Source organism: Kineococcus sp. TRM81007, from assembly GCF_022669155.1.
Classification (GTDB): Bacteria; Actinomycetota; Actinomycetes; order Actinomycetales; family Kineococcaceae; genus Kineococcus.
On sequence record NZ_JALBVB010000040.1, the window covers coordinates 30,755 to 121,538 of the forward strand.

At 75.1% G+C, this 90,784-nt stretch carries 88 protein-coding genes and 5 pseudogenes; 49 read left to right on the forward strand and 44 right to left on the reverse strand.

The genetic code is table 11. From position 1 onward, the window contains the following. Positions 1-293 precede the first annotated feature (293 nt). On the forward strand, positions 294-1,583 hold the full coding sequence (locus MN205_RS05540; RefSeq protein WP_242125103.1) for a multidrug effflux MFS transporter: 1,290 nt from the start codon (positions 294-296) through the stop codon (positions 1,581-1,583). 41 nt (positions 1,584-1,624) lie between these two features. Continuing rightward, positions 1,625-2,491, forward strand: coding sequence for an HAD family hydrolase (locus MN205_RS05545; RefSeq protein ID WP_242125105.1), 867 nt, complete (start codon positions 1,625-1,627; stop codon positions 2,489-2,491). Here the strand turns inward: MN205_RS05545 and MN205_RS05550 are convergent. Continuing rightward, on the reverse strand, positions 2,472-2,708 hold the full coding sequence (locus tag MN205_RS05550; protein WP_242125107.1) for a hypothetical protein: 237 nt from the start codon (positions 2,706-2,708) through the stop codon (positions 2,472-2,474). The two genes, MN205_RS05545 and MN205_RS05550, sit on opposite strands and share 20 nt — an antisense overlap. A 20-nt stretch (positions 2,709-2,728) precedes the next feature. Then, positions 2,729-3,715: a S1 family peptidase gene (locus MN205_RS05555; RefSeq protein ID WP_242125109.1), complete on the reverse strand. Its 987-nt coding sequence runs from the start codon at positions 3,713-3,715 to the stop codon at positions 2,729-2,731. Between the two features lie 159 nt (positions 3,716-3,874). On the opposite strand from MN205_RS05555, the gene MN205_RS05560 reads away from it, so the two are divergent. Continuing rightward, on the forward strand, positions 3,875-4,540 hold the full coding sequence (locus MN205_RS05560) for a maleylpyruvate isomerase family mycothiol-dependent enzyme (RefSeq protein ID WP_242125111.1): 666 nt from the start codon (positions 3,875-3,877) through the stop codon (positions 4,538-4,540). Positions 4,541-4,873: 333 nt separating this feature from the next. Here the strand turns inward: MN205_RS05560 and MN205_RS05565 are convergent, their stop codons facing one another. The 4 genes from MN205_RS05565 to MN205_RS05580 all read right to left on the reverse strand — a co-directional run bounded on the left by MN205_RS05565 (position 4,874) and on the right by MN205_RS05580 (position 7,797). Then, positions 4,874-5,236 carry a hypothetical protein gene (locus tag MN205_RS05565; RefSeq protein WP_242125113.1) on the reverse strand — a complete coding sequence of 121 codons (363 nt, stop codon included), beginning with the start codon at positions 5,234-5,236 and terminating at the stop codon, positions 4,874-4,876. Positions 5,237-5,294: 58 nt separating this feature from the next. Next, the gene (locus MN205_RS05570) at positions 5,295-5,909 is read right to left on the reverse strand and encodes a bacterial proteasome activator family protein (protein ID WP_374115851.1); all 615 of its coding nucleotides are present in this window, start codon (positions 5,907-5,909) and stop codon (positions 5,295-5,297) included. A 7-nt stretch (positions 5,910-5,916) separates the two neighbouring features. Further along, positions 5,917-6,780 carry a phosphatase PAP2 family protein gene (locus MN205_RS21625; protein WP_242125115.1) on the reverse strand — a complete coding sequence of 288 codons (864 nt, stop codon included), beginning with the start codon at positions 6,778-6,780 and terminating at the stop codon, positions 5,917-5,919. Positions 6,781-6,864: 84 nt separating this feature from the next. Further along, on the reverse strand, positions 6,865-7,797 hold the full coding sequence (locus tag MN205_RS05580; RefSeq protein WP_242125118.1) for an aldo/keto reductase: 933 nt from the start codon (positions 7,795-7,797) through the stop codon (positions 6,865-6,867). A gap of 75 nt (positions 7,798-7,872) precedes the next feature. On the opposite strand from MN205_RS05580, the gene MN205_RS05585 reads away from it, so the two are divergent. From MN205_RS05585 to MN205_RS05595, 3 genes are all read left to right on the forward strand, one after another. After that, complete coding sequence (locus MN205_RS05585) at positions 7,873-8,304, forward strand: hypothetical protein (protein ID WP_242125119.1); 432 nt, start codon at positions 7,873-7,875, stop codon at positions 8,302-8,304. A 127-nt stretch (positions 8,305-8,431) separates the two neighbouring features. After that, positions 8,432-9,019, forward strand: a complete 588-nt coding sequence (locus MN205_RS05590) for a TetR family transcriptional regulator (RefSeq protein WP_242125121.1) — start codon at positions 8,432-8,434, stop codon at positions 9,017-9,019. Positions 9,020-9,068: 49 nt separating this feature from the next. Further along, positions 9,069-10,778, forward strand: a complete 1,710-nt coding sequence (locus MN205_RS05595; RefSeq protein ID WP_242125123.1) for an MDR family MFS transporter — start codon at positions 9,069-9,071, stop codon at positions 10,776-10,778. A gap of 11 nt (positions 10,779-10,789) precedes the next feature. Here MN205_RS05595 and MN205_RS05600 read toward each other — a convergent pair whose 3' ends face one another. The 5 genes from MN205_RS05600 to MN205_RS05620 form a co-directional block, all read right to left on the reverse strand. Then, positions 10,790-12,640, reverse strand: coding sequence for a bifunctional diguanylate cyclase/phosphodiesterase (locus MN205_RS05600; protein ID WP_242125125.1), 1,851 nt, complete (start codon positions 12,638-12,640; stop codon positions 10,790-10,792). 191 nt (positions 12,641-12,831) lie between these two features. Continuing rightward, on the reverse strand, positions 12,832-13,236 hold the full coding sequence (locus MN205_RS05605; protein WP_242125128.1) for a hypothetical protein: 405 nt from the start codon (positions 13,234-13,236) through the stop codon (positions 12,832-12,834). A gap of 69 nt (positions 13,237-13,305) precedes the next feature. After that, positions 13,306-13,860, reverse strand: coding sequence for a hypothetical protein (locus tag MN205_RS05610; RefSeq protein ID WP_242125129.1), 555 nt, complete (start codon positions 13,858-13,860; stop codon positions 13,306-13,308). Between the two features lie 123 nt (positions 13,861-13,983). Next, entirely contained in the window at positions 13,984-14,673 is a 690-nt protein-coding gene (locus MN205_RS21630) for a response regulator transcription factor (RefSeq protein WP_308220241.1), read from the reverse strand. After that, positions 14,670-15,932, reverse strand: a complete 1,263-nt coding sequence (locus tag MN205_RS05620; protein ID WP_242125131.1) for an ATP-binding protein — start codon at positions 15,930-15,932, stop codon at positions 14,670-14,672. The genes MN205_RS21630 and MN205_RS05620 overlap by 4 nt, the downstream gene beginning before the upstream one ends. A 126-nt stretch (positions 15,933-16,058) precedes the next feature. Here MN205_RS05620 and MN205_RS05625 point away from each other — a divergent pair, with 126 nt between their 5' ends. The 4 genes from MN205_RS05625 to MN205_RS05640 are packed head-to-tail and all read left to right on the forward strand — an operon-like array spanning position 16,059 to position 19,314. Beyond that, entirely contained in the window at positions 16,059-16,463 is a 405-nt protein-coding gene (locus MN205_RS05625) for a PspC domain-containing protein (RefSeq protein WP_242125133.1), read from the forward strand. 37 nt (positions 16,464-16,500) lie between these two features. Next, positions 16,501-17,952, forward strand: a complete 1,452-nt coding sequence (locus MN205_RS05630) for a PspC domain-containing protein (RefSeq protein ID WP_242125135.1) — start codon at positions 16,501-16,503, stop codon at positions 17,950-17,952. Beyond that, entirely contained in the window at positions 17,949-18,197 is a 249-nt protein-coding gene (locus MN205_RS05635) for a hypothetical protein (protein WP_242125137.1), read from the forward strand. The genes MN205_RS05630 and MN205_RS05635 overlap by 4 nt, the downstream gene beginning before the upstream one ends. Before the next feature lie 10 nt (positions 18,198-18,207). After that, positions 18,208-19,314: an aldose epimerase family protein gene (locus MN205_RS05640; RefSeq protein WP_242125139.1), complete on the forward strand. Its 1,107-nt coding sequence runs from the start codon at positions 18,208-18,210 to the stop codon at positions 19,312-19,314. Positions 19,315-19,510: 196 nt separating this feature from the next. Here MN205_RS05640 and MN205_RS05645 read toward each other — a convergent pair whose 3' ends face one another. The 3 genes from MN205_RS05645 to MN205_RS05655 form a co-directional block, all read right to left on the reverse strand. Then, positions 19,511-19,969 carry an SRPBCC family protein gene (locus tag MN205_RS05645; protein WP_242125140.1) on the reverse strand — a complete coding sequence of 153 codons (459 nt, stop codon included), beginning with the start codon at positions 19,967-19,969 and terminating at the stop codon, positions 19,511-19,513. A 126-nt stretch (positions 19,970-20,095) separates the two neighbouring features. Next, positions 20,096-20,446 carry a DUF3140 domain-containing protein gene (locus MN205_RS05650; RefSeq protein WP_242125142.1) on the reverse strand — a complete coding sequence of 117 codons (351 nt, stop codon included), beginning with the start codon at positions 20,444-20,446 and terminating at the stop codon, positions 20,096-20,098. A gap of 17 nt (positions 20,447-20,463) precedes the next feature. Beyond that, positions 20,464-21,528, reverse strand: a complete 1,065-nt coding sequence (locus MN205_RS05655; RefSeq protein ID WP_242125145.1) for a spore photoproduct lyase family protein — start codon at positions 21,526-21,528, stop codon at positions 20,464-20,466. Positions 21,529-21,613: 85 nt separating this feature from the next. Here MN205_RS05655 and MN205_RS05660 point away from each other — a divergent pair, with 85 nt between their 5' ends. Beyond that, positions 21,614-22,507 carry an SDR family oxidoreductase gene (locus MN205_RS05660; RefSeq protein ID WP_242125147.1) on the forward strand — a complete coding sequence of 298 codons (894 nt, stop codon included), beginning with the start codon at positions 21,614-21,616 and terminating at the stop codon, positions 22,505-22,507. Further along, positions 22,504-24,150 (forward strand): RecQ family ATP-dependent DNA helicase, encoded by a 1,647-nt coding sequence (locus tag MN205_RS05665; protein WP_242125148.1) that lies wholly within the window; start codon positions 22,504-22,506, stop codon positions 24,148-24,150. The genes MN205_RS05660 and MN205_RS05665 overlap by 4 nt, the downstream gene beginning before the upstream one ends. A gap of 19 nt (positions 24,151-24,169) precedes the next feature. Here the strand turns inward: MN205_RS05665 and MN205_RS05670 are convergent, their stop codons facing one another. Further along, positions 24,170-25,180 carry an iron-siderophore ABC transporter substrate-binding protein gene (locus MN205_RS05670; protein WP_242125150.1) on the reverse strand — a complete coding sequence of 337 codons (1,011 nt, stop codon included), beginning with the start codon at positions 25,178-25,180 and terminating at the stop codon, positions 24,170-24,172. Positions 25,181-25,281: 101 nt separating this feature from the next. Beyond that, positions 25,282-27,657: an excinuclease ABC subunit UvrA gene (locus tag MN205_RS05675; RefSeq protein ID WP_242125152.1), complete on the reverse strand. Its 2,376-nt coding sequence runs from the start codon at positions 27,655-27,657 to the stop codon at positions 25,282-25,284. Positions 27,658-27,802: 145 nt separating this feature from the next. On the opposite strand from MN205_RS05675, the gene MN205_RS05680 reads away from it, so the two are divergent. Both MN205_RS05680 and MN205_RS05685 read left to right on the forward strand, forming a co-directional pair. Then, on the forward strand, positions 27,803-28,207 hold the full coding sequence (locus tag MN205_RS05680; protein ID WP_242125154.1) for an SRPBCC family protein: 405 nt from the start codon (positions 27,803-27,805) through the stop codon (positions 28,205-28,207). A 66-nt stretch (positions 28,208-28,273) separates the two neighbouring features. Beyond that, positions 28,274-28,834: pseudogene (locus tag MN205_RS05685) on the forward strand (dihydrofolate reductase family protein); the annotation flags it as partial. On the opposite strand, the gene MN205_RS05690 reads toward MN205_RS05685, so the two are convergent. Together MN205_RS05690 and MN205_RS05695 are read right to left on the reverse strand one after the other, a co-directional pair. Continuing rightward, positions 28,812-30,002: a hypothetical protein gene (locus MN205_RS05690; protein WP_242125157.1), complete on the reverse strand. Its 1,191-nt coding sequence runs from the start codon at positions 30,000-30,002 to the stop codon at positions 28,812-28,814. The pseudogene MN205_RS05685 and the gene MN205_RS05690 overlap by 23 nt on opposite strands. A 94-nt stretch (positions 30,003-30,096) precedes the next feature. After that, the gene (locus MN205_RS05695) at positions 30,097-30,699 is read right to left on the reverse strand and encodes a hypothetical protein (protein ID WP_242125159.1); all 603 of its coding nucleotides are present in this window, start codon (positions 30,697-30,699) and stop codon (positions 30,097-30,099) included. Between the two features lie 118 nt (positions 30,700-30,817). Between MN205_RS05695 and MN205_RS05700 the strand changes: the two are divergent. Beyond that, positions 30,818-31,105, forward strand: a pseudogene (locus MN205_RS05700) (GNAT family N-acetyltransferase); the annotation flags it as partial. Positions 31,106-31,498: 393 nt separating this feature from the next. Beyond that, on the forward strand, positions 31,499-31,810 hold the full coding sequence (locus MN205_RS05705) for a hypothetical protein (RefSeq protein ID WP_242125161.1): 312 nt from the start codon (positions 31,499-31,501) through the stop codon (positions 31,808-31,810). 108 nt (positions 31,811-31,918) lie between these two features. Here the strand turns inward: MN205_RS05705 and MN205_RS05710 are convergent, their stop codons facing one another. Further along, positions 31,919-32,455 (reverse strand): ATP-binding protein, encoded by a 537-nt coding sequence (locus tag MN205_RS05710; RefSeq protein ID WP_242125321.1) that lies wholly within the window; start codon positions 32,453-32,455, stop codon positions 31,919-31,921. Positions 32,456-32,703: 248 nt separating this feature from the next. Then, the gene (locus MN205_RS05715; protein ID WP_242125163.1) at positions 32,704-33,138 is read right to left on the reverse strand and encodes a VOC family protein; all 435 of its coding nucleotides are present in this window, start codon (positions 33,136-33,138) and stop codon (positions 32,704-32,706) included. 124 nt (positions 33,139-33,262) lie between these two features. On the opposite strand from MN205_RS05715, the gene MN205_RS05720 reads away from it, so the two are divergent. Together MN205_RS05720 and MN205_RS05725 are read left to right on the forward strand one after the other, a co-directional pair. After that, positions 33,263-33,952, forward strand: a complete 690-nt coding sequence (locus tag MN205_RS05720) for a TetR/AcrR family transcriptional regulator (RefSeq protein WP_242125164.1) — start codon at positions 33,263-33,265, stop codon at positions 33,950-33,952. Positions 33,953-34,143: 191 nt separating this feature from the next. Continuing rightward, complete coding sequence (locus tag MN205_RS05725) at positions 34,144-34,518, forward strand: nuclear transport factor 2 family protein (protein WP_242125166.1); 375 nt, start codon at positions 34,144-34,146, stop codon at positions 34,516-34,518. Here MN205_RS05725 and MN205_RS21635 read toward each other — a convergent pair. The 4 genes and pseudogenes from MN205_RS21635 to MN205_RS05745 form a co-directional block, all read right to left on the reverse strand. Further along, positions 34,515-34,667, reverse strand: a complete 153-nt coding sequence (locus tag MN205_RS21635; protein WP_242125327.1) for a hypothetical protein — start codon at positions 34,665-34,667, stop codon at positions 34,515-34,517. The two genes, MN205_RS05725 and MN205_RS21635, sit on opposite strands and share 4 nt — an antisense overlap. A 52-nt stretch (positions 34,668-34,719) precedes the next feature. Then, positions 34,720-35,030, reverse strand: a pseudogene (locus MN205_RS22270) (helix-turn-helix transcriptional regulator). A 244-nt stretch (positions 35,031-35,274) separates the two neighbouring features. Further along, entirely contained in the window at positions 35,275-36,042 is a 768-nt protein-coding gene (locus MN205_RS05740) for a hypothetical protein (protein ID WP_242125168.1), read from the reverse strand. 140 nt (positions 36,043-36,182) lie between these two features. Beyond that, positions 36,183-37,133: an aminoglycoside phosphotransferase family protein gene (locus tag MN205_RS05745; protein ID WP_374115852.1), complete on the reverse strand. Its 951-nt coding sequence runs from the start codon at positions 37,131-37,133 to the stop codon at positions 36,183-36,185. Between the two features lie 283 nt (positions 37,134-37,416). On the opposite strand from MN205_RS05745, the gene MN205_RS05750 reads away from it, so the two are divergent. Continuing rightward, complete coding sequence (locus MN205_RS05750; RefSeq protein ID WP_255818109.1) at positions 37,417-38,367, forward strand: DMT family transporter; 951 nt, start codon at positions 37,417-37,419, stop codon at positions 38,365-38,367. 26 nt (positions 38,368-38,393) lie between these two features. Here the strand turns inward: MN205_RS05750 and MN205_RS05755 are convergent, their stop codons facing one another. Together MN205_RS05755 and MN205_RS05760 are read right to left on the reverse strand one after the other, a co-directional pair. Next, positions 38,394-39,062, reverse strand: a complete 669-nt coding sequence (locus MN205_RS05755) for an HD domain-containing protein (protein WP_242125173.1) — start codon at positions 39,060-39,062, stop codon at positions 38,394-38,396. 110 nt (positions 39,063-39,172) lie between these two features. Beyond that, positions 39,173-40,144, reverse strand: coding sequence for an acetylxylan esterase (locus tag MN205_RS05760; RefSeq protein WP_242125175.1), 972 nt, complete (start codon positions 40,142-40,144; stop codon positions 39,173-39,175). 190 nt (positions 40,145-40,334) lie between these two features. On the opposite strand from MN205_RS05760, the gene MN205_RS05765 reads away from it, so the two are divergent. The 9 genes from MN205_RS05765 to MN205_RS05805 are packed head-to-tail and all read left to right on the forward strand — an operon-like array spanning position 40,335 to position 50,888. Beyond that, entirely contained in the window at positions 40,335-41,648 is a 1,314-nt protein-coding gene (locus MN205_RS05765) for an extracellular solute-binding protein (protein WP_242125177.1), read from the forward strand. Further along, entirely contained in the window at positions 41,645-42,598 is a 954-nt protein-coding gene (locus tag MN205_RS05770; protein ID WP_242125179.1) for a carbohydrate ABC transporter permease, read from the forward strand. Before MN205_RS05765 ends, MN205_RS05770 begins: the two co-directional genes overlap by 4 nt. Continuing rightward, positions 42,595-43,542 carry a carbohydrate ABC transporter permease gene (locus MN205_RS05775; RefSeq protein WP_242125181.1) on the forward strand — a complete coding sequence of 316 codons (948 nt, stop codon included), beginning with the start codon at positions 42,595-42,597 and terminating at the stop codon, positions 43,540-43,542. The genes MN205_RS05770 and MN205_RS05775 overlap by 4 nt, the downstream gene beginning before the upstream one ends. 1 nt (position 43,543) lies before the next feature. Continuing rightward, positions 43,544-46,036: a glycoside hydrolase N-terminal domain-containing protein gene (locus MN205_RS05780; protein ID WP_242125183.1), complete on the forward strand. Its 2,493-nt coding sequence runs from the start codon at positions 43,544-43,546 to the stop codon at positions 46,034-46,036. After that, on the forward strand, positions 46,033-46,884 hold the full coding sequence (locus MN205_RS05785; RefSeq protein WP_374115853.1) for a fumarylacetoacetate hydrolase family protein: 852 nt from the start codon (positions 46,033-46,035) through the stop codon (positions 46,882-46,884). The genes MN205_RS05780 and MN205_RS05785 overlap by 4 nt, the downstream gene beginning before the upstream one ends. Then, entirely contained in the window at positions 46,881-48,245 is a 1,365-nt protein-coding gene (locus MN205_RS05790; RefSeq protein WP_242125184.1) for an L-fuconate dehydratase, read from the forward strand. The genes MN205_RS05785 and MN205_RS05790 overlap by 4 nt, the downstream gene beginning before the upstream one ends. Beyond that, positions 48,242-48,994, forward strand: coding sequence for an SDR family NAD(P)-dependent oxidoreductase (locus MN205_RS05795; RefSeq protein ID WP_242125185.1), 753 nt, complete (start codon positions 48,242-48,244; stop codon positions 48,992-48,994). Before MN205_RS05790 ends, MN205_RS05795 begins: the two co-directional genes overlap by 4 nt. Before the next feature lie 2 nt (positions 48,995-48,996). Further along, positions 48,997-50,022 carry an aldo/keto reductase gene (locus MN205_RS05800; protein WP_242125186.1) on the forward strand — a complete coding sequence of 342 codons (1,026 nt, stop codon included), beginning with the start codon at positions 48,997-48,999 and terminating at the stop codon, positions 50,020-50,022. Next, positions 50,019-50,888, forward strand: coding sequence for an amidohydrolase (locus MN205_RS05805; protein WP_242125187.1), 870 nt, complete (start codon positions 50,019-50,021; stop codon positions 50,886-50,888). Before MN205_RS05800 ends, MN205_RS05805 begins: the two co-directional genes overlap by 4 nt. Positions 50,889-50,908: 20 nt before the next feature. Here the strand turns inward: MN205_RS05805 and MN205_RS05810 are convergent, their stop codons facing one another. Together MN205_RS05810 and MN205_RS05815 are read right to left on the reverse strand one after the other, a co-directional pair. After that, complete coding sequence (locus MN205_RS05810; protein ID WP_242125188.1) at positions 50,909-51,262, reverse strand: VOC family protein; 354 nt, start codon at positions 51,260-51,262, stop codon at positions 50,909-50,911. Between the two features lie 138 nt (positions 51,263-51,400). Beyond that, complete coding sequence (locus tag MN205_RS05815; protein ID WP_242125190.1) at positions 51,401-51,679, reverse strand: Uma2 family endonuclease; 279 nt, start codon at positions 51,677-51,679, stop codon at positions 51,401-51,403. Between the two features lie 6 nt (positions 51,680-51,685). Between MN205_RS05815 and MN205_RS05820 the strand changes: the two genes are divergently transcribed. From MN205_RS05820 to MN205_RS05835, 5 genes and pseudogenes are all read left to right on the forward strand, one after another. After that, positions 51,686-52,114 carry a hypothetical protein gene (locus MN205_RS05820; protein ID WP_242125191.1) on the forward strand — a complete coding sequence of 143 codons (429 nt, stop codon included), beginning with the start codon at positions 51,686-51,688 and terminating at the stop codon, positions 52,112-52,114. 130 nt (positions 52,115-52,244) lie between these two features. Continuing rightward, entirely contained in the window at positions 52,245-54,524 is a 2,280-nt protein-coding gene (locus tag MN205_RS05825) for a TerD family protein (protein WP_242125193.1), read from the forward strand. 220 nt (positions 54,525-54,744) lie between these two features. After that, positions 54,745-55,539 (forward strand): annotated as a pseudogene (locus tag MN205_RS22275) (nucleotidyltransferase family protein); the annotation flags it as partial. Between the two features lie 132 nt (positions 55,540-55,671). After that, positions 55,672-56,043, forward strand: a pseudogene (locus MN205_RS22280) (GNAT family N-acetyltransferase); the annotation flags it as partial. Positions 56,044-56,102: 59 nt separating this feature from the next. Next, on the forward strand, positions 56,103-57,011 hold the full coding sequence (locus MN205_RS05835; RefSeq protein WP_242125198.1) for a DUF1353 domain-containing protein: 909 nt from the start codon (positions 56,103-56,105) through the stop codon (positions 57,009-57,011). 13 nt (positions 57,012-57,024) lie between these two features. Here MN205_RS05835 and MN205_RS21645 read toward each other — a convergent pair whose 3' ends face one another. Then, on the reverse strand, positions 57,025-57,771 hold the full coding sequence (locus MN205_RS21645; RefSeq protein ID WP_242125200.1) for a FadR/GntR family transcriptional regulator: 747 nt from the start codon (positions 57,769-57,771) through the stop codon (positions 57,025-57,027). A 184-nt stretch (positions 57,772-57,955) separates the two neighbouring features. Between MN205_RS21645 and MN205_RS05845 the strand changes: the two genes are divergently transcribed. After that, the gene (locus MN205_RS05845) at positions 57,956-59,224 is read left to right on the forward strand and encodes a DUF418 domain-containing protein (RefSeq protein ID WP_242125201.1); all 1,269 of its coding nucleotides are present in this window, start codon (positions 57,956-57,958) and stop codon (positions 59,222-59,224) included. Here the strand turns inward: MN205_RS05845 and MN205_RS05850 are convergent. After that, positions 59,143-59,889, reverse strand: coding sequence for an NAD(P)-dependent oxidoreductase (locus MN205_RS05850; RefSeq protein WP_242125203.1), 747 nt, complete (start codon positions 59,887-59,889; stop codon positions 59,143-59,145). The genes MN205_RS05845 and MN205_RS05850 overlap by 82 nt on opposite strands. A gap of 102 nt (positions 59,890-59,991) precedes the next feature. On the opposite strand from MN205_RS05850, the gene MN205_RS05855 reads away from it, so the two are divergent. The 3 genes from MN205_RS05855 to MN205_RS05865 all read left to right on the forward strand — a co-directional run bounded on the left by MN205_RS05855 (position 59,992) and on the right by MN205_RS05865 (position 63,321). Continuing rightward, the gene (locus MN205_RS05855; RefSeq protein WP_242125205.1) at positions 59,992-61,182 is read left to right on the forward strand and encodes a DUF418 domain-containing protein; all 1,191 of its coding nucleotides are present in this window, start codon (positions 59,992-59,994) and stop codon (positions 61,180-61,182) included. A 98-nt stretch (positions 61,183-61,280) separates the two neighbouring features. Then, positions 61,281-62,468: a DUF418 domain-containing protein gene (locus MN205_RS21650; RefSeq protein ID WP_242125207.1), complete on the forward strand. Its 1,188-nt coding sequence runs from the start codon at positions 61,281-61,283 to the stop codon at positions 62,466-62,468. Between the two features lie 43 nt (positions 62,469-62,511). Next, on the forward strand, positions 62,512-63,321 hold the full coding sequence (locus MN205_RS05865; protein WP_242125209.1) for a DNA-formamidopyrimidine glycosylase family protein: 810 nt from the start codon (positions 62,512-62,514) through the stop codon (positions 63,319-63,321). Positions 63,322-63,342: 21 nt separating this feature from the next. Here the strand turns inward: MN205_RS05865 and hisS are convergent, their stop codons facing one another. The 5 genes from hisS to MN205_RS05890 all read right to left on the reverse strand — a co-directional run bounded on the left by hisS (position 63,343) and on the right by MN205_RS05890 (position 69,576). After that, on the reverse strand, positions 63,343-64,623 hold the full coding sequence (hisS, locus tag MN205_RS05870; protein WP_242125211.1) for a histidine--tRNA ligase: 1,281 nt from the start codon (positions 64,621-64,623) through the stop codon (positions 63,343-63,345). 115 nt (positions 64,624-64,738) lie between these two features. Then, positions 64,739-66,241, reverse strand: coding sequence for a mannitol dehydrogenase family protein (locus tag MN205_RS05875; RefSeq protein WP_242125213.1), 1,503 nt, complete (start codon positions 66,239-66,241; stop codon positions 64,739-64,741). Then, positions 66,238-67,125 carry a carbohydrate ABC transporter permease gene (locus tag MN205_RS05880; protein ID WP_242125214.1) on the reverse strand — a complete coding sequence of 296 codons (888 nt, stop codon included), beginning with the start codon at positions 67,123-67,125 and terminating at the stop codon, positions 66,238-66,240. Before MN205_RS05880 ends, MN205_RS05875 begins: the two co-directional genes overlap by 4 nt. Then, a complete protein-coding gene (locus tag MN205_RS05885) occupies positions 67,122-68,102 on the reverse strand; it encodes a carbohydrate ABC transporter permease (RefSeq protein ID WP_242125216.1) in 981 nt (326 codons plus the stop codon). The genes MN205_RS05880 and MN205_RS05885 overlap by 4 nt, the downstream gene beginning before the upstream one ends. A gap of 100 nt (positions 68,103-68,202) precedes the next feature. Continuing rightward, a complete protein-coding gene (locus MN205_RS05890) occupies positions 68,203-69,576 on the reverse strand; it encodes a sugar ABC transporter substrate-binding protein (RefSeq protein ID WP_242125218.1) in 1,374 nt (457 codons plus the stop codon). Between the two features lie 189 nt (positions 69,577-69,765). On the opposite strand from MN205_RS05890, the gene MN205_RS05895 reads away from it, so the two are divergent. Both MN205_RS05895 and MN205_RS05900 read left to right on the forward strand, forming a co-directional pair. Further along, positions 69,766-70,722, forward strand: coding sequence for a sugar-binding transcriptional regulator (locus MN205_RS05895; RefSeq protein ID WP_242125220.1), 957 nt, complete (start codon positions 69,766-69,768; stop codon positions 70,720-70,722). A gap of 547 nt (positions 70,723-71,269) precedes the next feature. Further along, complete coding sequence (locus MN205_RS05900) at positions 71,270-71,443, forward strand: hypothetical protein (RefSeq protein ID WP_242125222.1); 174 nt, start codon at positions 71,270-71,272, stop codon at positions 71,441-71,443. Positions 71,444-71,480: 37 nt separating this feature from the next. On the opposite strand, the gene MN205_RS05905 is transcribed toward MN205_RS05900, so the two are convergent. Both MN205_RS05905 and MN205_RS05910 read right to left on the reverse strand, forming a co-directional pair. After that, positions 71,481-72,908 carry a hypothetical protein gene (locus MN205_RS05905; protein ID WP_242125224.1) on the reverse strand — a complete coding sequence of 476 codons (1,428 nt, stop codon included), beginning with the start codon at positions 72,906-72,908 and terminating at the stop codon, positions 71,481-71,483. A gap of 222 nt (positions 72,909-73,130) precedes the next feature. Beyond that, on the reverse strand, positions 73,131-73,664 hold the full coding sequence (locus MN205_RS05910; protein ID WP_374115854.1) for a putative immunity protein: 534 nt from the start codon (positions 73,662-73,664) through the stop codon (positions 73,131-73,133). Between the two features lie 598 nt (positions 73,665-74,262). Here MN205_RS05910 and MN205_RS05915 point away from each other — a divergent pair. The 3 genes from MN205_RS05915 to MN205_RS05925 all read left to right on the forward strand — a co-directional run bounded on the left by MN205_RS05915 (position 74,263) and on the right by MN205_RS05925 (position 75,895). Continuing rightward, positions 74,263-74,508: a hypothetical protein gene (locus MN205_RS05915; protein WP_242125228.1), complete on the forward strand. Its 246-nt coding sequence runs from the start codon at positions 74,263-74,265 to the stop codon at positions 74,506-74,508. A 97-nt stretch (positions 74,509-74,605) separates the two neighbouring features. Next, positions 74,606-75,355, forward strand: a complete 750-nt coding sequence (locus MN205_RS05920; RefSeq protein ID WP_374115856.1) for a hypothetical protein — start codon at positions 74,606-74,608, stop codon at positions 75,353-75,355. A gap of 174 nt (positions 75,356-75,529) precedes the next feature. Continuing rightward, entirely contained in the window at positions 75,530-75,895 is a 366-nt protein-coding gene (locus tag MN205_RS05925; protein ID WP_242125233.1) for a TfoX/Sxy family protein, read from the forward strand. Positions 75,896-76,004: 109 nt separating this feature from the next. Here MN205_RS05925 and MN205_RS05930 read toward each other — a convergent pair whose 3' ends face one another. The 3 genes from MN205_RS05930 to MN205_RS05940 form a co-directional block, all read right to left on the reverse strand. Then, positions 76,005-76,634, reverse strand: coding sequence for a maleylpyruvate isomerase family mycothiol-dependent enzyme (locus tag MN205_RS05930; RefSeq protein ID WP_242125235.1), 630 nt, complete (start codon positions 76,632-76,634; stop codon positions 76,005-76,007). A 242-nt stretch (positions 76,635-76,876) separates the two neighbouring features. Continuing rightward, entirely contained in the window at positions 76,877-77,593 is a 717-nt protein-coding gene (locus tag MN205_RS05935) for a ChbG/HpnK family deacetylase (protein ID WP_242125239.1), read from the reverse strand. A 137-nt stretch (positions 77,594-77,730) separates the two neighbouring features. Continuing rightward, entirely contained in the window at positions 77,731-78,195 is a 465-nt protein-coding gene (locus MN205_RS05940) for a hypothetical protein (RefSeq protein ID WP_242125240.1), read from the reverse strand. A gap of 216 nt (positions 78,196-78,411) precedes the next feature. Between MN205_RS05940 and MN205_RS05945 the strand changes: the two genes are divergently transcribed. Together MN205_RS05945 and MN205_RS05950 are read left to right on the forward strand one after the other, a co-directional pair. Continuing rightward, positions 78,412-78,645 (forward strand): hypothetical protein, encoded by a 234-nt coding sequence (locus tag MN205_RS05945; RefSeq protein ID WP_242125242.1) that lies wholly within the window; start codon positions 78,412-78,414, stop codon positions 78,643-78,645. Positions 78,646-79,250: 605 nt separating this feature from the next. Beyond that, the gene (locus MN205_RS05950) at positions 79,251-80,132 is read left to right on the forward strand and encodes a hypothetical protein (RefSeq protein WP_242125244.1); all 882 of its coding nucleotides are present in this window, start codon (positions 79,251-79,253) and stop codon (positions 80,130-80,132) included. A gap of 533 nt (positions 80,133-80,665) precedes the next feature. Here MN205_RS05950 and MN205_RS05955 read toward each other — a convergent pair. Further along, positions 80,666-81,634 carry an aldo/keto reductase gene (locus MN205_RS05955; RefSeq protein ID WP_242125246.1) on the reverse strand — a complete coding sequence of 323 codons (969 nt, stop codon included), beginning with the start codon at positions 81,632-81,634 and terminating at the stop codon, positions 80,666-80,668. 181 nt (positions 81,635-81,815) lie between these two features. Here MN205_RS05955 and MN205_RS05960 point away from each other — a divergent pair, with 181 nt between their 5' ends. Further along, on the forward strand, positions 81,816-82,565 hold the full coding sequence (locus tag MN205_RS05960; protein WP_242125248.1) for a hypothetical protein: 750 nt from the start codon (positions 81,816-81,818) through the stop codon (positions 82,563-82,565). A gap of 46 nt (positions 82,566-82,611) precedes the next feature. On the opposite strand, the gene MN205_RS05965 is transcribed toward MN205_RS05960, so the two are convergent. The 3 genes from MN205_RS05965 to MN205_RS05975 are packed head-to-tail and all read right to left on the reverse strand — an operon-like array spanning position 82,612 to position 86,036. Next, positions 82,612-84,363, reverse strand: coding sequence for a glycoside hydrolase family 15 protein (locus MN205_RS05965; protein WP_242125250.1), 1,752 nt, complete (start codon positions 84,361-84,363; stop codon positions 82,612-82,614). Beyond that, complete coding sequence (locus MN205_RS05970) at positions 84,360-85,352, reverse strand: NAD(P)H-quinone oxidoreductase (protein ID WP_242125252.1); 993 nt, start codon at positions 85,350-85,352, stop codon at positions 84,360-84,362. Before MN205_RS05970 ends, MN205_RS05965 begins: the two co-directional genes overlap by 4 nt. A gap of 9 nt (positions 85,353-85,361) precedes the next feature. Further along, positions 85,362-86,036: a molybdenum cofactor guanylyltransferase gene (locus tag MN205_RS05975; protein WP_242125254.1), complete on the reverse strand. Its 675-nt coding sequence runs from the start codon at positions 86,034-86,036 to the stop codon at positions 85,362-85,364. Positions 86,037-86,194: 158 nt separating this feature from the next. Between MN205_RS05975 and MN205_RS05980 the strand changes: the two genes are divergently transcribed. The 4 genes from MN205_RS05980 to MN205_RS05995 all read left to right on the forward strand — a co-directional run bounded on the left by MN205_RS05980 (position 86,195) and on the right by MN205_RS05995 (position 90,750). Further along, positions 86,195-89,158: a sensor histidine kinase gene (locus MN205_RS05980; protein WP_242125256.1), complete on the forward strand. Its 2,964-nt coding sequence runs from the start codon at positions 86,195-86,197 to the stop codon at positions 89,156-89,158. Between the two features lie 135 nt (positions 89,159-89,293). After that, positions 89,294-89,740, forward strand: coding sequence for a roadblock/LC7 domain-containing protein (locus MN205_RS05985; RefSeq protein WP_242125258.1), 447 nt, complete (start codon positions 89,294-89,296; stop codon positions 89,738-89,740). Positions 89,741-89,747: 7 nt separating this feature from the next. Beyond that, positions 89,748-90,140: a DUF742 domain-containing protein gene (locus MN205_RS05990; protein WP_242125260.1), complete on the forward strand. Its 393-nt coding sequence runs from the start codon at positions 89,748-89,750 to the stop codon at positions 90,138-90,140. Beyond that, a complete protein-coding gene (locus MN205_RS05995; RefSeq protein WP_255818114.1) occupies positions 90,121-90,750 on the forward strand; it encodes an ATP/GTP-binding protein in 630 nt (209 codons plus the stop codon). The genes MN205_RS05990 and MN205_RS05995 overlap by 20 nt, the downstream gene beginning before the upstream one ends. Positions 90,751-90,784 lie beyond the last annotated feature (34 nt).

A 90,784-nucleotide genomic window follows, 5' to 3' on the forward strand; every position in this document is an offset into this window, starting at 1 on the left:
CGGCGGGGGCGGGGGCGGGGGCGGGGCGCAGCCGTGCGTGGCACGTTTCACCGAACCGGTTCGGGGGCACCCCCTCGTACGTCGGGGCGACGGTCGGCGCGCAGCTGCGCGGGCCGACGTGGAGCCGTCGCGGAGCCCCGGCGCGCGACCGGCCCACCCCCTCGCCCTGGAGATCCCACGTGCCCGGCAGTCCACCGCCCCCCGATCCCACCGCCGCGGACCGGGAGGTGAGGGCCTGCCCACCACCCCAGCGCGCCGGAGCGCCCGGCGCCCCCCGCCCCCGGGCCGACGAGGTGCCCGACCCCTCCACCGCGGTGGCCGACGCCGCCGCCGCGGACGTCGCCCCCTCCGCCGCGGGACCGGCAGCCCCGGAGGCGCTCGGCGAGCAGCGCCCCGCCCCGCCCCGCACGTTCGGCCTGGTGGTGCTGCTGGGGTCGATGGCTGCGCTGGGCGCGATCAACACCGACCTGTACCTGCCGTCGCTGCCGCAGGTGGCCTCCGACCTCGGGTCCACCGACTCCGCCGCCCAGCTGACCATCACCGTCGTCCTCGTCGGGATGGCGCTGGGCCAGCTCGTCGTCGGCCCCCTCAGCGACCGCTACGGCCGCCGCCCCCCGGTGGTGGTCGGGTTCTCCCTCTTCGTGGTGGCGTCGCTGCTGTGCACGGTGGCGCCGAGCATGCCGGTGCTCGTGGGGTCCCGGTTCCTGCAGGGCCTGGGTGTCTCGGCGGGGGCGGTGACGGGCATGGCGGTGGTGCGCGACCTGTTCACCGGCTCCGCCGCCGCGCGGCTGATGTCGCGGCTGGTGCTGGTCATCGGGGTGGCGCCGCTGTTCGCGCCGACGGTCGGCGGGGCCCTGGCCGGCGTCGCGGGGTGGCGGGCGGTGTTCGTGGTGCTGGCGGTGGCCGGTGTCGTGCTGGTGCTGACCGTGCGCCGGCGGCTGCCGGAGACGCGCCCGGGCGGGGGCGACAGCGCCGGGCCGGGCGTGCGCGGAACCCTCGGGCAGGCGCTGCGCACCTACGCCCGGCTGCTGCGCGACCGCCGGTTCGTCGGGTTCGCCCTGCTGCCGGGCCTGGCGATGTCGGTGATCGTCTGCTACGTCTCCGTCTCGCCGTTCGTGCTCCAGGAGGTCCACGGGCTGTCCACCACGCAGTTCGCCCTGCTGTTCGCCCTCAACGGTGTCGCGCTCGTCGGCGGCACCCAGCTCAACGCCGCGCTGGTGTCGCGGTTCGCCCCGCTGGCGCTGCTGCGCGTCGGCGTGCCCCTGACCGCGGCGCTCGCGCTGGTCGTGCTCGCCGTGGCCCTCACCGGCGCCGGCGGCCTGGCCGGGCTGCTGGTGCCCCTGTGGTTCCTGCTGGGCAGCGGCGGGCTGGTCTCCCCGAACGCGGTCACCTGCGCGCTCGCCGAGCACGGCCGCACCGCCGGCAGCGCCGCCGCGCTCGTGACGGCGGCGCAGTTCGGCCTCGGCGGCGCGGTGGGCACCGTGGCGGGGGTGCTGGGCGGCGACGCGCGCGCCATGGCGACGGTGATGGTGGCGGCGGCGCTGGCGGCGTGCTGCTCGCTGCTGGTGGCGACGCGCACCTGAGCCGGGCGCCGGACGTCCCCGGCGGCTGGCACGATGGGCGGGTGAGCACCGAGGCCCAGCCGCTGCCCGTCGACGACGCGGCGGAGGGCGCCTTCGCCGCCTCCTGGCGCCTGGTGGCCACCGACCTCGACGGCACGATCGTCCCGCGCGAGCGACCCGTCTCGGCGCGCACCCTGGCGGCGTTCGCGTCGTGCGCGGCCGCCGGCATCCCCGTGGTGCCGGTGACGGGCCGCCCGCCGCGGTGGGTGACGCCCCTGGCGCGCGAGGCCGGCCTGGCCGGGCAGGTGGTGTGCGCGAACGGCGCCGTCGTCTACGACCTGGACGCCGACCGGGTCGTGCGCCGCCACGCGTTGGACGTCGAGGTGGTGCTGGAGGTGGTGCAGCGGCTGCGCCCGCGGCTGCCCGGCATCGGCTTCGCGCTGGAGGCCGTGACCGGCTTCCGCCGCGAGGAGCGCTACGCCACGACCTTCGACACGGGCCTGGAGCACGGCGTCGGGCCGCTGGAGGAGCAGCTGGCGGACAGCCCGCCGGTCGTGAAGGTCCTCGCCAAGTGCCCGGGGGTCTCCAGCGACGAGATGCTCGAGGTGGCGCGGGACGCGGTGGGCGACCTGGTGGGGGTGACGCACTCCAACGCGGTGGACTCGCTCATCGAGGTCATGGCGCCGGGCGTCAGCAAGGCGAGCACCCTGGCCGAGGTGGCGCGCGGGCGCGGCGTGGGCCCGGAGGGCGTGGTGGCGTTCGGGGACATGCCCAACGACCTGGAGATGCTGCGCTGGGCGGGCCGCTCGTACGCGGTGGCGGACGGGCACCCGGACGCGGTGGCCGCCGCGGACGGCGTGGCGGGCGCCTGCGGGGACGACGGGGTCGCGGTGGTGCTGGAGCGGCTGCTCACCCGCCGTGCGGGGTGACGACCCCGATCCCGCGCACGAGGACGGGCACGCCGTCCACCGTCTCGGGCAGCTCGGGGCGGTCCGCGTCGTCGGCGACGTTGACCCTCACCGCCCACGAGCGTTCCCACTTCGTCAGGCCGATGCCGTTCACGCGCGCGTCACCGCCCACCATCTGACGGACGTGCGCCTTCGCGGCGCGCGCGGCACCGACCTCGCCCCGGGAAGAGGGGGCCACACCTGAGGTGTCACCTGGGCTCACACCACCAGTGTCGCACCGAGGGCGTCGAGCACAAGGCCGATCGGGTTGCAGAACGTCAGGCCCGCGCCGTTCGCGCCGCCGCGCTCGCTGCCGGCGAAGAGCAGCCCGATCGCCTGGCGGGTGTCGGGGCGGTACACCAGGGAGCCGGAGTCGCCGCCGGCGGAGAACGCGCCGACGTCGCCGGTGACCTCCACCTGCCCCTCGAACGAGACCACGCCCACGGGGTACTCCACGGCCACGTCGTCCAGCTCGATGGCGCTGACGCGCCCGCGGGTCAGGCCGGTGGTGCGGCCCACCTTCTCCACGGCGACCTCGTCGTCGGCGTCGGTCCAGCCGGTCAGCCGGCCCACGGGGTAGACGGGTTCCCAGCCGGGGCCGCCGTCCTCGCCGAGGTCCTCCAGCAGGGCCAGGGCGGCGTCGACGGCGTTGCCGCCGCCGGCGTCGAGGGGGACGGCGCGCGCGAGGCGGCCGACGTGGTCGGTGTCGCGGCCGGCGTCGGAGGGCCCGGGCTGCAGGACGGGGTCGTCGAGGGCGGCCTGGTCGGAGTCGGCCAGGACGTGGTTGTTGGACAGCGCGTACACGCCGTCGGAGCCGGTGACGGTGACGAACGCGCCGAGGGTGCCGGCGGTGACGTCGCGGTGCGCGATCGACAGGCCGGGGTGCAGGGGGCGCACGCGGCGGCGCAGCTCGGCGGCGGTCCAGGCCCGCCCCTCGGCGGGGGCGGTCAGGGCGCGCACGCGCCCGACGTCGCGCACGTCGAGCTCGGCGGCGGCGGCCGTGCCGGCCAGGGCGCGGGCCTGCCCCAGCAGGGCCTCGCCGCGCTCGCCGGAGTAGCGCACGGCCAGCCCGTAGCGGGGGCCGCCGGGGCCGTGGCCGAGCACGCTGATGCCGACGCCGGCGACGCCGCCGGGGACGGCCGAGGCCACCGCGACGGAGCGGGCCCGCAGCTGGGCCTTGAGCTCGCGAGCGTTGTCGATGTGCACCGCTGGATCCCCCTGGTGAGCGTTCCGTGGTCTGACGGACACACTGTGGCAGGAAGCTCCGACACGGGACCCGACGTGGTCCAGCGGCTGCGGCGATGACTTCCCCGCGCCGGGCCGGTCCTCCCGGTGACGAGTCGTGACCGCACCCCAGGAGGTCCCGTGAACGCCCTGCTCCCGCCCACGAGGGTCGCCATGCTCCCCGACGTCGAAGCGGAGCGGCTGGAGCTGGCCGACGCCCTCGACGGCCTGGACGCCGAGCAGTGGCGGGCCCCCTCGCTGTGCCGGGGGTGGGCGGTGCGCGACGTCGTGGCCCACCTGACGCTGTCCACGCGCCAGACGGTGCCCGCCACGGCGTGGCGGGTGCTGCGCGCGCGCGGTTCCTTCGACCGCGCCGAGGCCGGCTGGGCCCGTGAACAGGCCCGGCGGTACGCGCCGGCGGAGCTGGTGGGCCGGTTGCGCGCCACCGCCGGGTCGCAGCGGCGCCTGCGGATCAGCAGTCCGATGGACCCGTTGTGCGACGTGGTGGTGCACCGCCAGGACATCGCCCGCCCCCTGCGGCTGCACCTGCCCAGCGACCCGGCCCGGGTGGTGGCCGCGCTGCGCCACGCCTGGGTCAACCCCTTCTACGGGCGCCCGCAGCGCCGCTTCGCGGGCCTGCACCTGCAGGCCACCGACGCCGACTGGTCGGCCGGCGCGCGGGGCCCGCGGGTGCGTGCCCGCGCCGAGGACCTGCTGCTGGTGGCCACCGGCCGCCCCGCGGGCCTCGCCGGCCTCGAGGGCCCGGGTGCCGCCGAGGTCGCCGCCCGCCTGGGGTGGGAGCGGTGAGGCCGGGCGCCCGGCGCCCGGGTCCTCACCCGGGGCCGGGTGCCGGCGGACGGTGCACGCGGGGACGGTCGACGTCACCGCCGACGGCTGAAGGGACGTGCACCGTGGGCGAGCACCGTGCGGAGGACCCGCCGGACGCCGGGGACCACCCCGACCCCAGGGCGCGCTACCGCACCCTTCCCGAGCCGGTCCGCGTCGAGGACGCGGTGGAGAGCCACGACCCCCTGCCGCCGGCACCCGACCCCGCCGAGGGCGGGGACGCCAACCGCGCCGCCGTCCTCCGCTACCCCATCGGGGGGCAGGGCGCTGCCGGGTCGCCGGGTCGCCGGCCGCTCAGCGCAGGCCCGCGAGCTCCTCGGCGCGCACCACGGCCCGCTCCACCGCGTCCAGCGACCCTCCGCCGACGCGCACCATCGCGGCGGCCTCGGCGACCTGCGCGCACGCGGTGGCGGTGCGGGTCAGGCGCCGGTGCACCTCGGGGTGCCGGCCCTCGGGGCCGGCGGGGACGGTGAACCCGTCCGAGGGCGCCTCGGCCTGCGCCCGCAGGGCGTTCGCGCGCGCGGCGCGGGCGACGAGGTCCACCCGGGGCAGGTAGGCCTCCAGCGCGGTGCGCTCGGGGCCGGGCGGGCAGCCGTCGACGACCTGCTCGACGCGGCGCACCGCCCGGTCCACGGTGTGCTCGGCGCGCGCCCACACCCCCTGGCCCAGCGGGTCGGGGGTGCGGCGCCAGAACGCGAGCTTCAGCGCCCTCGCCTCACAGGTACTGGCCGGTGCCGCCGGGCTGCACGCGCGGCATCCCGCCGCGCGCCTGCCCGGGAGCGGGGCCCGCCGGTCCGGCGCCCGGCAGCGACCGGCGCATCTCCTGCAGCTGCGCCTGGGCGGCCATCTGCTGGGCGACGAGCGCGGTCTGGATGCCGTGGAACAGGCCCTCCAGCCAGCCGACGAGCTGGGCCTGGGCGATGCGCAGCTCGCTCTCGGAGGGCGCGGACCCCTCCGCGAAGGGCAGCGCGATGCGGCGCAGCTCCTCCACCAGGTCCGGGGCCAGCCCGTCCTCCAGCTCGGAGAGGGAGCGGTCGTGGATCTCGGCGAGGCGGTGCCTGCCGGCCTCGTCCAGCGGCGCGGAGCGCACCTCCTCCAGCAGCTGCTTGACCATGCTGCCGATGCGCATGACCTTGGCGGGCTGGCTGACCAGGTCCGCCGGGCCGGGCTCGCCCTCCTCGGGCGGTTCGGCGATGCCCATGCCCTGCGGGGTGACGACGACCACGCGCGGGTCGGCGCCGTCGGCGGGATCGCGCCGCACGTCCGGCGGCGTGGGGTCTTCCGGCGGCTGCTGGGGGTGCTGGGCGGGCTGCTCGGACATGGCCCCCATCCTGCCGTCAGCCCCGCGCGCGCACCTCCCGCGGGAGGGCGGCGGCGGCGAGCAGGACGGTGGCGGCCACGGCCAGGCCGGGGGCCGCCACGGCCGCGCCCAGGCCGGCGCCGGGCCAGGCGTAGGCGGCGACGAGGGCGAGCGCGCAGGCGGCGGGCACGCCGGCGGCCAGGGCGGCGACGGCGCCGGGGCGCCCGCGCACCCACCGCCCGCGCCGGCCCCACGGCAGGGCCAGGGTGAGGGCGAGGACGGCGGTGCCGACGAGCGCGGAGGCCAGCGGGTCGCTGACGCGGTGCCACCCGTCGGCGACGACCATGGCGCCCATCGCGCCGGAGGCCAGGGCGCCCAGCGGTGCCAGCAGGAGCCGCCAGCGCGGCGGGGCGGCCACCAGCAGGCCGAGGCAGACGCCGAGCACGCCGGCGGTGTGGCCGCTGGGCAGGCTGTTGCCGCTGTTGGCGTAGGCGCTGATCAGGTCCGGGCGGTCCAGCAGGACGAGCTTGAGCAGCTCGGTGAGGGCCAGGGTGCCGGCGGCGACGCCGAGGCCGAGCGCGGCGCGGCCGGGTGCGCGGCGCAGCAGCCCGGCGAGGGCGACGAGCGCGGCACCGGCGAGCAGGTGGAGCGGTTCGAGGAGCCCGGCGAGGTCCAGCAGCCGCTCGGCCGGCGCGGGCAGCCCGGCGTCGGGGGAGGCGAGGGCGAGGCGGTGCACGGCGTCCTCGGCGGCCTGCCCGCGCTCGGTGCGCACGCACACGACGTACAGGACGGCGAGGGCGGCGGCGTGCACGAGGGCGGTCGCGGCGTAGCGGCCGAGGCCGCGGCGGCCGGGGCCGCGCAGGGTGGGCGCCGGGGCCGTGGGGGCGGTGCTGGACGTCACCTCCCCACTGTGCGGCACGCGCGCGCGGGGTGCGTCGCCGGAGCGTGCAGGGCCCGCGCGCGTCGTGCGGGGGAGCGGGGTGGATCAGCGGGAGGCGCGCTCCAGCGCGGCCACCTCCTCGTCGGTCAGCTCCAGGTCGATCGAGGCCAGCAGGGGGGCGACCTGCTCGACGGTGCGGGCGCTGGCCAGGGGGGCGAGCACGGTGGGCTGGTGGCGCAGCCAGGCCAGCGCGACGGCGGCGACCTCGGCGCCGTGGGCGGCGGCGACCTCGTCGAGGGCGGTCAGGACCCGCTGCCCGCGGGGGGAGTCCAGGTGGGCGGAGGCCTTGGCGCTGCGGGCGCTGTCGGCGCTCTGCCCGGGGCGGTACTTGCCGGAGAGGAACCCGGAGGCGAGGGAGAAGTACGGGACCATCGCCAGGCCGTTGGCGGCGACGACGTCGGCGGGGCCGGACTCGTACTCCTGGCGGGCGACGAGGTTGTACTCGTTCTGCAGCGCGGTGTAGGCGGTGAAGCCCTCGCGGCGGGACGTCTCCAGCGCCTGCTCCAGGCGGGGGCCGGTGAAGTTGGAGGCGCCGAGGGCGCGGACCTTGCCGGCGGTGACGAGCTCCTCGAAGGCGCCGAGGGTCTCCTCCATCGGCGTGCCCTCGTCGTCGGCGTGCGCCCAGTACAGGTCGATCCGGTCGGTGCCGAGGCGCTGCAGGGAGGCGTCGACGGCCTTGCGGATCGTGCCGGCGGCCAGGCCCTCCAGGCCGGGGGCCTTGCCGACCTTGGTGGCGAGCACCACGGCGTCGCGCTTGCCGGACGCCGCGAACCAGCGGCCGAGGATGGTCTCGGAGATGCCGGCGCCGCCGTCGCTCCAGGCGGAGTAGACGTCGGCGGTGTCGATGAAGTCGCCGCCGCCGTCGACGAAGGCGTCGAGCACGCGGTGCGACTCGGCCTCGTCGGAGGTCCAGCCGAAGGTGTTCCCGCCCAGGCACAGGGGGCGGACGTCGAGGTCGGAGGTTCCGATGCGGGTCATGCGCCCCAGCACAGCACTGCCGCGGCGGGACCGCTCGGCGTGCGTCCGCGCCGGGGATGCAGTGGAGTGGGTCGGGTGCAGATGGGAGCCACCGCCGCCGAGTCCGTGAGCATCGAGGGCGCCGACGTCGTCCTGCGCGCCGAGGGGCGCGCCGAGGTGTACGACCTCGCCTACGTGCGGCTGATCGTCCCCTACCTCACGGGGGAGCGTTCCGTGGCGCCGATGCGGCTCGTGCACTTCCGCCCGGGGGTGAAGCCCTGGATCTGCCTCAGCGTCATCGACGACGACGGGTACGAGCCGGACCTGTCCGGTGTGGCGATCTACTCCGGCCTGGGCAGCCACCGGGAGATGGGCCTGCACCTGAGCAGGGCCGAGGCGTGGCGCCTGGCCGAGGTGCTGCAGGGGTCCTCGTGCGCGCAGGACACCGGGGAGCTGGACGGGGAGCTGGGCGAGGAGGAGGGCGAGCAGGAGGGCGAGCAGGAGGGCGAGGAGGACCGGGCGGCCTGAGGCGCGGCCCGGGGTCGCGCGTCCCGCCCCGCTCCGGGCGCCCGGACGGGTGGTCCCGACCCCTCCCTTGCATGCCGTGCGGGGCATGCACTTGACGCGGAGTTTGCACGGTGTGCAAAGTGTTCGGGTGCCCACCCCGCCACCCCTCGCGCCCCTGCGCGAGCGCCGCCGCGCCGAGACGACCGCCGCCGTCGCGCGCGCCGCCCTCGACCTGGCCTGCGAGCGCCCCTGGGCCGAGGTGACCGTCGACGACGTCGCCACCCGCTCCGGGATCTCGCGCCGCACCTTCTTCAACTACTTCCCGTCCAAGGACGAGGCGCTGCTGCACTTCGCGCCCGGCTGGGACGCCGACCTGATCGCCGCGTTCCGCGCCGGCTCCGGGCCGGCCCTGGACGCCCTGGAGGAGATGCTCGTCGCCCAGACCGAGCGCTCCCTGCAGCACCGCGAGGACGCCCGCCGGCTGTTCGGCGTCGTGAACGACAACCCGCTCCTGCTGCCCGTGGTGCTGGGCCGCATCGCCGCCGTCGAGGAGGAGCTGGCCGACGCCGTGCGCCGGCGCGAACCCGGCGCCGACGACGTGCGCGCCCGCGTCCTGGCCGCGTCCGCCGCCACCGTCTCGCGCATCTCCGCGCAGTGCTGGATGGACGACCCCGCGGCCGACCCGGTCGCCGCCGTGCGCGCCACCTTCGCCGCCCTGCGCGGCATCGCCCGCTGACGCGGGCCCCGGAACCTCCCCGTCCCGCCCCGCACCCCAGGAGACACCCGTGACCGCCGCCGCACCACCCGCTCCACGAGGGGCCGAACGCGCCCCCCGCATCGGGTGGATCTTCGCCTCCCTCATGCTCGTCATGCTGCTGGCCGCCCTCGACCAGACGATCGTCGGCACCGCGCTGCCCACGATCGTCGGTGAGCTCGACGGCCTGGAGCACATGAGCTGGACCATCACCGCCTACACCCTGGCCCTGACGGTCGCCATGCCGGTCTACGGCAAGCTCGGTGACCTCGTCGGCCGCAAGAACCTCTTCCTCTTCGCGATCGCCCTGTTCCTGCTGGGTTCCGCGCTGTGCGGGTTCGCGCAGGGCATGCTCGAGTTCATCCTGTTCCGCGGCCTGCAGGGTCTCGGCGGCGCCGGCCTGATGATCATGTCGCAGACGATCATCGCGGACGTCGTCCCCGCCAAGGACCGCGCGAAGTTCATGGCCCCCATGGGCGCGGTGTTCGGCCTGTCCTCCGTGGCGGGCCCGCTCGTCGGCGGCTGGCTCACCGACTCCGTCGACTGGCGCTGGGTGTTCTGGATCAACCTGCCGCTGGGTGCCGTGGCGCTGGCCGTGTCCGCGCTGACGATCCACCTGCCCAAGCGGAAGAACACCGCCCGGATCGACTACGCGGGCATGGTCGTCCTGGCGCTGGCACTCACCGCGATCGTCCTCGTCGCCAGCTGGGGCGGCACCGAGCACGAGTGGGGTTCGCCCGTCATCGTGGGCCTGGCGGTCGCCGCCGTCGCGCTGTCCGCGGCGTTCGTCCTCATCGAGCTGCGCGCGTCCGAGCCGGTCATCCCGATGCGGTTGTTCCGCAACCGCACGTTCGTCGTCACCACGCTGCTCGGCTTCGTCGTCGGCGCCGGGATGATGGGTGCGCTGGCGTACCTGCCGACGTACCTGCAGATGGCCTACGGGGTGGACGCCACCGAGTCCGGCCTGCTGCTGCTGCCGATGGTGATGACCCTGCTCGTCACCAGCATCGGTTCCGGCGCGGTCGTCAGCAGGACCGGCCGCTACAAGGCCCTGCCGGTGGTCGGCACCCTCGTCGCCGGTGCGGGCATGTTCCTCATGTCCACCCTGGAGCTGTCCACCCCGCTGTGGCGGTTGTGCGTGTACGTCGCCGTCCTCGGCGCCGGCCTGGGCCTGTTCATGCAGATCATCGTGCTGGCGGTGCAGAACGCGGTGCACCCCCGCGAGATCGGCACCGCCACCTCGTCGAACAACCTGTTCCGCGAGCTCGGCGTCACCGTGGGCGTCGCCGTCCTCGGCACGATCTTCACCGGCCGGCTCACCGACCGCCTGGGCGACCTGATCCCCGGCGGCGTCGCGGCCGGCGGTCACGGCACCTCCTCGCTGACCCCGGAGATCGTGCGCTCGCTGCCCCCGGACGTCGCCGACGGCGTCGTGAACGCCTACGCGACCTCGCTGACGCCGATCTTCCTGTGGCTGGTGCCGATGTTCCTCGCCGGCACGGTGATCTCGCTGTTCCTGCCGGAGGTCCCCCTGGCCTCCACCACCCCCGTCGGCGAGGGCGAGGCGGAACTGCTGGGCGAGCAGTCCGCCGCGGCCGCGACCGCCCCGCTCACCGCCCCCACGGCCGAGCAGGACGGCGGGCAGGACGGCGGGCAGGACGGTCGGGCGACGGGGCGGCAGGTTCCCGCGCAGGGGTCCGGCCCGGCCCGGCGCGGCACGGCGCCGAAGCACCGCCTCTGACCGACGGCCCCTCAGGTCCCCGGCGCACCACCGCGGCCGGCGAGCTCCCGCACCGGGAGGTCGCCGGCCGCCACCGGTTCCCCGTACAGGAACCCCTGCGCCAGCACCGCCCCCAGCTCCTTCAGCACCTCCGCCTGGGCCGGGCGCTCCACGCCCTCCACGACGACGTCCAGGTCCAGGTCGCGCCCCAGCGCCAGCAGCGCCCGCAGGAACTGCTGCGACCGCGGGCACACGTCCACGTCGGCGGTGAAGCCCCGGTCGATCTTCACCGAGCCCAGCGGGATCGAGCGCAGGTGCAGCAGCGAGGAGTACCCGGTCCCGAAGTCGTCCAGGGACAGCGCGAAACCCTCCTCGTGCAGCCGGCCGGTGACCTCCTGCGCCGCCGCCAGGTCGTGCAGCAGCGCGTCCTCGGTGATCTCCAGCACCAGCTGCTGCGGGCGCAGGCCGTGCCGGCGCACCCGGTCGCAGACGGACTGCGGGAAACCCGGGTCGGTGAGCACTTCCGGCGGCACGTTCACCCCCACCCGCAGGCCCGGCGGGCCGGTGCGCGACCACCGCGCCAGCTGCTCGCACGCCTGCTCCAGCACGGCGCCGGTCAGCGCCGGCAGCAGGTTGCTGCGCGCCGCCAGGGGGACGAACACCTCCGGGGGCACCTGCTCGCCGGCGTGCTCCCAGCGCGCCAGGCACTCCACGCCCGTCAGCCGCCCCGTCGCCAGCTCCACGACCGGCTGGAACACCGTGCGCACCTCCCCGCGCACCAGGGCGCGGCGCAGCGGGTCGCGCAGGTGCAGGTCGCGCACCTGCGGCAGCCGCATGCTCGGCCGGTACAGCGAGCAGCGGCCCTTGCCGGCGCGCTTGGCGGCGTCGAGGGCCACGTCGGCGTGGGCCAGCACCGCCGTCGGCGCGGGGGAGTCGTCCTCGGCGGAGACCTGCGCGACGCCGACGCTCACCCCCACCCCCACCTGCCTGCCGGCGAGGGTGAAGCGGTCCGCCACCACCGCCACGGCCCGCTCCGCCAGCGCCAGCACGTGCGGGTGCGGGTGGCCGCGCACCCCGTGCTCGACGAGCACCGCGAACTGGTCGCTGCCCAGCCGCGCGAGGGTGTCGCCGGTGCCGACGACCCCCCGCAGGCGTTCCGCCACCCGCGTCAGCAGCTCGTCGCCGCCACCGTGCCCGAGGGCGTCGTTGACGGCCCGGAAGTCGTCGATGTCGATGCTCAGCACCGCCAGCGGGCGCCGGTCGCGCCGGTGCAGCTCCAGGGCGTGCGTGAGGCGGTCCAGGAACATCGCCCGGTTCGGCAGCCCCGTCAGGTCGTCGTGCAGGCCGCGCCAGCGCAGCGCCGCCTCCCGCTCGTCGGCCTCCTCCCGCAGCCGCTCCACGGTGAGGACCTGCCCCAGCAGGGTCGCCAGCACCTCCAGCACCGGCCCGTGGCGCTCCACCTCCGCCGGCTGCACGCGCGGGTCCAGCCCGCACAGCGTGCCGAACAGCCGGCCGTCGCCGCCGCGGATCGGCACCCCCACGTACGCGCCGATCGGCAGCTCGCGGGCGATGCCCGCCGCCGCGTACTGCGGCACCGCCATCGCGTCCGGTGCGATGCCGGGCGCACCGCCGTCGACGACGTGCCGGCAGAACGAGTCCGACCACTCGTGCCAGTCCCCGGCGCGCTTGCCGTACACCGCGTCGCGCACGTGCAGGTAGACCTGGCGGCCGTCCACGCGGGAGGTGATGGACCAGAACCCCAGCGGCACGTGCTCCTGCAGGAAGTCCAGCACCTGCGTGCACGCCTCGCCGAACGTCATCGGGTGCGGCGGCAGGGCGAGACCCGTCGGCACCCGCCCGGCGTCCGGTCCCGCGAAGCCCACGCCGCCCGCCTTCCGGTGAGTCCCGGGACGTCCGTGTCCCCCCGCCGCGGGTCAGGCTGCCACGGGTGCGCCCCCGCGGCACGGCGAGCCGTCCTGCCCCGTCCACCCACCCCACAGCCCGCACCCCCTGCCCCCGCCGTGATCTCGCACGAGTGGGTGTTCAACCGTGCAAGATCACGGTGGGGGTGGGGTCACGGCTCGGTGGTGCCGGGACCGCCGAGGCCGCCGGACTCGCGGCGGGCGTCGGCGACGGCACGGGCGAACCCCTCGGCGGCCTCCCGCCCGGCCGGCGTGGTGAACCGCAGCGGGCGCCCGTCGACCACGACCTCGACGCGCACGCCGCCTGCCCCGCCGAACCCGCGCCCCGGCCGGACCGCGACCTCCCCGACACCGCCCAGCGGCACGGACGCCGTGGACGGGCCGCCGAGCAGGCGCGGCTGCGTCAGCCACAACCGCTGCGCGCTCACCGCGAGCGCCCCCGCCCCGCCGAACCCCCCGAACGGCCCGGAGGTCACCGGCAGCACCGCGAGCGGCGTCTCGCCCCCCTGGGCCATCAGGCCGAGCAGGGACGCGTGGGCGGGGTCGTCGCTGAGCACCGCACCGTCCTACCGGGTCGCGCCGTTCGCGCTCCACCGCGGGAGGCGGTGCGCCCGGTCGGTGAGGGCTCAGTCCTCGGTCCGCCGGCGGATGTGGTCGTCCATGTGGGGGACGGTGGACCGCAGGACCCCGCGCTCGGGCGCGAAGATCAGCCCCTTCTTGATGAGCTCGTCGCGGGCGACGCTGAGGTCGCCCGGTCGCCTCCTCCGCAAGCGCGTCACGAGATCCGACACCTGGCTCTGCACCGGGTCCTGCGCCATCGCCCGCATCAGCTTCTTCTGGGCGGGGGTGGCGCGGTTCCAGCGGGAGTGGAAGAGGCTGTCGTCGAGGACGGCGGTCCCCAGGGCGACGGCGACGTCGGCGTCGCCGGCGGTGATCGTGTCCGGCCCGGGAGCTGCCCGCCACGCCTGGTCGCCGAAGACCTGGACGAAGTAGGGGTAGCCACCTGAGACCGTGACGAGCTTGTCGAGCGCTGCCGGCTCGTAACGGATGCCCTCCGGGCGGGCGGGCGGGCGGGCGGGTTCGGCGAGCGCGGTCCGCGCGTCCTCGGGGCGCAGTGCGCCGATCTCGACGAAGCGGAACCGCTCGGCGTAGGAACGGGCCTCCGCGAGCTTGGCCGGCACGTTGGGCAGGCCCGCTCCGTAGAGGTGGAACGGCCAGGTGTTCTGAGTGACTGATGCGTCGCGGCGAGGACTCACCGGCGGTGCCGGACCCGTCCGGTCCCGCACCGCCCGAGCCGTCGCCCCTCACAGCAACCGCCGCGCCGCCGCCCACCGGGTCAGCTCGTGCCGGTTGGACAGCTGCAGCTTGCGCAGCACCGACGACACGTGCGTCTCCACCGTCTTCACGGAGATGAACAGCTCCTTCGCGACCTCCTTGTACGCGTACCCGCGGGCGATCAGGCGCATCACCTCCCGCTCGCGCGCCGAGAGCCGGTCCAGCTCGTCGTCGGCGGCGGCGACCTCCCCGGCGACCGCGCCGAACGCGTCGAGGACGAAACCCGCCAGGCGCGGGGAGAACACCGCGTCGCCGTCGGCGACGCGCCGCACCGCCGCGGCCAGCTCGTCCCCGCTGATGGACTTCGTGACGTAGCCGCGCGCGCCGCGACGGATGACGGCGATGACGTCGTCCGCGGCGTCGGACACGCTCAGGGCCAGGAACCGCACGGGGGCCTCGCCGCCGAGCAGGTCCGCGCAGTCCGCCAGCACCCGCACACCGCCGGAACCTGCCCCGGGGGCGGGCGCCTCCCCGGCCGCGGCGGGCAGGTGCACGTCCAGCAGCACCACGTCCGGCAGTTCCCGGCGCACCACCTCCACGGCGGAGGACGCGTCACCGGCCTCGCCGACGACCTCCACGTCCGCCGCCGCGGCCAGTTCCGCGCGCACCCCGCTGCGCACCATCCGGTGGTCGTCGACCACCACCACCCGCACCGTCACGACGCCGCCCCCTCCGCGGCCGGCGCGGGCAGCCGCAGCACCACCTCGGTGCCGCCGTCGGCGGGCCGGCGCACCGACGCGCTGCCACCGGCGCGCGCCATGCGGCCCAGGATCGACTCGCGCACCCCCAGGCGGTCCTGCGGCACCGCGTCCAGGTCGAAACCCGGCCCCCGGTCGCGCACGAACACCTCGAACGAGCGCCGGTCGCCGGAGCCGAGGGACTCCGCGTACAGGGACACGGTGCCGCCGGCGTGCCGGCCGGCGTTCAGCAGCGCCTCGCGCGCCGCCTGCGCCAGCGCGCTCGTGCCGCGGTCCAGCGCCAGGCCGTCCACGTCGCCGACGAGCACCACCTCCACGGTCGCGCCCGAGGCGTCCTCCACCTCCGCCGCGGCCGAGCGCAGCGCCGCGCCCAGGGTTCCGGCGGCGGTGCCGTGGTCGCCGTACAGCCACCGGCGCAGGTCGCGCTCCTGCGCGCGCGCCAGCCGCGCCACCTCCACCGCGTCGCCGCTGCGGCGCTGGATGAGCGCGAGGGTCTGCAGCACCGAGTCGTGCACGTGCGCGGCGAGCTCGGCACGCTCCTGCTCACGGGCCAGGGCGGCGCGCTCGGCGCCCAGGTCCTGCCACAGCCGCACCGCCCACGGCGCCAGCACCACCGCCACGCCCGCCAGCACCGCCAGCGCCCCCAGCACCGAACCGCCCAGCGCGGCGGCGTCCCCGCCCAGGACGAGGAGCAGCACCACGCCCAGCAGCACCAGGGACGTGCCGGCCGCGACCCGCAGCGCGGCGGTGCGCCCGTCGCCGGCGCCCGCCCAGCGGGCCCGGCGGGTGGCGTCGAGCTGGCTCCACGCCAGCACCACCCCGGCACCGACGACGAGCACCGGCAGCACCACCCGGGACGAGGCGTCCACCCCGCCGACCTGCAGCGCGGCGGCGGCGCCCGCGAGCACCAGGGCGGCGCCGACGAGGGCGTCGCGGTGCGCGAGCACCCACGCGGACGGGTCGGCGCGGCGACCACCGGTGCCCACGTCCCGCTCGTCGGGCACCAGGAACCAGTAGGCGGCGTAGAGGGCCACGCCCGTCCCGGCCAGCACCGCGAGCGCCAGGAACGCCACCCGCACCCGGTTCACGGGAACGTCGAGGTGCGCGGCCAGGCCGGCCGCCACCCCGCCGGCGCGGCGACCGGTCGCGGGCCGCACCAGCCGGGTGCGGGAACCGGGCGGTGCCGCCGGTCCGGCGTCCGCCGTCGCGCTCGTGCTCACGGGCCGATCGTGGCACGCCGCACCGTCCCCGGGGCACCTCCCCGGAGCCGGATCAGGGTCCGCTCAGGGTTCACCCGGGGGAACACCCGATGGTCCCCGGCACCCCGCGGCCGCCACCGTGGAGCCATGACGAACACGGACGCGAACACCGACCCCACCGGCACCTCCCGCGAGCTGCCGCCCGCCGGTCCCCGCCCCGGTCCCGACCGGTTCTTCGACGGCGTGCGCCGCACCGGCCTGACCCGCGGCCACGACCGCTGGGTGGCCGGCGTGTGCGGCGGCGTCGCCCACCGCCTCGGCGTCAACCCCGCTGCCGTGCGGGTCGGCGTCGTGGTCCTCGCCCTCCTCGGCGGGCTCGGCGTGCTGCTGTACGGGCTGGCGTGGGCCGTCCTGCCGGACGCCACCGGCCGCATCGAGGCGCAGGCCGCGCACCGCGGCGACGTGTCCGCCTCCTTCGTCGCGGCCGTCGGCCTCGTCGTGCTGGACCTCATCGGCGGGGTGGGCCTCGGCCTGCCCTGGAACTGGGGCTGATCGCGGTGCCGCGGCGCCGACGGGCAGGCTGGTCCCCGTGAGCACCCCCGACCCCGGGCGCGGCGGTCAGCGCGACACCGGCAAGCTGGCCCGCGCCACCGAGCTCGTGCGCTCCTGGGGCGTCGTGCGCGGGCGGGACCGCTGGTTCGCCGGCGTGTGCGGGGGCGTGGCCGCCCGCCTCGGCGTCGACCCGGTCCTCCTGCGCGGCCTCCTCGTCGCCCTCGTCCTCGTCGGCGGCCTCGGCCTGGCCCTGTACGGGATCGCGTGGGCCGTCCTGCCGGACGAGCGCGGCCGCGTCGAGCTGGAGGCCGCCGCTCGCGGCGACGTCTCCGGGGGTTTCGCCCTGTCCGCCGCCCTGGTGCTGCTGGACCTCGCCGTGGGCGGCCTGGCCGGCCCGGCGTTCGGCCCCCTCGGCGGGAACACCGGGTGGGGGTTCCTCGTCACGAGCCTCGTCGCGGCGCTGCTGTGGTGGTTGTTCCACGACCACCTCGTCGCGGCCTGGGCCCGGCGCCCGCAGCGGGAGGAGGCGCCCGCGCCCGCCCCGGAACCGGCGGCCGCGGCCGCGGCCACCGTCTCGCTGCGCAAGGCCCCGCCGCCCGGGCCGGTGGTGGAACCCGTGGAACCCGTGGGACCCGTCGCGGGTTTCGGCTCGGCCACGGAACGCAGCGCCGCCGCCCGCGAGAAGGCCCTCGCGGCCGTCGAGCGGCGCACCGCCGCCCGCGGCTCCGGCTCACCGCTGCTGACCACCGTCGCGCTCGGCGTCGCGATGCTCGCCGCCGGCGCCGTGGTCCTCGCCGACCTGCTCGTGGTGCTGCCCGCCCCGGCGCCGGTGCTCGCGCTGACCGCCGCGCTCGCGGTCGTCGGCGCCGGCGCGGTCGCCGCCGGGCTGGCCGGCCGGCGCACCGCGCTCGTCGGGTTCGGCGTGCCCCTGGCGGTGTGGACCGTGCTCGCCGGGACGCTGCCGCCCGTCGGCGGCTGGCAGTGGGATGCGAACAGCACGTGGACGCCGACGGCGGCCTCGGTGCGCGAGCAGGCCGCGTTCAGCTCCGCCGTCGGGCGGATGCGGGTGGACCCCTCCGGCCTCGTCCCCGCGGGGGGCGAGCCGGTGCCGGTCACCGCGACCCTGGCCGCCGGGCGGCTGGAGGTCGTCGTCCCCGAGGACCGCACCGTGCTGGTGGACGCGCGCGCCCTGGCGGGCAGCCTGCGATGGGACGCGGCCGGGGACGTGGCGCCGGTGGCCTCCGGTGACCGGGCGCTCGTGGCGACCGGCGCGAGCGGGGAGGGCACCGGCCGGGAGGGTGGCCTGGACACCCGCCTGGTCCTCGCCGCGGGGCCGGACGCCGGGCGCGTCGCCGCCACCACCGAGGTCACCGGTGACGACGTGGCGGACTGGACGGTGCCGGACGGCGTCGCGGTCGTGCGGGCGGTCGTGTGGGGCGGGGAGGTCCGCGTCGGTGCGGACGGTTCCGAGCTGCTGGAGGGGTCGTGAGCGACGAGCGGGACGAGCGCCCGGACGTGGCACCCGCCGAGCGGCGTGCGCTGGTGGAGGTGGGGGCCGTGGTGTGGGGCTTCGCGTTCCTCGCCGTGGCGACCGTCGTGGGGGTGCGCGCCCTCACCGGGGTGAGCTGGGCGTGGGGGTGGAACGTGGCGGGCGTGCTGCTGCTGGGTGGCCTGGCCACCGTCGCCGCCGGCCTGGCCACCGCAGGGCGCGCCCGTTCGCGCCGCCGTCGGTAACGTCGTCCCCGTGACGCACCACGGCGCGGGGCACGAGGCGGGACGGGGCGAGGTCCGGGTCGAGCCGGAGTGGGGCCGCACGAGCGGCGGTGACCCCGTCGCGCGGTGGGTCCTGGACGACGGCGCGGTGCGGGTGGGGCTCGTGGAGCACGGCGCGCGCATCCAGTCGGTCCTGGCGCCCGACCGGGACGGCGTCCTGGGCGACGTCGCCCTCGGGTTCGGCGAGCTCACCCCGTACGAGGGCAAGGGGCGTTCGTTCGGCGCGACGGTGGGTCGCTTCGCCAACCGCATCGCCGGCGGGGCGTTCACCCTCGACGGCCGCAGGTTCTCCATCCCGGCCACCGACCGCGGCAACGCGCTGCACGGCGGGACGGACCCCTACTCGCAGCGGGTGTGGACGGCGCACGAGGTGCCCGGCGCGTGCGGGGTGCGGTTCTCCCTGCTCAGCCCGGACGGGGACAACGGGTTCCCCGGGGCGCTGAGCGTGCACGTGCAGTACGTCCTGACCGGCGGGGTGCTGGCGGTGGAGACGTCCGCCACGACGGACGCGCCGACGGTCCTGAACCTCACCAACCACGCCTACTGGAACCTCGCCGGGGAGGGCAGCGGCACGGTGGAGGCGCACCTGCTGCAGGTGGACGCGGCGGCGTTCCTGCCGGTGGACCCCACCGGCGTGCCCACGGGGGAGCGGCGGGCGGTGGCCGGCACCCCGTTCGACTTCACGGAGGCGGTGCCCGTCGGGTACCGGCTGCGCGACGGGGAGGCGGCCGGCGACGAGCAGTTGGAGCGCGGCTCGGGCTTCGACCACTGCTTCGTGCTGGCGGAGGTGCCCGGCGGGGAGCGGGAGGTGTCGCGCGCGGCGCGCGTGGAGGAGCCGGTGTCGGGGCGGACGCTGGAGGTGTGGACGGACCAGCCCGGTCTGCAGGTGTTCAGCGGCGGGACCCTCGCTGGCACCCTCACCGGCAAGGCGGGCGCCCCGTACGGCCCGCGCACCGGGCTCGCGCTGGAGCCGCAGGCGTTCCCCGACGCCCCCAACCACCCGGACTTCCCCACCACGGTGCTGCGCGAGGGCGACGAGTTCCTCTCCGTCACCGAGTTCCGCTTCGGCCTCGCCTGACCCCGCACCCCCGCCCCACCACGGACCCCCACCCCCGCGGTGATCCTGCGTGTTTGAGCGCTCAAACATGCAAGATCACCGCGAGGTTTCGGGGGTGGAGCGGGGTGGAGCGGGGTGGGGCGGGGAGTGCGGGGTGGACGCGAGGACGCCCGGGACCCCTCGCGGGGCCCCGGGCGTCGTGCGCGTCGTCAGCGCGTCACTTGGGCGGGGTGACGTCCCCGCGCCAGGCGCCGCTCTCGGCGCCGCGGGTCTCGATGAACTCCTTGAAGCGCTTGAGGTCCGCCTTGATCTGGCGGTCGTCGGCGCCGACGGCGGCGCCGGCCTTCTCGACCAGGCCCTCGGCCTCCCAGTCCATCTGGACGGTGACCTTGGTCTTGTCGTCGGCGATGCGGTGGAAGGTCACGACCCCGGCGTGGTCCTTGCCGTCCACGCTCTTCCACGCGACCCGCTCGTCGGGGTGCTGCTCGGTGATCTCGGTGTCGAACTCGCGCTCGACGCCGGCGACCTTCGTCTTCCAGTGGTTGCGGGTCTCGGTGATCTGGGTGATCTCCTCGACGCCCTTCATGAACTGCGGGAAGGACTCGAACTGCGTCCACTGGTTGTACGCGGTGTGGACGGGGACGTCGACGTCGATGCTCTCGGTCACGCTGCTCATGGAAGAACTCCTCCTGCGGCCCCCGGTGCTGGAGCCGCTCGTCGTCCTGGTACGTGCTGATCCCACTGTGCCCGCGCCGGGCGGGGCGTGCACCTCGGAGGTGGTGCCCGTGCGCGCCTGGCCGGCTCAGCTCCCCTTCAGGGGGTCGTTGCCCCAGTTCATGAGGGAGTAGCGCCACTTGGTGTCCGTGACGTCACCCTCGGGCCGTTGCGCGGAGTGCCGGTGGACGTAGCCGACGACCTTCTTCATGTGGGCGTAGTCGTCGTCGCCCAAGTCGGCCTCCTTCGCCCGGAGGATCTCCACGATCCGCCGGCCGGAGGCGTGCCCGACGGACTCGCCGCCGTCGCTCTGCCCCACCGACCTCGACTCGTCCGTCTCGAGCCACTGCTCCAGCTCCTTCGGCGTCATGTTGACCGCCTCGCCGAAGTCGCGGGCGATGCCGCGGCGGTCGTCGTCGCTGAGCGTCTGCTCCGCCATGCGATCAGCGTGTCGCGTCAGAAGGCGTAGCGCACGTCGAGGTAGGGGGCGCGCTCGGCGATGAGGTCGAGCAGTTGCCGCACGTACCGGCCCTTGTCGCCGGTGCGGTACCGGACGTTCACCCCACCGCCCTCGGAACGTTTGCGCTCCTGCATCGACGGCCGCCACAGCAGGTCCTCCGCCTTGGGGTGCCAGCCGAGGTTGACCTCGTGCAGCTGCTCGTTGTGGGTCAGGAAGATCACCTCGGCGGCGAGCTGGCGCTTGGTGGCCTCGTTCGTGGCGTCGCCGAGCTGGTCCAGCAGTCGCGCCCACTGCTGCAGCCACCCGTCGGTGACGACGACGGGGGAGAGGTTCACGTGCACCTCGTAGCCGGCAGCGGTGAAGTCGTCCAGCGCCGCCAGCCGGGCGGCGACGGGGCTGGTGCGCACGTCGAGGACCTTCGCGACCTCCTCCGGCATGAGGGAGAACCGCACCCGGGTGCGCCCGCGCGGGTCCAGCTCGAGCAGGCGCCGGTTGACGTGCTTGGTCGCGAACGACGCCTTCGCGGTGGGCAGGTCGCGGAACAGGGCGACGAGGTCGTCGACGTTGCCGGAGACCTCCGCGTCCACGGAGCAGTCGCTGTTCTCGCCGACGTCGTACACCCAGGAGTGCGGGTCCACCTGGTTCGGTTCCGCCTTGTCGCCCTGCCGGGCGACGTGGCGGCGCAGGTACCTGGTGATCTGCTCGATGTTCGCGAACACCGTGATCGGGTTGCTGTACCCCTTGCGGCGCGGGACGTAGCAGTAGGCGCACGCCATGGCGCAGCCGTTCGCGGTGGAGGGGGCGATGAAGTCCGCGGAGCGGCCGTTGGGGCGTGCGCTCAGCGACTTCTTCACCCCCAGCACGAGCGCCTCGCGCTTGATCCGCACCCAGCGCGCCACGTTCGTCTCGTCGCCGTGCAGCTCGGGGATGTTCCAGTGGCTGGCGACCTCCACGCGGGTGGCGTCCGGCCACCTGTCCAGGACCTCTCGACCGCGGGGCAGCTCCGCCGCGGCCCGTTCGTAGTAGATCCTCGTGACGTCCACCAGCCGCTGCTCCCGCACACCCGCAGTGTGCCGGTCGCCCCCGACACCGGCGCGCTCGGCGCTCGCCGCGCGGGCCGCCGCGACGCTGCCTAGCGTGGGGTCCGTGAGCGACCAGTACACCTTCCAGAACCCGGTGACGCAGTACCGCACGGAGGGCTTCGAGCCCCAGCCGCAGGAGGGTCCCGGCCTGGCGAGCGAGCAGGGCCCGGCCCCCGACCACGGCGAGTCCACCTACCGCGGCACCGGCCGCCTGGCCGGCCGCAAGGCGCTGGTCACCGGTGCCGACTCCGGCATCGGCCGCGCCGCGACGATCGCGTTCGCCCGCGAGGGCGCTGACGTCGTGCTCAACTACCTGCCCGAGGAGCAGCAGGACGCCGAGCAGGTCGCGCAGCTCGTGCGCGACGCCGGCCGCAAGGCCGTGCTGGCTCCCGGTGACCTGACCGACGAGGCGTTCGCCCGCTCCCTGGTGCGCACCACCGTCGACGAGCTGGGCGGCGTCGACCTCATCGCGAACGTCGCCGGCAAGCAGCAGCACGTCGAGGACGTCGCCGACCTCACCTCGGCGCAGTTCGACGAGACGGTGCGCACGAACCTGAACGCGCTGTTCTGGATCGTGCAGGAGGCGGTGCCGCACCTGCCGCCGGGCTCCGCGGTCGTCAACACCTCCTCCGTGCAGGGCTACCAGCCGTCCCCGAACCTCGTGGACTACGCCACGACGAAGTCCGGGATCATCGCCATGTCCAAGGCGCTGGCGCAGCAGCTGGCCCCGAAGGGGATCCGCGTCAACGTGGTCGCCCCCGGCCCGGTGTGGACGCCGCTGCAGATCGCGGGCGGGCAGCCGGACGAGGCGATGCCGGAGTTCGGGCAGTCGACGCCCATCGGTCGCGCCGCGCAGCCCGCCGAGCTGGCTCCCGCGTACGTCTTCCTCGCCTCCCCGGAGTCCAGCTACGTGGTGGGCGAGGTGCTCAACGTCAACGGGGGGATGCCGACGCCGTGAGCGGTGGCGGTGACCGGCGCGCCGAGCTGCTGCGCACCGCGCGCGAGGCGTTCGGGTACCGGGAGCTGCGCCCCGGGCAGGCCGAGGCGATGGAGGCGGTGCTGGCCGGGCGTGACGTCCTGGCCGTCATGCCCACCGGTGCGGGCAAGTCGGCGATCCACCAGGTGCCGGCGCTGCTGCTGGACGGCCCCGTCGTCGTGGTGTCCCCGCTCATCGCCCTGCAGCGCGACCAGGTGGACGGCTTGCGCGAGGACGCGCGCCGCGGCGGCGCGGTGATGCTGAACTCCCAGCTGCCGGCGTCCGCCTGGCGCGAGGCGAGGGAGTCGCTGCGCACCGGGGACGTGCGGTTCGTGTTCCTCGCCCCCGAGCAGCTGGCGCGCGACGAGGTGATCGACGAGCTCGCGGAGCTCCGGCCCCGCCTGCTGGTGGTGGACGAGGCGCACTGCGTGTCCTCCTGGGGCCACGACTTCCGTCCGCAGTACCTGCGGCTGGGGTCGGCCGCCGAGCGGCTGGGCCGCCCGCAGGTGGTGGCCCTGACGGCCACCGCCAGCCCGCAGGTGCGCGCCGAGGTGCTGGAGCAGCTGCGGCTGCGCGACCCGCTGGTGCTCGTGGAGGGTTTCGACCGCCCCGAGATCGACCTGCAGGTGCGCCGGTACTCCGACGCGGGCCGCCAGCGCGCCGGGGTGCTGGACTCGGTGACCGCGACGGACGGTGCCGTCATCGTCTACGTGGCGCGGCGCCGCGACGCGGAGGAACTGGCCTCGGAACTGCGCGAGGCGGGCCGGGCGGCGGACTTCTACCACGCGGGCCGCAAGCGCGCCGACCGAGACCGGGTGCTGCGCGAGTTCGTCGACGGCGCCCTGGACGTGGTGGTCGCCACGAACGCGTTCGGCATGGGGATCGACAAGCCCGACGTGCGCGCGGTCGTGCACGCCCACGTCCCGGACTCCCTGGACAGCTACTACCAGGAGATCGGTCGTGCCGCCCGCGACGGGCAGCCGGCTCGCGCGGTCCTGCACCACCGGCCCGAAGACCTGGGTCTGCGGACGTTCTTCACCTCCGGCGTCGCCAGGGCCGAACCGCTGCGGGAGGTCGCCGCGGCGGTGCGCGCCCACGACGGACCCGTGGGACCCACGGAGCTGCGCCGGGAGCTGGGCACCACCGCCACCCGCCTGGCGGGTGTGGTGAACCTCCTGCAGGAGGTGGGCGCCGTCCACGAGGACGAGCGCGGCCGGTTGCTCGCCGCCCCCGGTGGGCCTGGACCCGCGGACGCGGCGGCGGCCGCCGTGGAGCTGTCGGAGCGGCAGCGTTCCGTGGAGCGGTCCCGGCTGGAGATGATGCGCACGTACGCGGAGACCACCGCGTGCCGCCGGCAGTTCCTCCTCGGGTACTTCGGCGAGGAGCTGGACCAGCCGTGCGGGCACTGCGACACCTGCCGCGCGGGAACCGCGCAGGAGCACAGCGACACCGGTAGCGACGAGCCGTTCCCCGTGGGCTCCACCGTGCAGCACCCGGAGTGGGGTGCGGGGCAGGTGATGCACTACGAGGAGGACCGCGTCACCGTGCTGTTCGAGGCCGTGGGTTACCGCGCCCTCGCCCTCGGCCTCGTGGAGGAGCGCGACCTGTTGCGGCCGGCGAGCTGAACCCGCCGGCCGCGGCGTCTCACAGCTCGGCGGGCACCGTGGCGGGGTCGCCGTCGCTCGCGGCGGCGAGCTGCGGCACGGCCAGCTCGACCGCGTACGGCAGCGACAGCGGGCTGGCGAACCCCAGGGCGCCGGCGAAGTCCCCGGCGAAGTCACCCACGTAGACGGTGCGGTTCTCGGTGACGACCGGCAGGGCCGCGGCCAGCGGGTTCGCGGCGAACTCCTCGCGGGTGGCGCCCAGGACGACGAGCACGTCGGTGTCGAGCAGGGACACCTGCTCGGCGCTGACCTCGCCGGTGGTGCCGGAGGCGGTGAACCCCAGGTCGGTGAAGAACCGGCCGCGCGGGTCGGAGGAGTCCAGCGCGTAGTAGCCGGAGTCGAGCACGAGCACCACGCTGATGGTGCGCTCGGCGAACTCGGGGTGCGCGTCGCGGGCCGCGGCGATCTTTCCCTCCACCTCGGCGGTGAGCGCCTCGGCCTCCTCGGACTTGCCCAGGGCGGTGCCGGTGGCGGCGAGCTGCTCCTGCCAGGTGGCGGTGGAGCCGCCCTCCGGCGACATCTCCAGGTCCCCGACAGTGGGGGCGACGCCGGACAGCTGCTGGTAGAGGCCCTCGGTGAGGAACGCGTACGTGCCCACGACGAGGTCGGGCGACAGCGCGGCGATGGCCTCCACGCTGAGCTCCGTCGAGCCCACCAGCGGCAGCGGCTCGGCGGGCAGCAGGTCCTGCGCCCACGGGCGGGTGGAGGCGTCGTAGCCCAGGTTCTCGCGCACGCCGACGGGGGTGACCCCGAGGGCGAGGACGAAGTCCTGGTCGTTGAAGCCGACGGTCACCACCCGCTGCGGCTCCTCCTCGATCGTGGTGCTGCCGAAGGCGTGCTCCACGGTGGCGGGGAACGCCCCGGTGTCCGCGCTGCCGGTCGCGGGGGCGGCCGCCGCGTCGCCGCCCTCGTCGCCGTCCCCGCACGCTGCGGTGGCGGCCAGCACCCCGGCGGTGGTGAGGGCGGTCGTCAGCAGGGTGCGGCGGCGCATGCGGAGCTCCAGGGTCGTGGTGGTGGCCGCGAGGATCCCGCGACGCGGTGAGGATAGCCTCCCCTGAGCAGGGGCGGCCAGGGCTCCGGGTCGCGCCGCGCTCAGACGCCGACGTACGCCGCCAGGTGCTCGCCGGTCAGGGTGGAGCGGGCGGCGACGAGCTCGGCGGGCGTGCCCTCGAAGACGACCCGGCCGCCGTCGTGGCCCGCCCCGGGGCCGAGGTCGATGATCCGGTCGGCGTGCGCGATGACCGCCTGGTGGTGCTCGATGACGACGACCGACGTGCCCGCGTCCACGAGCCGGTCCAGCAGGCCGAGCAGCTGCTCGACGTCGGCGAGGTGCAGCCCGGTGGTCGGCTCGTCGAGGACGTAGACACCGCCCTCCTGGCCCATGTGCGTGGCCAGCTTCAGCCGCTGCCGCTCGCCGCCGGACAGCGTGGTGAGCGGCTGGCCGAGGGTGAGGTAGCCGAGCCCGACGTCGGCGAGCCGACCCAGGACGGCGTGCGCGGCCGGGATGCGCGCCTCCCCGGCGCCGAAGAACTCCCCGGCCTCGGCCACCGTCATCGCGAGCACCTCGCTGATGTCGCGCCCGGCGAGGCGGTGCTCCAGGACCGCGGCCTGGAACCGCTTGCCCTCGCAGTCCTCGCAGGTGGTCGCGACGCCGGCCATCACCCCCAGGTCGGTGTAGACGACGCCGGCGCCGCCGCAGGTGGGGCAGGCGCCCTCGGAGTTCGCGCTGAACAGCGCGGGCTTGACGCCGTTGGCCTTCGCGAACGCCTTGCGGACCGGCTCGAGCAGCCCGGTGTACGTGGCGGGGTTGCTGCGGCGCGAGCCGCGGATGGCGCCCTGGTCGACCACGACCACCCCGTCGCGCCCGGCGATCGACCCGTGCACGAGCGAGCTCTTGCCCGAGCCCGCCACCCCGGTGACGACGACCAGCACCCCGAGCGGGACGTCGACGTCGACGCCCTTCAGGTTGTGGGTGCTCGCACCGCGGACCTCCAGCACGCCGGTGGGTTCCCGCACCGTCTCCTTCAGGCGCGTGCGGTCGTCGAGGTGACGGCCGGTCGTCGTGCCGCTGGCCCGCAACCCCTCCACGGTGCCCTCGAAGCACACGGTGCCACCGGCCGTCCCGGCGCCGGGACCGAGGTCGACCACGTGGTCGGCGATCGCGATCGCCTCGGGCTTGTGCTCCACGACGAGCACGGTGTTGCCCTTGTCCCGCAGCCGCAGCAGCAGGTCGTTCATCCGCGCCACGTCGTGCGGGTGCAGCCCGATCGTCGGTTCGTCGAAGACGTAGGTGACGTCGGTGAGCGCCGAGCCGAGGTGGCGGATCATCTTGGTGCGTTGCGCCTCACCGCCCGACAGCGTGCCCGACGGGCGGTCGAGCGAGAGGTACCCCAGGCCGATCTCCGTGAACGAGTCGAGCAGGTGCCGCAGCCCCGCCAGCAGCGGCGCCACCGAGGGCTCGTCGAGCTCGCCGACCCACCGGGCCGCGTCGCTGATCTGCATCGCGCAGACGTCGGCGATGTTCTTCCCGGCGATCCGCGACGAGCGCGCCTCGGGGGCGAGCCGGGTGCCGTCGCACTCGGGGCACGTCTGGAACGTCACCGCCCGCTCCACGAAGCGGCGGACGTGCGGCTGCAGCGCGTCCACGTCCTTGGAGAGCACGGACTTCCGGATCTTGGGGATCACGCCCTCGTAGGTGAGGTTGACGCCCTCGACCTTGACCTTGGTCGGTTCCTTGTGGAGCAGGTCGTGCAGCTCCCTCTTCGTGTACTTCCCGATCGGCTTGCCCAGGTCGAGCCCGATGCCCTGGAAGAGGCGGCCGTACCAGCCGTCCATGCTGTAACCGGGGACCAGGAGCGCGCCCTCGCTCAGGGACCTGGTCGCGTCGTACAGCGCCGCGCGGTCGATGTCGTTGACCGTGCCCGCGCCCTCGCACCGCGGGCACATGCCGCCCAGGCGGCTGAACGTCGCCTTCTCCGCCTTGGTGCGCTCGCCGCGCTGGACCGTGATCGCGCCGCTGGCCCGCACCGAGGGGACGTTGAAGGAGAACGCCCCGGGGCCGCCGATGCGCGGCGTGCCGAGCCGGCTGAACAGGATGCGCAGCATCGCGTGGGCGTCCGTGGCGGTGCCGACGGTGGAGCGCGGGTTGGCGCCCATCCGCTCCTGGTCCACGACGATGGCCGTCGTCAGCCCGTCGAGCACGTCGACCTCGGGCCGCGACAGCGCCGGCATGAAACCCTGCACGAACGTGCTGTACGTCTCGTTGATGAGCCGCTGCGACTCCGCGGCGATGGTCCCGAACACCAGCGAGCTCTTGCCGGAACCGGAGACCCCGGTGAACACCGTCAGCCGGCGCTTGGGGATCTCGACGCTGACGTCCTTGAGGTTGTTCTCGCGTGCCCCGTGCACGCGGATCAGGTCGTGGCCGTCCGCGGGGTGCTGCGCACCCGTCCCCGTGCTCTCGCCCACCGGTCGTCTCCGTCCACGGCTCAGCGCACCTCTGCGGTGCGAGCGGTCCGACTGCCGACGAGGGTGATCGTGCCACGCGGCGGCGGCGTTGCCGAGACCCTCGGGGCTCTGGCTCCACCCCGTGCCGTCGTGCCACCCTCGTGCGGTGACCACCGGATCGCAGCACCTGAGCGTGCACGTCGACCGGCCGGCCGGGCAGGTCTACGCCTTCGCCCGCGACCCGGCGAACCTGACGCGGTGGTCCTCCGGCGTGGGCACCTCGGTGGTGCACGAGGACGGCGAGTGGTTCGTCCTCGCACCGCAGGGCCGGGCGCGGATCAGGTTCGCCCCGCTCAACGAGTTCGGCGTGCTCGACCACGACGTGCTGACACCGTCCGGTGAGGAGGTCCACGTGCCGCTGCGGGTCATCGCCGACGGCGACGGGTGCGAGGTGGTGTTCACGCTGCGCCGCTCGCCCGGCACGAGCGACGCGGACCTCGAGCGGGACGCCGCCCTCGTGACCGAGGACCTCGCCCGCCTGAAGCGGGTCGTGGAGGCCGCACCGGTGTGAACACCGGCGCGCGACGCCCCCGGACCGCGGGACCGGGTGCCGTCGCAGCGATGAGTCCACCGGCGCTCGCGGGTCGCCGCCGCGTACGTGGGGACCGACGCCCTCCTGCTCGGCCGGCGGGCGTACGACATCTTCGCCGCCCACTGGCCGCACCAGCGGGGCGGTGGGATCGCCGCGCTCTTCAACCGCGTCCCGAAGTACGTGGCCTCCCGCGGCAGGCCGGACCTGTCGTGGGCCGGCTCCACCCAGCTGGGCCCCGACCTCCCCGGCGCGGTGCGCCGGGTCCGTGACCGGCACGAGCACGTGAAGGTCGTCGGGAGCCTGGACCTGGTGCAGACACTGCTGCGCGAGAAGCTCTTCGACCGTCTGGACCTGCGGGTGCACCCGATCGTGCTCGGTGCGGGGAAGAAGGTGTTCGGCGGTGGTGCGGTGCCCACGAACCTCACGCTCCTCGAACTCCCGGTCGCCGGCCCGAGGGGCACCGTGCACCTTCGCTACGCGCTGGCCGACGGCGAACCCGCCACGGGGGACATGAGCGCACCCGATCGCGGTGCCGGGAACGGCGGTCGACCCGCCCCCAGCCCGTCGCGACCGCACACCGTGGTCAGCTCCTGGCCCACTCCATGACCGGTCCGCGGTGCACGACGGCGTAGACACGGTCACGCAACTGGTTGGCCTCCTCATCGGTCGAGGTGGCACCCAGGGGGCGCAGCACCAGGCGCAGCAGCACGTTGACCTGCCCGGGCCGGGTTCCCAGCCGTTCCCGCGCCGCCGGCGGGAGGTCTTCATGCCGGGTGGTGGCCAGGACGCTGACGGATTCCAGGTCCTCGGCGGCGGCCCCCAGCGCCGAGCGCACCGCGTCGCCGAGCAGTTCGGCATCGACGTCGTCACCGGTGACGATGGACAGGTCCCGGCGCACCGGTGGCTGGGAGGACACCGGCCGCCACGGGGACAGGTCCAGCAGTTGCCCCGCGAGGCGCGGATCGTTCGAGCGCAGAACGCGGATGTCGTCGATGCCCTTGCGCAGCATCAGAGCCCGGTCCAAGCCCATGCCCAGCGCCAGGCCGCCGACGCGGGCCGGGTCCAGGCCTGCGCCGGTCAGGACGTGCTCGGCGATCAGACCGCACTCGGCCAGCTCCACCCACCCCGCGGGGGTGCGCACGTCCACCTGCATCCCGGCGCGGGTGTAGGGGTGCACCGCGGCGGTGGTGCGCCACTGCGCCCCCGGGAGCACGGCCTGCACGAGCAGAGCGATCATCTGCTGCATCTGGCCCGGCCCGGGCAGCGACGTGGGACCGGCGTCCGGGTCGTCGTCTGCGGTGATGACGATGCGCCACAGGTCCACCTGGTGCGGGGTGCCCACGTGCAGGCGGTCGATGCTGTCGCGGCGGTGGACCACCCCTGGCAGCGCCAGCAGCACGTCGAGCCCGTTCAGTCCGTCTCCCGCACCACCGCCGGCTCGGAGCCTGGCGGCGAGCTGTCGAAGGACCGGCGGGATGCCGGCACTGGTGTGGCTGCGCAGCATGACGCTCTCGCCGACGTAGCGGCTGTAGCGGGCATCGCGGGTGACGTCCCCGTGCGCGTAGCCCAGGCGGTCGTAGTTGTCCTCCACCGCCACCAGCGGATGCAGGTGGCGCAGGTCCAGGGCGCAGCCCCACGTGCGGGTGAGGGCGCTGAGCACGTCCTCGAGCAGCAGTTGCATCGCGTGCGGGCCCTGGGCGGGATCGGTGAGGTCGCGCAGTTCGAGTGCCGCGAGCAGGTCTCGGGCGGGCAGCGGAGAAGGTGAGGTGTTCACGGGCGTTCCTTCGTGTGGTCGGTCCGGTGGGCGACACCCCCGGCCGACGGCCCCGTGATGGGCTACCGGCAGACCTCGGTGCCCTCACGGCTGCTCAGCAGCCGGGGGCGAGCAAAGGAGGTCGTGAGCCGAAGCACACCTCCACGGTAGCGCGCCCGGTCCCCACCGTCATCCACGTACGGACCACCTCGGTGTCGACCGCGATCGACACGACCGTGAACCGCGGGTGCGACTGGCAGGAGGGGGTTGGGGAGGGCCCGCGGTGCAGGCCCGGTTTGGTGCTTCGGTGAGCAGGCCGGTGGTCAGGCGCTGCTGGTGTCCAGGTCCGGGCCGTAGGCGGTCGCCAGGTACTCGCGGGTGTGCCGTGCCGCACCGGTTCGGCGTCGTAGACCTCCCGAGCGGTACCGGTCGGTTCACGGAACCAGTCGATGCGCGGTCCCTCGAGTGGCGTGACCCAGGCCCGAACCAGCGACTCCGTGGTCTGCGCCGCGCGCGTCGGGTCGGTCCTCACCGCGACTTCACGGGTGGTGATCCAGCTGACGACATCGACGATCGTGATGCCGGGAAGCACGTCCTCCTGCTCGGGGGCGATCAGCAGGCTGTGCATCACCTGGCCGGCGACGAGTGCACCGTCGTCGAGGTGTTGCGCGAAGTCGTCCCAGTCCATGTCGACCAGGGTCAGGTTGTTCTCCGCCACCCACAAGCAGTGCTGCCGCCACTCGCATCTACCGCCGCCGGCGCCCTGAACCTTCGAGCAGTAGCAGCAGTTCCGCAGAGGACGAGGCGGTCGGGTCGGCGACGACGATCAGGTCGTCGTCGTCGTCGTCGGCTGCTGCGGCGGTGAGCTGCTGTGGGGAGGTGTTGGACCGCTGCTCGCCACCGACCCCGAGGTCTGGGGGTCCGGTGCAGGGCGGGCACTGCTCGAGCACGTGCGGGAGCACGCCTGCCGGGCGAGGTTCCGTCGCGGTGAGCTGTGGGTGATCGCTGACAACGTGCGAGCGATCAGCGCCTACGAGCGTGCAGGCTGGGTGGACGCCGGCGCCATCGAGGTGCGCGGGTCAGCGGGGCGTCCCGAGCGTCGTTTCGTCCGGGACTTCGGCTGATCACGTCCGTGAGGTCCAGGACGCCGGCTCGTCGGCCACAGCGTCTGCGGACGTCCACGACAGCGCCGGACGAGTGCGTAGCGGCTCGTCGGTTCCGCTCACCGGCGGACTCGGCAGTGCGTTTGACGTGAGCAGCTCGCTGGCGCAGCAACCGGCGCAGGTAGGGAACCAGCACCAGGTGGGCGATGGCCTCGCCCAGGGGGCCGGCGGGCGCGGTGATGCTCATGCGGTCGGTCCTCCGGGTGCCGCCGGCGCCTGCGTCGTCGGGTCACGTGTCAAGCAGGACTGAGCGGTCTCGGCCGACCGTGATCGCGCGTGGTCGGCGTCGGGCGCGCGCACCGAGGTGGCCGGAAAGCACTGGCGCTCACCGGTTGCCTGGATAGCGTCGAGGACGTGCCGGAGCCTCCACCGCAGCAGCCCGAGAACGACGCCCGTCAGCCCTTCCGCCTCGTGGTGGACGTCCTGGCCACCCCCGAACAGGTGCAGGAGCTGCAGGAGGTGATCGGTGAGGCGCTGTGCGCGGCGCCGGGTGAGCACCCCGGTCCGTGCCGCACCGCCTGGTCGATCGCGTACGTCGGTGGCGGTGCCGACGACCTGGACGGCTCGTACGGCCTGGACCAGCAGGAGGCGGCCTTCATCCGTGAGCACCTGGCGCAGGTGCCGGTGTGGCCGCGAGCGGAGGTCGACCGCGACCTGGGGCTGTGACCCGGTCCCGCCTTTGATCGCGCCCCCGGTGCGGCAGGAGCGTGCGGTGTGAGTCTTCGCCGGGGTCAGTGGCCAGCGTTTCCGGGCAGGGCGAGGGGGAGGGTGTGCTCAGGGGTGGCTGGCCGGGTGGCCGTGGGAATCGGGTAGCGAGGGCCAGCGGGTGGCGGCCCAGGCGGACCAGGTGGCGTACCCGGTCGGAGGTGGGGGCACCGGATCGCCTCGGAGCTCATCGGCGGTCGGCTCCTGGAAGCTCTCACGCCAGCCCTGGAGGTCCTCAGCGCTGATCTCGAACGTCTGCTCGGGTGTGCGGGCGAACCGCTGCCGGATCCGGGTGAGTTGCGTCTCGACGTCCAGGGGCAGGTACTCGATGCGGCAGTCGGCTCCGGCTGCGGTGAACAACCAGCGCAGGGCCGAGCGCTCATCGCGCCCCCACAGTCCGAAGTCGACGACCACGTCGAGCCCTCCTCCGGCCACCTGCAGGGCCGTCCACAACAGCCGTCCTTCCAGGACGTCTCGCTTGCCGCCGGCATCGGGCTCGCCGAAGAGGGGGATCATCCACTCATCCGGTGTCAGGCGCAGCGCCTGCTGCTGCTGCTCCAACTGTCGCGCCCGGACCGTCTTGCCCGCACCCGGAAGCCCCACCATCAGGATCACTGTGGCTCTGCTCAAGGCTCTCGACCTCCAGGGGACCTCGATGACGACGGAGCCGATCAGTCGCGCTCCTGGTGCTGGAACTGCGCGATGAGCAGCCCTCAGCCGACCTCTGCAACGGCTTCCGAACCTGCGCGGACGAGAGAACCCACCGGATCGACACGGCCGCGACGCGGATCTTCGACGGGTGCGCTGCAGTTCGACGTCGGCTTCCGGGTTCCCGGGTCCCTTGCGCCTTCCGTTCAGCCGTGGCTGTCCGAGGACGCCGCCGTCGCCGTGGAGACGTGAGGCGCGTAGGAGGCGTCGGGTTCGATGGGGGTGATGACGTCGACCAGGACGCCGTCGGGGGCGGCGACGATGAAGTGCCGCTGTCCGAAGGGTTCTGAACGCAGGGGCAGCACCGCTCGCAGGGGGCCGTCGAGGACCAGGCGGCGGTACTGCTCGTCGACGTCGTCGACCTCGAGGTTGATCAGCAGGGCGGCGGTGGGCTGCCGGTGGCCGGCCGGGACGGTGTCGTGCTCGGCGGCGACGATGCCCAGTTCCCACTGCTGGCGGCGCAGGCTGACGTACCAGCCGGAGTCGAAGGTGGTGGCGAAGCCGAACTGGGTGCGCCAGAAGTCGGCGGCGGCGGCCACGTCGGCGCTGAGCACGACGGGGTAGACGCTGGTCAGCTGCACGTTCTGCTCCTCGAGGAAGGTGTCAGGACTCCCGTGGGGTGCGCGGGCGCTGCTACGTTCACATACGAACAGTCTGTATGTAAATGGGTGGCGGCAGTCGACCACCCCGCGAGGGAGGAGACCGGTGGCACGAAACACCAAGGAGCAGAGCGCGGCCACGGCCGCTGCGGTGCTGGGCGCGGCGCGCGAGCTGTACAGCTGCCGCGGTTACGTCGACGTCGCCGTGGAGGAGGTGGCCACTGCTGCAGGGGTGACCCGGGGAGCGGTGTACCACCACTTCGGCAGCCGGCAGGGGTTGTTCACCGCGGTGCTGGAGCAGGTGCAGCAGCAGGTGGCTGAACAGGTGCAGCACGCGGCGCAGGCGGCCGGCGAGGACGCCTGGGAGCAGCTGGTCGCCGGTTGCCGCGCGTTCCTGACCGCCAGCACGCAGGCGGGCGTGCGCCGGTTGCTGCTGGTGGAGGCACCGGCGGTGCTGGGCTGGGCGCGCTGGCGTGAGCTGGATGCGCGCCACTCCCGGCGGCTGCTGCACGAGGGGGTGCGTGAGTTGCTGGGTGCTGGGCGGTTGCGCACCGGGCCCGGGATCGGGGTTGAAGCGGGCGCGGTGGTCGCGGTGCTCTCCGGTGCCATGGACGAGGCCGCGTCGTGGGCTGCGAGCAGTCCCGACCCGCAGGCTGCTGCGGAGCAGGCGTGGCAGGTGCTGCACCTGCTGCTCGGTGCACTGCGTGCCGACGCGCCGGCTGCGGGCGCTGGGCCTGGAGACCCGAGCAGCCCCGGATCGACCGGGCCCGTCATCGGGAGCCGGTCGGGGCCGTAGGGGAAGGGAGACCACCGGCTGCGCCGGTTCCAGCGTCTGAGCCACGTGGCGATCGGCCCTCCCCGGGGGGCTTCCGACCTGACCGGGAGCCCTCGACGATGGATCACGCACGCGCAGGACGGCGTGGTGAGCGGTCGCCGCGGAGTCCGTCGATCGTGGTGTCCGAACCACGCCGTCGATAGGTTCAGGGCATGCCCGACCTCGGTCTCGAACGACTCCTCTCCATCGAGCGGCGCGGCTGGGACTCGCTCTGCCGCTCCGAGGGCGGCACCTTCTACGGCCGGCTCATGACGCCGGACGCGCTCATGGTCCTGCCGAACGGCGTGGTGATGGACCGCGACACCATCGCCGGTTCTCTCGACGGCGCCCCGCCCTGGACGTCCTACGAGCTGGAGGACGCTCGGGTCGTCCCGGTGAGCGACCGTTCGGCTGCCCTCGTCTACACGGCGACTGCCACCCGGGAAGGCGACGCGGCTCCGTTCACGGCACTCATGGCCAGCGTCTACTGCCTCCTCGGCGAGGAGATCCGCCTGGCGCTCTACCAGCAGACCACCATCACGCACTAGGAACGTGCGGGATCCGCCACGACGGGGCGAGTGGCGCACGGTGCGCCGACGGTGCGGGCGAAGGTGGCCACCGGCACCAGGGCCAGGGCGCGGCGACTGGTGCGCGTGGCCAGCCAGGCCGGCAGCGGCTGCTGGCGCTCGTTCCGCACCTGCGCTTGCGTCGTTGCGCGCTGCCTCGACCAGTGCGGGTGTTGGAGGTGTTCACGAGTTCGCTCCTGCCGTCGAGGGCGTCGCGGTGGTCGTCGCGGGTGTGGCGTACAGCTGCGTCGACATGGGCGGGAAGGGGGTCGGGGAGAAGATCGCCTCGACCGGCAGGCCGAAGTGGCCGGCCAGCGCAGGGCCAGTTCCACGGAGGGGCCGTAGTCGCCGCGCTCGAGGAAGCCGACGGTCTGGACGTTGATGCCCACCGCTTCGGCCAGTTGGCGGCGACTGATGCCCCGCTCGGCGCGCAGCACCGCGAGGCGGTTGTGCAGCTGCCCGGCGTCCGGCGCCCCCTTGCCCTTGCTCACCACCCCTCCAGTGCTGCGTAAACGCAACACTCGGTGCAGGGGTGGCGACGCGAGCTGTGGGAGAGGGGTTTCCACGGCCGACGAAGCCCGGCAGTCGGGACGCACGCCAGGTGTTCGCTGCTCGGTGGTCCGTTGGTGCGCGCCGTGCCCGGCTCGCGCTGGGGCATCGGCGAGACCAGGTGGCCGCCGGCCATCCGTGATCGCGCGCGTCCGGTGCGCCGTGAGCGTGCGGTCGTGCTCCGAGTGGCTATGACGCTGCCTGTGGTCGTGCCTCGAGCCGGTCGTCGGCTCTGACGGCGTCGATCAGGGCGCGGGGCCCGGCCACGACGGTGCAGTCGGCGTCGAGGTCGGTCAGCACCAGCCAGGAGCGCTCGACCGGCCACAGCGCGGTGGGGCCGTGACGTTCGAACCAGTGACGGTCCTGGTAGCGCCAGGTGCGTCCCAGCGTGCGCACCGCGGCCAGCGGGCCGGCCAGCAGCAGGCACGTGCGCAGCAGCTGCACGCGGGGTGCGGCGGTGAGCACCTCTGCGGTGAAGGCCGGCTCCTGCGGAGGCCCGGTGTGGTGCGGGTCGCCGTAGAAGCCGACGTGCGCTCCGCCGCGCACCCAGGGCAGGTCCTCGGCGACGGCGAGCAGGCACGCGGCGCCGGAGCCGGAGCCGGACCAGAGCGTCAGGTGGCTCAGCAGCGCGTCCCAGCCGGGCTCGCCCAGTTCGCCGAGCTCGGGTGCGCCGCCGGGCCAGCCGCTGCGGGTGCTGCGGCGGGTGTGCACGGCGCCGGAGACCTCATCCCAGGTGCTGTGCGGGTGCAGCCCGTGGCCGGTGCGCGCGGCCACCTGCGCCCAGGTGACGGGCTGGCCGTCGGTGTCGCTGGCCGGGTGCAGCAGCCGGGCGGTGGCCGCGAACTCCTCGACCGTGCCACCACCAGGGGTGAAGAGGTCCGGGGGCACGGCGTCGCTCGACCAGATGGCGTCGGGGACGGTGCTGGGGCGGGCTGGCCGCAACTGCTGGGGGCTCACCGGGCCAGTGTGAGGCGGTCGATGCTCCGTCCTCCGCAGCCTGACATCGACACGAGCGTGCGCCAGCGCCCGTTCACGATCGCGCCCGGAGGGGGCGGCGGTCTCCAGCCGCGAGCGCGTGGTGGGCCGCGGTGTCGCGCCTACCGGGGACTGCTGACGTCGGTCCCGTGCTCCTCGAGGATCGCGTCGAGGACGCGCCGGGCTGCAGTCGACTCCTCGTCGTCCCGGTCGACGGTCCGGGCGCAGGTGGCCAGGGTCTTCCACAGCGCCCAGCCCCGCCCTCGCGCCCAGGTGGCCTCGTCGACGGCCAGCCGGTCCCGGAAGGCTCGCCGGCCCGTGGCGTCCAGCAGCGTCCACGCTCCCGCCAGGTCGCACGCGGGGTCTCCGACACCGCAGGTGCCGAAGTCGATGACGGCCGCCAGTCGTCCGTCGTCGAGCAGCAGGTTGCCGGCGGCGACGTCACCGTGGAACCAGACCGGGACTCGGTCCCAGCGTGCGTCCAGAGCCGTCGCCCAGACCTCGCGGGCCAGCTCGGCGTCGATGCGGCCGTGCAACGCCTCCAGCGCGGTCCGGGTCGTCGCGTCGTAGGTGCGCAGGGTGCCGCCGCGGAACCAGTTGTGCGTTCCCGGCGGTGGTCCGTCGGTGGGGTCGACTCGTTGCAGGGCGGTGAGGAAGTCGGCGAGGTCGAGGGCGAAGCGGACCGGGTCGGCGATGCCGCCGGTGAGGTTCTCCGCGGTCACCGGTTCCCCGTCGAGCCAGCGGTAGACCGACCAGGCGAAGGGGTAGTCCGCGCTGGGCCGGCCCTTGCCCAGTGGGGTGGGGATGGGAAGCGGCAGCTGCGCGGCGAGCCGGGGAAGCCAGCGGTGCTCCTTGTCCACCGCCGGGGCGTACTCAGCGGCGGCGGGCAGGCGCACCGACATGCGCGAGCCGAGGTGGAACGTCCAGTTGTCCCAGCCGCCGTCGGCCACCGCGCGGACCGGGAGGTCGGACCACTGGGGGAACTGCTCGGCGATGAGCTGCTGCACCAGGTCGGCGCTGACGGTGATGCGGGTGGGGACAGGTCCGAGGTCGTGCCCGCTGCTCACGCGCATCGGGTCGGAGTGCTCACGACTACCGGTGTGGCGGTGTCCTCGCGCGCTGCCCGGCCTGCTTCTCCATCGTCGACCACGAGGCCAGGCTGGCAGATCGGGCCTGCTGCGCTCAGCCGCGTTCAGTGGAGTCCACCAGAGTGGTGTGCGGAGGGGCGGGACTGCTGCATCGACCGGTGACGACCTGACCCGCCCCAGCCGACGACGTGGAGGTCGCACCGCACACGGCCCGGGGTCCTCGGCACCGGCTTCGCCGGCACCTATCCGCGAACCGCTATGCTGATGCATGACAGAACCCAGTAGCACTACCGCCGCGGAACCCGCTGTGCTACCCACCCGACCGTCCGGCGGCCCGAGCGCGAAGGCCCTCCCCGCCGCGGCCGGACCGCTGCTGGGCCTCCTCGGCGTCGTGGTGTTCTCCTTCACGCTGCCGTTCACCCGCATCGCCGTGCGGACCCTCGACCCGCTCTTCGTCGGAGCGGGCCGCGCCGTCGTCGCCGGCGTGCTCGCCGCTGCGGTGCTCGCCGCCACCCGCGCGCCCCGCCCGCCGCTGCGGCTGGTGCCGCGACTGCTGCTCGTCGTCGTCGGAGTCGTCGCCGGTTTCCCCCTGCTGACGAGCGCCGCGCTGCGCGAGGTGCCCGCCGCGCACGGCGCCGTCGTCGTCGGCGTCCTGCCCGCGGCCACCGCCGTCGCGGTCGTCCTGCGCACCCGCGAACGCCCCGGCACCGGTTTCTGGGCCGCGAGCGCCGCCGGGCTGGCGGCGGTCGTGGCGTTCGTCGCGCTCAGCGGCGGCGGTCTGGGGGACGTGGGTGCGGGGGACGCGCTCCTGCTGGCGGCCGTCGTCCTCGCGGCGCTCGGTTACGCGGAGGGCGGCCTGCTGTCCCGGGAACTCGGTGCCTGGCAGACGATCTGCTGGGCGCTCGTGCTGGCCCTGCCCCTGATGGCCGCGATCACCGTCGCCTCCGCCTCCGGTCAGCGCCCGAGCGCGGGGTGGGCGGGCTGGCTGTCGTTCGGCTACCTCGCGGTGTTCAGCATGTTCCTGGGGTTCTTCGCCTGGTACCGGGGGCTGGCGATCGGGCCGATGACGCGCGTCAGCCAGGTGCAGCTCGTGCAGTCGGTGCTGACGATCGCCTGGTGCGCGCTGCTGTTCGGCGAGCACGTGGACGCCGCCGTGGTGGTGGCGGCCGCCGTGGTGCTGGTGTGCGCCGCGGCGGCGGTGCGCGCCCGGGTGCGCTGAACGGGGCGTGCCCGGCGCCGCCCGGGTCAGCGCGGCGGGCGTTCCCCGTCCGGTGCGCTCGCCGGCGCGGGGACCGCGCCCGCGCGTCGCAGCCGGTCCTGCGTGCGGCGCACCGCCCCGCGCACGTACGGCCCGCGCAGGTGGTGGCACCGGGCGTTCGGGCTGTCCGGGCCGTGCCGGCGCAGCACGTCCGCCAGGCGCTCCTCGACGTCGACGACCTCCCCGTCCGCGGAGACGGTCTGGTCCGCCCACGTCAGCGCGTCGGCGATCGCCCCCGCGAGGGCGCGCGGGTCGTCGTGCGCGGACAGGGCTCCGGTGAGCCCGCGCACCTGGGCGGCGAAGCGGGCGCCGGAGTGGTGGGCGACGAGCGAGGCGAGCAGCCGCGGCCACCCGGCTCCCCGCAGGTGGTCGGCGCCGTCGAGGGGGTGGAAGCCGACGGCGCGCAGGTCCGGGGCGTAACCGACGTCGTGCAGCCACGCGGCCGCCACGAGGACGGGGCGGTCCTGCGGGGCGACGGCGCCCGCACCGGCGGCGGCGCGGGCGGCCACGGCGCGGGTGTGCTCCCAGCGCGGGTGCAGGTCCTCCAGCAGCTCCCGTGCGAGCCGTTCGGCCGCGGCGACGAGGTCGCCCCCGGGGTGCGTCGCGAGGCCCCCGGCGGGGGGCGGGACGGTGGCCAGAGCGTGGTCTCCACTCATGGCGGGAACGGTACGGGGTGCGCCCGCGCGCCGGGAGGGTCCCAGGTCCATCCCCCCCGCGCGGGTGCACCCCGTGCAGCCGGGCGGTCGCGCTGCGCGACGGCGGCCGGTCAGCGCCCCAGCAGGTCGCCCAGCCACGCCAGCTGCCGGCGCCAGTGGTGCACCTGGCCACCCTCGTGGTCGTTGAACCGGTACACGTCCAGCTCGGCGGGGCCGCCGTAGGCGCGGTGCGCGGCGTACACCGTGGACGGCGGGCACACCCGGTCCATCAGCGCCACGGAGAACAGCGCGGGGGCGCTCGCCCACGGCGCCAGGTGGGCGACGTCGAAGTGGTCCAGGGTGGCCAGCGCCCGATCGGCCTGGTCGCGGTGCACCGACAGGTACCGGGTGATCTCCAGGTAGGGGTCGAGCCCGCACACCTCGACGGCGCGGCGCAGATGGCTCATGAACGGCACGTCGGTCAGCACCGCGCGCACGTCGGGCACCAGGGAACCGGCCGCGAGGGCGAGCGCGCCGCCCTGGCTGGCGCCGGCGACGACCACGGCGTCCGCCTGCACGCCGGGCAGGGCCCGGGCGGCCTCCACGGCGCGCGCGGCGTCGGTGTAGACGCGGCGGTAGTAGTACTCCTCCGGGTCGAGGATGCCGCGGGTGGTGAACCCGGGGGTGGCGGGCCCGGAACCGTGCGGGTCGGGGGTGTGCCCGCCGCCGCCCCACACCGAGCCCTGCCCGCGGGTGTCCACCACCAGGTGGGCGTACCCCGCGCTGGCCCAGGTGAGCCGTTCCTCCGGCAGGCCGCGCCCGCCGCCGTAGCCGACGAACTCCACGACGACCGGCAGGGGGCCGTCCGCGCCGGTCGGGCGCACCAGCCAGGCGCGGACCCGGTCGCCGCCGTAGCCGGCGAACGACACGTCCCAGTGCGCCAAGGTCATCAGATGAGTGGGGGTCTCGGTGAGCTCCAGGTCCAGGGGGAGCGCACGGGCCGCCGCGAGGGTGCGGTCCCAGAACCCGCGCAGCCCGGGAGGCGGGGTGAAGCTCGGTTCATAAGCTTCGAGGTCGGCCTGGGTCATCTCGGACAGGGGCACGGCGGGTCTCCTCCGGCGGGTGACCACCGGGGCGACAGCGTCCCGGTGGTGACGGATTCATCAGATGACATCTTGACGCATGTGCGCGTCCGGGGGCATCCTCCTCCTACCGGTCACCGGCGGCGGACCTCCGTCGCGAGACGTCGAGGCCGCACCCCGACGCGGTGGTGCGCGCAGAGGAGACACGATGATGTGGACCACCCGGACGAGCCCCGCCGCGCCCCGCGCGGGCCGGGCCGCCGCCCTGCTGTGCACCGTCGGCCTGCTGGCCGCCTGCGGCGGCGGTGGCGGTGACGCCGCGGCGGGCGGTGGCGACGACCCCATCCAGTTCTGGGGGTGGGTCCCCGGCCTGGAGGAGCAGGTCGCGCAGTGGAACACCGAGAACCCCGACACTCCGGTGGAGTTCCACCGCATGACCGGCGACGACGGCAAGAAGGTGGAGGCCGCCGTGGACGCCGGCGCCGGCCCCGACATCGTGCAGCTGTCCACTCACGACCTGCCCGACTACGTCATCAACGACCGGGTGCAGCCCATCACCGAGTTCGTCGCCGACACCGAGGACCTCTACACCCCGTCCTCGTGGCAGTCGGTGACGCTGGCCGGGGAGGTGTACGGCGTCCCCCAGGGCAGCGGGCCCACCGCGATGATGTACCGCGCGGACGTCTTCGAGAAGCACGGCATCGCCGTGCCCACCACGTGGGACGAGTACGAGCAGGCCGCCGCCGCGCTGCACGCCGCGGACCCGAACGTCTACATCGCCGGGTTCTCGCCCAGCGAGATCGGCCAGTGGACGCAGGACGTCTCCCAGGCCGGCGGCACCTACTTCGGCATCGAGGGCGACGCCTGGAGCGTCCAGGTCGACAGCCCCGAGAGCCGCCGGGTCGCCGAGCGCTGGCAGCGGCTGCTGGACGCCGGCCTGGTGAAGACCACCCAGATGTGGACACCGGAGTACTGGGCGTCGGTCAACGCCGGGGAGATCGCCACCATCACGTACGCCGCCTGGTTCCCGGTGCAGCTGCAGGAGAACGTCGCCGACCAGGCGGGCCTGTGGCGCGTCGCGCCGCAGCCCACCTACGACGGCACCTCGGTCGCCGGGGACTCCGGCGGCGCGGCCGACGTGGTGCTCGCCGGCGCCGACGACCTGGAGGGTGCCGCGGAGTTCCTCACCTGGATCAACAGCGACCCCGAGCAGGTCGAGCACCTCATCTCCGTCGGCGGCATCTTCCCCACCGCCCTGGTCGGTTTCGAGTCCGAGGCGCTGGCCGAGGAGATGCCGTACTTCGGCGGGCAGCGCATCTACGACGTGTTCCGCCAGGCCGCCGAGGTCGTCCCGCCGACCTGGACCGACGGCCCCGCCAACGGTCAGGTCGACGCCGACATCACCGACGGGTTCGGCGCGGTCGCCACCGGGTCCAGCACCTTCGCCCAGGTGCTCGCCGAGGCCGACGCCGCCGCCACCGACCGGCTCACCGACATGGGCCTCGACGTGGTCGACCCCTCGTGAGCGTCGTGCCCCTGCCGGCCCGCCGCGCCGCGGGCCGCCGGCCCGCGGCGCGCCGCACCGGCGGCCGGCACGTGGCCCCGTACGCGTTCGCCGCGCCGTTCGTGGTGCTGTTCCTGGTGTTCCTCGTCGCCCCCATCGTGCTGGCGCTGTGGCAGAGCATGTTCCGGCAGCGCGCCGCCGGCGGGTTGGGCTTCGGCGGCACCCGCCAGCGCGAGTTCGCCGGTCTGGGCAACTACGTGACGGCGCTGACCGACACGGGGTTCACCTCCGGGTTCGCCCGCGTCCTGCTGTACGGGGCCGTGCAGGTCCCGGTGATGCTGGTCCTGGCCCTCGTGCTGGCCCTGCTCTTCGACTCCGCGGCGGTGCGCTTCGGGCGGTTCTTCCAGGCCGCGGTGTTCGTGCCGTACGCCGTCCCCGGCGTCATCGCGGCCCTGCTGTGGGGGTTCCTGTACCAGCCGGGCGTCAGCCCGATCGTGGGCGGGTTGACCTCGCTGGGCGTGGACGTGGACCTGCTCGCCCCCGGGACGGTGCTGTGGTCGCTGGCGAACATCGCGCTGTGGTCGAACACCGGCATCAACGTCGTCATCCTGTACGCCGCGCTGCAGTCGGTGCCCGCGGAGGTGGGCGAGGCGGCCCGGGTGGACGGGGCGAGCGAGGTGCGGGTCGCGCTGAGCATCAAGCTGCCGATGATCCTGCCCGCCCTGCTGCTCACCACGCTGTCGTCGATCATCGGCACGCTGCAGCTGTTCAGCGAACCCAACGTGCTGCGCACCATCACCTCGAACATCACCAGCGACTACACGCCCAACATGGCGATCTACACGACCTCCACGGAGGCGCAGGACCCGCACCTGGCCGCGGCCATGGCCGTCCTGCTGGGCGTGTCCACGCTCGTGCTGTCGCTGGTCGTGCTGCGCATCTCGAACCGCAGGAACGGAGCACTGGCGTGAGCACCAGCACCCGCACCGGGCCGGGGGCGACACCCGGGGCACCGGCGCCGGCCCCCGCCGCCACCGGTCGCGCCCGCCGCCGCACGGCCACCAGCGCGGGGGAGCGGCACTCCACCGCCGTGCGGGTCCTGGCCACCGGTGCCGTCGCCGTGGCGACGGTGTACTTCCTGATGCCGGTGTGGTGGATGGTCGTGGCCGCCACCAAGTCCAGCACCTCGCTGTTCACCACCCCCGGTTTCTCCTTCGCCGACCCCCAGCTGCTGCAGAACCTTCGGGAGTTGTCCACCTACGACGACGGCATCTTCTGGCGCTGGGTCCTGAACACCGTCGTGTACTCCGTCGTCGGGTCCGTGCTGACCGTCCTGGTGTGCGCCGCGTGCGGGTACGCGCTGGCCATGTTCGAGTTCCGCGGCCGCAAGGTGCTGCTGGGCGCGGTGCTGGCGAGCATGCTGGTGCCCGGCACCGTCCTGGCGCAGCCGACGTACCTGCTCGTCGTGGAGCTCGGCCTGAACAACACCTACGCGGGCGTGCTGCTGCCCTCGATGGTGTACCCCTTCGGGGTCCTGCTGTGCACCGTGTTCGCCCGCTCCTCGATCCCCGTGGAGCTGCTCGAGGCCGCCCGCCTAGACGGCGCCGGGGAGCTGCGCATCTTCGTGGCCGTCGGCCTGCGGCTGATGACGACCGGGCTGGTCACGGTCCTGCTGTTCGCGTTCCTGGGCAGCTGGAACAACTACCTGCTGCCGCTGATGGTCCTGACCGACGCCGAGTTGATGCCGCTGACGGTCGGCCTGACCGGCTGGAGCCAGGCGTCCATCACCATCCCCGGCCTGCAGGTCCTCGTGGTGGCCGGCTCCCTGGTGTCCGTGGTGCCCGTCATCGGCGTGTTCATCGCCCTGCAGCGGTACTGGCGCTCCGGCCTGACGGCCGGCGGCGTGCGGTTCTGACGTGGCCGTCGAACCCGTCCTGCGCTTCCCCGCGCCCGCCGGCACCTGGGTGGAGGCCCTGCCCGTGGGGAACGGGCGCCTGGGCGCGATGTGCTGGGGCGCCGCCGACGGCGAGCGGCTGTCCCTGAACGACGACCGCGCCTGGTCCGGCCCCGTCGGGGGGCCGGTCCACGAGGTCCCCGCCGGCCACGTCGGCACCGTCGAGCGCGCCCGTGGAGCCGTGCTGGCCGGGGACCACCGCCTCGCCGAGGAACTGCTGACCCCCGTCGTGGTCCCGCACACCCAGGCGTACCTGCCGCTGGGTGACCTGCGCGTGACGTGCGACCCGCTGCCCGTGTCGCGGTTCGATCGCGGCCTGGACATGCCCACCGGGACGGCGTGGGTGCGCCGCGAGCACCCCCACGGCGGCTCCGTGCACCAGGAGACGCTCGTCAGCGCCCCCGCCGGGGTCCTGCTGCACCGCCTGCTCGCCACCGGCACGACCGTGGACGTCACCGTCGCCCTCACCTCCCCGCTGCGGGTGCGCAGCGGCGCCGCCTCCGGTGCGGGTGAGGGCGGCGCGGAGCTGGAGGCCGTGCTGGAGCTGCCGGTCGACGTGCGGCCCTGGAGCCCGGACGGGCGCGACGAGCCCGTCACCTGGGCGGCGGACGGCGCGGCGGCCCGCTGCGCGGCCGTCGTGCTGCGGGTGCGCACCGACGGCACCGTGCTGCCGGCGGGCCCGGGCGCGGCGCTGCGGGTGCTGGGGGCCCGCACCCTCGAGGTCCTGCTGGCCACCGAGGTCAGCGACACCCCCGGCGGCCCGTGCGCCGGTGAGCGGGAGGCCGTGCGCACCGCCCGCGCCCGCGTCGCCGCCGCGGCCGCCACCGGCTCGGAGGAGCTGCTGCGCGCGCACCGCGCCGACCTGTCGCCCTGGTGGGGCGAGGTCCACCTGGACCTGGGCGGCGCGGTGCCGGCGGGGACGAGCACCGGCGAGCTGCTGCGCCGGGCCGTGGACGACGACGGTTCCCGGCGCGCCCTCGTGGAGCTGGCCGTGGCCCACGCCCGGTACCTGCTGCTGGCCGGGTCCCGCCCCGGAACGCACCCGCTGACCCTGCAGGGCATCTGGAACGCGGAGCTGCAGCCGCCGTGGAGCAGCAACTACACGACGAACATCAACCTGCAGATGGCGTACTGGCCCGTGGAGGTGTGGGGGCTGGCGCCGCTGCACGAGCCGCTGCTGGCCTTCGTGCGGCGCCTGGCCTCCGCCGGGGAGGACACCGCGCGGCGCGCGTACGGCGCCGGCGGGTGGGTGGCGCACCACAACAGCGACGTGTGGGCCACCACCGGCACCGCCGGGGGCGGCTGGGCGCGGCCGGAGTGGTCGGCGTGGCCGTACGGCGGGGCGTGGCTGGCCACCCACCTGCACGAGCACGCCCGGTTCGCCGCCGACCCGCCCGCCGCTGCCCGCGCGGCGCTGCCCGCCGTGGCCGGTGCCGCCCGGTTCGCCCTGGACCGCCTGGTGCGGCTGCCCGACGGCGAGCTGGGCACCGCCCCCTCGACCTCGCCCGAGAACCGCTTCCTGGACAGCGAGGGCGAATCCCGCCCCGCCGCGGTGAGCAGCACCTGCGACCTGGCGCTGACCGCCGCGGTGCTGCGCGCGCTGCTGGACCTCACCACCACCGCCGGGAGGGCCGGCGACGGGACGGGCGACGGGACCGGCGACGAGGAGCTGCTGCAGCGGGCCCGCACCGCGCTGGCGGAACTGCCCGCACCGCGCACGGGTGCGCGCGGGGAACTGCTGGAGTGGCGCGAGGAGTTGCCCGAAGCCGAACCGGAGCACCGGCACACCTCCCACCTCGTCGGCCTGTTCCCGCTGGACCTGGTCGACGTCCGCTCCGACCCGGCGACGGCCGCCGCCGCGGCGCGCACCCTGGAGCTGCGCGGGGAGGAGTCCACCGGCTGGGCGCTGGCCTGGCGCGCGTGCCTGTGGGCTCGGCTGGGGCGCGGTGACCGGGTGGGCGAGACGCTGCGGCGCTGCCTGCGCCCGGTGCCCGAGGACGCCGCCGCCGGCGACCAGGCCGGTGGGCTGTACCCGAACCTGTTCTCCGCGCACCCGCCGTTCCAGCTGGACGGCAACAGCGGCCTGGCCGCCGCGGTCGCCGAGGCCCTGGTGCAGTCCGGCGACGAGGTGGTGCGGCTGCTGCCCGCCCTGCCGCCGGACTGGCCCGACGGCTCCGTGCGCGGCCTGCGCACCCGCGCCGGTGTGAGCGTGGAGCTGACCTGGCGCGCCGGCCGGCCCGTGCGCGCGGTGCTCACGGCGCTGCGGGCCGCGCACGTCACCGTCCACGCCGGGCCGCCCGGCGACGACACGACCCCGGGGGTGTTCCGGCTGGCCGCCGGCGAGCGCGCCGAGGTGCCCGTGGGCCCCCGGAACCCCGAGAACCCGATGAACCCGATGAACCCGGTGAACCCGATGAACCCGATGGACCCGAAGGACGAGGAGCAGCCGACGTGAAGCTCATGCGCGTGGGGGAGGTGGGCCGCGAGCGCCCGCTGGCCCTGCTGGACGACGGTTCCGGTGCCGACCTCACCGGTGTGCTGGACCCGCACCGGCCCTGGTCGGCCGAGGACCTGCGGTCGGCCGCCGCTGCGGTGGAGCGCGGGGGCCTGCCCCGGGTCGACCCGGCCGGGCTGCGGGTGGGGTCCCCCCTGCCGCGCCCGGTGACCATCGTGTGCGTGGGCCTGAACTACCGCGACCACGCCGCCGAGACCGGGTCCCCGCTGCCCGCCGAGCCGATCCTGTTCCTGAAGTCCCCGGCCACCGTGGTGGGGCCCGGCGACGAGGTGCTGGTGCCGCGCGGCAGCGTGAAGACCGACTACGAGGTCGAGCTCGGCGTCGTCATCGGCCGCCGGGCGCGCTACCTGGAGACCGCGGAGGAGGGGCTGGCGCACGTCGCCGGGTACGTCGTCTCGCACGACGTGTCCGAGCGGGAGTTCCAGCTCGAGCGCGGTGGCCAGTGGGACAAGGGCAAGAACTGCGAGACGTTCAACCCGCTGGGGCCCTGGTTCGTCACCGCCGACGAGGTGCCCGACCCGCAGGCCCTCGGCCTGCGCCTGTGGGTGGACGGGGAGCTGCGCCAGGACGGCACCACCGCCGACATGGTGTTCGGCGTCGGTGAGCTCGTCGCGTACATCAGCAGGTTCATGGTGCTGGAGCCCGGGGACGTCGTGAACACCGGGACCCCGGCCGGCGTCGCGCTGGGCCGCCCCGACCCCAAGCCGTACCTGCGCGCCGGTCAGGTCGTCGAGCTCGAGATCGACGGCCTGGGCCGGATGCGCCACCCCGTGGGAGCCGCCCGATGAGCACGTTCACCCGCTTCGAGACGCACGACGTGCGGTTCCCCACCTCCCGGCACCTCGACGGTTCCGACGCGATGAACCCGGACCCGGACTACTCGGCGGCGTACCTCGTCCTGGGCACCGACGACGCCGACGGTCTGGAGGGCCACGGCTTCGCCTTCACCATCGGGCGCGGCAACGACGTGCAGGTCGCCGCGATCCGGGCGCTGGCCGATCACGTGCTGGGCCGCGACGTGGAGGAGGTCCTCGGCGACATGGGCGCCACCTGGCGCTCCTTCGCCGACGACTCGCAGCTGCGCTGGCTGGGGCCGGAGAAGGGCGTCATGCACATGGCGGTCTCCGCGGTCGTCAACGCCCTGTGGGACCTGAGGGCCAAGCGCGCCGGGCTGCCGCTGTGGGACCTGCTGGCGCGGATGAGCCCGGCGGAGCTCGTCTCCCTGGTGGACTTCCGCTACCTCACCGACGCGCTCACGCCCGCCGAGGCGCTCCAGCTGCTCACCGACGCCGAGCCCGGCCGGGCCGCCCGCCGCGAGGAGCTGCTGCGCACCGGGTACCCGGCCTACACCACGACCCCCGGCTGGCTGGGGTACTCCGACGACAAGCTCGTGTCGCTGTCCCGGCAGGCCGTGGCGGAGGGTTTCACCCAGATCAAGCTGAAGGTGGGTGCCGACCTGGCCGACGACGTGCGCCGGCTGCGGCTGGCCCGCGAGGCCGTCGGCACGGACGTGCGCATCGCCGTGGACGCCAACCAGCGCTGGGACGTCGCCGAGGCGGTCGAGTGGATCGGCGCGCTGGCCCCGTTCGACCCGTGGTGGATCGAGGAACCCACCAGCCCCGACGACGTGCTGGGGCACGCCGCGATCCGCCGCGCCGTGGCGCCGGTGAAGATCGCCACCGGCGAGCACGTCCAGAACCGCATCGTCTTCAAGCAGATGCTGCAGGCCGGTTCCCTGGACGTCCTGCAGATCGACGCCGCCCGGGTCGCCGGCGTCAACGAGAACGTCGCGATCCTGCTGCTCGCCGCGAAGTTCGGGGTGCCGGTGTGCCCGCACGCCGGTGGCGTGGGGTTGTGCGAGCTCGTGCAGCACCTGTCGATGTTCGACTACGTGGCGCTCTCGGGGACCACCGGCGACCGGGTCGTGGAGTACGTCGACCACCTGCACGAGCACTTCGTTCACCCCGTGCAGGTGGTCGGCGGGCGGTACCGGACGCCGCTGGCACCGGGTTTCTCCGCCGAGCTGGTGCCGGGGACCCTGCAGCGGTTCGCGTTCCCCGGAGGCCCCGAGTGGCGCGGCGAGGCCGTGCCGGAACCGCCGGGTGCACCGGTGCTGGAGGACGCCCCGGCGGGCGCGGTGCTCGCGTGAGCGGGCCGTTCGCGGGGTGCCGCGCCCTGGTCACCGGGGGTTCCTCCGGGATCGGTGCCGCCACCGCCCGGCGCCTGCTCGCCGACGGGGCGGCCGTCGCCGTGCTGGACCTGGACCCGTCCGCCGCGCCCGCCGGCACCGTCGCCCTGGCCGCCGACGTCGGCGACGACGCGTCCGTGCGCGCCGCCGTCGCCGAGGCCGCCGGGGCCCTCGGCGGTCTCGACGTCCTGGTCAACAACGCGGGGATCGGTGCCCGCGGCACCGTGGAGGACGGCGACGACGAGCAGTGGCACCGCGTCCTGGACGTCAACGTCCTCGGTGTGGTGCGCACGACGCGGGCCGCCCTGCCGCACCTGCGCCGCTCCGGCCGCGCCTCGATCGTCAACACCTCCTCCATCGCCGCGTGGGCGGGGCTGCCTCAGCGCGCGCTGTACTCGGCGTCCAAGGGCGCCGTGCAGGCGTTGACGCTGGCGATGGCCGCCGACCACCTCGCCGAGGGGATCCGCGTGAACTGCGTGGACCCCGGCACGGTGGACACCCCGTGGGTGCAGCGGCTGCTGGACGCCGCCGACGACCCGGACGCCGAGCGCGCCCGCCTCGCCGCCCGCCAGCCCACCGGGCGCCTGGTCACGCCCGAGGAGGTCGCGCACGCCATCGCCTCCCTCGCCGACCCGCGCTGCGGCGCCACCGGCACCGCGCTGGCCGTCGACGGCGGGATGCACTCGCTGCGCCTGCCCGCCAAGGTGTGAGGGTGCGCACCGCAGCCCTGGGCAGGACCGGTCTCGACGTCCCCGTGGTCGGCTTCGGGTGCGCGCCGCTGGGGAACCTGTACGCGCCGGTCCACGAGGCGCAGGCGCGAGCCGCGCTGGAGGCGGCGTGGGAGGGCGGCCTGCGGTACTACGACACCGCCCCCTACTACGGCCTGGGTCTGTCCGAGCGGCGCCTGGGCGCGTTCCTGCGCGACGTGCCGCGCGAGGAGCTCGTCCTGCAGACCAAGGTGGGCCGGCTGCTGCGCCCGCGCCGCGGTGAACCCGTGCACCACCCGCACGGTTTCGCCGTCCCGGGCGACGTGGACCCGGTGTGGGACTTCTCCGCCGAGGGGGTGCGGCGCAGCCTGGACGAGAGCCTGGAGCGACTCGGGCTGGACCGCGTCGACGTGGTCCTCGTGCACGACCCGGACGAGTTCGAGGACGAGGCGCGCCGCGGCGCCCTGCCGGAACTGCTGCGGCTGCGCGAGCAGGGCGTCGTGCGCGCCGTCGGGGTGGGGATGAACCAGGCGGCGATGCCCACCCGCTTCCTGGCCGAGTTCGACCTCGACGTGGTGCTGCTCGCCGGCCGCTACAACCTCGTGGAGCAGGACGCGCTGGACGACCTGCTGCCCGCGGCGCGGCGCGCCGGGGCGGCCGTCGTCCTCGGCGGCGTGTTCGGTTCCGGGCTGCTGGCCGCCGACGCCCCGGCCCCGGGCGCGACGTACTCCTACGCGCCCGCGCCGCCGGACGTGCTGGCGCGGGCGCAGCGGCTGGCGTCGCTCGCCGCCGAGCACGGCGTGCCGCTGCCCGCGGTGGCGGTGCAGGCCGTCCTCGCCCACCCCGCCGTGGCCGCCGTGCTGCTCGGCATGCGCAGCGAGCAGGAGGTGCGCGCGGACGTCGCCCTGCCGGACGTGCCGGTTCCCGCCGCGTTCTGGGCGGCGCTGCGCGCGGAGGGACTGGTGCGCGCCGACGCGCCCCTGCCCGCAGAGCCGCTGCCCGGAGAACCGCTGCCCGGCGAACCCCGGTGAACCCGGCGGGGATCGTCGACGCCCACCACCACCTGTGGGACCCGGCGCGCCGGCGCTACCCGTGGATGCAGCGCCCCGGCCTGGAACCGCTGCACCGGCCGTTCGGGCCGGCGGACCTGGCGCGGGAGGCGGCCGCGGCGGGGGTGAGCGCCACGGTGCTCGTGCAGACCGTCGCCGAGACCGCCGAGACGCGGGAGTTCCTGTCCGCGGCGACGGCGTCCGACGGGCTCGTCGCCGCCGTCGTCGGCTGGGTGGACCTGCGCGGTGCGGCGGTCGCCGACGAGGTGGCGGAACTGCGTGCCGCCCCCGGCGGAGGGCTGTTGCGCGGCGTGCGGCACCAGGTGGAGGACGAACCCGACCCGGACTGGCTGCTCCGGGCGGACGTGCGCCGCGGTGCCACCGCCGTCGCGGACGCCGGCCTCGTGCACGACCTGCTGGTGCGCCCGGACCAGCTGCCCGCCGCAACAGACCTGGTCCGCGCGTTGCCGTCGGCGGTGTTCGTGCTGGACCACGCGGCCAAGCCCCCGCTGGACCCCGACGGACTGGCGGTGTGGCGCGAGCGCGTCACCGACCTCGCCCGCTGCGGCGACGTGTTCTGCAAGGTGTCGGGGTTGTTCACGCTCCTGCCCCCCGGGGGCGGTGACGACCTGCTCGAACCCGTCGTGCGGCACCTGCTGGAGGTGTTCGGCCCCCGGCGGCTGGTGTTCGGCACCGACTGGCCGGTCAGCACCCTCGCCGGCGGCTACGGCGACGTGGTGCGGCGCACCACCGCGCTGCTGCGGGACCTCTCCGGGGCCGAACGCGACGCCGTGCTCGCCGGCACCGCCCGGTCGCTCTACGGGGTCCCCGGCCCGGCCGCGGGCTGAGACCCGAGGCCGGGAACCCGTCAGCGGTCGACGACGAGGACGGTGTTGCCGTCCGGGTCCGCGACGGTGACGAACAGGCACGTCCCCGGGTCGCCCTGGACCGGGGAGCAGGGCGCCCCCGAGCGCAGGGACTCCTCGCGGAACACCGCCACGTCCTCGACCCGGAAGCTCACCGGCGCCCACGCCAGGCCCGGGCGCACCGGGATCCCGCTGGCGGGACCCATCAGGGTCAGCTGCCGCCCGTCGCGGTCCCGCAGCACCGCGGCGTGCTCCTGCACGTCGGTGCTCTCGAGGCCGAAACGGCTGCCGTACCAGGCGGCGGCAGCGGCGGTGTCGTTCACCGGCAGGAAGCTGGAAGCCAGGGTCGCGATCATGTGGGCACCGTAGGGGAACCCCCCCGACAGGGCCGCCGGAGGCGCTGAGCCCGATGTCAGCAGCGACCGAACGCCACTGAGCGCCCCTGCTGCGAGGCCGGGTGCGTGCCGGCAGGAACAGGTGCCGAGCGGGTGGTTTCAGGTGCCGGGGCGGCGCAGCAGGGCGTTGGGAACGACGCTGAAGGCCGGGTGCTGGTCGGTGGCCGGCACGGACAGGGTGCTCTCCCCGGCGGCGACGGCGGTGCTGGCCCAGTGGCTGCCCGCGTTGCTCAGCCACTCCAGGTGCACATCACCACCGTCGGCCAGGTAGGCCTCCAGCAGCACGGGCAGCTGGGCGCGGCGGTACTGGCCACGCTTGTCGTTCATCTCGGCCAGGGTGTTGCCCGGTGACCACACCTCCACTACGGCGTCGGGCACGCCGCGGTGGACCTCGTCGGTGGCCTCGTGGCGCAGACGGCGGCGACGCTCACCACCCAGGGGTTGCGCGCCGCCATCGCCGCCGCCCGCACCGAGCGTCCCGGTGGCGACCGCCTCGACGAGGACCGCATCGAGGTCCTGGAGGACGAGACGTCCACCGCCCTCGCCACGGCGCTGCTGCTCGGGCAGGCCGAGCGCGCGCTCGGTGAGCGGCGCAACGCCCACGTCACCGCAACCGTGAGCCCGCTCCTGGACGACGCGCTCATCGCCCTCACCGACGCCGGTCCCGGCGTGCACCCGGACGAGGCCCTCAAGCGGCTGGGTGAAGTCGCCCGGTGCTTCTCCGGCCAGCCGCTCTTCGTCACGGTCGACGAGTTCGACGCCTGGATGGCCGACCCGGTGGCATCGCTGACGATGAACCCCAACTGGCACTGACGCCAGGTCCACGCGTGCTCCACCACCCGAACGGGAGCGGGTCGGCAGGCCGGGAGAGGGCGGAGGGGTTCGGGCTGGTTCGCTGCGGGAACCGACGGTGCCGGGTGAGACTGGGCACGTGGAGGAGATGATGCTGTCTCGGGGCGCGAACCGGGCGCTGCCGCCGCAAGCCCGCCGTCTGCGCGCGGTGCTCAGCTGGGACGAGAGCGAGGACGGCGTCGCGGACATCGACGCCTCCGCGCTGCTGCTGAGCGCCGACCGCCGGGTGCTCAGTGATGAGCACTTCGTCTTCTACAACCAGACCGCCTCACCGGACGGGGCGGTGCGGCACCTGGGGCGCACCAGCACCGAGGGCGGTGCCGCCGAGTGCGTCGGCATCGACCTGGACGAGGTCGGTGACGACGCCAGCTTCGTCGTGCTGGTCGCCAGCGTCTCCGACGGCACCTTCGGGCAGGTGCCGGGCCTGCGGCTGGTGCTCAGCGCCGGCGGGGAAGCGCTCGCGCACGTGCAGGCGGGTGAGGCCGGCGGCGAGACCGTGCTCGTGCTGGCTGAGCTGTACCGGCGAGGAGGGGACTGGAAGGTGCGCGCCGTCGGGCAGGGCTGGGACAGCGGCCTGGCAGGGCTGGCCCAGGACTTCGGCGTCGACGTGGCCGACAGCGATGACGAGGACACCGGCGACGGCATCGGGCAGGTGCCGCTCGAGCAGGCACGACTCCAGCAGGGCGGTGCGTCCGCGGAGATGCGTGTGCAGGACGTCGCGGTCGATGAGGACGATGACCTCATCGAGGTGGTCGAGCCCGACGAGGACCGCCAGGAGGAGCCGGTTGCCTCTCCGGGCGCGGCGGGTGCGCCGAGCGCCGCAGGTGCCAGCACTGACCCGGCCGGCAGCACCGACCCGGCCGACCCCGCCGACGATGCCGGCCCCGTCGCGCCGGTCGCAGCGTCTCCTCCGGTCACCGCGAGGAGTTCGGCCGCGGTCAAGGGGGTGCGTACGCGCAAGACCAAGGCGGCCCGTGCGGTGGTGCCGGTGGTGCCGGCGTTGCGGTTGCGCATGGACGAGTCCTGGCAGAGCGCGCGGGTGTTCTCCATCTCCGGGGTGGGAAGCGGGGAGGAGCAGGAGAAGCGCGCCACCTCCGCGCTGCTGGCCACGATGATGGGGGTGCGGGCCTTCGCGCGCGGGCTGACCGGCCATTTCGACGCTCCCGGCGGAGCGGTAGAGACCTACCTGGAGACCCCGTTCACGCTGGGCGAGGCCACCGTGATCCCCGACGGGGTGATCCGCATCGCACGCGCCGGGCGGGAGTGGACCGGGTTGGTGGAGGTCAAGACCGGTGACGGGCAGTTGCGCCGGGCGCAGGTGGAGAACTACCTCGACGTCGCCCGCGAGCAGGGCTTCGACGCGGTGATCACCATCTCCAACGAGATCGCTCCCGGTGCCGGTGAACACCCGGTGGAGGTGGACCGGCGCAAGCTGCGCGGCAAGGTCGCCTTGTTCCACCTGTCGTGGGCCGAGGTGGTGCACGAGGCGCAGATGACGCTGAGCCACCGCGGGGTCGGTGATGCGCTGCAAGCGTGGCTGCTGGCCGAGCTGATCCGTTACCTGCAGCACCCCCGCTCGGGAGCGGCGGGTTTCGAGGACATGGGGCCGGCGTGGGTGGGCGTGCGTGAGGCGGTCGCGGCCGGCACGCTGCGCGCCAGCGATCGCAAGGCACCGGCGGTGGCCGAGTCGTGGATCCGCCTGGTGCGGCAGCTGCGCCTTCGCCTGACCGCGGAACTGGGGGTCTCGGTGGTGCACGTGCTGCCGCGCAGGATCGCCACCGACCCGGCCGCGCGCCTGAAGGCCACCACCGCACAGCTGGCGGAGAGCGGACAGCTGGAGGCCACCCTGCGGGTGCCCGGGGCAGCAGGTCCGGTCGGCATCGTGGCGGACCTGCGCACCGCACGGGTGCGCACGTCCGTGCGGCTGTCCGCCCCGCAGGAAGGTGGTGGGCAACGGCGCGTGAGCTGGCTGCTGCGCCAGTTGAAGGACGCCCCCGCCGACCTGCTGATCGAGACGCACTTCACCGGGCGGGCCGAGAGCACCTGCGAGCAGTTGCGCGACGTGCGTGATTCCCCCGGGATGCTGCTGCCCGACCGGAGCGCCGAGGTCGGTGCGTTCACGTTGACGCGCACCACGACGATGGGCACCAAGCGCTCGGGGGTGAAGGGGGCGTTCATCCCCTCGGTCACCGAGGCCCTGGAGGACTTCTACCGCAGTGTCGTCCAACCGTTGCGCGCGTGGGTGCCGCCGGCGCCCAAGCTGCCCGACGAGGCCACCGGCATGCCCCCTGCGGATGCGGAGATCGACAGCCCGGCCCGCGAAGACGACGCAGGCGGTGACGAGGCGAGCCTCAGCGCTCCGACCCGTTGAGGCGTCCTCCCGGTCAGGGTCGGGCGCCGGGGGAGGGTGGGGAACGGACCGGTGGCACTGCATCGCGCAGCGGTCCCGTCAGGCCCGTCGAACGCTTCTCGGCACGATCGTGGATCCCGACGACGATCAGGCTGCGCCCCCGCAGGTCTGAAGGGTCGCGAAACCGGTACCGCCGACGCCGTGAGGACGGCACGCTGGCCGGGTGCTCAGCGACGCTCGGATGCGGGAGGTGGCGCAGCGGCTGCTCCGCGTGCCCGGGATCGAGGCGGTGACGCTCGGCGGCAGCCGCGCCCGCGGCGAGCACTCCCCGGGCTCCGACGTCGACCTGGGGCTGTACTACCGCCCGCCGCTGGACGTGGCGGCGCTCGGCCGTCTCGCCCGCGAGGTCGCCGGGCCGCACGCGCGGGTCACCGCACCCGGTGGCTGGGGGCCGTGGGTGGACGGCGGTGGCTGGCTGAGCGTCGACGGCACCGCCGTGGACTGGATCTACCGCGACCTGGACCGGGTGCAGCGCAGCTGGCGCCAGGCTCAGGAGGGTGGACTCACCTGGCACGTGCAGACCGGGCACCCGCTGGGTTTCCCGGGTTTCGCGTACGCCGGGGAGGCGGCCTCGGCCGTCGTCCTCGCCGACTCCACCGGTGAGCTGACGGCCCTGCACCGCGCCGCGCAGGCGTACCCGCCGCGGCTGCGCGAGGCGGTGGTCGCCTCGCTGGGGGAGGCCGCCTTCCTCATCGGCGGCGCCCGCAAGGCCGCGCCGCGCGGTGACACCGCCTACGTGGCCGGTTGCCTGTTCCGGGCCCTGCTGCTGTGCGCGCACGCCCTGCACGCCCACGCCGGCCGGTGGGTCGTCAACGAGAAGGGTGCCGTGGCGGCCGCCGGGCGGCTGCCCGGGGCGCCCGAGCGGTTCGCCGAGCGGGTCGACGCGGCCCTCACCTCCCTCGGCGGCGGGCCGGCGGGCCTGGTGGCGGCCCTCGACGCCGCCCAGCGGATCGTGGACGACACCGGGCGCTGCTGCCGCAACGGTCCGGACGCCGTGCAGCGGGCGAGCGTGGAGCAGTGGCCGGTGGTGAGAGGGGTCCGGTTGCGGGCGCTGGCCGACGCGCCGCAGGCGTTCGGCTCCACGCTGGCGCGCGAGGAGGTTCTCGACGACGGGACCTGGCGCCGGCGGGTGGAGGACGGCGACTGGTTCCTGGCGTGGTCCGCGGGGCGCGCGGTGGGAGTGGCGGCCCTGGTGCCGGTCGAGTCGGTGCCCCCGGCGGGCGAGCGTGAACTCGTCTCGGTGTGGGTGGACCCCGGCCACCGCGGCGGCGGGACGGCCGGCCGGCTCGTGGAGGCCGCCTGCGACCGGGCCGCCGCGCAGGGAGCGGCGACGGTGAGCCTGTGGGTGGCCGACGGCAACCCGCGGGCCCGGCGGTTCTACGAGCGGCTCGGTTTCCGTCCCACGGGGGAGCGCAAACCCTTGCCACGTTCCCCGGACGTCGGTGAGGAACGACTGCGGCGCGCCGCCGCACCCGGGTGATCTCCCCGGCGGGAACCCGCCGCTCGCAGCCGCCCCACCGCCGTGGCAACCTGCCGCGCGTGCCGCAGCACCCCGTGCCCCGCGCCGCCGCGCCCCTCCGCCTGCCGGAGCGCCGGCCCGCCCACCTGGCCCGCAGCGGCTTCTTCGACCCCGCCCACCCCGAACGCCCCTGGACCGGGGAGCTGAACCTGCACCGGTACCTCGTGGGAGGCGACCCCGCCCGCGAGCGCTTCCGCCTCGGGGGCCCCGTGGGCTACTGGGACGCGCGCCTGGGCCCGGTCGTCGTCCCCGCCGACCCCGCCGGGTTCTCCACCGACCTGACGTCCGTGCCGCCGGTGCTGCGCTGGCTCGTGCCCACCACGGGCCGGCACCTGCCGGCCGCCCTCGTCCACGACGGCCTCGTCGCCGGCTCCGACGGGCCACCCTCCTACCTCGCCGTCCGCCCCGTGGACCGCGTCGCCGCCGACCGGCTGTTCCGCCGTGCGCTGCGGGACCTCGGCGTCGCGCCGCTGCGCCGGGAGCTCATGTGGGCGGGGGTGTCCGTCGTCACCGCGCTGACCGGGCCGCTGCGCAGCACCTGGCGGGCGTGGGTGGCCGCCGCGGTCACGGCCGCGCTCGTCCTCGTCGTCGGCACCCTGGCCGTCGTGGACCTGCTCGACCTCGCCCGCGCCCTGCCCTGGATGGGGGCGCGGCCGTGGTGGGCGGAACTGCTCACCGGCGCGATCGCCGCGCTGACCCTCCCGCTGCTCGCCGCGCCCCTGTGGGGCCGGCGGTGGCGCGCCGGCGCCGTGGCCGGGGTGGCCACCGCCGCCCTGCTGCCCGTCACCGTGGCCGTGCTGCTGGCCTCGGCGTGCTTCGCCGCCGCGGACGCGCTGGCCGGCGGGAGCCCCCGGCGCGCTGCGCGCTGGGGAGGCCTCGCGGTCGCCCTCGCCGGGGTCGTCACCGCTGTCGCCGTGCTGGCCCGGTGACGGGGCCGGCCGGTCAGCTCTCCCCGTCCGTCCCGTCCGGTGCGCCGCTGCCGCCGGGGCCGGCCACGAAGTCCTCCACCTCGAGCAGGTGGTTGCCCATCCGCAGCCGCGCCCGGTCCGGGTCGCGTTCCTGCACCGCCCGCAGGATCGCCCGGTGCTCCTGGAGCGTGCGGTCCAGCGCACCCTCCTCGGCGATCGCCCGCCACACGCGGGCCCGCGCCGTCCGCCCGGCGAACGCGTGCACGAGCGAGGCGAGCACCGGGTTCCCGCTGGCGGTGGCCACCAGGTCGTGGAACCGGATGTCGGCCTCCACGAACGCGTGCGGGTCCGTCGTGCCCCGCGCGGCCTCCGTCGACTCCTCCAGCGCCGCCCGCAACCCCGCCAGGTGCTCGTCGTCGGCGTGCAGCGCGGCCAGACCCGCGGCCTCCGTCTCCAGCAGGCGCCGCACCGCGTGCAGCGCCTGCGCGCCCGGCGGCTGCTGCAGGTCCACCAGGAACGCCATCGGCGTCGTCAGCAGCGAGGAGTCCAGGGCCGTCACGTAGGTGCCCGCGCCCTGGCGCGACTCCAGCACACCCATGAGCGACAGCGCCCGCACCGCCTCGCGCAGCGGCCCGCGCGAGACGCCGAGCTCGCGCGCCAGGTCGGCCTCCACCGGCAGCTTCTGGTTCGGTCGCAGCGCGCCCTCGGCGAGCATCCGCTTGATGCCCTCGACGACGACGTCGGTCTGCGAGCGCCCTGCGGACCGGTCCGCGTCGGCCACGTGCCCCTCCCACCGTCTCCCCGGGGCCTGCGAGCGTAGTGCGCCCGCGGGCCCCGGGGAGAGTCTTCCGGCGACGTCGTCACCCCGTGCGCGCGCCCCGCCCGGCCGGCTGCTCCGGTCGGAGTACGCCGCGCTGCTCCATCGGGCGGACGACGCGACGCGGAGCCGCCGGGAGGCTCGGGGCGTGACTGCGACGACACGCTCCAGCGGCCTCGACGTCGCCCGGGGACTGGCGATCCTGGGGACCTTCGCGACGAACGTCTGGCTCTTCACCCACCCCGACGGCCTGCTGGGCACGCTGCTCGAACCCGCGGCGGGCGGCACCGCCGAAGCGCTCGCGCAGGCGCTGCCCCTGGGCAAGTCCCTGGCGCTGCTCAGCCTGCTGTTCGGGGTGGGGCTCGAGCTGCAGCGTCGCTCGGTGCAGCGCCGGGGCGGGGACTGGAACCGCGTGCACCGCGTCCGCGCGCTCGTGCTCCTCTGCGAGGCGACGCTGCACTTCCTGCTCGTCGCCGAGTTCGACGTCCTCATGGGCTACGCGGTGGCGGCGCTGGTGGCCGGGCCGGTGCTGCTGGGCGCCGACCGCCGGCGCCGCCGGTTCGTCGTGGTCCTGCTCAGCACCCACGCGCTCGCCCTCGCCGCGCTCACCGCGCTGCTGGCCACCGCTGCGGCCGGGACCGGCGGCGGCGCGCTGCACACCCCGTACGCCACCGGGTCGGCGTGGGACCTGGTGCTGTTCCGGGTGCAGAACCTCGTGGTGTTCCGGGCCGAGCCCGTGGGCCTGCTGCTGCTGACGACGGCGTCGTTCCTGCTGGGCGCCGGGCTGGTGCGGGCGGGTCTGCTGGAGCGCGAGGGCGGCCGGCGGCTGCGCCACCGGCTGATCGCGCTGGGCGCGGTCGGCGTCCTCGCCGAGGCGGTGCTCCTGGTGGCCGGTGGTGCCCACGCGGTCCTGCTGACCCGCTACGGCTCCGCAGTGCTGGTGGGTCTCGGCCTGCTCGGCCTCGTCGTGCAGGTGCAGGGCGGTCGCGACCGGCCGCGGTGGCTGGGCCGGCGCCTGGCGGAGGTCGGCCGCGCGGCGCTGAGCTGCTACGTGCTGCAGAACGTCCTGGCCTCCGCGCTCTGCTACGGCTGGGGGCTGGGACTGGCCGCGACGGTCCCGGACTCCCACCGGGCCGCCCTGACGGCAGGCACCTACCTCGTCGTCGCCGCCGCGGTCGTGGCCGTCGCGCACCTGCTCGCCCGCACCGGGCGGCGGGGCCCGCTGGAGGCCCTCAGCACCCGTGCGCAGCGGGCGCTGCTCACCCCGCGCGGGCGGGTCCCGGTCGCGGCGCGGGGGACAGCGCCCGTCGCGCTCGCGGACCGGTCCCGGCGGGCTCAGGCCGGGCACACCCCGGTGTCGGTGCCGTCGTCCTCCACGCGCCCGGCGAACTCCTCGGAGTCCAGCTCCGGCTCGTAGCCCAGGCCCGTGCGCGCCGCGGTGAGGTCCCAGTGCCGCCGGGTGTTCCCCGACACCGCGGGGAACACCCCGTGGTGCACGTCGGCGTCCAGGGCGCGCACCACGAGCTGCCGCAGGTCCGCCGGACCCAGCCAGCTCGCCAGCTGCGAGCGCTTCACCGGTTCGGGCACCGTCGCGCCCAGCCGCAACCCCACCGTGCTCACGGGCCCGCGCCGGGACGCCACCTGCGCGACCGCCTCGTCGAACACCTTCGTCGCCCCGTACGGGCAGCACGCCCGCGGCGCCCACGCCGCGTCCACCGGGACCCGCCCGTCCGCCTCGTGCGCGCCCATCGCGTGCACGGAACTGGCGAACACCACCCGCCGCACCCCGGCCCGCTCCGCCGCCGCGAGCAGCGCTGCGAAACCCTCCACGTTGGGCCCGCGCAGCTCCTCCCACGGCGCCGACGGGTCGGGGTTCCCGGCCAGGTGCACCACCGCACCCACGCCGTCCAGGGCCCGCTCCAGCGCGGCCGGGTCGGTCAGCTCCCCGGTCACCACCTCGGCGTCCGGGTGGTCCGCCGCCTCCCGGTCGAACAACCGCGACGGCCGGCCCGCCAGGCCGGGCAGCAGCTGCCCGGCGACGCTGCCCGCCGCCCCCGTCACCAGCACCCGTTCCGAGTTCACGACGGCACTCTGCCGCAGCGCGCCCGGGTCCGCCCTCCGGTGCGCGTCACAGCGACGACCGGCGGACGCGACCCCGCGCCGGCGCTCACCACGATGGTGGGCGTGCACACGACGCCCGGCGCGGTACCGGTGCCCGCACCGCGCGGCACCGTCCTGTCCGAGCGCGTGCCCGGCCCCGACCTGGCCCGCGGGGCGCTGCTGCTGTTCATCTGCCTGGCCAACGTCCACTTCCTGCTGCACTCGCGCGCCACCGGGGTGCGCGGGTACCCGGCCGCGGAGACCCTGTCCGCGCTGGACCGGGTCGTCACCGTGCTGCAGACCAGCTTCGTCGACGCCCGGTCCTTCCCGATGTTCTCGATGCTCGTCGGGTACGGAACGTGGCAGCTGGTGCGCTGCCGCGTGCGGGACGGCGCCCCGCGCCGCTCGGTGCGGCGCCTGCTGCGCCGGCGCGGGTGGGCCCTGCTGCTCATCGGCGCCCTGCACGGGATCCTCCTCTTCCCCGCCGACATCGCCGCCACCTACGGGCTGCTGCTCGTGCTCCTCGCCGCAGTGCTGGCGGCCCCGGGCACCCGCGCTCTCGTCGTGCTCGCGGTGACCGGCACGTTCCTCGTCGCCGCGGCCGGGCTGGCGGAGGGCCTGCCCGAGGCGGGCGCGCCGCTGATCTCCCCGGGGGAGGAGTCGCCGCTGTCGGCGCTGCTGTTCCGCACGGGCGAGTGGGTGTTCGTCACCGTGGCCCAGCCGCTGGGGGTGCTCGGTGCGCTGGCCCTGGGCGCGCTCGCCGCGCGCCGCGGGCTGCTCGACGACCCCGCGCGGCACCGGCGCACCCTGCTGCTCGTGGCCGCCGCCGGGCTCCCCGCGGCCGCGCTCGGCGGGCTGCCGCTGGCGCTCGTCACCGCCGGTGCCTGGGACGCGGGCACCACCGGCACCGTGCTGGCCGCCGGGCTGCACTCGCTGACCGGCTACGCCGGCGGCGCCGCCTACGCGGCCCTCGCCGGGCTGGTCGTGACGCGCACCGCCGCCCGGGGCGGCGCGCTGCCCACCCCCGTGCGCTGGGTGGTGGCGCTGGGGCGGCGCTCCCTGTCCGGGTACCTCGGGCACTCGATGGTGTTCGCCGCGCTGCTGCCCGCCTCCACCCTCGGTCTCGGCGCCGAGCTGGGCGTCGCGCAGGCCTCCGCGCTCGCCGTGGTCACGTGGGTGCTGCTCCTGCTCGGCGCGGTGCTGCTGGAGCGCGCCGGCGCCCGCGGGCCCGCGGAGGTGCTGCTGCGCCGCCTCACCTACGGCCGTCCTCGCTGAGGCGCTGAGCCGGTCCCCGGGCGGGTCCGCCCTGCGGCGCCCACCGCGCCGACGACCGGCGGACGCGCCCGCCGGGGTGGTCTCACCACGATGACGTCGTGACCCCCGCTCCGACCCCCGCACCGCCGCGCGCCACGGCCCTGTCCGAGCGCGTGCCCGCCCCCGACCTGGCCCGCGGGGCGCTGCTGCTGTTCATCTGCCTGGCCAACGTCCACGTGCACCTGCACGCGCGCCCACCCGGGCAGCTCGGCTACCCCGCCGCCGGCAGCCTGTCGCAGTGGGACCGGGTGGTGACCGTCCTGCAGGCCACCCTCGTGGACGCCCGCTCCTTCCCGATGTTCTCCGTGCTCGTCGGCTACGGCACCTGGCAGCTGGTGCGCCGCCACCTGGACGCCGGCGCGACGCACCCGCAGGTCCGCCGGTCGGTGCGCCGCCGCGGCTGGGCGCTGCTGCTCATCGGCGTCCTGCACGGCGTGCTGCTGTTCTCCGGCGACATCCTCGGCACCTACGGGCTCCTGCTCGTCCTGCTCGCCGGGGCACTGGCCTCGCCGCGCACGCGCGGCCTGGTCGTGCTCGCCGTCACCGGGACCGTGCTGGTCGGTGCGTTCGGTGCCCTCGCCGCGGTGCCGCTGCCGGACGACGTGCAGGGTTTCGCGGACTCCCACGCCCGCCAGAGCGCCGCCGGGGCGGTGGCGATGCGCGTCGCCGAGTGGGTGCCGGGCACCCTCACCGGGCCGCTGGTGGTGTTCGGCGCGGTCGCGGTGGGGGCGATCGCCGCCCGCCGCGGGGTTCTCGACGACCCGGCCCGGCACCGGCGCACCCTGCTGGTCGCTGGCGTCGGCGGGGTCCTGCTCGCCGCCCTCGGCGGTCTGCCCCTCGCCCTGGTCACCGTCGGCGCCTGGGAACCCGGCAGCACTACCGTCGCGGTCGCCGGGACGGTGCACGCGGTCACCGGGTACGCCGGTGGCGTCGGCTACGCGGCCCTGGCCGGGCTCGTCGTGGCCGCCGCGGCCCGGCGCGGAGGGCTCGCCGCACCGGGCCGCGCCCTGGTCGCCCTGGGGCGGCGCTCGCTGTCCGGCTACCTGGGGCACTCGGTCGTGTTCGCCGCGCTGCTGCCCGCCTCCACCCTCGGGCTCGGTGCCGAGCTGGGTGTCGCGCAGGCGTCGGCGCTCGCCGTGGCGACGTGGCTGCTGCTGCTCCTCGGCGCGGCACTGCTGGAGCGCACCGGGGGCCGCGGGCCCGCCGAGGTGCTGCTGCGCCGCCTCACCTACGGCCGCCGCCGCTGAACCCCGGCTCGCGCCGCGGCCCGGCACACCCGACAGTGGGCGGGTGCCGGAGGGGGACAGCGTCTACCGGGTGGCGCGCACCCTGGACACCCGGTTGCGCGGCACCACGGTGCGCGCCGCCGACCTGCGCGTGCCCCGGCACGCCACCGCGGACCTCACCGGCGCCCGCGTCCTGGGCACGGTCCCGCGCGGCAAGCACCTGCTGACCCGCTTCGACCTCGACGGTTCCGCGCTGACCCTGCACACCCACCTGCGCATGGACGGCTCCTGGACCGTCCTGGCCCCCGGCAAGGTGCTGCCGCGCCGGCTGGCGCCGGACGTGCGGGTGCTGCTGCGCACCACCGGACCCACCGCGGCCGGGCTGAAGCTGGGCGTGGTGGAACTGCTGCCCACGGCCGAGGAGCACACCGCCGTCGGGCACCTCGGCCCCGACCTCCTCGACACGGGCGCCCCCCTCGACGAGGTCGTCGCGGGGGCGGTGCGCAACCTCGCGCGGGAACCGCAGCGGCCGCTGGCCGCGGCCCTGCTGGACCAGCGGGTCCTGGCGGGGCTGGGGAACCTGTGGGTGAACGAGCTGTGCTTCCTTCGCGGGCACCTGCCCACCCGCCCCACCGGCGAGGTGGACCTCGAACCCCTCGTGCGCCTGGCGGTGAAGCTGCTGCGGTTCTCCGTGGCCCCGCACGGCGCCCACCAGGTCACCACGGGCGACACCCGCCCCGGCCGGCAGCACTGGGTGTACGGGCGGGCCGGGCAGCCGTGCCTGCGGTGCGGGACGCCGATCGAGGTCAGCGCCGAGGTTCCCGGGGACGCCGAGCGGCGCCGCACGTGGTGGTGCCCGCACTGCCAGTCGTGAGCGCGCGGGACGCCGCGGCGCTCAGCCGGCGCTGGTTCCCAGCGGGGCGGGGTCGGTGAACGCGACGGCGCCGTCGTCGCCGACGCGGGCGCGCACGACGCTGCCGTAACCCTCCTCGACGAGCTTGTCGAACAGCGGCTGCATCCGCTTGGCCTGCTTCACCAGCGCCACCCGGTACCCCTCGGCGGCCATCTCGCGCTGCCGGCGCACCAGGTCCCCGGCGGGTACGTCCGCCGCGTGCACCAGCGCCACCGCGCGGGAGGCGTCGTCCTCGAGGTGCACGTGGTCGGCGATGCGCTCGAAACCGATGGAGAACCCGCAGGCGGGCAGGTCCCTGCCGCTGAAGCGGCCCACCATCCGGTCGTAGCGACCGCCACCCGCGATGGACGACCCCGAGCCCGACAGGGCCATCTCGAAGATGGGGCCGGTGTAGTACCCCATGCCGCGCACGAGGCTGACGTCGAACACCACGGGCAGTTCCGGCGCCGACACCGCCAGCGCCGCACCGATCTCCCCGAGGCGCTGCACCGCTTGCGCAGGCACCGCGTCCGGCAGCGCCGCGGCCAGCGCAGCGGGGTCCGACAGGGTGGTGACCGTCAGCAGCTCACCGAGCGCGGACTCCAGGTTCGCGACGTGCCCGTCGGCGAAGCCCTTCCCGCGCAGCTCGGCCATCACGCCGTCCAGGCCGATCTTGTCGGCCTTGTCGACGGTGATGAGGACGCTGCCGTGCTCGGCCTCGGCGAACCCGCAACCGGTGAGCAGGCCGGTGAGGACCTCGCGGTCGTTGATGCGCAGCGTGGTGCCCGTCAGGCCCAGGCGGCGCAGCGCGGTGTCGGTCGCGGTGACCAGCTCCACCTCGGCGACGCTGCCCGCCTCGCCGACGACGTCGATGTCGCACTGCACGAACTGGCGGTAACGGCCCTTCTGCGGGCGCTCGGCGCGCCAGACCGGGCCGATCTGCAGCAGCTTGGCCGGGGTGCGCAGCGTCGCGGCGTTCGTGGCGACGTAGCGCGACAGCGGGACCGTCAGGTCGAAGCGCAGCCCCAGGTCCGCGGCCTCGGCGGGCTTCAGCGCCTCGTCGGCATCCAGGCCGCGGCGCAGCACCTTGAACAGCATCTTCTCGTTCTCGCCGCCCTGCCCGGACTCCAGGCGGCTGAGCTCCTCCAGCGCGGGCGCCTCGATCTCGTCGAACCCGAAGGAGCGGTAGACCTCGCGGATCACCCGCAGCGCGTGCTCCCGGCGGGCCTTCTCGGCGGGGAGGATGTCGCGCATGCCGCGTGCGGGGACGATCTTCGGGGCCATGGTGCCCATGCTAGTGGCGCCTCCCACCCCCTCCTCGCCGCCGCTGCACCCCTTCTCCGCCCCTCCGTGATCGAGGAAGCGGCAACTTCCTTGATCACGGGGGAGGGGGGTGGGGTCAGGAGGTGTCGCGGGCGACGAGGGACTCCAGGGTGGCGCGCGAGCCCTTCTCGTGCAGGGACGCCAGCGTCGCGGTGTACTCCGCGACGAACCGCTCGTCGTCGACGAGGCCGCCGAACAGGCTGCGGTCCACGATGAACGCCGTCGGCTCGGTGCGGTTGCGCTGCGCCGTGGCCACCAGGCGCCCGGCCAGGCGGTCGACCACCTCGATCGGGTCGCCGTCCTCGTCGACCCCCTCGGCGTAGCGGGCCCAGCTCGCCACCACGGCAGCGGCGCGGTGGAACTCCCCGCCGTGCGCGAGCCGGTCGCGCACCACCGGCAGCAGCCACTTCGGGATGCGGTCCGAGCTCTCCGCGCACAACCGCGCCACAGTGTCGCGCACCTCGCCGTTGGAGAACCGGGAGATCAGCTCGCGCCGGTACGCGTCCAGGTCGATGCCCGGCACCGGAGGCAGGGTGGGCGTCCCCTCCCGCTCCATGTAGGCCAGCAGGAACCGCGCGAACAGCGGGTCCTGGGCGACCTCGTGCACCAGCCGGTAGCCCGCCAGGTGGCCGAAGTAGCACAGCGCCTGGTGGCTCGCGTTCAGCAGGCGCAGCTTCATCAGCTCGTACGGCTCGACGTCCTCGACGACCTGCACGCCCGCGTCCTCGTACGGCGGGCGGCCGGCGACGAAGTCGTCCTCCAGCACCCACTGCGTGAACGGCTCGCACACCACCGGCCACGCGTCCTCCACGCCGAAGCGCTCACGCACCTCGGTGCGGTCCGCGTCGGTGGTCACGGGGGTGATGCGGTCCACCATGGAGTTCGGGAACCGGACGTTCTCGCCGATCCAGGCGCCCAGCTTCGGGTCCTTCGCGGTCGCGAACGCGACGAACACCTTCCGGGCGTTGTGCCCGTTGCCCTGGATGTTGTCGCAGGACATGACCGTGAACGGCGCCACGCCCCGCTCGCGGCGGCGGCGCAGCGCCTCGGTGACCAGGCCGAACGTGGTTCCCGGTGCGGCACCCTCGGCGAGGTCGGCGGCCACGGCCGGCGCGTCCAGGACGAACTCGCCGGTGACCGCGTCGATGTTGTAACCGCCCTCGGTGACGGTGAGGGACACGACGCGGATCCGCTCGTCGGCCATCGCCTCCACCGCCGCCTCAGGGTCCGCCGGGGCGTGCAGGAAGTCCAGGATCGAGCCGATGACGCGCGGCTCGCGGGTGCCGTCGGGGTGCTTCAGGACCAGCGTGTAGAGGCCGCCCTGCGCGTCCATCACCTCCTTCATGCGCGCGTCGTGCGGCAGCACGCCCAGCCCGCGGATGCCCCAGTCCAGCGCCTTCCCCTCGTTCATCAGACGGTCCAGGTACATCGCCTGGTGCGCGCGGTGGAACCCGCCGACCCCGATGTGGACGATGCCCGGCGTCACGGCCGAGCGGTCGTAGGTCGGCACCGGCACCCGGTCGGCGATCCCGGCGAGGCTGCGCGGGGACAGGGCGGTCGCGGAGGTGGTGGAGGTCACTTGACGGCTCCGAGGGACAGGCCCTGGACGAGCTTGTCCTGGGCGGCGAATCCGGCGACGAGCACCGGCAGGGAGACCACGGTGGCCGCGGCGCACAACTGGGCCAGGAACAGGCCCTGACTGGTGACGAAACCGGTGAGGAACACCGGGGAGGTCTGCGCGACCACGGCTGTCAGGGTGCGGGCCAGCAGCAGCTCGTTCCAGCTGAAGATGAAGCAGATCAGCGCGGTCGCCGCGATGCCCGGCACCGCGACGGGGGCCACCACCGAGCGCAGGGTCCGGATCAGCCCGGCGCCGTCGATGGAGGCGGCCTCCAGCATCTCCACGGGCACCTCGGCCAGGAAGGAGCGCATCATCCACACCGCGATCGGCAGGTTCATCGCGGTGTACAGCAGCGCCAGGTAGGTGATGTTGTCCAGCAGCCCCGCGTACCGGGCGAACAGGTACAGCGGCAGCACCGCGGCCACGATCGGCATGAACTTCGTCGACAGGAAGAAGAACATGACGTCGGTCCAGCGCTTCACCGGGCGGATCGAGAGGGCGTAGGCGGCCGGGATCGCCAGGAGCAGCACGAGGATCGTCGAGACGATCGACGCCGACATCGAGTTGATCAGCGGCGGCCAGGGGCCTGCGGCGAAGAAGCTGCGGTAGCCGTCCAGGGTGAGGTCGGCCGCGATCGAGGGCGGGTTGGTGGCCGCGTCGGTCTCGGAGTGGAAGGAGGTGAGCACCATCCACAGCACGGGCGCCACGAAGAGCAGGCCGACGACCCAGGCGAGCAGCCCCCACAGCGGGTTGCCGCGGTGCAGCTCGCGCGCCCGGCGCTCGCGGCGGCTGGTGGGTACGTGCCCCGCGCTCGGGCGCACCTCGGTGGCGGTGGTGCTCATCGTGCCCCCTCCTCCTTGAACATGGTCGAGACGACCCGCAGCGCGAACGTCGCGATGATGATCGTGCCGATGACGACCACGACGCCCATCGCGGAGGCGAGCCCGTACTGCCCGGCCTGGAAGAACGTCTGGTAGATCGTGTACGGCAGGTTCGCGGTGCCCAGGGCGCCGGAGGTGATGGTGAAGACGGCGTCGAAGTTCTGCACGATGTAGATGGCGCCGAGCAGGCCGCCCAGCTCCAGGTACTGCCGCAGGTGCGGGAAGGTCAGGTAGCGGAAGATCTGCCAGCCGCTCGCGCCGTCCATGCGAGCGGCCTCCTCCGCGTCGCCGGGCTTGGACTGCAGGCCCGCCAGCAGGATGAGCATCATGAACGGGGTCCACTGCCAGATGAGCGCCACCTGGATGGAGATCATCGGGGCGACCGTCAGGTACTCGAACTGCGGGGGCTCCTGGCTGCCGAACAGGTTCCAGATCCACGTCAGCACGCCGTTGAGCAGACCGTAGGACGGGTTGAACAGGGCGTGCTTCCACAGCAGCGCGGCGGCGATGGGCACCACGAGGAAGGGGGCGATCATCATGGTGCGCACCGCGCCGCGCCCGAAGAACTTCCGGTCCAGCAGCAGCGCGATGAGCATGCCGAGGACGAGGCTGACGCCCACGACCACGACGGTGAGGACGACGGTGTTCCACACCGACTCGCGCAGCCGGGCGTTGGTGAAGACCTCGACGTAGTTGTCGACGCCGACGAAGTCGCGCTCACCGGGACGCAGTGCGTTCCAGTTGGTGAAGGAGATGACGATCGTGGTGAGGAACGGAAGCTGGGTGGCGATGAAGAGGAAGACGAACGCCGGCACCAGTGGCGCCCGGCGGGCCCAGTTCGAGACCCTGCGGGCGCCGGTGGTCGAGGAGGTCGGCGGAGGGGTGACGGCGGTGCCCGCGGCGGGCCGCCCCCGGGGGGTGTGGGTTCCCGTGCTCATCGGTGCGCTCCTGCGGGAGTCGGTGTCGAGAGGGGCCCGGCCGCTGCCGGTCGGCGGGTGGGCCGCCCCGCCGCGGTGAGCGGCGGGGCGGCCGCTGGGGTCACTGCTGGTAGACCTGGGTCACCTGCTCCTCGGCGACCCGCTGCCCCTGGTTCAGGGCGTCGGTGACGGACGTCTGCCCCGCGATCGCGGAGCTGACGAACTGCGAGACCTGCGTGGCCATCGCGGCGAACTCGGGGATCGCGACGAACTGGATGCCGGGTGCCGGTCGCGGCTGCACGCCCGGGCTCTGCGGGTCGGCGGCCAGGATGGCGTTCCGGGTGGCTTCGTAGAAGGGACCTGCCTGCTCCTGGTACTGCGGGTTCTCGTAGGTGGAGCTGCGCTTGCCGGCGGGCACCCTCGCCCACCCGAGCTCCTCGCCGACGAGCTCCTCGTAGCCCTGGCTGGACGCCCAGGAGATGAACTCCCACGCGTCCTCCTTGTTCTGCGACGCCTCCTGGATGCCCCACGCCCACGTGTACAGCCACCCGGAGGAGTCGGTCTCGACGACCGGCGCGGCGACGTAGCCGATCTTGCCCGCGACCGGGGAGCCCTCGGCCTCCAGGGAACCGGCGGCGGAGGTGGCGTCGTACCACATCGCCACGTTGCCCTGGGTCATGTTGTTCAGGCACTCGGTGAAGCCGGCCTGCGGGGCGCCGGCCTCGCCGTGGGCGCGCACCAGGTCCACGTAGAACTGGGTGGCCTCCGTGAACTCCGGCGAGTTCACCTTCGCGGTCCAGTCCTCCTCGAACCAGGTGCCGCCGAAGGTGTTGACCACCGTGGTCAGCGGGGCGAAGACCTGGCCCCAGCCCGGCTGGCCGCGCAGGCAGATGCCGCGCATCCCGGGCTGGACGTTGTCGACCCGGGCCGCGAGGTCGGCGACCTCCTGCCAGGTGGGGTTGTCCGGCATCGTCAGCCCGGCCTGCTCGAAGACGTCCGTGCGGTACATCAGGAACGAGGACTCTCCGTAGAACGGCTCGGCGTACACGGAGCCGTCCTCGCCGGTCAGGGAGGACTCCATCGCGGGCAGGATGTCGTCCTGGTCGAACTCCTCGTCGCCGGCGAGGTACTCGTCCAGCGGCGCCAGCCAGTCGTTCTGCGAGTAGAACGGCACCTCGTAGTTGGAGATCGAGGCGACGTCGTACTGCCCGGCCTGGCTGGCGAACTCCTGGGTGATGCGGTCGCGCACGTCGTTCTCGGGCAGCACGGTGTAGTTCACCGTGATGCCGGTCTCCTCGGTGAAGCGCGGGGTGAGCTCCTGCAGGTCCACCATCTGCGGGTTGTTCACCATGATGACGTTGATGCTGCCGCCCGCGCCGTCCTCGCCACCCCCGCCGGCGCTGCCGCCCCCGCCCGCGCCGGAGCAGCCGGCCACCAGGAGCGCTCCGCTGAACGCCGCCGCCAGTGCCGCGCGCCGCGTCTGACCTCCGACCATCGTGCCCTCCGTGTCTTCGTCGACAACTCCCGGCCGTGGCCCGCTGCGGGCCCGGCGGGTGGTGCACCTCTGCGCTCATCTGAGCGGTAGAGTCTCAGGTGTGCGATAGTGGCGCTCCCGGCGCGCCCCTGTCAACCCGCAGCGCGGTCCGCCGGGGTGCCCGGGACCGGCGAGGACGAGGAGGACCCCATGGCGAAGGCGCCGGCACGCGGCGCGAGCACGAGCGGACTGGCCCTGGCCGCCGCCGTGGCGCAGCGCTTCCACGTCGAGGGGCAGACGAAGGTCGACATCGCCCGCGACCTCGGCATCAGCAGGTTCAAGGTGGCGCGGTTGCTCGCCGACGCCACCGACGCGGGCCTGGTGCAGATCCGCGTGCTCGTCCCCCCGTCCCTGGACGGGGAGCTGGGGGAGGCGCTGCGCGCCCGCTTCGGGCTGCGCGCCGCCTACGTCGTGCGGGCCGACGGCGAGCCCGTCACCGCGCAGCGGCGCGCCGTCGCGCAGCTCACCGCCGGGCTGCTGGAGGAGACCGTCCTGCCCGAGGACGTCGTCGGCCTCGCCTGGGGCCGCACCGTCTCGCAACTCGTCGCCGCCCTGTCCACGCCGCTGCGCACCCGCTTCGTGCAGCTCGCCGGCGCCCTGCCCCGCCCCGACGTGGAGGGCAGCGCCGTCGACCTCGTGCGCCGCGCCGCCGAGGCCACCGGCTCCACCGCGGCCACGTTCTACGCACCGCTGGCCGTCCCCGACGCCGCCACCGCCGACAGCCTGCGCTCGCAACCGGAGATCGCCCGCGCGCTGGCCGAGCTGGACACCCTCACCCGCGCCGTCGTCTCCGTCGGCGCCTGGCTGCCGGGGGAGTCCACCGCCCTGGACTCCCTCGACGACGGCACCGCCGCACGGCTCGCGCGCGCCGGTGCCGTCGCCGAGATCACCGGTGTCCTCGTCGGCGTCGACGGCGGCGAGGTCACCGGCCTGGCCGACCGGGTGATCGGCGTGACGGGCGAGCAGCTGCGCCGCGCGGGGGACGTGCTGGCGATGGCCTGCGGGCAGGGGCGGGTCCCCGCCACGGCCGCCGTGCTGCGCAGCGGCCTCGTGTCCACCCTCGTCACCCACGCCGAGCTGGCGCGGGAGCTGCTGCGCCTGCCGTGAGCGGCACGAGGGGCGGGTGGTACCCGATCCCCCAGCGCTCGTCGCAGTGCACGGCCGCCTCGGTGCGCACCCCCACCAGCCCGTCGCGCTCGAACCCGCCCGAGCGAACGCCCTCGGCCATCACCACCAGCAGGACCGCGAGCACCACCGAGCCCCACACCGCTGGGACGACAGCCCCGACCGGCGCGCGCTCCACCTCGGCGGTGGATGACCGACAGCCTCAGCCTCACACGCAGGCGTGCCCGCCGTGCGCCAGCGACGAGGCCAGCGGCCAAGCACCTCGCCTCGGCCCCTCGCACCTCACGTGCACGCCCCGCACGGCCGCTGGGTCCGCACCTCGCAGGCACGGACCCACCCCCGCTCCACGGTGACGGCTGCGGCGATGACGCCTACGGTGGACGAGATCGCGCACCCGCGGATCACGGTCGGGGCACGCGTGGACGCAGCGCGGCCGCCGCGGCGAGCACGAACGCGGGAACAGGTCAGCGGGCACCGTCCCGGCTGCGTCGAGGACGACCGCAGCTGCACCGAGGGAGGGAACGAGACCGTGCTGCACAAGGCCCTCGCCACCCTGCTGGTGCTGGGTGGTGCGATCTGCCTGTCGCTGCTGCTCTTCGCGCACCCGCAGGCGCGAACCGGCATCGTGCTGGCCGCGCTGAGCGGAGCCGCGATCGTGTCCGGCAACTGGCTGCGGCGCTCCACCCAGCACCACCAGCGCTGAAGACGCCCTCAGTGCCGCGACGACGTCCTGGCGCGCTTCACCGCTCTGCCGATGTTCCTGCTCGGCGTGTGGGGGCAGTCGTGATCGAGACGCACGAGCACCTCTGATCGAGGTGGCCGGACCAGCCCGACGTCGGTGTCCCAGCGGGCCGGATCGACTGCGCGGTCATCACCGTGGCGCGGAGCGGCGCGCTCAGGCTCGGTGGGCCCTCGACCTCGACGTCGCCCCTGCGTCGACGAGCAGCCTCCGTCCGCCGCCTGCTCGACCCCTCACCACGCGTCGAGGACGCCGTCCCGGGCGTGCTCGGCCGCAGGCAGGAACCCCACCTCCAGGGAGTCCGCGAACTGCGCGTCCACGTACTGCGGCTCCACCTGCCGCCCCAGCTCGTCGAAGAGCGGCACCAGCAACCGCAGCCGCACTCCGGGGCGGGCTCCAGCGGCCAGCAGTGCTCACCCACCTCCACGCTCCCGCCAGGCAGCAGGGTCGTGCGGGAGCCGTCCCGGGGATCCAGCAGCAGCACGTCCACCACTCGCCCGCGCTGGTGCTGCGGCGCGGTGCGTGGCCCGCGGGTCACCGTGAGCGCAACGCGTCCACCCACCGGGCAGATCACTCCCACGGAGCCGTCGCCCAGGTCCCAGGAGGCCACGACGTTGCCCGCACCCGATCCCGAGGCCACCCGCGCGGTCACCGCCATCCGCTGCCACAGCGGGCCGTTCACCGGCAACTGCGGTGAACTCTCGACGTACCAGTCCACGCCCGGCGTGCGGGCAGCGGGGCCCTGCCCCTCGAAGTGCTGCCCGTGCACCGCCATCGGATCGGGCACCGGCGGTGGCGTGAAGCCCGGGGGCAGCGCGAACTGATCACCCAGCAGCTGCGGCGGGTCCACCTGCCACGGGATGCGGTACCAGCGCGTGTTCCGGTTCACCCGGTCCACGTCCGACTCCCAGCGCCGCACGCTCCAGGTGTCGGCGACCGCGCCCACCAGCAACCCCCGCTCGTCGGCCTGCACGCGCTGCACCCCGCGGTCCATCGCCACCACGTCGACGACGCCGTCGCTGCCCACCCGCCGCAGTTCCCCGAAGCCGAGGAAGCTGCCGGGTCTCTCGCCGGTGCGCACGTGCTCGTCCTCCGGCGGCGGGGTCGTGCACCAGGCCACCCCCGGCCCGCACGCGGCCAGCCGCTGACGCGCGAGCTCCCCGCCGACCCACCCCGCCGCCGCCACCCCGCCGGTGTCGATGCGCACCACCGGGCCACCCGCGGCGTGCTGCACCCACAGCGAGGTGCCGTCCCCCAGCACGGTGGAGCCCCAGGTGTGCACCGGCCGCGGCGGTACCTGCGGCCAGGAGACGATGCGGCGCACCGCCGCGGTGCCGGGATCCAGCACCGCGGCGACCGGCTGGACGGCGTCCACGGCCCACAGACCGGAGTCCAGCTCGATCAGCCACCCCGGCTGCAGCGCCCGCACCCGCTGATCATCGCGGCGGCCCCGCGGCGCTGTCCACGGCCTCGCGTGGTCGACCGAGCTGGAACGCGGTCGCGTCGCGCGTGGTGTGCCTCGGCCGTGGACGGGCGGTGTCGGCCCCCCGAACGCCGGGGTGCTGCGGTGACCCGCTGCAGCTCCTCCAGCGCCCGTCCACGACGTGGTGCGGGGTGCGACGTCGGGCGTCGATCGGCAGTGCCCGGGTCCTCAGGCCGGTCGTCGGTGGCTGTCGCAGTCCGAGAACGCTGACCAGCAGATGTCGTCGCGCCGGAGCTGGTCGTCCAGGACGAGCTGGCGGACGGGCTCCGGGAGCTGGACGCGCTGCCAGTCCCGTTCGGCCCGGCCCGCGTCGGGATCGTCGCCTCGCGCGCTGCGGGCGGCCTTGATCGCGTACGCCGCGGCGCCGAGGTCGTGCTCGGCGACGTGACCGACGCAAGCGGCCTGCCCAGCCGAGCACGCCGCGAAGCGGGCTGCGCCGGACAAGGGCCTGGCAGCGCCCATCGCGTGTCCACCTGCCGCGCGTGCCCGCATCATCGACACCTCCCCGCGCGCCCAGGCGCGGGCGGCGGCGATCGCGTCCCGTGGCCGTGAGTCGTGCGGCTGCTCGCGCTCGAAGCGGTCGAGGACGTGCTCGGCGCACGCGGCGGCCCACAGGGCGAGCAGCCGGTGGTGGTCGTCGCTCAGCGTGCCGCCTCGACGGACGGTCACCATGCGGGGGTCACGCACCTCGGGCAGGATCACCGCGGTTCCGCCCCTCGGTCGACGAGGACGACGGTGTTGGGCACGCGGTGAGACTGGCAGAACCGGACGCCGCGGTCGAGTGCTCGCCGATCCACCGGACACGCCGCCCTGCGGGTTCGATCACGGCCGGCCGCGCCGGCGCCCGCTCGTGCCGATGTCGTGACGTCCCCACCCCGTGGTGATCCTGCGAGGTCGAGAGCTCAACCGTGCAAGATCCCCACGGAGTGGTGGACGGTCTCGCTGCACGCCGTCGCCGACACGCCTGAGAGGTGACGACCCGTCCCGGCGTGTTCGCCCTCGTCTGCAGCACCGCTGTCCGCCGAGGGTTCGAGCGCACGGAGACGGTGTTGGCCAGGACGTCGCCGACCGCCCGGATCTGCCGATCTGCGGGCGTCCTGAGCGGGTGCGACGCTCCTGCTCCATCCCGGATCAGGCGGCCCCTGCTGCGGGAACGCTTCACGAGCTGAGGCGCAGCTCCTGCAGCGGGTCACCGCCACCAACCGGGGGACGGCTCTGCAGGCACGCCGGCAAGCGTAGACGCGGACACGGGCCGCTCCACCGGTGCAGGCCCACCCCGCGCAGGCGGCGACCGTCGACCGTGCAGGCTCACGGCCCGCTGCTGCTCAGCGAAGCACCCGGCATCCGCGCCGAACTGGACCACGTCCAAACCCACGCCCACCCGGCCGGGCTGGTGCTGCACCTGGACCTGCCCGCCGACGGCGTGCCCGCCGAAGCGGCCCAGCGGCAACTGCTCGACCAACCCCGTGAACCCCTGGACGCGGAGGGCGGTGCGACGACCACTCGGTCACGTCGTCCTGCGCGCGCGAGCACGGAGCTGACGTGAACCGCTCGCTCGTGCCGCCGATCGCGCACCTGCTCGAGCCGCGTGGCCGCAGGACGTGCGGGCCTCGCCGCACGACACCGACCATGACCGGGTGAGCATGGACCTGTGCACCGACACCGCAGCAGCGGCCTGGCTCCGTGACGACCCTCAGCCGTGGAACCGCCTGGTCAGCCTGGGACCGGCCGGGTTCCCCGCCTACGCGCGGCTGCGCTTCCTGCCCGATCCCACCCGCCCCGGACAGAGCGAGGGCGACGCCGGCGACCCGCTCGTGCAGGTCTCGGAGACCGAGCAGCTGCGCCGCGCGGTCGACGTCCTGGCCGCGTTCACCACCACACCGGGCGAGTGCTTCTTCCTGCTGTGGGACGGCTGGGGCCTGCACCCTGCCGCTCCCGGCCACCCCGCGCACGACGACCGGGGCACCTGGCCGCGCCTGCCCGGCGGCCCGGACACCGACAGCGGCCGTCGCCGCCTCGACGACGGCGCCCCGCTGCTGCACGAGCCCCCGGCCGGGTTCGAGCCGGGCCTGCAGCCGCGATCGGCGCACCCCGGGGCGCCGCAGGAGCACCCGGCGCAGGTGCGCCTGCCGAACCGGGACTACCACCTCTTCGTCGGCGGCACCGGCGACGTCGGCGACTGGGGCCCGGAACTGCCGCTGGGTCCCAGCGGCCACGCCCCCGATCCGGCGTTCGTCTGGCCCGCCGACCGCGCCTGGTGCCTGGTTCGCGACGTCGACCCGCACTACGCGGGCATCGGAGCCGCCCCGCAGGCCGTCGACGCCCTGGTGCACCACACCGGCCTGGACGTCGTGGTCGCCGACCCGACCCGGGAGCAACCCCACTACCGGTGAGCAGTGCCGTGGCCGACTTCGACGAACGGTCCGCTCACCGCGTGAAGCGGCACGCCCGGTCGTGGCGGAACATCGCGTGGTCTTGCCGAGAAGCGGGTGACGCGCTCTTCGATCACCAGCACAATGCCGAGGGCCCGAGCAGCCATCGGGTCGTCAACGAGAGGAGCGCTCGTCGTGCCCTGCAACACGCAGGTGGCGGACCGCGTCCGCGCCGCGCTGACCGGTCGCGAGGTCCGCGAGGTCGAGATGTTCGGCGGACTGGCCTTCATGGTGGATGAGCGGATGCTCGTCTGCGTCTCCGCCGGTGGGTCCGACCTGCTCGTCCGGGCCGCACCCGACAGCGACGCCCAGCACCTGCGGAAGTCCGGGGCCCGGCGAGCCGAGATGGGCAGGGGACGCTCGATGGGCCCCGGGTGGATCACGGTCGACGCAGAGGTCCTCGCCGCGCAGGAGGACTTCGCGTACTGGATGCAGGCGGCCTCGGCCTTCCACGCGCAAGGCTCGGGCACGAAGCAGCGACCGAAGGCCACGACGACCTAGGACGACCTGGGACCAGGACGAGGCGAGCCTCTCCGCACGCCCCGAAGGGGAGGACACCCCGGGACGCAGCACGTACGCAGCGCGTCGAGCCACCGCCGGCCCGGCGTTCTCAGCCCGGCACGATCCGGCGGCGCAAGACGGGAACTCCCTCGCCGGCGAGGGAGTCGAGCGCCGCGCCTCGACCGGTACTGGCCAGCAGCAGCACCTGAGCGGTGCCGCGGACCACCGGCCCGCTGCCGTGGGCGAAGTCGATGTCGTCGGCTTCGAGACGCAGTCCGGTCAACGCTCCCTCGGGGACCAGGCCCGCCGGGGCGGTCACGAGGAACGTCAGCGCCTCCTGCAGCCGCGGTGCGGGGACGTCGCGGTGCAGGCCCAGCGGCCAGCGGATGTCCAGGCCGTGGACCAGCACGTCGACCAGCGGCGCCTGCGGGCCCGCTCCGGGTGGGGTGAAGCGCGTGCCGGCCCTGCGGGCCAGCACCTGCACCAGTTCGGCGAAGGGGCGCTGCGCCAGTCGTCGGGTCACCCGCTCGTTGGCCCGGTCGAACCGGCCGCCGGCGGCGAGCACGGCCAGAACCAGGCGGGGAGCGCTCACCTCCAGGGGCATGACCAGGTGCGCGAGGACGTCGTGGACGCTCCAGGCCCGGCACAGGCTCCTGGCGGCCTGCTGCTGCGGGGTCAGGTGGGCGAGCTGTTCGGCCAGGGCCCGCCGCTCGTCGGCGATCTCCTCGAAGACGTCCACGGGACTGATCGTGGCAGTGGGCGCCCCACCGGGGGAGGGGGCGTTGCGTGAGCCTTCCTGCGCCCCCTCGACCAGGCCGGTCCCCCAGCGTGGGGGCCGGGCCCCACCCGGCGCCGTGGAGGTGTTCACGCTCACGGCGCGGGCCGCGCGCTCGTGCCGATCCGCGGTTGGTCGTGACGAGGCGCGAGCCCGGCAGCCGGCACGGGGTGGAGGAGTGGAGCCTGCGCGCACGAGAGGCCGACTCACTGCTCGCGGGTCGCTCCGGCAGCGTTCCACACCTCCCGCGACGGTCGGTGGTCCAGGACGACGATGCCCTCCTCCTCGAGCACCTCACGAGCCCGGGGCGAGAGGAGGAAGTCGTGGTCGGAGCGGCGCACCGCCCACCCCAGGTCGGCCTCGGCCGCCGTCTCCGGCCCCACCGCCGGGTGCACCGCCCACTCGCTCAGGCCCGCCGGCAGCTCCCGCAGCAGCTGCAGGTACCGCTCGGCCTCGCCGTCGACGTCGAGGGCGAAGCTGTCGACGAACTCGTGGTCGAGCACCGGCAGACCGCGCCGGCGCGCGGCGCTGCGCGCCGGATCCAGCCACACCCTCGCGGCCAGGCCGTGCTCGTCGACCAGGGACGGCACCTGCGCCGGTGCGCTGATCGGTGCCCACCGGTGGGCCGGGCCGTCACGGGTGAGGGTCAGGTGGATGCCGAAGGGCACTTCGGGCGCGGCCCGCAGCAACCGCAGCGCCTCGCCGGCCGCCGGGCAGGGCACCACCAGGCTGGTCGAACTGGCCACCCCCTGCTGCACCGCGGCCGAGACCGTGGCGTTGATCGAGGGGTGCGTGCCCAGGTCGTCGCAGTTGAGGATCAGGACGCGGGCGTCGGCGGGCAGGCCCAGCAGCTGCACTGATGAGGACGTCGACGAGGAGTCGGGGTGGTCGCCGGCTGCGGGCGTCGCTCCGGTGCGGTTCACGGCTCCTGACGGCACTACGACACAGGCCCATCGTCGAACGACTTACCGCTCACGACGCGCCGAGTGCGCGACCGGCGGTTGCCCACGGCGGCTCACGTGCCCTGCCGGGGCAGATCCCCGCAGCCAGCCCCGGCCACCTAGACCACACCCGCCGGGTGACCGTCCTCATCGACCGCCTGCGGGGCCGCGGTCTTCGCCGAGCCGATCCAGACACCACCGGCGTAGACGCGCACTCCACCCGAAGGCACCTCCGCCTGCAAGATCCCGCCCACCGGCACCGAACCGGACGCCACCACCTCCTGACCCAGGCGCACCTCGATGCTCACCTGCGCCCCTTCGGGGTGCTCCGGCGACGGACCGACGCACGCGGCCACGTCCTGCCGCTGCACCGTCTGCGGCTGCTCACCGCAGCCTGGCGCCAGCACCACGGCACCGGCCAGAACGATCCACCTCACCCACGCCTGCACCACTCCACCCGAGGACGCCCTGCCGTCGACGAGTCGCCCGCTCACCGCCGAGCTGGTCGGGACCAGTTCGCGCAGCCGGCCCAGGCGGGCGTTGCGGCTCTCATCACCGCGAGAGACCTGGCCAACCTCGTCCACGGACGTCCCCTCCTGCGCTGGGACACCGAGCCCGAGCAGCGCACCAGGAGGACGTCTTCGCGACAAGGCCCCCGCGGGGCCTCCGCCCGACCTGGTGCGGCTCGCGGAACGGATCACCACGCCGCCGCCCGCTCGCTCTCGACCAGGCCGGCGACCTCGCGCCTCGGTCGAGTCGAGAACGTTGCGCTGGAAGGGGTGCGTGAGCACGATCGACCCGTGACGATGCACCGTTGGCCGCCCGCGCTGCCCCCGGACGAGCTGGGAGCCGTCGTGCACGGGCCGGTCGTCCTCGCCCGCGCGACCGGCATCGTCGCCGGTCTCCGCTGCGTCTTCGCCCACACCGGCGGGCTCCTGCTGCCCGTGGTGCTGCGCGCCGGCGGCGTCCAGGCCGAAGCCGCGGCCCGGCAGACCTTCAGCCGCCTCCACGAGCGGGTCCTGCCGCTGCTCTGACGATCTCGCTCTCCTGGCGCCCGGCGTGCGCGATCGTGGTCGGCCGGTGGACGTCCGCCTCTGCCGATGAGCGAGCACTGGCCATCCGGGGTGGGAGCGTCGCTCACCGCCCTGGACCGAGGAGGTGGACGAGGAGGAGAGTGCACGGACGGGCGTCCGGTGCGTCCCGGCTCGATCGGAGGAGCGGGCATCGTGAGTGGGGGCCAGGCGGTCGAACGCACCGGTGCGCAGGACCCGCGTGACCCCAGGCAGCGCTACCGCGCCCTGCCCGAGCCGATCCGCCTCGTCGACGTGGTCGAGACCCAGGAGTCCCAGCCCGTCCCCGACCCCACGGCAGGTCGTGACCCCGAGCGGGATTCATGCTCCGCTACGTGTGAGAGGACGGGCACGGCCCTCGACGACGCGCAGGACGCTACCGGCCGCCCTCTCACCGCCGTCGCGACCGCACGTGGCGCTGACGCAGCGCGCACCCCCGGAGTTCTGATCCTCCAGGTGCGACCGGGCACCCGTCGAACCGCTCGACTCCTGCGCTCCGTGTCGCACGGAACACCCCCGACGCCCGCTCGGCCGTGCTCCTCGGGCGGCCGCCGCGGGATGCTGGTGCTGTGAGCGCGACCGGGCTGAGCGGTGGGCCCGCAGGGGAGCTGACCGCGCGGGGGCGTACCGACGGGTTCGGCACCGGGGCGCTGCGCTGGTGGCGGCGCCTGGGTGGTGCGGGGGTGGTGGCGCTGCTGGCCCTGGCGTTCGGGGCGCTGGCCACCGGTGAGGACGGCACCGACCGCGACAGCGGTTTCTGGGCGCTGATCGTGCTGGCCTGCACGTACGCCGGGGTGCCGCTCTCGCGCCTGGTCAGCGGTGTCGCGCACGGCGCGGCGCTGGTGGCCCGGCACGCGCTGGCCGGTGCCGGGCTGGGCCTGGTGTCGGCGGTGGTGCTCGACGTCGCCTTCCACAGCGACGACGTGGGCTCGGTGCTGCTCGTCCCGCTGCTGATCTGCCTGCCGGCCGGTGCCCTGGTGGGGGCGGGCACGGCGGTGCTGGCGCTGCTGGTGCCGCGCCGCGCCGCCGTGGGGCTCGCGCTGGTGGGGGTGGCGGCCACCGCCGCGCTGGCGTGGCTGACCTTCCGCCCCGCCGCGCCGTACGACCTGTTCGCGGTGGACGCCACCCCGGAGGTGGCCGCCGCCGGCGGTGCCACCGGGCTGGCCGAGCGCACCCGGGAAGCCGTTCAGGACGCCGGCGCCGGGCAGGACCTGCGCACCGCGACGGTCTGGCGGGGCGCCGGCGAGCAGGTCACGGCGGGGCTGGGCCCGTCACGACCGCACCTGAGGTTCACCCCCACCGAGGACCTGGCGGTCTCCCGGGCCGGCGGGCAGGCGGTGCGACTGATCACCGTGCGGGTGCGTGGGCAGAGCGCGGCGTGCGTGGTGGTCGACGCAGGCGCGACCGACGTGCTGGACGGCGCCTGCGACGACCTGGACCCGGTGCGCTGAAGACCTGGTGCGTTGAAGACCCGGTGCGCTGAGCGCCTTCGGCGGCAGGAGCAGCCCCAGCGCGTCGACGAGGTCCTGACGCGACAGCTGCACCGTCACGCTGACGCTGGAGAGCGCCACCACGTCCCCGCCGGGTTCCTCCCGCGGGCGGCGCACCACCGCGCCCGCGTCCTCCTGGGAGGTGCGTGCACCCCGCCACGAGGAGGTCGTCGTCGAACCGCGCAGCGGTCCGGCGCCCCGGGTGGCCGGGGCGCCGGTGGCAACCTCTGCCGGGGTGCCGGCGCAGCGCGGTGGGAAGAGGCGTGGGCCACCGCGAAACCCTCATCGCCGTGGCCGGGGACCGCTCGGCCGACCGGGAGGTCCGCGAGGTCGAGGTGTCCGGCGGGCTGGCTCCCGCGGTGGACGAGCGGGTGCTCGTCCGCGTCTCGGCGGGTGGCGGCGACCTCCTCGTCCGGGTGGCGCCGGGCAGCGACGCCCAGCTCCTGCAGCGGTGTCCAGGCCGTTCCGCTCACCACCGGACCCTGCCGTGCGCCCTAGAACCCCGCGACCTCGTGCGGCTCGTACGGCGCCTCCAGCTCGGCGACCTCCTCGGCGGTGAGTTCCAGCTCCAGCGCCGCCACGGCGTCGTCGAGGTGGTGCGGCTTCGTCGCGCCGACGATCGGGGCGACCACCACGGGGTTGCGCGCCACCCACGCCAGCGCCACCTGCGCGCGCGGCACCCCCCGGCGCTCGGCGACCCGCGCCACCGCCGCCACGACCTCCGCGTCGGAGTCGCGGTACAGCTTCTTGCCGAACTCGTCCTGCTCGGAGCGGTTCGTCGTGGTGTCCCAGTCGCGGGTCAGCTTCCCGCGCGCCAGGGGGCTCCACGGGATGACGCCGACGCCCTCGTCCGCGCACAGCGGCAGCATCTCGCGCTCCTCCTCGCGGTAGAGGAGGTTGTAGTGGTCCTGCATGGTGGCGAACCTCGTCCAGCCGTTCGCGTCCTGCAGGTGCAGGGCCTTGGCGAACTGCCACGCCCACATCGACGAGGCACCGATGTAGCGGGCCTTGCCGGCCTTCACCACGTCGTGCAGCGCCTCCAGCGTCTCCTCGACCGGCGTGGCGGGGTCCCAGCGGTGGATCTGGTAGAGGTCCACGTGGTCGGTGCCCAGCCGGCGCAGGCTGTTGTCGATCTCCGTGAGGATCGCGTGCCGCGACAGGCCGGCGCCGTTGGGACCCGGGCGCATCCGCCCGTGCACCTTCGTGGCGATGACGACCTCGTCGCGGGGCACCTGCTTCAGGAGGACGTTCCCGAGGATCTCCTCGGAGGAGCCGTTCGAGTAGACGTTGGCGGTGTCGAAGAAGTTCACGCCGGCGTCCAGCGCCTTCCGCAGGAAGGGAGCGCTGTCCTCCTCCGGCAGGGTCCAGGGGTGCCCCCCGCGGTCGGGGTCGCCGTAGCTCATGCAACCGAGGCAGAGGCGCGAGACCTCCAGGCCGGTGGAACCGAGCTTCACGTGGTCCATGGCGGCGATCCTGCACCCGTCCGTCCGCGCGCGCCCCTCGTCGCGGTGGACGTGGGCCCCGGAAAGTCCTTGCCAGGAGGCAACTCGTGCAGGACGCCACGCGTCTACGGGGGTGACGGCGTCCCCGGAGCGGGCCGGCGCACCACCCGGGGACGAGGAACCGATCAACCGGAGGACCACCGTGAACCGCACCACCAGGACCACCGCCCTCGCCGCGACCGCTCTCGCCGCCCTCGCCGCGACGGGGGCCGCCCCCGCGGCCGCCGCCCCCGCCTCCGCGGCCGCCGCCTCCGCGGCCGCCGTTCCCACCGGTGCTGCGGCGGCCCCCGCCGCGATCCGCTTCGCGCCCGGCGCGACCTCCGCCGGCGTCTCCGGGCACCTCGCCGCCGGCGGGCGCGAGAGCTACGTCTTCCGCGCCCGCGCGGGCCAGAGCGCGCTCGTGCGCCTCACCGGCAGCGACCCCAGCACCCGCTTCACCCTCGTCGCCCCCGACGGCAGCCCGCTGCACACCCAGGCGACCGAGGCGCAGGACCGGGTGGTGGTGCCGCTGCCCGCCGACGGCACGTACGTGCTCGACGTGCTCACCACCTCGGCCACCGACTACACCCTCGACCTGGCGCTGCCGGTCCCGATCCGCTTCGCGCCGGGGACCACCAGCGCCACCGTGCGCGCCGACCTCGCCGCCGGCGCCCACCGCCAGCACGCCTTCGAGGCCCGGGCCGGGCAGAGCGCGCAGGTGGTGTTCGACCACGGCGCCGCCGGCAGCCGCTGGACGCTCGTCGCCCCCGACGGCAGCCCGCTGCACACCCAGGCCACCGAGGTGCAGGACCGGGCGGAGGTGCCGCTGCCCGCCGACGGCACCTACCTGCTCACCGTCCTGACGGACCAGCCGGACCGCGTCTCGCTGCGGCTCACCATCCCGGCGGCCTGAGCCGCCCCCCGCGGTTCGCCCCGCCCCTGCTCGGCGGGGCCTCGGATCAGGTGCCCAGCCGGACGGAGCTGTGCAGCAGGGCCGCGTGCACGAACGCCTGCGGCAGGTTCCCGCGCAGCTGCCGCTGCTGCACGTCCCACTCCTCCGCCAGCAGCGCGGCCGGGCCGCACGCGGCCCGGTTGCGCTCGAAGAACCGGAACGCCTCCACGTGCTGCCCGTCCGCGTGCAGCGCCTCCGCCAGCACGAACCCGCACAGCAGGAACGCACCCTCCGTCGAGCCCAGCGGCATCGAGTCGGGGGAGTAGCGGTACACGTGGTGGTCCACCACCAGGTCGCGCCGCACCGCCGTCAGCGTGGCCCGGTGCCTGGGGTCGTCCAGCGGGGTGGCGCCCAGCAGCGCCGGGCGCAGCAGCGCCGCGTCCACCCCCGGCTGGCCCGGGCTGCGCTGCCAGCGCCCCTCGTCCGGGTGCAGGCAGCGCCGCGACGTCTCCGCGAGGATCGCGTCCGCCAGCGTGGCGGTGCGCACCGCGTCCTGCGCCGGCGCCACCGCGGCGACGGAGCGCAGCCCCGCCACGCACTCCAGCCGCGAGTGCGCCCACCAGTCCGGCTCCAGCTCCCAGATGCCGGCCTCCGGTTCCCGCCAGCGGCGCTCGACCGCCGTCACCGCCACGTCCACCGCCCGCCACCCGTCGGCGTCCAGCCGGTCCTGCCGGATCGCGGCGCCCAGCAGCTGCAGCACCGTGCCGAACACGTCCAGCTGGAACTGGTCGCGCACGTGGTTGCCGACGACGTCCCAGCCGCCCGGGTAGCCCGGCAGGCCCGTGCTGCGCTCGGACGGCACCGGGGCGCCGTGCACCGTGTACGCCGGCGCCAGGTGGTCGCCGTCCGCGAGGACCCGCTGCACCACGAAGCTCACCAGCGTGTCGAACAGCGGGTACGGGCCCCCGCACGCCGCCATCGCCAGCCCCGCGTAGCACTGGTCGCGCACCCACGCGTACCGGTAGTCGTAGCTGCGGCCGTTGTCGGCGTGCTCCGGCAGCGACGTCGTCGCCGCCGCCACCATGCCGCCGTCGTCGGACGTCAGGCCGCGGATCACCGCGTAGGAGTGCCGCGCCTCCACCGGCGCCACCGAGTGCGCGACGTCCGGCACCGCCGAGCGCCACGTGTGCATGGTCGACGCCCACGCCCGCTCGGCGTCCACCGGCTCCGGCAGGTCCGCGTCGCTCACCTCCAGCACCAGGTCCGCGCACCCGCCGGCCGGCACCCGCAGGGGCCCGCTGAGCACCCCGTCCCGCACGTCCGCGTCCGGCAGGCCCGTCAGGCGCACCCGCAGCCCGTCCGTGCGCGCCGTCCAGCGGCCGTCGTCGTCGCGCCGCAGCCCCCGCAGCGCCCGGGTGCCGAACCGGGCCCGCAGGTCCAGCAGCACGTCGACCTCGGCGTCGCCCTCGACGGCGCGCACCTGCCGCAGCAGCACCGCCCGGTGCGGGTCGCTCGGCATCGCCATCGCGTCCCGGCACTCCACCGTGCCGTCGCCGCGGCTGGTCCAGCGGTGCCGGAAGACGAGCGTGCCCTCCTCGTACCAGCCGCCCCACACGAACGGGTGCGACGGCGTGACCGCGAACAGCCCGCGCCCGCCCAGCAGCGAGGCGATCACCGCGTCGTCGTGCCAGTCCGGGGCGCACATCCACGCCACGTCCCCGCGCGGGCCGACCACCGCCCCGCGCGCGCCGTCCGCCACGAGCGCGTAGTCGCGCAGCACCTGGGGCGGGAACCGCGCGGCCAGGTCCTCCGGCGTCACGCCGCGCCCCGCGCCCCGGTGGTCAGCAGCAGCTTGCCGACGTGGGCGGAGGACTCCATCACCTCGTGGGCGCGGGCGGCGTCGGCCAGCGCGAACCGCTCGTGCACCACGGGCCGCACCGCGCCGTCGGCCACCAGCGGCCACACGTGGTCGCGCACGCCGGCGACGATCGCGGCCTTCTCCGCCGCCGGGCGCGCCCGCAGCGTCGTGGCGTGCACGGAGGCCCGCTTGGCGAGCAGCCGGCCCAGGTCCAGCTCCGCGCGGGCACCGCCCTGCGTGCCGATGACGACGAGCCGCCCGCCCGTGGCGAGGACGTCGACGTTGCGCGCCAGGTACGGCCCGCCGACCACGTCGAGGACGACGTCCGCGCCGGCCGGCTCGAAGGCCCGCACCGCCTCGGCGAAGTCGTCCTCGCGGTAGTTCACCAGCAGTTGCGCGCCCAGCTCCGCGCAGCGGGCCAGCTTGCCCGCCGACCCGGCCGTCACCGCCACCCGCGCGCCCACCGCCCGCGCCAGCTGCACCGCCATCGTGCCGATGCCGCTGGAACCGCCGTGCACCAGCAGCAGCTCACCCGGGCGCAGCCCCGCCAGCGTGAACACGTTGCTCCACACCGTCGCGGCCACCTCCGGCAGCGCAGCGGCGTCCACGACGTCCACGCCCGCCGGCACCGGCAGCAGCTGCCCGGCCGGCACCGCGACCCGCTCGGCGTACCCGCCGCCGCCCAGCAGCGCGCACACCTCCTCGCCCACCCGCCAGCCGGTCACGCCGTCGCCGAGGGCCGCGACCCAGCCGGAGACCTCCAGGCCCGGGTGCGGCGGCGAGCCCGGCGGGGACGGGTACCGGCCCGTCCGCTGCATCACGTCGGCGCGGTTCACGCCCGCCGCGGCCACCTCGACGACCACCTCGCCGGGCCCCGGCTCCGGGTCCGGCAGCTCCACCAGGTGCAGGGCCCCCGGGCCCCCGGGTTCCTCCACGGTCACGGCGCGCACGCCGCGACACTACGTCCGGGGCGCGCCGCCCGCCCCCGCACCACTGGCCCCGGGACCGGCCAGCAGCGCCCGCGCCCGGGCCAGGTCCTCGGGCACGTCCACGTCCAGGTGCTCGTGCGCCTCCAGCGGCACCTCCACCACCCGGGCCCCGCGCGCGCCGAGCAGCTCGCGCACGGGCCGGCCCGCCACGACGGGCAGCGACGCCACCACGGCCCTCGCGTGCGCGCGCCGGTACGCCGACAGCAGCGGCTGGCGCCGCCCCGAGGCGTCCACACCCACGGCCGCGTCCGCGTCGCCCGCCAGCGCCTCCAGCAGCCGCGGCACCGCCGACGCGGCGAACGGCTGGTCCCCGCCCAGCAGCACCACCGGGCAGCCGGCCCCGGGCGGGACGCCGGCGTCCAGCGCGGCCAGCCCGGCGGCGAACCCGGCCAGCGGCCCACCCCCGGGTGGTTCCTCCCGCACCGCCGGCACCCCCGCGACCCGGTCCGGGCCGACGAGCACCACCGGCCAGCACGGCGTCAGGTGCGCCAGCAGGTGCCGCAGCACGTCGCTCGACCCCAGCGGGGCCGCGAGCTTGTCGGCGCCGGCGGCGCGCGCCGCGAACCGCGTCCCGCCACCACCGGCCAGCACCACCACCGCGGCAGCCGCCCTGCCGGCGGGCGGTGCCGCCGGAACTCCCCGCACCCCTGTCCTCCAGTCGACACGCCGCCCGCTGATGGTCCGAACGGGCGGTTCCACCCCCCGACCGCTCACCCTCGGCTCCCCGCCACCCGATCCGACAGGTGTCTGCTCGAGCACCGGTGAGCCCTCTCACCGCTCACCATCGCTTACGGAAGGTTGACATGCTGCGGAACCTGAGCATCAGAGCGAAGCTGCTGGTCCTCCTCGCGGTACCACTGCTGCTCCTCATGAGCGCTGTCGCGGCCATCGACACGGACTCCATCCTGGAGGCGGACGAGGAGCGCGACCTGGCGAACTACGTCGGGATCTCCACGGAGTACGACGCGGTCCTGCACGCCATCCAGGAGGAGCGCCTGCTCACCGTCCAGTACGTGACGGTGCCGAGCGACGAGCTGAAGGCGCAGGTCGACGCGGCTCGCGCCACCACCGACTCCACCATGCAGGCCGCGACGGTGGCCGCCGAGGAGTCCGGCGTCGAGTTCGACGAGGGCACCAAGGCCGTCGCGGTGGAGAACCTCTCCGCCGCCGCCTTCAACACGCTGCCGCAGCTGCGCGCGGCCGTGGACGACCTGCGCACCACCCCGTTGAACGCCTTCGAGCTCTACAACGGCGTCTACGGCGCCGTCGCCGACCTGACGATCGCGGTCGCCGACGACTCCCCGATCCGCGACCTGGCGACCCGCCTGGCCGCCACCGGGTACCTGCACCGCGAGATCGACCAGATCGCCCAGGAGCAGCTGGCCGGCCTGATGGTGCTGCGCGGCACCGCCGGCACCGAGGTGCGCAACCTGCGCCTGAACGCGATCAGCCAGCAGGACTACTTCGACGCGCAGGTCCGCGACCGCCTGGGCGAGGAGGGTCTCTCGATCCTCGACGGCGCCCTGACCACGTCGGCCGCCACCAGCGCCGTGGCGTACGTCAACCAGGACCGGAACCTGTTCGACGCCGCCATCTCCGGCTCGCCCAGCCTGAGCGAGGAGGACTGGACGGCGCACTCGCAGGGCCTCATCGACGCCTACCACGTGGCCACCGACCAGATCATCGCCTCCGCCGCGGCCGAGGCCGACGAGCGCGCCGACGAGGTGCTGCGCAACGTCCTGGTCATCACCGTCGGCAGCCTCCTGGTGCTCGTCGCCGCGGCCGTCCTCGGCGTGCGCACCGCCCGCAGCATCGGCACCCGCCTGCGCGCCCTGTCCGCCGCCGCCACCGAGGTGCGCGACGAGCTGCCCCGCATGGTGGAGCGCATGCAGACCCCGGGCGAGGGCCCGGGCGTGGAGTTCACCCCGCTGACCGTCACCAGCACCGACGAGATCGGCCAGGTCGCGCACGTCATCAACGACCTGAACGAGACCACGTTCCGCATCGCCGGTGAGCAGGCCGCCCTGCGCGCCTCCATCGCCGAGATGTTCATCAACGTGGCGCGCCGCGACCAGGCGCTGCTGGCCCGCCAGCTGTCCTTCCTGGACCAGCTGGAGCGCACCGAGGAGAACCCGGACACCCTCGAGGACCTGTTCACCCTCGACCACCTGGCCACCCGGATGCGGCGCAACGCCGAGTCCCTGCTCGTCCTGGCCGGCATCAACACCGGCCGCCGCCTGCGCCGCCCGCTGCCGCTGTCGGACGTCATCCGCACCGCGGCCGGCGAGATCGAGCACTACGACCGCGTCGACCTGTCCCTGCAGGTGGACCCGCCGGTCGTCGGCCACCTGGCGCTGTCCCTGTCGCACCTGCTCGCCGAGCTGCTGGAGAACGCCACCAGGTTCTCCGACCCCGGCACCCGCGTGGTCGTCGCCACCGCGGAGAGCGCCCGCGGCATCGAGGTGGCGATCACCGACACCGGCCTCGGCATGAGCGAGGAGGAGCTGCGCACCGCCCGCGAGCGCATCGACGGCGGCCGCGCCAGCGAGTTCGTCGGCGCGCAGCGGCTCGGCTTCTACGTCGTGGGCCGCCTGGCCGCCCGGCTGGACCTCGAGGTCGACTTCCGCTCCGGCGAGGGCGCGGGCACCACGATCACCGTGCTGCTCGGGTCGGCGGTGTTCACCCCGGGCAGCGTCTCCGCGGAGGTCCCCGACCTGCCTGCCGCCGAGCCCGCGGCCCTGCCTGCCGCCGAGCCCGCGGCCGGGGCGATGGTCCTGCCCCCCGCCGGGCCGGTGGCCGCAGGCCCCGACTCGATCGTCCGCAACCCGCTCGCCGCGGACGGGGTCGGCGGCGCCCTGTCGGCCACGCTGGAGGAGTCGGCCGCCCGCGCGGCCGGCGAGGCCGGCGTCGCCGCCCCCGCGCCGCAGGTGAGCCGCACCGGCCGCAGCCTGCCCACCCGCCGCAAGCCCACCCGCGGTGCGGGCGCGGACGAGGCCCGTGCGGCGGCCCCGGCGGCCGAGCCGGCGGCCGAGCCGGCGGCCGAGCCGGCCTGGCAGCCGGTGTCCGCCCCCGACCCCTCGGCGGGCACGGCCCCGGCGATGCCCAAGCGCGAGCGCAAGGCGGAGGCTCCCGCCACGCTGACCGCGGCGCAGGACATCCTGCCCCGCGCCGGCCGCAAGCCCCGCCCGGTGCGCGACTCCGCCACCCCGCCCAAGACGGCGGCCGAGGCCTTCTGGACCTCCCGCCGTCGCGCGGCGGAGCCCGAGGGTGCGGAGCGCCCTGCTCCCGCCCCCGCCCCCGCTCCGGCTCCGGCTCCGGCTCCGGAGGAGACCGCTCCCGCGGCTCCGCAGGAGAGCGTCGCCGCAGCCGCCGGGACGGCCCCGCTCGTCCCGTCGCCCGCGCCGTCGCCCGAGGCCGCCGTCGACGAGGCGCCGGCCGCGGTCCCGGTCGCCCGCACCGTCGGCGACACGATGCGCCAGCGCAACGTGCTCGCCGCCGAGGCCCTGTCCGCGCTCACCGAGGGCCAGGCCTTCAGCCCGGCGATGAGCGGCGGCTCCACGCCGCTGGTGCGCCGGCAGGCCGGTGCCACGCCGGCCGCGGCCAAGCCGGCCCCGGCCCGGCCCGCGGCCGCCCGCCAGCGCCGTGCTCCCGCGGACGTCCGCTCGATGCTGTCCGGCTTCCAGGCCGGCGTGTCCCGCGGCCGCGCCGAGGGCGACCCGGCCCCGGCCGTCCGCCCCGCCACCGGGGACGCCGGTGACCGCGCCTGATCGTTCCCGCGGCTCCCGTCCGGGAGCCGCGNNGTGGGCGCGCGCCCACCCGCACCGCCACCCCGATGACCACATCGACCACCACCCCGACCGCACGGCGAACGTACGGACCACTCCGAGAAGAGGAACCCCACTGTGACCGCGCTTAGCTCCGAGGCCGCCGACTTCAGCTGGCTCCTCGACAACTTCGTCCGCAGCACCCCCGGTGTGCAGCACACCGTCGTCGTGTCCGCCGACGGCCTGCTCATGGCCATGTCCGACCAGCTGCACCGCGAGGCCGGCGACCAGCTCGCCGCCATCGTCTCCGGCGTCTCCAGCCTCGCCCGCGGCGCCGCCCGCCAGCTGGAGTCCGGCGAGGTGCGCCAGGCCATCATCGAGATGGACGACTCGTTCTTCTTCCTGGTGAACGTCTCCGACGGTTCGGTGCTGGCCGTGGCCGCCGAGTCCGGCTGCGACGTCGGCCTCATCGGCTACGAGATGGCCATGCTGGTGCAGCGCTTCGAAACCGTCCTGACCCCGCAGCTGGTCTCGGAGATGCGGGCCGCGCTGCCCACCTCCTCGCCGGCCGGCGCCCGGTGGTGACAGCGACATGACAGCAGCAGGCAGCGCGGACCTCTGGTCCGACGACGACGAGGACGCCGAGGAGTTCACCGTCCGGCCGTACACGGTCACCGGTGGGCGCACTCGCCCCACGAACAGCGACCTGCCGGTCGAGGCGCTCGTGGAGGCCCTGGGGGAGCCGGAGATCGGCATGACCCCCGAGCGGCGCAAGATCCTGGAGCTCACCAGGACGTCCTACCTGTCGATCGCGGAACTGTCCGCCCACGTGCACCTCCCGGTCGGCGTCGTCCGCGTCGTGGTGAGCGACCTCGCCACCTCCGGCAAGATCCGCGTCCACGGCCTCACCCTGGCCACGTCCCCCCAACCCGCGACCACCATCAGCGTCCTGGAGAGTGTTCTCAATGGCATTTCCTCGCTCTGACGTGAGCGCCCCCGCGCCAGGCGCCGCCGCCGGGGGGACCGCCACGGAGCCCACCGCCCCGCCCACCGTCGTCAAGATCGTCGTGGCCGGCGGGTTCGCCGTCGGCAAGACGACCTTCATCGGGTCCATCTCCGACATCGAGCCGCTGCGCACCGAGGCGGCCATGACCGAGCACTCGGTCGGCGTCGACGACGCCGGCCTGAACTCGGACCGCAAGACCTCCACCACCGTCGCCATGGACTTCGGCCGCATCGCCCTGCCGGGCAACCTGTGGCTGTACCTGTTCGGCACCCCCGGCCAGGACCGCTTCCTGTTCATGTGGGACGACCTGGTCAAGGGCGCCATCGGCGCGGTCGTGCTGGTCGACACCGACCGCCTCGACCAGTGCTTCCCCGCCGTGGACTACTTCGAGTCCCGCGGCATCCCCTTCGTCGTCGCGGTCAACTGCTTCGACGGCGTCGCCCAGCACGACCTGGACTCCGTGCGCGAGGCGCTCGCGGTGCCGGACCACGTGCCGCTCGTCTACACCGACGCGCGCAGCAAGGCCGCGACCAAGCACAGCCTCATCACGCTCGTGCAGACCGCGCTGGCCCGCCTCAACGCCGCCTGAGCAGGCCGTCGGCCGGCCGTCCCGACGCCGCGGG

What these genes read in the sequence shown, in the direction of transcription:
- MN205_RS05810 (WP_242125188.1), bottom strand. Translation starts at nt 51,262, where the DNA reads ATGATCGCGACCCTGGCTTCCAGCTTCCTGCCGGTGAACGACACCGCC.
- MN205_RS05725 (WP_242125166.1), top strand. Translation starts at nt 34,144, where the DNA reads ATGCCCGACCTCGGTCTCGAACGACTCCTCTCCATCGAGCGGCGCGGC.
- MN205_RS05745 (WP_374115852.1), bottom strand. Translation starts at nt 37,133, where the DNA reads ATGCGCGTGAGCAGCGGGCACGACCTCGGACCTGTCCCCACCCGCATC.
- MN205_RS05990 (WP_242125260.1), top strand. Translation starts at nt 89,748, where the DNA reads ATGACAGCAGCAGGCAGCGCGGACCTCTGGTCCGACGACGACGAGGAC.
- MN205_RS05670 (WP_242125150.1), bottom strand. Translation starts at nt 25,180, where the DNA reads ATGCGCCGCCGCACCCTGCTGACGACCGCCCTCACCACCGCCGGGGTG.
- MN205_RS05880 (WP_242125214.1), bottom strand. Translation starts at nt 67,125, where the DNA reads ATGAGCACCACCGCCACCGAGGTGCGCCCGAGCGCGGGGCACGTACCC.
- MN205_RS05625 (WP_242125133.1), top strand. Translation starts at nt 16,059, where the DNA reads ATGACGAACACGGACGCGAACACCGACCCCACCGGCACCTCCCGCGAG.
- MN205_RS05580 (WP_242125118.1), bottom strand. Translation starts at nt 7,797, where the DNA reads ATGACCCGCATCGGAACCTCCGACCTCGACGTCCGCCCCCTGTGCCTG.
- MN205_RS05885 (WP_242125216.1), bottom strand. Translation starts at nt 68,102, where the DNA reads ATGAGCACGGGAACCCACACCCCCCGGGGGCGGCCCGCCGCGGGCACC.
- MN205_RS05995 (WP_255818114.1), top strand. Translation starts at nt 90,121, where the DNA reads ATGGCATTTCCTCGCTCTGACGTGAGCGCCCCCGCGCCAGGCGCCGCC.
- MN205_RS05650 (WP_242125142.1), bottom strand. Translation starts at nt 20,446, where the DNA reads ATGGCGGAGCAGACGCTCAGCGACGACGACCGCCGCGGCATCGCCCGC.
- MN205_RS05920 (WP_374115856.1), top strand. Translation starts at nt 74,606, where the DNA reads ATGGACCTGTGCACCGACACCGCAGCAGCGGCCTGGCTCCGTGACGAC.
- MN205_RS05825 (WP_242125193.1), top strand. Translation starts at nt 52,245, where the DNA reads ATGCTGTCTCGGGGCGCGAACCGGGCGCTGCCGCCGCAAGCCCGCCGT.
- MN205_RS05755 (WP_242125173.1), bottom strand. Translation starts at nt 39,062, where the DNA reads ATGAGTGGAGACCACGCTCTGGCCACCGTCCCGCCCCCCGCCGGGGGC.
- MN205_RS05645 (WP_242125140.1), bottom strand. Translation starts at nt 19,969, where the DNA reads ATGAGCAGCGTGACCGAGAGCATCGACGTCGACGTCCCCGTCCACACC.
- MN205_RS05790 (WP_242125184.1), top strand. Translation starts at nt 46,881, where the DNA reads ATGAGCACGTTCACCCGCTTCGAGACGCACGACGTGCGGTTCCCCACC.
- hisS (WP_242125211.1), bottom strand. Translation starts at nt 64,623, where the DNA reads ATGGCCCCGAAGATCGTCCCCGCACGCGGCATGCGCGACATCCTCCCC.
- MN205_RS05750 (WP_255818109.1), top strand. Translation starts at nt 37,417, where the DNA reads ATGACAGAACCCAGTAGCACTACCGCCGCGGAACCCGCTGTGCTACCC.
- MN205_RS05955 (WP_242125246.1), bottom strand. Translation starts at nt 81,634, where the DNA reads ATGGACCACGTGAAGCTCGGTTCCACCGGCCTGGAGGTCTCGCGCCTC.
- MN205_RS05980 (WP_242125256.1), top strand. Translation starts at nt 86,195, where the DNA reads ATGCTGCGGAACCTGAGCATCAGAGCGAAGCTGCTGGTCCTCCTCGCG.
- MN205_RS05765 (WP_242125177.1), top strand. Translation starts at nt 40,335, where the DNA reads ATGTGGACCACCCGGACGAGCCCCGCCGCGCCCCGCGCGGGCCGGGCC.
- MN205_RS05570 (WP_374115851.1), bottom strand. Translation starts at nt 5,909, where the DNA reads ATGGGGGCCATGTCCGAGCAGCCCGCCCAGCACCCCCAGCAGCCGCCG.
- MN205_RS05890 (WP_242125218.1), bottom strand. Translation starts at nt 69,576, where the DNA reads ATGGTCGGAGGTCAGACGCGGCGCGCGGCACTGGCGGCGGCGTTCAGC.
- MN205_RS05895 (WP_242125220.1), top strand. Translation starts at nt 69,766, where the DNA reads ATGGCGAAGGCGCCGGCACGCGGCGCGAGCACGAGCGGACTGGCCCTG.
- MN205_RS05710 (WP_242125321.1), bottom strand. Translation starts at nt 32,455, where the DNA reads ATGGTGGGGCTTCCGGGTGCGGGCAAGACGGTCCGGGCGCGACAGTTG.